The sequence below is a fragment of the Bradyrhizobium sp. JHI2711 genome, from assembly GCF_056156565.1.
On the sequence record NZ_JBPZPT010000002.1, the window covers coordinates 1,732,129 to 1,847,223 of the forward strand.

The following is a 115,095-nucleotide window of genomic DNA, read 5'->3' on the forward strand; positions in this document are numbered from 1 at the left end:
CCATCGATGACCAACGTGAATACCAGTTCCGGCACTCTCAATCCGCTGTTTCATCCTGCCGCCCACTACGACTCGCCTGCCGACGTCCTGAATGCCGAGGAGCTCTCGTCGCCCGAGAAGCGCGTCATCCTGTCGTCCTGGGCATCGGACATGTACGCGGTCGAATCCTGTCCCGCCTTGCGCGAGATTCCCGGCATGAGCCACACGGTCCGGCTCGCCGACATTCTGGCCGCCTTGCGCAAGCTCGACGGCGACAACGACAATGACGACCCGCCGCGCGGCGGCGGCGTGCCGATGCGGCTGCGGCGGCCATGGGCCGCCGCCGAAGGGCAGGCGGCATGATGTTCACGCCCGCCGTACTCGCCCTCGTGCTGCTCGGCCAGGCCGCGGCAGCCTGGACCGTCCCGCTTCTGGCTCTGCAAGGCTGGATCGTCGCGTCAGGCGACGAAGGCTGAAGCACCAAGGTCCGACTATCCCCCCAAACACAACGCGGCAGGGTGACGATGATAAATGCTGTGCGTCTGCTGTTCCTGGCCTTGCTGATGCTGGCGCTCACAGCGTCGCAGCCTGCCGCCGGCCAGATTCCGGATCTGAAGACCGGCGGTCCGGTGCCGACCCTGGCGCCGCTGGTGCGCCAGGTGACGCCCGCGGTGGTCAACATCTCCGTGCATGGCCGCGTGCGCGAGGACAACCCGCTCTATCGCGATCCGCTGTTTCGCGAGTTCTTCGACGTTCCCCGGCAGATCGAGAAGGAGGTCAATGCGACCGGCTCCGGGGTGATCGTCGACGCCCAGCGCGGCTATGTGCTGACCAACAATCACGTGGTCGAGGGCACATCCGCCGTTCAGATCACGACCAAGGACGGCCGGCAGTTTTCCGCCAAGGTCATCGGCCGTGATCCGCCCACGGATGTCGCGGTGCTCCAGGTTCAGAACCCGGTCGGGCTCAAGGCGCTTGCCTTCGGCGACAGCGACGGGCTCGATGTCGGCGATTTCGTCCTCGCGATCGGTAATCCCTTCGGCCTCGGCCAGACCGTGACCTCGGGGCTCGTCAGCGCGCTGGGCCGCACCGGCCTCGGCAAGCAGGGCTATGAGGATTTCATTCAGACCGACGCGGCGATCAATCCCGGCAATTCCGGCGGCGCGCTGGTCAGCCTGCGCGGCGAGCTCGTCGGCATCAACTCGGCGATCATCTCGCCCGCGGGCGGCAATGTCGGCATCGGCTTTGCCATTCCGGTCAACATGGCGCGCAAGGTGATGGAGCAGATCATCGTGAGCGGCCGGGTCGAGCGCGGCCGCATCGGCATTTCGCTGAAGGACCTGCATCCGTCGGTCAACAAGGGATTGAATCAGGGCGCCGTCATCGCCGAGATCGCGGCGGATTCGCCCGCAGAGAAGGCCGGCCTGCGCAAGGGCGATGTCGTGACCGGCGCCGACGACCGTCCGATCCGCACTGCCGCCCAGCTCCGCAACACGATCGGCCTGGCGCGGATCGGCGAGGACGTGAAGCTCACGCTGCTACGCAACGGTGCGCCGTTCACCGCCACGGTGAGAGTGGCGCCCGCAGCCGGCACGAGCAGCGCACTCGCAGGCCCCAATCGCCTCGTCCGCTGAAACGAATGCGCAGGACGAACCGCGCTAGCGGTTCGTCCTGTGATGGCAGGGCTATGGCATTTGAATTTTGCGGAGGTCGTCACGCCCGGGCTTGTCCCGCCTGCGCGGCCGAAGCCGCTTCGGCGCGGCGAAGGCCCGGGCATCCACGTTCTTTTTGCTGCGTGGAAAGGCGTGGATGGCCGGGACAAGCCCGGCCATGACGCTGTGGAGACAGTCGGTGCACATAGCCACATCTCATGTGCGATAGCCCGGGAGGCGTGATCTCCCAGCTCAGGCCGCGCGGTGATCCCATTCGCCTTGCAGGTCCCGGATCAGCCGCCGCTCGCGTTCGATGCGCTGGCGATAGAGCTCGCGCTCATGCTCGCTCTTGGCGCTGGCAAGAAGCAGCTCGTAATGGCCGATGACCTTCTCGCTGCCGCGGATCAGCAGGTCGCGTTGGCTGTTCATTGCGCCATCCCCATTGCGCCCGCCGGCGCTTCGGCGGCGCGGAAGCCGACGGGAAAGGTGGTGGCGGTCAGGCCATCGAGCGCCGATCGCTCTTCCGCAAGTCGCCTCTCGATGAATTGGCGCTCGAGCTGCGACAGCCTGGTCTTCAGCAGGCGCCGGTAGCGGTGGATGTTGTTGCGGTGCGCACGAATGCGGGCCAAATTCTCATCGAGCATCGTCGTCTCTCCAGACGGTCGCGTTAGATCCTTTGGTTTGCGAGGATGAGAAGGTGTCTTCTCGGCGAAAAAATATTCAGCGGCTAAGCGGTGTCAAGATGTTGGCGCGCCTGTCCTCGTTGCTGGCTCCTGGAGATGGATGATCGGCCGGTCGAACCGTCCGGACGGCCGGGTTCCGGGCGCGATTGCCTTTTGTTGGCCGGCAAGCGAACCTCGTGTGGCCATATTTGAGCAGGAGTGATCTGTCGCGAGGGAGGCGCTCCGATGAACAAGGCTCTGATCACTGCTGTCGCAATGCTGGCCTGCGTGCCCGCGGGCGCGCTCGCGCAGGAGCGCGCGGGCGATGCGGCGCTCGGCGCGGTCTCGGGTGCGGTCGTGCTTGGGCCGGTGGGTGCGGTCGCCGGCGCCTTGATCGGCTACACGGCCGGACCTTCGATCGCCCGGTCCTGGGGCCTGAGAGGCTCGCAGTCGGCCAGGCACCGGCAGCCGCCGCCGCGTCGCGCCGCCGCGACCGGCAGCCCGTCGCGCACGCGCGAGGCGATGGCCGCCAACGGCCAGATGAGAGCTGCCGGCAATCCGGCCCCGCCGCCGGTCCAGGCTCCCCCGGTTCAAGCCGCGCCTGCCGCGCCGGCGCATTCCCCGGCCCCGCCCGTTCAGGGATTCGACTGAGGCCGGCAGCCGGCCCGGCTTGCGTCCCGCTCTAGGACTGGCCGAGAATCTTCATCGCCGCGCGAAGGTGCGGCTTGTCGATCATCTGACCGTCGAGCCGCAACGTGCCGGAATTGGGATTGCTCGCGAACGCCGCGATCACCTTCTCCGCCCAGGCGCGCTCGGCCTCCGTCGGCGCGAAGGCCGCGTTGACGATGTCGACATGCTTGGGGTGGATCAGCGCCTTGGCCGAAAAACCGTCGCGCCGCGCGGCACGCGTCTCCTGCTCGAGGCCGGCGAGATTGTCGATGTCGGTGTAAACAGTGTCGATCGGCGCGACCTCGGCGGCTGCCGCCGCCATCAGGCAGAGATCCCGCGCCAGGCGATAGGGGCTGTGGAACACGCCGCCGCTCGCCTTCTCGGTAGCGCCGAGCGAGGCGGAGAGATCTTCCGCGCCCCACATCAGGCCGGCGAGGCGAGGGGAGCAGCCCTTGTAGCTGCCGAGCCCGAAGATCGAGCCGGCGGTCTCCGTCGCGACGCAGACGATGCGGGTCGCGCCGATCGCGATGCCGGACGCCGCTTCCAAAGCCTCCAGCCAGGTCGCGACCTGTCGCACGTCGTCGCCGCCTTGCGATTTCGGCAGCACGATGCCGTCAGGCCTGCCCGGCATCACCGCGGCAAGATCGGCCAGCGTCATGCCGGTGTCGAGCGCGTTGACGCGGACATAGAGCTGATGCGGGCCGGGGCGGCTCTTCAGCATCGAGAGCGTGAGCTCACGCGCCTCCGCCTTCTTCTCGGTGACGACGGAATCCTCGAGATCGATGATCAGCGCGTCGGCCTTGCCTTCGCTCGCCTTCTCGAATTTGCGCCGGGAATCGCCCGGCACGAACAGCATCGAACGCATCAGACCGGCCTCTTGTGCATCATCGCCATGCGGCGGCATTTGCCGACAATCTCGTCGTTCTGGTTCAGGGCATGATGCTCGAACTCGACGATGCCGGCCTTGGGCCGTGATCTGGATTCCCGCACCGAGAGCACCTTTGTCGTGGCCCGCAACGTGTCGCCATGGAAGACCGGCTTCGGAAAGGTGACGTCGGTCATGCCGAGATTGGCGACGGTAGTCCCTAAGGTCGTATCATAGACCGTCATGCCGATCATGATGCCGAGGGTGTATAGGCTGTTGAAAATGCGCTGGCCGAACTCGGTCTTCTCGGCGAAATGCGCGTCGATGTGCAGCGGCTGCGGATTGAGCGTCAGCAGGCTGAACATGGTGTTGTCCATCTCCGTGACGGTCCGGGTCAGCGGATGCCTGAACTCCTGGCCCACGGAAAAGTCCTCGAAATATAGTCCGGCCATCGCGGTTTCCTCCCTGCGAAATAACGGCGCACGCGCAGCGTCGCGCCGCATGACCCCATGCATGGTAGACACACTTCGCGGGCAAATTCACGTATCTGCATGCAGGTTTTCGAGCTAAAGAACGCTTGGCGAAGGGAGATCAGGACCATGGATTTCGCGCTCACCGATCAGCAGGAAGCCATTCGCGACGCCATCGCCAAGATCTGCGAAGGCTTTCCCGACGCCTATTGGCTGAAGAAGGACCACGACGGCGGTTTCCCGCACGACTTCCACAAGGCGCTGGCGGACGCGGGCTGGCTCGGCATCTGCGTGCCGGAAGAGTATGGCGGCTCCGGGCTCGGCATCACGGAAGCTGCGATCATGATGCGCACCATTGCCGAGTCGGGTGCCGGCATGTCCGGTGCCTCGGCGGTGCACATCAACGTGTTCGGGCTCAACCCCGTCGTCGTGTTCGGCACCGAGGAGCAGCGCAGGCGCATGCTGCCGCCGATGGTCGAGGGCCGCGAGAAGGCGTGCTTCGCCGTCACCGAGCCCAACACCGGCCTCAACACCACCCAGCTCAAGACCCGCGCGGTCGCCAAGAACGACCGCTACATCGTCAATGGTCAAAAGGTGTGGATCTCGACGGCGCAGGTCGCGCACAAGATTTTGCTGCTGGCGCGCACCACGCCCCTGGAAGAGGTGCGCTCGCCCACCCACGGGCTCAGCCTGTTCTACACCGATTTCGACCGCAACAGGATCAAGGTCCACGAGATCGAAAAGATGGGCCGCAAGATCGTCGATTCCAACGAGCTGTTCTTCGAGGACTTCGAGATCCCGATGGAGGATCGCATCGGCGAGGAGGGCAAAGGCTTCGAGTACATCCTCGAAGGCATGAATCCGGAGCGCATTCTCATCGCGGCCGAGGCGGTCGGTTTGGGAAAACTCGCGCTGTCGCGCGCGACCGAATACGCCAAGACGCGAATCGTGTTCAACCGGCCGATCGGCAAGAACCAGGGCATCCAGCATCCGCTCGCGGTGAACTGGGTCGAGCTCGAGGCGGCCTGGCTGATGGTGATGTCGGCGGCCTGGCAATACGACAAGGGCATGCCCTGCGGCGCCGCGGCCAATGCCGCAAAATATCTGGCGGGCGAAGCGGGCTTCTCGGCCTGCGAACAGGCGGTGATGACCCATGGCGGCTTCGGCTACGCCAAGGAATTCCACGTCGAGCGCTATTTGCGCGAGGTGCTGATCCCGCGCATCGCGCCGGTCAGCCCGCAGCTTGCGCTCAGCTTCATCGCGGAAAAGGTGCTGGGGCTCGCGAAGTCGTACTGAACGGGTCTACTCGGCGGCGATCCGCTCCATTGCCATGGCGCGAAGCCTGGCGCGCTGGATCTTCACGCCATTGGCACTGTCGGTGACGGGGAAGGCGTCCACGACATAGATCCGCGCCGGCACCTTGTAGCCGGCGAGCCGCTCGCGCAGACGCGCGATCAGCGTCTCCTGGATGGGCGGCTCCGTTGTCGGGATCACGAAGGCGACGCAGCGCGCCTGGCCCTTGAGATCGATGGCGACGACCTGGGCGTCGGCGACGCCGGTGCAGGATTTGAGCTCGTCCTCGATCTCACCGGGCGCGACCAGGAAGCCGCCGAGCCGCATCGCATCGCCGGCGCGGGTCTCGTAGACGAACGACCCGTCGCCGCGCAGCCGGCCGATGTCGCCGGTCCGGAAGAAGCCGCCGGCGGTGATCGCCTCGCGCGTCGCCTCCGGATTGTTGAAGTAGCCGAGGAAGCGCGAGGGTGCGCTGATCTCGATCTCGCCGGAGACGCCGCTGGCCGCAAGTTCTCCGGTCTCGACATCGCGCACGCGGACTGTCGCCTCCGGCGACATCGGCCAGCCGCCGCCCTCGATCCGATCGGCAAAGGCATCACTGGGGCGGCCGATCGAGAACAGCGCCTGCACCTCGCTCGAACCGTAGAGGCCGAACAGCTTCATGCCGCGCGCTTCGGCTTCCACAGCCAGCTCGCGCCAGCCGGGCTGGAACGCGGCGAAGCCGCAGACTTCGAGATGCGGAAACGGGCGTGGCGCATCGGTGAGGGCGAGGATGCGCCGGAACATCTCGTCCGAGCCGAAGGAATGCGTGATGCGCTCCGTGCTGAGGATCTGCAGCGCCGGCGCTGCCTCGAAGGCATCGAGCACATGAATAGCTGCACCGGCGGCGAGGAAGCCGAGCAGGCTCGTCATGCCGAACGTGCCGCAGAACGGCAGCATCGCCAGCAGCGAATGACGGTGGGGGTCGAGCTGGAGCGCGTGGGCGACGGAGGCGGCGTGCGTCGCCAGCGTCCGCTGCGAATGCGCGACCAGCTTCGGCCCCTTGGTCGTCCCCGACGTGGTGTAGAGCAGCACGGGCAGGTCGACGTCATCCTGGATCGGCGGAGGGGGCGGGTAAGGCGTCTCGAACGCATCGAACCGCACGCAGGGCCAGCGTGCGGGGATCGCATCCGCGCCGACCACGGCCAGCCGTTGCAGCGCGGGCACCTCGGCCTCGGCGACATCGGCGAGGATGGCGGCAAAGTCGATCGCGCGGAATGCCGCCTCGACCACCATGAGCTTCGCGCCTGACAGCTTGAGCAGGTGCGCGACTTCCGCGCTGCGGTAGCGCGTGTTGACGGCGGCGACGATCGCACCGAGCCGTGCGGCGGCGAACAGCAGTGCCAGCCATTCGACTCGGTTGACCAGCCAGACCGCGACGACGTCCCCCTTGCCGATGCCTTGCGCGGCCAGCCAGGCGGCGGTCTGCTCGATCTTCGCCGAGAATTCCGCGCGAGACACGGCCTTGCCGTCGAAGACCAGGGCAGGGTCGGCGGCGGTCTTGATCCGGAGCAGCGATTGCAGCGAAAAATCGTTGGCACTCATGGCCATCGGACTAACCCGGTCGTGCAAACCTGTCTACTTGGTGCCGAACATCCGGTCGCCGGCGTCGCCCAGGCCTGGCACGATATAGCCGTGGTCGTTGAGCCGCTCGTCGATCGCGGCGGTCCAGATCGGCACGTCGGGATGCTCGCTCTGGAACTTGGCGATGCCTTCAGGGGCGGCCAGGAGGCAGACGAAGCGGATGTCGCGGGCGCCGCGCGCCTTGAGCAGGGAGGCGCCGGCGCAGGCCGAGTTGCCGGTCGCCAGCATCGGATCCATCAGGATCACGGTGCGGTCGGACAGGTCCTGCGGCGCCTTGAAGTAATATTCCACGGCCTGCAACGTCTCGGGGTCGCGGTAGAGCCCGATATGGGCGATGCGCGCCGAGGGCATTAGCGCCAGCATGCCGTCGAGGAAGCCGACGCCGGCGCGCAGGATCGGCGCCAGCGTGAGCTTCTTGCCGGCGATCTTGGGTGCCTGCATCGGCGCGATCGGCGTCTCGATGTCCACCAGCTCCAGCGGCAGGTCGCGCGTCACCTCGTAGGCCAGCAGCATCCCGATCTCGTTCAGGATCTCGCGAAAGCTCTTGGTCGAGCGGTCCTTCTCCCGCATCAGGGAGAGCTTGTGCTGGACCAGGGGGTGGGCGACGACGTTGACATTGCCTGTGCTCATGAAACCGCTCTACACGGTTCCGTGAAACTGCGCCAGATCGGCCAGGTAGTTTTAGGCAACGCCTTTTCCGCGGGATAGCCGGCCTCAACCGGGCAGCGCGACTGCGCTGCGCGCGCGGTTGCTTGCCTCATAGGCAGCATTGGTCAGCTCGCGGTCGATCGCCGCGCGCATGGCGTCCATGGCTCCCTGGCGCAGGCGCCGCTTTGCGGTGGCATGCGACGGCATGTGGATGGCGCGCAGGCCGGTGATGATCGTCTCGATCGTGGCGTCGACCATCTCAGGTGCAACCACGCGATCGAGAAAGCCGGCCGTCTGCGCCTCCTCGGGCTCGTACATCTCGCCAAGCGTGACGGTACGGCTGAGCCAGGCCGGATGCAGCCGGCTGCGCGCGAGCTCGATGGCAAAGCTGGGAGGCGCGATGCCGATCGCCACCTCGTTCAGCCCCATGCGGTGCGGTCCGCGCGCGCCCAGCCTGACGTCGCAGGCGAGCAGCAGGAACGTTCCCATCGGGTAAGCATGGCCCTCCATCACGCCGATGGTTGGATGCGGAAACGACATCAGCCGCAGCGCAAGCTCGGCGCCGGCCCGGACCATCTCCAGGCTCTTGGCAGCATCGCCCGAGGCGAACACTTTCAGATCGAAGCCCGCGGAAAAGATGCCTGGCCGGCCCGAGCGCAGCACCACGATCTCCGCCTCAGTCTCGGCGCGGTCGAAGGCGGCGCCGATCTCGCCCAGCATCGCGGCCGACATCACGTTGACCTTGCCGTCGTCGAGCCCGATCCGCGCCACGCCGTCGTTCAGTTCATAGGTCACTCTCTCAGGCATCTGCCTCTCTCCGTCATTGTCATGCCTTGACTGTCGGAGGCTGATGTAGACCAATCAATATAATTTCCGAGCGGAGGAGAGTGCCATGCCGGCCGTGCCGAAGCACCGTCAGCCCATCATCAATGCCGCGGTGACGCTATTCCGCCGCCAGGGATTTGCCCGCACCGGCCTCAACGACATCGTCGACGTCAGCGGCGCGCCGAAGGGGTCGCTCTATCACTACTTTCCGGACGGAAAATCCTCGATCGCGGTGGCGGCGGTGGAGGAGGCGGGCCGCCGCGTCGCGGCGACGGTCGCCGAGCTCGCGGCAGAGTGCGGCTCGACCGGCGAGCTCTTGCGCGCGCACGCCAGACTGCTGGCAGGCTGGATGCAGGGCTCCGGCTTCCGCAATGGCTGCCCGATCACGACCGTGCTGCTCGAGCTGGCGCCGCGCGAGCGCGCTGTCTCGGAAGCCGGCCGCAAGGCCTATGCGACGCGGCTATCGATCCTGCGTGACAAGCTGGTCGCCGACGGGTTTGCCAGGCCCCGGGCAGAGGCGCTGGCGGTGCTCTGCACGTCGGCGCTCCAGGGCGCGCTGATCCAGGCCCGCGTCGAGCGCAGCGGCCGGCCGATCGAGGTCACCGCGTCGGAGCTGGCGCGACTGATCGAGGCGGAGGTGAGGAGCTAGCCGCCGAGGCCGCGAAAGATCATCACGTCCGCAATGCCGGTCAGGCCTGGAGATGCCACATATGGATTGCGGTCCTCAGCGCGATCAGCGCGGTGAGCACGCTGCCCATCGACAGCATGGCCAACCCATGCAGGGCGATACGCTCGAGTCGAGCTTTGCGCAGCTTCGATATGGGCAACTGCTGTTCAGCCCTCAGACGGGGTCGCTCAAAGCCGAGAATCGGCGTCGGCATTTCTCGTGTCCTTTCAGATGCGTCTAGCGGGAATTGTGGCAGGCGACCGGCTCGTAAAGCGGATCCAGCATAGGGCGCACCGACGGAACGCTCGGCCGCGACACTTCGATGGCCAGCGTTCGGACTTCGACGAAGGCCGACAACAGAGAGAGCGCGAGGTCGGCATGGCGCGCATCGACCGCGGAATCCAGCCAGTCCGGCAGCTCGCGCTCGCGCGACAGCGCGCAATGCCACTCGCCGTCATCGTAGGCGATGCGGCGGACCTGCCACATCGGCAGCTCGAGCTCCAGCAGCGCCAGCGCCGCATCGGCCCAGGCTTCCGCATCGATCAGGCCCACGACGCGGGCTGCGCGTTCGCTCCGGCCCAGCGACGGCAAGCGTCGGCAGGCGCGACCGATGATGTCGAGCATCAGCGGCCGCGTCATTGAATGGGCCTTGCGCAGCTGCTCGGCGAGCGAGGGGAGATCGAGCGGGTGGAGAGCGGTCATATCAGGCCTCCTGGAATTGGCGTCGGTCAGTCGGCCGGCCTCGCCAAGATGGCCTGGAGGGCATTTGAAAACGAGAGAGGGTTCGGGTGAGAGATATAAGGATTCCATAAGCGGCCTCCTCAGGATGAGGCTCATCGGCGTCAGTGCCCGCTGAAACTATGGCCGCGCACTCCGCCCTCATCCTCAGGATCCCGCCCCAAGCGGGCGTCTCGAAGGATGGCTGCGGGGAAAGCTCTCAGGCGCGAGCCCTGCGCCGGGACGGGCCGGCCTTTATGAGATTCCTATAACGTCGCCATAGGTCTCATCTCGAAAACCTATGGGCGCGGTGGCACTTCAGCGCGGTGAAGTTCCCGCCCGTGCCGCGCTCGATCGCAGCAAGCGGCCCCGCCGGGATCCAGAGACGGGCTATGCCGGACATCGTCTCTCCTAAGGAGTATCGCCATGATGAACCTTTTGATGCTGGCGCTGGGCTTCCTCTTCTTTGCCCTCGCGATCGGCTACACCTATGCCTGCGAACGGCTGTGAGGGAGCGGGCCATGATCTTCGATTATGCGCTCGCCGGCGCCGTCTCGTTCGGCCTCCTGATCTATCTCACCTATGCACTGCTGCGGCCCGAGCGGTTCTGAGCCGTGTTGCTGCTCGCAAAATTGCTGCTGGCCGACGCTGCGCTCGTCGCGGGCCTGCTCGCGCTGCTCCTGCCGCTTTTGCGCCGGACCAAAAGCCTGAAGGGTTAATGCCATGACTGTGATCGGTTGGTTCCAGATCATTCTTTATTGCGCGATCGTGGTCGCGCTGACCAAGCCGCTCGGCTGGTACATGACGCGCGTGTTCAACGGCGAGCGCACCTTCCTGTCGCCCGTCCTGCGGCCGATCGAGGCCGGCATCTATTGGATCTCCGGCATCGACGAGAAGCGCGAGCAGCACTGGCTGACCTACACGGTCGCGATGCTGCTGTTTCATGTCGGTGGCTTCCTCATCATCTACGGCCTGATGCGGCTGCAGGCCGTGCTGCCGTTCAATCCAGCCGGCCAATCCGCGGTCGCCGAGGATCTGTCCTTCAACACCGCGATCTCCTTCATCACCAATACCAACTGGCAGAACTACGGCGGCGAGAGCACGCTGTCCTATCTGACCCAGATGGTCGGCCTGACGCACCAGAATTTCCTGTCGGCGGCCACCGGCATCGTGCTCGCCGTTGCCCTGATCCGCGGCTTTGCCCGCGCGTCCATGCGCACAATCGGCAACTTCTGGGTCGATGTGACCCGCTGCACGCTTTATATCCTGCTGCCGATCTGCGTCGTGTTCACTCTGTTCCTGGTCTGGCAGGGCATCCCGCAAACGCTTGGCGACTACGTCGAAGCGACCACGCTCGAGGGCGCCAAGCAGACCATCGCGGTCGGCCCGGTCGCCTCGCAGGTCGCGATCAAGATGCTCGGGACCAATGGCGGCGGCTTCTTCAATGCCAATGCCGCTCACCCCTTCGAGAACCCGACCGCGCTGTCGAACTTCGTGCAGATGCTGTCGATCTTCGTGCTCGGCGCGGCGCTCACCAACGTGTTCGGCCGCATGGTCGGCAACCAGCGCCAGGGCTGGGCGATCCTCGCCGTGATGGGCGTGCTGTTCGTCGCAGGCGTCGCCGTTTGCTATTGGGCTGAAGCCAGCGGCACCACGACCCTGCATGCACTCGGCCTGACCGGCGGCAACATGGAGGGCAAGGAAGTCCGCTTCGGCATCGTCGCGTCCTCGCTGTTCGCGGTGATCACCACCGCCGCGTCCTGCGGTGCCGTGAACGCCATGCACGACAGCTTCACCGCGCTCGGCGGCATGGTCCCGCTGATCAACATGGAGTTAGGGGAGATCATCGTCGGCGGCGTCGGCGCCGGCCTATACGGCATGCTGCTGTTCGTCGTTCTCGCGATCTTCGTCGCAGGCCTGATGGTCGGCCGTACGCCGGAATATGTCGGCAAGAAGATCGAGGCGCGCGAGGTCAAGATGGCGATGCTCGCGATCCTGATCCTGCCGCTGATGATCCTGGGCTGGTCGGCCGTCGCGGTCGTGCTGCCCACCGGCGTTGCCTCGATGGCGAATGCGGGCCCGCACGGCTTCTCGGAAGTGCTCTACGCCTATACGTCGCAGACCGCCAACAACGGCTCCGCCTTCGCCGGCCTGACCGGCAACACCCCGTTCTACAACCTGACGGGCGCATCCGCGATGTTCGTCGGCCGCTTCTTCATGATCGTGCCGGCGATGGCGATCGCAGGCTCGCTCGCGGCCAAGAAATCGATCCCGCCGTCGATGGGCACTTTCCCGACCACCGGAGGCCTGTTCGTCGGCCTCGTCGTCGGCGTCATCCTGATCATGGGCGGCCTGACCTTCTTCCCGGCGCTCGCACTCGGCCCCATCGTCGAGCATCTCGCAATGAACGCCGGCAACGTCTTCTGATCTCGCTTTTCGGAGTGACCTCCATGGAACCTGTCCACAAATCCAATAAGCGCATGCCGGTCTCGGCGATGCTGGATCCCAAGATCGTGATGCCGGCGATCGGCGCTGCCTTCACCAAGCTCGATCCGCGCGCCATGATCAAGAACCCTGTGATGTTCGTGGTCGAGATCGTGGCCGCGCTCACGACCGTGATCTTCCTGCGCGACCTCGTCACCGGCGGGGAGAATCTCGGCTTCACCTTCCAGATCATCCTCTGGCTGTGGTTCACCGTGCTGTTCGCCAATCTCGCCGAAGCCGTGGCCGAGGGCCGTGGCAAGGCGCAGGCCGAGACGCTGCGCAAGACCCGCACCGAGAGCCAGGCCAAGCTCCTGAGCGGCGCGGGCCGGGACTACAAGCTCGTGTCAGGCACGAGCCTGAAGGTCGGCGATCTCGTGCTGGCCGAGGCCGGCGACACCATTCCTTCCGACGGCGAGGTGGTCGAGGGCGTCGCCTCCGTCAACGAGGCCGCCATCACCGGCGAGTCCGCGCCCGTGATCCGCGAATCCGGCGGCGACCGTTCGGCGGTGACGGGCGGCACGCAGGTGCTGTCGGACTGGATCCGGGTGCGCATCACCGCCGCGCAGGGCTCGACCTTCATCGACCGCATGATCAAGCTGGTCGAGGGCGCCGAGCGGCAGAAGACGCCGAACGAGATCGCGCTCAACATCCTGCTCGCCGGCCTCACCATCATCTTCGTGTTCGCCACCGTGACGATCCCGAGCTACGCCGCCTATGCCGGCGGCTCGATCTCGGTGGTCGTGCTGGTGGCCCTGTTCGTGACGCTGATCCCGACCACGATCGGTGCGCTGTTGTCGGCGATCGGTATTGCCGGCATGGACCGCCTGGTGCGCTTCAATGTGCTGGCGATGTCGGGCCGCGCGGTCGAGGCCGCCGGCGACGTCGACACGCTGCTGCTCGACAAGACCGGCACCATCACGCTCGGCAATCGGCAGGCGACCGCCTTCCGTCCCGTGCGCGGCGTCGCCGAGCAGGAGCTGGCGGATGCCGCCCAGCTCGCCTCGCTCGCGGACGAGACGCCGGAAGGCCGCTCCATCGTCGTGCTGGCCAAGGAGAAGTACGGCATCCGCGGCCGCGACATGGCCGAATTGGGCGCGACCTTCGTGCCGTTCACGGCGCAGACCCGCATGAGCGGCGTCGACGCCGGCGGCTCGTCGGTGCGCAAGGGCGCGGTCGATGCCATCCTCAATTATATCGCCGGCGGGGCGCCGACCGCGATCTCCTCCGGTAATGCGGCACGGGCGATGCAGCCCGCGGCCCTATCCGAGGCGGGCCGCGAGATCAGCGCCATTGCCGACGAGGTCGCCAAATCGGGCGGCACGCCGCTGGCGGTCGCCAAGGACGGAAAGCTGCTCGGCATCGTCCAGCTCAAGGACATCGTCAAGGGCGGTATCCGCGAGCGTTTTGCCGAGCTGCGCCGCATGGGCATCCGCACCATCATGATCACCGGCGATAACCCGATGACGGCGGCCGCCATCGCCGCGGAAGCCGGCGTCGACGATTTCCTGGCGCAGGCAACGCCCGAGGACAAGCTGAAGCTGATCCGCGACGAGCAGGCCAAGGGCAAGCTGGTGGCGATGTGCGGCGACGGCACCAACGACGCGCCGGCGCTCGCCCAGGCCGACGTCGGCGTCGCCATGAACACCGGCACGCAAGCCGCCCGGGAGGCCGGCAACATGGTCGATCTCGACTCCAACCCGACCAAGCTGATCGAGGTGGTCGAGATCGGCAAGCAGCTCTTGATGACGCGCGGTGCGCTGACGACGTTCTCGATAGCCAACGACGTCGCCAAGTATTTTGCGATCATCCCGGCGATGTTCCTGGCGTTCTACCCTCAGCTCAACGTACTCAACGTCATGAACCTGTCGAGCCCGCAGAGCGCCATCCTGTCGGCGATCATCTTCAACGCGCTCGTCATCATCGCGCTGATCCCGCTCGCGCTGAAGGGCGTCGCCCATCGCGCCGTCGGTGCCGGCGCACTGCTCCGCCGCAACCTCCTGATCTACGGGCTCGGCGGCATCGTCATTCCCTTCATCGGCATCAAAGCGATCGATCTCGCGGTGACCGCCTTGCATTTGGCATAACCGGTCATTGCGAGGAGCTCTTGCGACGAAGCAATCCAGACTGCCTCCGTGGAAAAGACCCTGGATTGCTTCGCTTCGCTCGCAATGACGGAAGACATAGGAGACCCAGCATGCTCAGAGAAATCCGCCCCGCCATCGTCCTCTTGCTGGCGCTCACCGCCATCACGGGCCTTGCCTATCCGCTCGCAATGACCGGCATTGCCGGCGCGCTGTTTCCCGTGCAGGCGCAAGGCAGCCTGATCGAGAAAGACGGCAAGGTGATTGGCTCCGCCCTGATCGGGCAGGAGTTCAAGGACGACAAGTACTTCCACGGCCGCCCCTCGGCGACACTGGCGCCGGACCCGAATGATTCGACCAAGACGTTGCCCGCGCCCTACAACGCCGCCAATTCGGGCGGCTCCAATCTCGGTCCGACCAGCAAGGCGCTGGCCGACCGGCTGAAGGAAGATGTGGACAAGCTCAGGACCGAGAATCCGAACGCCTCGGTGCCGGTCGACCTGGTGACGACTTCGGCCAGCGGCCTCGACCCGAACATCTCGCCGGAAGCGGCGCAATTCCAGGTGCCGCGCGTCGCGAAGGCGCGCCATCTGCCCGAGGATCAGGTCAAGCAGCTCGTGACCGCCAGCATCGAAGGCCGCCTGCTCGGCCTGCTCGGCGAGCCCCGGGTTAACGTTCTGGCATTGAATCTTGCGCTCGATCGCATGGCCGCGAAGTAGCCGTCTAGGCTCGCAGTGGACGGGTGATTATACTGGCAAGATGGTCCGAGAGCGTCGCGATCCCGAACAACGTCCGTCCCCGGAGGCCCTGCTGGAAGCGGCGCGCCGGGAGGAGAGTGCGAGCGGCAGGCTGAAGATCTTCGTCGGCGCCGCTCCCGGCGTCGGCAAGACCTACGAGATGCTGCAAAGCGCCCAGGCCAAGCGCAAGGCCGGCATCGATGTCGTGGTCGGCTTCGTCGAGACTCATGGCCGCGCCGAGACCGAGGCGCTGGTGCGCGGCCTCGAAGTGGTCCCGCGCAAGCGGCTGGACTACCGCGGCCAGATCGTCGAGGAGATGGACCTCGACGCGGTGATCGCGCGGCGGCCGCAGATCGCGCTGGTCGACGAGCTCGCCCACACCAATGCGTCCGGAAGCCGCCATCCCAAGCGCTATCTCGACGTCGAGGAGCTGCTCTCGCACGGCATCGACGTCTACACCGCCGTCAACATCCAGCACATCGAGAGCCTGAACGACGTCGTTGCCCAGATCACCCATGTCCGGGTCCGCGAGACCGTGCCGGATTCGGTGTTCGACCGCGCCGACGCGATCGAGCTGATCGACCTCACGCCCGACGACCTGATCCAGCGCCTGAAGGAGGGCAAGGTCTATGTGCCCAAGCAGGCCGAGCGGGCGCTGGAGCATTATTTCTCGCCAGGCAATCTCACGGCGCTGCGCGAGCTCGCACTGCGGCGCACCGCCGAGCGGGTCGACGAGCAGCTGCTCAACCACATGCAGGCGAATGCGATTCCGGGGCCCTGGGCCGCGGGTGAGCGCATCCTGGTCTGCGTCAGCGAGGACCCGCGCGCGGCCGGCCTCGTGCGCTACACCAAGCGATTGGCCGACCGGCTGCATGCGCCGTTCACCGCGATTTCGATCGAGACGCGGCGATCGCTGCAATTGTCCGACGAGGAGCGCGATCGGCTGGCCGATACGCTGCGGCTCGCGGAATCGCTCGGCGGCGAAGCCTTGACCATTCCCGCCGTCGGCCGCCGCATCGCTGACGATCTCATCGGTTTCGCGCACGGCAACAACGTCACCCAGATCGTGATCGGCAAGTCGACGCGCTCGCGCTGGTTCGAGATGACGCGCGGCTCGGTCGTGCACGACTTGGTACGGCGTGCGGGCAATATCAGCGTTCACGTCATTCCCGGCAACGAGCTTTCCGGAGAGGCCGCGCCCAAGATGGCGGTGCAGACCGCCGCACGATCCGAGCCGTTCGATCCTTTGCCTTTTCTCAAGGCGCTTGGGATCGTGCTTGTGGGTCTCGGCGCTGCCAAGCTGATCCAGCCCTATTTCGGTATCGAGAACGTCGATCTCGTGCTGCTGACCTCGGTCGTCGCGGTTGCCGTGCGCTACGGCCTGTGGCCCTCGCTGCTGGCCACGGTGGCGGCTTCGCTCTGCTACAATTTCTTCTTCATCCCGCCGATCTACACCTTCACGATCACCGACCCGACCAATGTCGCCGCTTTCGTGCTGTTCATGGTGGTGGCGATGATCGTCTCCAATGTCGCGGCGCGCGTGCGCATCCAGGCCGACACCGCGATCGGCCGGATCAGGATGACCGAGCAGCTCTATGCCTTCAGCCGCAAGCTCGCCGGTACTGCCACGCTGGACGACGTCTTGTGGGCCAGTGCCTACCAGACCGCATTGATGCTCAAGGTCCGCGTGGTGCTGCTGTTGCCGGATGAAGGCCTGCTGACGGTGAAATCAGGCTATCCGCCCGAGGACGAGCTTGACCAGGCCGATCTTGCCGCCGCCAACTGGGCCTGGAGCAACGATCGTCCCGCCGGTCGCGGCTCGGATACCTTGCCGGGCGCCAAGCGGCTGTTTCTGCCGATGCGCACCGGGCGCGGCCCGATCGGCGTCATCGGCATCGACAACGATCGTACCGGCCCACTGCTGACGCCGGACCAGCGCCGGCTGCTCGATGCGCTGGTCGACCAGGGCGCGCTCGCGATCGAGCGTGTGCTGCTGGTCGAGGACATGGACCGCGTCAAGCGCACCGTCGAATCCGAGCGGCTGCGCTCGGCGCTGTTGACCTCGATCTCGCACGATCTGAAGACGCCGCTCGCCTCGGTGTTAGGGGCGGCCTCCACCATGCGCGATCTCGCCGGCGCGCTCTCGGACACCGAGAAGCGCGATTTGCTCGCCACCGTGATCGACGAATCCGAGCGGCTCAACCGCTTCATCGCCAATCTGCTCGACATGACCAAGCTCGAATCCGGCGCCATCGTGCCCAACACAGCGCTGCACGATCTCAGCGAGATCGTCGGCAGCGCGCTCCGGCGCGCCAGCAAGATCCTCAGCCGCCACAAGGTCGAGCTGGTGCTGGCCGCCGATCTGCCGATGCTCCAGCTCGACGCCGTGCTGTTCGAGCAGGTGCTGTTCAACCTGCTTGACAATGCCGCGAAATACGCGCCCCCCGAAACCACGATCTCGATCCGCGGCCGGCGCGACAGCGCTCATGTCGTGCTCGAGGTCGCCGACGAGGGCGCCGGCATTCCACCGGACGAGCTCGAGAGCGTGTTCGACAAGTTCTATCGCGTGCAGAAGGGCGATCACGTCCGTCCCGGCACCGGGCTCGGGCTTGCCATCTCGCGCGGCTTCGTCGAGGCGATGCGCGGCACGATCTCCGCCGCCAATCGCAGCGAGCGGAGCGGCGCGGTCCTCACCATTCGCCTGCCGGTTCCGGCAGAGAGCCACGCATTGGATACCGCCGCATGAGCGCTGCTCCGATCAAGGTCCTGGTCATCGACGACGAGCCGCCGATCCGCAAATTGCTGCGGATGGGACTGACGACCCAGGGCTACGAAATCCTGGAAGCGCCGAACGGCAAGACGGCGCTGGAGAAACTTGGCGAGGAGCCGGCGCTGATCATCCTCGATCTCGGCCTGCCCGACGTTCAGGGCCATGAGCTGCTCCGCACCATCCGCGCCCGCAACGACGGCGTGCCGATCGTGGTGCTGTCGAGCCGCGGCGACGAAGCCGGCAAGGTCCAGGCGCTCGATCTCGGCGCCGACGATTATCTCACCAAGCCGTTCGGCATGGAGGAGTTGCTGGCGCGCCTGCGCGCCGCGCTGCGCCACCAGCTTCAGGTCAAGGGCGAGCGTCCGGTGTTCCGCACCGGCGATCTCTCGGTCGATCTCGTTCGCCGCATCGTCAAGGTCGGGGATCGCGAGGTGAAGCTCTCGCCGAAGGAATACGATCTGTTGCGGGTGCTGGTGCAGCACGCCGGCAAGGTGCTCACCCACCGCTTCCTGCTGAAGGAGCTGTGGGACGAATTGACCGACGCGCAATATCTACGCGTCTATGTCCGCCAGCTTCGCCAGAAGATCGAAGCCGATCCGGAGCGGCCGCAATACGTGCTGACGGAGACGGGGATCGGGTATCGGCTGAAGGCGGGGGAATAGACCCCGGCTGTCATTCCGGGACGCGCCCGTTGGCGCGGGCCCGGAATCCATTTCTCTGCCCGTCGCGCTTGGCACGATGGATTCCGGGCTCGATGCTTCGCATCGCCCCGAACTAACCCGCCTTCCTGTGCCTTGCCGTCGACCGGTGCGCCTTCTTCGCGCTGCGGTGCCGTCCGGTCGCGCGCCGCGCGTGCGACTTCGCCGCCGACTTCTTCCCGCCGCGTCCCTTCAGGCTCTGCTTCAGTGCGTCCATCAGGCTGACGACGTTGCTCGGCCGTTCCTCGGGCTCGGGCAGCTCGATCTTCTTGCCGCTGGCCTTGCGCTTCACCAGGGCCTTCAACGCGTCCTCGTATTCGTCCTTGAACTTGCTGGGATCGAAATGCGCCGCCTTGGTCTGCAGGATGTGGCCGGCGAGCTCGACCATGTCCTTGGTGATCTTCGGGCTCTTGATGTCGTCGAAGAACTGGTCCTCCTCGCGCAGCTCGTAAGGGAAGCGCAGCGTGGTGCCGAGCAGGCCCTTGCCGCGCGGCTCGATCGCCATGACGTGCTCGCGATTGGTCAGAACGATCTTAGCGAGCGCCACGCGCTCCTGGTCCTTCATGGCGTCGCGGATCACCGCGAAGGCGTCGACCGCGGCCTTGCCGTCGGGGGCGATGTAGTAGGGGTGGTTGAGGAAGCGCTGGTCGATCTCCTCGCGCGGCACGAAGCTCTCGATGTCGATGGTGTGATTGCTCTCGATCTGGACTGCCTCGAGCTCCTCCGGTTCGATCTCGACGTATTTGCCCTTGCGCACTTCGTAGCCGCGGCCCTTCTGGTCGCTCTCCACGACGTCGCCGGTCTCGGAATCGATCATCTGCTGCTTGAGCCGGTTCCCGGTCTCGCGGTTGATCAGGTGAAACCGCGTCTTCTCGGCCGCGGTGGTCGCCGGATAGAGCACGACCGGGCAACTGACCAGCGACAGCTTCAACGTTCCCTTCCAGTAGGCGCGCGGGGCCATTCCATTCTCCAGCGTTTTCAAGGCGTTTTGGAACCCCAACCGTCCCATCGGGTTTTGGTTCCGGGCGGGACTTTCGCCGTGATAGGCTTCAAGTGCCGAAAGAGAAGCGGGACCGGTCGTGCTGCAAAAACTCTCCACTTACCGACAGAAGCGGGACTTCGAGAAGACGCCGGAGCCATCGGGCAAGACAGCCGTGGCGCCATCGCAGCAGCGGCGCTTCGTGATCCAGAAGCACGATGCGAGCCGGCTGCATTACGATCTCCGGCTCGAATTCGACGGCGTGTTCAAGTCCTGGGCGGTGACGAAGGGGCCTTCGCTCGATCCCCACGACAAGCGGCTTGCCGTCGAAGTCGAGGACCATCCGCTCGACTACGGCGATTTCGAAGGCACGATTCCGGAAGGCCAGTACGGCGGCGGCACCGTGATGTTGTGGGACCGCGGCACCTGGGAATCGGACGATCCGGAAGCCGGCTTCAAGAAAGGCGACCTGAAGTTCACGCTCCATGGCGACAAGCTGCAGGGAAGCTGGGTCTTGGTGCGGATGCGCAACCGCGGCGGCGAGAAGCGGACCAACTGGCTCTTGATCAAGCATCGTGACGAGTATGTCCGCGAAGGCGCGGACAACGATATTCTCGAGCAGGACAAGTCCGTCGCCTCGGGCCGGGCGATGGAACAGATCGCGGAGGGAAAGGGCCGCGCGCCGAAGCCGTTCATGCTGGCGAAGGGGACCAAGGGCAAGGCCGACGCGGTCTGGCAGTCCAACCGCGCGGAAGAGACGAAAGGGCGGACGGTGAAGCCGTCGCCGCGCACCGCGTTGAAGGGCGGCAAAGCGGCGAAGAAAACTGCCGCGACCGCGACGAGGGCTAAGACGGTGTCTGAGATGCCGGATTTCGTTGCGCCGCAGCTCTGCACGCTGGTCGAGCGGCCGCCCGGAGACGAGGGCTGGTGCCACGAAATCAAATTCGACGGCTATCGCGTCCAGCTCCGGGTCGAGGACGGCGAGGCGACGCTGAAGACGCGCAAGGGTCTCGACTGGACCAGCAAGTTCGCCTCCATCGCCGAGGAAGCCGCCGCGCTGCCGGACGTGATGATCGACGGCGAGATCGTCGCGCTCGACCATAACGGCGCGCCGAACTTCTCCTCGCTGCAAGCTGCGCTGTCCGATGGCAAGACCGACGACCTGATCTTCTTCGCCTTCGATCTGCTCTTCGCGGAAGGGCAGGACTACCGTCGGCTGCCGCTTGGGGAGCGCAAGGCGCAGCTCAAGAAGCTGCTGGAAGCGCGCAAGCGGAAATCGACTCAGATCCGCTATGTCGAGCATTTCGAGAGCGGCGGCGATGCCGTGCTGCAATCGGCCTGCAAGCTCGAGCTCGAAGGCGTCGTGTCGAAGAAGCTGAATGCGCCGTATCGTTCGGGGCGCACCGAGAGCTGGGTCAAATCGAAATGCCGCGCCGGCCACGAAGTGGTGATCGGCGGTTACAAGACCACCAACGGCAAATTCCGCTCCCTGATGGCAGGCGTGCAGCGCGGCGATCATCTCGCCTTCGTCGGCATGGTCGGTACCGGCTTTGGCGCTGATAAAGTCAAGCGCATCATGCCGGCGCTGAAGGCGATAGAGAGCAAGGAAAGCCCGTTCGGCGGCAAGAACGCGCCGAAGAAGACGCGGGACGTGCATTGGCTGAAGCCCGAGCTCGTCGCCGAAATCGAGTTCGCGGGCTTCACGGCCGACGGCAATATTCGCCAGGCGGCCTTCAAGGGCTTGCGGCAGGACAAGGCGGCGGAGGAGGTCGAGGCCGAGACGCCCGTCGACACCGAGCTCGCCGAGCCCCGGGCCAGGAAGGCGGCGCGCACCAAGGCGGGCGGGCGAACGAAGCAGACCGCTCAAAATGCCGAGGTCATGGGTGTCGTCATCTCCAAGCCGGACAAGGAGCTCTGGCCGGATGACGGCGATGGTGGCGCCGTCACCAAGCTGGACCTTGCCCGCTACCTCGAAGCCGTCGGCGAATGGATGATCGTGCATCTCAAGGGCCGGCCCTGTTCGCTGATCCGCGCGCCCGACGGAATCAAGGGCGAATGCTTCTTCCAGCGCCATGCGATGCAGGGAACGTCGAACCTTCTTGAGCTCGCGCGGGTCTCCGGTGACCGCAAGCCGTATCTTCAGATCGACCGGATCGAAGGGCTCGCCGCGGTGGCGCAGATCGGCGGCGTCGAGCTGCATCCCTGGAACTGCGCGCCCTATGCCTATGATACCCCGGGCCGCCTGGTGTTCGATCTCGATCCCGCGCCTGACGTGGACTTTCCCGACGTGGTCGAGGCGGCCAAGGAGATGCGGCAGCGGCTCGCCGATATCGGCATGGACAGCTTCTGCAAGACCACGGGCGGCAAGGGCCTGCACGTCGTGGTGCCGCTGCTCCACGGCGCGCGCGACAAGGTGAACTGGAAGGAGGCCAAGGCGTTTGCGCAAGGCGTCTGCCAGTGGATGGCTGACGACGATCCCGAACGCTATCTGCTTAACATGTCGAAGAAGCTGCGCAGGGGAAAGATCTTCCTAGATTATCTGCGCAACGACCGCATGTCGACGGCGGTGGCCCCGTTGTCGCCGCGCGCGCGCGCCGGCGCGACCGTGTCGATGCCGGTCACCTGGGCGCAGGTGAAGAGCGACCTCGATCCCAAGCGCTACACGCTGCGCAGCGTGCCGGGCCTGCTGGCGCGATCGAAGGCATGGGAGGGGTATGAGGATGCAGCCGTGTCAATCAAGGCCGCGATCAAGAAGCTGGCGGGGAAGGTGAAGTAGGTCTGTCGCTGTTGCGGCGAAGGCAGGTCTCGTAGGGTAGGCAAAGCGAAGCGTGCCCACCACCTTCTTTCGTTCGAACGAAGAGGTGGGCACGGCGCGTTCGCCTTTGCCCACCCTACGAAGTCTGCATCTAGATCCTTCCCATCAGGATCAGGATCAGCAGAATGACGATGACAAGCCCGAGGCCGCCGCCGCCGTAATAGCCGGTGCCGTAGAACGGGCCGCCGCCGATGCCGCTGAAGCCGCCGAGCAGGGCGATGATCAAGATGATCAGAATGATCGTGCCGATTGACATACGAATCTCCTCCAGCCCTTCGTAAGAAGGGTCATTGCAAACCTGTCCCGTTGTGCGGGAGCAACTTGCCGTAGGTTGTAAAGTTCCGGCCTTGAAACACGGCCGGGGGATCAACTTGCATGGAACCTTTGCTGGTCGACCCGGCATGATTATGTGACGTCAGTCAGAAGAGGCAGGACCATGTCAGCACCGCTCGTCGTCTCGATTCCGCATCGTCTCGGCCGTGAGGAGGCGGTGCGCCGGCTCAAGACGGGGCTCGGCCGCGCCGCGGCGAGCATTCCGGTGATGCAGGTCGAGGAGGAACGCTGGAGCGGCGACACTATGGCCTTCCGCATCCGCGCGCTCGGCCAGGTCGCGACGGGGCAGGTCGATGTCGGCGACGATCAGGTCCGGGTCGAGGTGGTGCTGCCCTGGCTGCTGCAGCGGTTCGCCGAGATGGCGCAGGCCACGATCAGGAAGCGCGGCCAATTGCTGCTGACCAAGGACGGGGAGAAGTAACTTCAGGCGCGCACGCGTTGCCGCGGCGCCCTGACGGCGTTCGCCGTTCGGGCCGCGATGACCAAGGCAGGACAGTCACGGAAGGCCTGCGCGAGCGGCAAGTCGTTGCCGGCAAGGCCGGGCACGGCATAGCCCGTGATGTCGATGGTGGCGTCGATAGCTTCGGGTGCGGGCCATTCCCGGCCGGCTTGGGTGAACGGCGTGAAATGACGGCCGACGACGACGATCGCGGCGGCGCGGCCATGACGACGCGCGAAGGCGATGACATGGTCGGCATGGGCGCCCCGTACCTCAAGCGGCTGGTAGTCGCCCTGCGCGAAGACGTCGGCCAGCTCGTTGCGCAGCTTGAGCAGATGCCGCGTCCAGGCCAGCTTGAGCTTGCCGTCCGGCCAGCTCTTGATCAGGCCGCTCCAGTCCGGCGCTTCCAGTGATGTCAGCGCCGCGTGGCGTGCGGCGAAGTCGACCGGGCGGCGGTTGTCGGGATCGACCAGCGACAGGTCCCAGAATTCGGTGCCTTGATAGAAGTCCGGCACGCCCGGCAGCGTCGCCTTGAGCGTGAGCTGGCTTAGCGAGTTCAGCGTGCCGAGCAGCGCGACGCGGCGCGCCAGCGTCTGCAAGGCCTGAAGGAATTCCGCGGACTGGTCGGGGTCGAGGATCTTCGCGATGAAATCGCGGATCCCGTTCTCATACGCTTCATGAGGGTTGAGCCAGCTCGTCTCCTCCTTGCCTTCGCGCGCGGCCTTGAGGGCATAGGCCTGGATGCGCTCGATGAAGCCAGCATCGGCCGGCGCTTGAACCGGCCAGACACCGAGCAGGGTCTGGTAGAGCATGTATTCGAACGTCGCCGACGGCGCGCGGAAATTGCCGTGCAGCGTGAGGTGCGGCGCGTTCAGCACCTTCCAGCGCGCCACTGCGCTGGTCCATTCACCGGGAATCTCGCTGAGCGATGCGATGCGCGTGCGCGCATCCTCACCACGCTTGGTGTCGTGGGTGGCGGTTGCGGTCATGCCTTGCGGCCATTCCCTGGCGCGCGCCTGCATGGCCTGGTGGAAGGCGGGAATGCTGAGGCCGGTGCTGGCGGGGTCGCCGCCGACCTCGTTCAGCGCCAGCAGCCGGTGGAATTGATAGAACGCGGTGTCCTCCAGCGACTTTGCCATCATCGGGCCGGTGAATTGCTGCACCTTAAGCGCGAAGCGGCGCACGCGCGGGGCGCTGTGCGGCGGACGGCCCGGTTTGAGCAGGTCCATGGTCAAGGCATCGCGCAGGAAGTCGAAAATGCCTTCGTCGGCGGCGAACCAGTCGCGGCGGGCGCGCGCAATGGTGTCGTCGATCAGCTTGCGGTCCGCTGCGGTCGGGCCACTATGCGTCAGGTAGGTGCGATAGACCGGGAAATGCAACACATAGAGTTCGAGCGCCTGCCGCAGGCTGTCGGCCGAGAAGTCGCGCGTCGAATAATGGCCGTTGGCGATGCGCGCAAGCAGGCGCGTCAGCACGGTGAATTCGCTGGTGAGCAGCGTCTCCAACACGCGCCGCTTGGCGTCCTTGACGTAAGGCACAAGCCGCGGCGACCGGTTGCTGATCTGCCGCCAGGTCTCGTCCAGCGCCTCCAGCCCCCTGGGATCGACCAGCACATGGGTGATGACATTCATCCACTCGTAGCCGGTGGTGCCCTGGACGCCGGCGAAATGCGGCAGGCGTTCGTGCTCGCACAGGATCTTCTCGATCACGGTGTAGAAGGGCTTTGCGTTGCCCTGCGCGTCGCGCACCAAGCGGCGCAATCGCTGGCAATATTGGGCCGGGTCACGCAGGCCGTCGATGTGATCGAGCCGGATTCCCTGCAATTTGCCGTCGGCGATGAGCTGCTTCACCAGCCGGTGCGTGGCGGCAAACGTGCTCGCGTCCTCGACGCGCAGGCCGGCGAGGCCGTTGACGTCGAAGAAGCGGCGATAGTTGATGTCGCTCGAAGCAAGCCGCCAGTGCCCGAGCTTGTAGTGTTGGCGCTCGAGGAGATGATGCAGCGTCAACGTCTGTGCCGGGCGGTCCTTACCGGCGCGATAGGCGGCAAGGCCGCGCTTGATGATGTCGGCGGCGCCTGCGATCTCCTTGAGCTCGGACTTGAAGCCGGGAGCTTCCTTGCGATTGGGGCGCCGCAGCCCTGTGGTGCGGGTCGCGAGCGACAGCAGGCGCTTGCCGGGCTCTGTTTCCGCCGCGTCCGCCTCCTTGACGACAATCCGCAGCATCTCGCCATAGCGCTCCGGCGCGATCGGTAAGCGGTGCTCGAAATACCAGGCGGAAAAAGTCCCTTCGTCCGGGTCGTAGCGCAGCTCGATATCGCCGCGCTCCAGCGCCTCGCCGTAGGACGCGCCGAGGATCGGCAGCAGCACGCCGCCGCGGGCGCGGTAGGCCAGCTGGTCCCAGTCGATGTCGAAGGACGCCGCGTGCGGCGAGGCCTGGCCCCATTCCAGCACGTCGAGCCACCACGGATTGTCGGCAAAATGCACGCCGACATGGTTGGGGACGAAATCGATGATGAGCCCGAGATCGTGCTGCTGAAGCGCCTGGCTCAGCCGCGTAAAGCCGACTTCGCCGCCGAGCTCGGGATTGAACTGGCCGTGATCGACCGTGTCGTAGCCATGGGTCGAGCCTTTGCGGGCCTTCATCACCGGCGAGGCGTAGAGATGCGTGATGCCCAGCGCCTTGAGATAAGGAACGACCGCGGCGGCCTCGTCGAAATCGAAATCCGCGGTGAGCTGGAGCCGGTAGGTCGCGAGCGGAATGGCGGGAGGCATTCTAACCTCCGAGGCGCCAAACCACCGACCAGGGCGTGAGCCGCTCGCCGGCGCCGCCGCCCCAGATCGGCGTGCCCGCGCTGACGCTGGAGGTGATCTCATGATCCGACAGGTTGGCGACAAGACGCAACGTGGTGCCGTCGCCCATGCGCCAATGTGCGGTGACGAGGCCGTTGTCGGCCGCCTCGGCATCACCGAAGCTTGCGCCCTTCAGCCGCGGCACGATCTGCTTGCGACGGACGCCGAGCAACTCCCGCACCAGCGCGAGCCGCGCTTCCTGTTGCGGCGTGCGGCCGGTCCAGTCGAGCACGGCCGATTGCAGCGTTGCCGGATCGAGCGGGTCGGGCACCTCGTCGCCGTATTTCTCGTAAGCCCAGGCATATTCGCGCTTGCGTCCCTTGCGCACGGCATCGGCGAGGCCGCCCTGGAAATCGCAGAAGAACGGGAAGGGGACCGTCGAGCCCCATTCCTCGCCCTGAAACAGCATCGGCACCATCGGCGCGAGCAGGGTGACCGCGAGCGCGGCCTCGATCTGCTGTGGCGATGCCAGGCTTTCCAGCCGCTCGCCCAGCGGGCGATTGCCGATCTGGTCGTGGTTCTGCAGGAAATTGACGAAGGTCGCCGGCGGCAGCTGTCCGCTCGGCTCGCCGCGCGGCTTCTTGCCCCAGAATTCCGAGATCTCGCCCTGATAGACGAAGCCGGAGGCGAGCGCGCGTGCCAGATCCATGCGCGGCGTCTGGTAATCGCCATAGTAGCCGGCATGCTCGCCGGTCAGCATCACGTGCCAGACGTGATGATAGTCATCGTTCCACTGCCCGCGATATTTGCCGTTCGGCGGATCCTGCGCGGCATCGAGCAGGCTGGCGCGGTTGTCGCCGTTCTCCAGCACGAGATGGATGTGACGTCCCGTGGCCTTGGCGAGCTCGCCGGTGGCAACGCTGAGGTCCTGCAGCATGGACTGCTCGCCCGGGACAGCCATGATGTGGTTGGCGGCGTCGAGCCTGAGGCCGTCGAAGCGGTAGTCACCGAGCCAGGACAGCGCGTTCTCCACGGCGAAGGCTCGCACCTGCGGCACGCGATAATCGATCGCGCTGCCCCACGGCGTGTGCGCATCGGTGAAGAAGGTCGGCGCGTAACGGCCGAGGTAGTTTCCTTCCGGTCCGAAATGATTGTAGACGACGTCGAGGAACACCATCAGCCCGCGCAGATGCGCCTCGTCGATCAGCGTCTTCAGGTCTTCGGGCCGGCCATAGGCGCTGTCCGGCGCATACCACAGCACGCCGTCATAGCCCCAGCCGCGGCGTCCTGCGAAATCGGCGAGCGGCATCAATTCCAGCGTATTGATGCCGGTCGCGGCGAGGTGATCGAGCTTGTCGATCATGGCGCGATAGCTGCCTTCGGACGTGAAGGTGCCGACATGGGTCTCGACCAGCACCGTCTCTTCCCAGGGACGGCCGCGCCAATCGCGCGCGCGCCAGACGAAGGCATCGTGATCGATCACCTCGCTCGGGCCGAACACGTCGTCGGGTTGGAAGGCCGAAGCGGGATCCGGCACGTCGATGTCGTCGTCGATCCTGAACTTGTACTTGCTGCTAGATGACAAGCCGGCGATCTCGGCGACGAACCAGCCATCCTGCCGGCGTTGCATCGCGTGCCTGCGGTCGAGCAGGAGATCGACGCGGCGCGCGGCCGGCGTCCACAGCCGGAACGACACGCCGTCCTTGGTCGGCCTCGCCCCGAAGGATGGCCTCATAGCGCGCCTGCGAAGGCGAGCACGGAGCGTGGCGGCGCCTTGCTGTCGCTCCCGGGCAGGAAGTCGATCGTATTCAGCTTGGCATCGGTCGTGTTCAGCAGCTGCTGCCAGCTCTTGTATTCGGTCATTTTGGGCAATTTGAATGCGATCTCTTCGGGAGCGGCGTTCAGTACGATAAAGATCGCAGCCCCACCCGGTTCCATCGGGCCCATCACATAGGAGAGAAACCGCCCATCCGGGAATGTCCAGTCACTCTCCGTCATCTCGTTGCCGGCGGGCGTCAGCCACAATGCGCCGTAGGAGACGCCGTCCTTGGGGCGGCCGTCGAGCCAGCGATGGCTGCGCAACTGTGAGAAACGGCGGCGGATATCGGCGAGATGGGCGACGAAGTCCACCATGTCGTCGCCGTCCTTGCCGAGATTGTCCCAGCCGACCCAGCCGACCTCGTTGTCCTGGCAATAGGCGTTGTTGTTGCCAGATTGCGAGTTGCCGACCTCGTCGCCGGCGAGGATCAGCGGAACGCCCTGGGCCAGCATCAGGCAGGCCAGCACGTTCTTGCGCAGCTGGCGGCGCAGGCTGATGATGCCAGGATCGTCGGTCGGGCCCTCGACGCCGCAATTGTTGCTGTGATTGTCGTTGGAGCCGTCGCGATTGTCCTCGCCGTTGGCCTCGTTGTGCTTCTCGTTGTAGCTGAAGAGGTCGGCGAGCGTGAAGCCGTCGTGGACGGTGATGTGGTTGATGCTGGCGCGCGGCCGCCGTCCGTCGTGGTTGAACAGGTCGGAGGATGCGGTCATGCGGCTCGAGATGTCGCCGATCAGGCTGCCTTCACCGCTCCAGTAGCGGCGCATGGCGCTGCGATAGCGGTCGTTCCATTCCGACCATTGCGAGGGAAAGGCTCCGACCTGGTAGCCACCGAGGCCGAGGTCCCACGGCTCGGCGACGAGCTTGACCGTCGCCAGCACCGGGTCCTGCCGTACCGCGGTCAGGAACGAGCTGCCGCGATCGAAACCGTTCGGCCCGCGCGCCAGCGTGGTGGCAAGGTCGAAGCGGAAGCCGTCGACATGGCAGACCTCGACCCAGTAGCGCAAGGAATCCATCACCATTTGCAGCACGCGCGGATGGGCGAGGTTCACCGACGAGCCGCAGCCGGTGAAGTCGTCGTAATAGCGCGGGTTCTCGCGGTTCAGCCAATAATAGGAGGCGTTGTCGATGCCGCGATAGCACAGCGTCGGACCGAGATGATTTCCCTCGGCGGTGTGGTTGTAGACGACGTCGAGCATCACTTCGATGCCGGCATCGTGCAGCCGCGCCACCGTAGTGCGGAAGGAATCGAGCGCGTTGTCCTGGGCGTAGCGTGGCTCGGGCGCAAAGAACGACAGCGTGTTGTAGCCCCAGTAATTGGCGAGCTTCTTTTCCACCAGGATGCGGTCGTCGACGAAGCTGTGCACCGGCAGCAGCTCGACCGTGGTGACGCCGAGCTTCTTCAGGTGCTCGATCATTGCCGGTGAAGACAAGCCGCCATAGGTGCCGCGCAGATTCGGCGGCACGTCCTCGCGCTTCTGGGTCAGGCCCTTGACGTGGGCCTCGTAGATGATCGTGTCTTCCCAGGGAATATTCGGCCGGATCTCGCGGCGGCCCCAGTTGAAGGTCTCGTCGACCACGACGGCCTTGGGCATGCCGCGCGCATTGTCGCGCCGGTCGAACGACAGGTCCTCGCGCGGGCTTCCGGTGCGGTAGGCGAAATGCGCATCGCTCCAGACCAGGCGCCCGGCAAGCCGCTTGGCGTAGGGGTCGAGCAGCAGCTTGTTGGCGTTGAAGCGATGGCCGTGCTCGGGCTCGTAGGGGCCGTGCACGCGAAAGCCGTAGAGCTGGCCCGGCGCGACGTCGTTGAGATAGCCATGCCAGACGTCCTCGGTCTTTTCGGGCAGCTCGATGCGCTCGAGCTCGCGGCGGCCTTGGGTGTCGAACAGGCAGAGCTCGACCTTCTGCGCGTTGGCGGAGAACAGCGCGAAATTGGTGCCGCGTCCGTCCCAGCTTGCGCCGAGCCGTGCGGGCGATCCGGCAGTCAGGCGCATCGATCAGCTTTCCGGAACAAGAAAGATCGCAGCCAGCGGCGGAATGGTGAGGCGCAGCTCGCCGCCCTCGGCATTGACTTCGCCGACATTACCGACATTGCTGCCGCCGTAATGGGCGGAATCGGAGTTGAGCACTTCCTTCCACTTGCCGCCGAATGGCACGCGAACGCGATAGTTCTGGTAGACGTTGGGCGAGAAGTTGACGATGACGAGACACCGCGCGTGCTCGTCGAAGCCCTTGCGCAGCCAGGCGAAGACGTTGCGGTTGGCATCATCGGTGATCAGCCATTCGAAGCCGGCCTGCTCGCAATCCATCTGGTGCAGCGCCGGAACCGCGCGATAGAGCCGATTGAGGTCGCGGATCAAGGCCTGGACGCCGGAATGGACCTTGTATTCGAGCAGATGCCAGTCGAGCGACTGGTCGTGATTCCATTCGCGGCTCTGCGCGATCTCGGCGCCCATGAACAAGAGCTTCTTGCCGGGATGGCCGAACATGAAGCTGTAATAGGCGCGCAAATTGGCAAAGCGCTGCCACTCGTCGCCGGGCATGCGGCCGAGGATCGAGCGCTTGCCGTGCACGACCTCATCATGCGACAGCGGCAGGATGAAGTTCTCCGAGAACGCATAGTGCAGGCCGAACAGGATCTCGCCGTGGTGATGCTTGCGGTGGATCGGATCCTTGCTGATGTAGTTCAGCGTGTCGTGCATCCAGCCCATGTTCCACTTGTAGCCGAAGCCGAGCCCGCCGAACTCGACCGGGCGCGAGACTTGGGGCCAGGCGGTGGACTCCTCGGCGGCGGTGGTTGCCTGCGGGAAGCGGGCGAACACTTCCGTGTTGAAGCGGCGCAGGAAGTTGATCGCCTCGATGTTCTCCCGCCCGCCATATTGGTTCGGGATCCAGGCGTCGGGCGGCCGGCTGTAGTCGAGATAGAGCATGGAGGCGACCGCATCGACGCGCAGACCGTCGATGGCGTAACGCTCCATCCAGAACAGCGCATTCGACACCAGGAAGTTCGTCACTTCGGTGCGGCCGTAATTGTAGATCAGCGTGCCCCAGTCGAGATGGCGGCCCTGGAGCGGGTTGGCGTGCTCATAGAGCGCGGTGCCGTCGAAATGGCCGAGCCCGTGGGGATCGTCGGGGAAGTGACCCGGCACCCAGTCGAGCAGCACGCCGATGCCTTCGCGGTGGCAGGCATCGATCAGGGCGGCAAAATCCTCGGGGCCGCCGAAACGGCTGGTCGGCGCATAGAGGCCGGTCGGCTGATAGCCCCAGGAACCATCGAACGGATGCTCGTTCACGGGCAGGAATTCGAGATGAGTGAAGCCCATGTCGCGGGCATAGGCCGGCAGCTGCTCGGCCAGCTCGCGATAGGTCAGCCATTCATTGTTGTCCTTGCGCCGCCACGAGCCGAGATGCACCTCGTAGATCGACATCGGCGCCGACAATGCGTTGATGCCTTCAGGCGCCGGGCGCGGTCGCGGCAGGCGCGCTTCGTCGAACACGATCGAGGCCGTCTTCGGCCGCAGCTCGCTGGCAAATGCCATCGGATCGGATTTCAGCGGCAGCAGATGACCATGGGGTCCGACGATTTCGAACTTGTAGTGATCGCCGGCCTTCGCATGCGGGATGAACAATTCCCAATAGCCGTTGCCGCGCACCCGCATCGGATGGCGCCGCCCGTCCCAGAAGTTGAAGTCGCCGACGACGGAGACGCGCCGCGCATTCGGCGCCAGCACCACGAAGCCGATGCCGTCGACGCCTTCGAGCCGCATCGGATGCGCGCCGAGCTTGTCGTAGAGGCGCTGATGGGTGCCTTCGCCGAGCAAATAGAGGTCGAAATCGGTCAGGATCGGCGGAAAACGGTAGGCATCCTCGAACTCGACCACGTCGTTGCCGAACTTCGCGCGCAGCTGGTAGTGCTTCGAGCCGTTGGGCAGGGCGCCGATGAACAGGCCGGAATCGTGGACGCGATCGAGCGGCGCGACCTCGCCGTGGTCGCCGACCGCCTCGACGTTGGTGGCTTCGGGCAGAAACGCGCGGACAACGCTCTTTCCGCCCTCGGGATGCAGCCCGAGATAGTGGAAGGGGTCGGAGTGGCGGCCTTCGATGATCGCGTAGGCTTCTGCAGGCAGTTTAGGCATGGGCTTCGCTCTCGGCACTTGACAGAATGCGAAGCAGTCCGGTCAGCGGCGCATGGAGTCCCTCAGGCCGGCGGGACAGCTCGTACTCTACGTCGTGGAACGCTCGATCCAGCAGGAAAAATCTCAACAGGCCTTCCGCGCAGGACCGATCGTCCGGCCACAGCCTCCGATCGGTCATGGCTTCGCGGTAGGCGGACAGGAAGGTCGCGGTGGCGCGCTCGCGCCATTCGTCGAGGGCGGCCGCGAGCCGGTCCTGCTCGTCGGAAGCACCCGTGAGCGCGCGGCTCAGCGCCACGTTCACAGAAAGGTCGATGGAATGGATCAGGCCGGCGACGTCGCGCGCGGCCGGCGCCTTGCGGCGCTTGTTGGCCAGCGGCACACGCGGATCGCCGTCGAAGTCGATGATGAAGATATCGTCCTTCACGATCAGAGTTTGCCCGAGCCGGAAGTCGCCATGATGACGGATGTTCAACCCGCCGATCTCGGATGGCAAGAGCGCATTGAGGCGGTCGAACAGGTTCGCGCGTGCAGCGATGAGCCGGTCGATCAGGGGCCGGTCCATCTCCCGCAGCCCGTCGCGGCTGTCGGCAAGCAGCTCGAGAATCCGCTCGGCACGCGCCTTGAGGTCGGAGAGCGCAGCCTTGATCTGGGCGGAGTCGATCGGCTCCGGGGCGAGATCGGCGGGCTCTGCCGCGGTGAGAGCGACATGCAGCTCGGCGAGCCGCCGGCCGATCTGCGCGATGAAATGCAGATAGGGCGCCTGCTCCTGGGTTTCGCGCGGCATCTCATCGGCGGGCGCCACGCGCTGCTCGTCGATATAGCGGTCGAGATATCCGGTCGTCACGGTCCAGCCGTCGCCCTGGTTCTCGACATAGGCATGCAGCACGCCGAGCGCGCTGCGCTGGTTGCCGTCGACCAGCTCGACGCTGCCGAGCAGTGCCGGCGTGTTGGCAAAGCGGGCGACCTCGGTGAGATAGTAGCCGATCTCGATCTCGGGGCTGATGCCGCTCTCCAGCCGCCGATAGATCTTGGCAACGTACTTGTTGTCGACCAGCGCGGTACTGTTCGACTGTTCGATGGCGCGGATGCGTTCGGGCTCCTTGATGGTGTAGTCGGCGAAACGGCTGGTCGCCTTGAACTCGAGCCGCAGATTGTTCTCGTCCACGACCAGGTTTTGCGACAGCCCTCGTAAGAACAGACCGATGAAGATCTGCTCGGTCGCGACGTCGAGGAGCGTGCCTTCGCGTGCGCCCTGGCGGACGGCGGCGAGCGCCTTCGGGTTGAAGCGCTCGCGGTCGAAACGCACCCATTCGATCTGCATGGGCATCACGTACCGCGTCGTCACCTCGTCCCGCGTCGTCTCGAAGAACGCGATCCAGGGTCTGTTGTCGCCGATGTCGCTGAACGGTACCGCGGAGGTCAGCGTGGTCCGGATGTGCTTGGGATTGTTCTCGGGATACCAACGCGTCCGTGACAGGAAGCCCGGCAGCACGTCGCGCTCGAACACGCCGCGCTCGCGGGCGAGCGAGACCCAGTTCGAGTTCACCGGCACGACCAGCGTCTCGAATTCCGGCACCGCGCGCGGCACAACCGGCTCGGACTTGTCGCGCTCCTGAAGCTGGAACCAGTAGAAGCCGTAGGGCCCCAGCGTGATCATGTAGGGCAATTCGCCGATCGCGGGAAAGCGTGTGCGGCCGAGCATCTCCTGCGGGATGCGGTCCTTCCACGGCGACAGGTCGAGCTCGGTGGCCTGCGCGGCGCGCGACAGATTGGCGACGCAGAGGATCACCTCGTCGCGGTATTGGCGGACATAGGCGAGCACGGCGCGGTTGGCCGGGCGGATGAAGGTCATGGTGCCGCGGCCGAAGGCGAGCGTCGACTTCCGCACCGAGATCAGCCGCTTGGTGGCGCTGAGCAGCGAGGACAGGCTGCGCGACTGCGCCTCGACGTTCACGGATTCATAGCCGTAGACGGGATCCATGATCAGCGGTGCGTAGAGGCGGGCGGGGTCGCAGCGCGAGAAGCCGCCGTTGCGGTCCGGGCTCCATTGCATCGGGGTGCGGACGCCGTTGCGGTCGCCGAGATAGATGTTGTCGCCCATCCCGATCTCGTCGCCGTAATAGATGATCGGCGTGCCCGGGAACGACAGCAGCAGCGAGTTCATCAGCTCGATCTTGCGCCGGTCGTTGTCCATCAGCGGCGCAAGACGCCGGCGGATGCCGACATTGATGCGCGCGCGGGGATCGTTGGCGTAGGTGGTCCAGAGATAGTCGCGCTCGACGTCGGTGACCATCTCCAGCGTGAGCTCGTCGTGATTGCGCAGGAACAGCGCCCATTGGCAGCTCGCCGGGATATCCGGCGTCTGGCGCAGGATGTCGGTGATCGGGAAGCGGTCTTCCTGGGCGATCGCCATGTAGATGCGCGGCATCAGCGGGAAGTGATAGGCCATGTGGCACTCGTCGCCACGGCCGAAATATTCCTGCACGTCCTCCGGCCATTGATTGGCCTCGGCCAGCAGCAGCTTGCCCTTGGAATACGCGTCCAGCTCCTGGCGCAGGCGCTTGATGATCGCATGCGTCTCGGGCAGGTTTTCGTTCGAGGTGCCCTCGCGCTCGCACAGATAGGGAATCGCATCTAACCGGAAGCCGTCGACGCCGGCATCGAGCCAGCGCTTCATCACCTGGATGATGGCGCTGACAACGCGCGGATTGTCGAAATTGAGATCGGGCTGGTGCGAGAAGAAGCGGTGCCAGTAGAACGCGCCGGCCTCCGGATCCCAGGTCCAGTTCGACTTCTCCGTGTCGGTGAAGATGATACGCGTGCCCTGGTACTTCTGGTCGGTGTCGCTCCAGACGTACCAGTTGCGCGCGCTCGAGCCCGGATGGCTGCGCCGCGCGCGCTTGAACCATTTGTGCTGGTCCGAGGTGTGGTTGACGACGAGCTCGGTGATGACGCGCAGGCCCCGCTTCTGCGCTTCCTGGATGAAGCGCTTGAAATCCTTCATCGTTCCGAAATCGGGATTGACCGCGCCGTAATCGGCGATGTCGTAGCCGTCGTCGCGGCCGGGCGACGGGTAGAACGGCAGCAGCCACAGCGCGGTGACGCCGAGCTCCTGCAGATAGGGCAGCCGCTCGGTCAGGCCGGCGAAGTCGCCGATGCCGTCATTGTTGCTGTCGGCGAAGGCCTTGACGTGGAGCTGGTAGATGATGGCGTCCTTGTACCAGAGCTCATCCACGATCTCGGCAGCCTCAGCCTTCTTGGTGTCGACGGAAGACAGAACATTCATGGCGTGACCCCTTACGCCAGGCAGCGGAACAGAAGTGCCGGATCGCGGTCGGGATCGATGCGCAACTTGATGCCGCCCCATTCGATGCGGGACTGTTCGCCGGTGAGGAGGTTTTCGAGTGCCGTCACATGGTGACGCCGCCCGCCGGCGTCAACTGTGAGATCGCCGAGCGGCAGCCAGCATTCCCGCACGTGGCGCGACAGCGCGATCACGACGACGACAATGTTGGCCGGATCGGCCGCCTCCTTGGCGAAGGCGATCGTCTGGCCGTCCTCGATGGCGAGAAAGCGCAAATTCGCGGTCTGCTGGAGGGCCGCGTTCTCGTTGCGGATGCGGTTGAGCGCGGCGATGTACGATTTGATGTTGCCGGGACGATCCCAGTCCCGCTGCCTGATCTGGTACTTCTCGGAATCCAGATATTCTTCGCGGCCGGGAATGGCCTCATGCTCCAGCAGCTCGAATCCGCTGTAGATGCCGTAATTGCCTGACAGCGTCGCCGCCAGTGCGATCCGCGACTTGAAGGCCCACGCCTCTCCGCTCTGCAGGTGAAAGGGCAACAGGTCAGGCGTGTTGACGAACACGTTCGGACGGTAGAAATCGCGTTCGGGATAGCGCGTCAGCTCGCCGAGATATTGCTCCAGCTCCCATTTTTCCGTGCGCCAGGGGAAATAGGTGAAGGACTGCGCGAAGCCGAGCTTGGCGAGGCCCTTCATCAGCTTTGGCCGTGCATAGGTCTTGGAGAACAGGATCACGTCGGTATGACGGCGGCTTATATCGCGGATCAGCCACTCCCAGAACGCGAGCGGCGCGGTGTCGTGATTGTCGATGGCGAAGATGGTTACACCCTTGTCGATCCAGAACAGCATGGCGTCGCGAAACGCATTCCACAGCCCGACGCGATCGACCGAATTGAAGTCGGGGATAACGATGTCGGAATAGGGGCCGTCCGCCGTCTTCACCGAGCGGTCGGGCCGCCATTTGAACCATTCCGGATGCTGCGTCAGCCAGGGATGATCCGGCGAGCACTGCACCGCGAAGTCCAGCGCAAGCTCGAGCCCGTATTCAAGACATGTGGCGACCAACGCGCGGAAGTCCTCGATCGTGCCGAGCTCCGGATGCAGCGCATCGTGGCCGCCCTCGGCCGAGCCGATCGCATAGGGCGAGCCGGGATCACCTTCACGGGCCACCGGCGCATTGTTGCGGCCCTTGCGGCTGGTCTTGCCGATCGGGTGGATCGGCGTGAAGTAGAGCACGTCAAAGCCCATCGCGGCGATGTCAGGCACGCGCGCGATGCAGTCGCGCAGGGTGCCATGCCGGCCCGGCAATGCGCTCTGGCTGCGCGGCATCATCTGATACCAGGTGCTGAAGCGCGCCTTGTCGCGGTCGGCGGTCAGCGGGAAGAATGGCGAACGCGTCAGGTCCGGCCGCGACTGGCTCTCGGCCATGGCTTCGCCGAGCTCGGTCGCGAGCAGCGAGGTGATGTCGCCGTTCCTCAAGTAATCTTCGCACTGTCTGATGATGATCGCTGCGGCGTCCTGCCGCGCGCCATGCGCCTTGGTCAAAAGGCCGGCGCCCTCGATCGCATCGAGGTTGACATCGGCCCCGGTGCGCCGCTTTCGCGCGGCGGCGTGCGACCATGTAGCGAACTCGTCGGTCCAGGCTTCGATCGCGTAGACATATTGGCCGGGCTCGGGGGGCGTGAACGCGCCGGACCAGCGGTCATTGCCGTGATGGGTCATCGGCTCGCTCCGCCATTCGCGCTCCTGCTCTCCTCGCCAGATCAGCGCGGCTGAGATCACTGCCTCGCCATCGCGGTAGATGTCGGCCCAGACCTCGACCGGCTCGCCCGCGATCCGCTTCACGGCGAAGCGGCCGCCGTCGATAGCGGGATAGACGTCCTCGATCAGGAAAGCGCTGCCGGCCGCGGCACTCTCGACAGTTTGAATTGTCTTGTTCACGGTGATGCCATTGACAAGAAAGCAGGAGCCCGTTTCCCTTGTCGGGAACCCACGCTTGGTACCATGATAGAAAGCCGCTTGTGTGTCATTGGTTCCCTTGGGAACGGCAAGCGCAGTTTGCGAGTTACCCCTGACTAACCTCTTCCGCGATCTCGTTATTCTCGATGCCCCTGGCCAAACAATGGCCTGCAAGCTGCGTGCCGAATGGATCTTTTAGCTCAAGCCCGGATCAAGGGCGTTCAATCCGAATTCATCGATGCCCTCGGCAAGCTGCGGGTCACCGCGCCCGAGGCCCTCGAATCCATCCTCGATGCCCTGCCGGAGAAGCGGGTCTATCGCTTCGTCAGCGGGCCGGTCGTGGTCCGTGCGCTCGGACGCCCGCGCACGGAATTAGCGTCGGTTGGCGCCCCGCCGCTGCGATGGAAAATCGCCGGCAACGGCAATGTGATCGCGGCAGGAGAGACGCGGGAGCCCGTGATCGCCTGGCCCGCGGGCCTGGCGCTCGGGTATCACCGCCTGACGCTGACCGATGCCGAAGGTGCGAGCGAAGACGTGCCGATGATCGTGGCGCCCGAGCGCTGTTTCGGCGGCGATTTCGACCGCGGCTGGCTGCTCGCCGTGCAGCTCTACAGCGTCCGCTCCGACCGCAATTGGGGCATCGGTGATTTCACCGATCTCGCGGGCCTGGTCCGGCTCGCCAAGCAGCTCGGTGCCGACGGCGTCGGGCTCAATCCGCTGCATGTCCTGTTCGACGATCACCCGGCCGATTGCAGCCCCTATTCGCCGAACAGCCGGCTTTTCCTCAACCCGCTCTATATCGACGTCGAGGCTATCCCTGAATTCTCGGCCGACCTCGTGCCCGACGCGGCCGCAACCGCCGCCCGTCTGCGCGAGGGCGACCGCGTCCCTTATACCGACATGGCGGCGCTGAAATGGCTGGGCCTGCGCGCCGCCTTTAACAGCTTCGTGACAAGCGCGAGCGAGGCGCGTCGCAAGGCGTTTGACGCCTTCCGTGCGGAGCGCGCGCCGCTGTTGTCCCGCTTTGCCTGTTTCGAGGTGCTGCGGCATCGTTTCACCGCACCCTGGTGGGAATGGCCGGCGGAATGGCAGCAGCCGGACGAGGCGAAATGCGCCGAGCTGCGTAATGGCGCGGAGAGGCGCGAGGTCGAGTTCGTCGAATTCGTGCAATGGACGGCCGATAGCCAGCTGCATGCCGCCAAGACGCTCGCCGGCCAGCTCGGCATGCGGGTCGGGCTCTATCTCGACGTCGCCGTCGGCGTGCAGTCCAACGGCTTCGATGCCTGGAACGAGCAGACGGCGATCTCGCGTCATCTCGCGGTCGGCGCGCCGCCCGACGTGCTCAACACGATCGGCCAGGATTGGGGCCTTGCCGGCTTCAATGCCGGTGGGCTGGAAGCGCAATCCTTCGTCCCGTTCGCCGACATGCTCGCGGCGTCGATGCGCCATGCCGGCGCCATCAGGCTCGATCACGTGCTCGGCCTGAAACGGCTTTATCTCGTGCCGCGCGGCTTCAAGCCCGACAACGGCGCCTATGTGCAGATGCCGTTCGAGGCGCTATTGGCCGCCGTAGCGCGCGAGAGCGCAGCCCACAAATGCATCGTGATCGGCGAGGACCTCGGCACCGTGCCGGAAGGTTTCCGCGAGATGATGCAGGATTTCGGCATCTGGTCCTATCTCGTCATGATGTTCGAGCGCGACGATGCCGGCCATTTCCGCAATGTCGACCATTACCGGCCCAATGCGCTGGTGACGCTGAACACCCATGATCTGTCGACCTATGCCGGCTGGCGCTCCTTCGGCGATCTCAAGATGAAGCGCTCGCTCGGGCTCGATCCCGGCGAGAACGACCAGGCGCGATGGGATGCGCTCGGCGGGCTCGACGAGATCCTGCGCCAGAACGGCATCACCGCCAACGATCTCTACTCTGTGCTGGCCTTCCTGTCGCGCACGCCGTCCCGGCTGCTTGCGGTGTCGATGGAGGATCTGCTCGGCGTTGTCGACCAGCCTAACATCCCCGGCACGATCGACGAGCATCCGAACTGGCGCCAGCGCCTACCGGTTGCGCTCGACAAGATCATCTCCAGGATCGATCTCGCAGCTTTGAAGGCTGCGACACGGGAACGTTCATTGCCCGGCGGGAATTGAGCCGCCGGGACTTGCCAGGCTCGCACGACATTGGCTCAGAGGATCGAGGACTATGCGCTGATCGGCGATTGCGAGACCGCGGCGCTGGTCGGGCGCAACGGCTCGATCGACTGGCTGTGCTGGCCGGCCTTCGATTCCGACGCCTGCTTCGCCGCCATCCTCGGTACCCACAAAAACGGCCGCTGGCTGGTCGCGCCGAGCGAGGCCGCAACCTCCATCTCGCGGCGCTATCTCGGCAACACCCTCATCCTCGAAACGCGGTTCGAGACGAAGAACGGCACCGTCGCGCTGATCGATTTCATGCCGCTACGCGGCAAGGCGTCCGACATCGTGCGGCTGGTCCGCGGCATCCGTGGCACCGTGAAGATGCGGATGGAGCTCGTCATCCGCTTCGGCTTCGGCGCGGATATTCCCTGGGTGCGGCGGATCGACCATTCCTTGATGGCCATCGCCGGCCAGGACATGACGGTGCTGCGCACTCCGGTCGAGACCCGCGGCGAGGATCTGACCACCGTCTCGGATTTCGAGGTGAAGGAAGGCGAGACCGTGCCATTCGTGCTGACTTACGGTCCCTCGCATCTCGCCCCGCCTGCGCCGATCGATGCGGAGCTGGCGCTTCAGGAGACCGAAAAATTCTGGGAGGACTGGTGCGGCCATTGCACCCGTGACGGCGACTATCAGGAGCTGGTCCTGCGCTCGCTGATCACGCTGAAGGCGCTGACCTTCGCGCCGACCGGCGGCATCGTCGCGGCACCCACCACCTCCTTGCCGGAGAAGCTCGGAGGCAGCAGGAACTGGGACTATCGCTTCTGCTGGCTGCGCGATGCCACCTTCACGCTGCTGGCGCTGATGAACTCGGGTTACACCGAGGAAGCCCTGGCCTGGCACAATTGGCTGCTGCGCGCGGCCGCCGGCTCCCCGGCGAACATGCAGATCATGTACGGCATCTGGGGCCAGCGGCGCCTCCTGGAATGGGAGGCGGGCTGGCTCGACGGTTATGAGGGTGCGCAGCCGGTGCGCGTCGGCAATGCCGCCCACGCGCAGCTCCAGCTCGATGTCTACGGCGAATTGATCGACGCCTTCCACCAGTCGCGCATGGCGAGGCTCAAGCTCGACGACGAGACGACCTGGGCGCTGGAATGCGCCGTGCTCAATCATCTGGCCGAAGTCTGGGACCGGCCCGACCACGGCATCTGGGAGCGGCGCGGCCAGCCCAAGCACTATGTGTTTTCCAAGGTGATGACCTGGGTCGCCTTCGACCGCGGCATCAAGAGCGCCGAGACCTTCGGCTTCAAGGCGCCGCTGCTGCACTGGCGTGCGCTACGCGAAGCCATTCATCGAGATGTCTGCAACAGGGGATTCGATGCGGAGGAGAATGCGTTCGTCGAGTCCTACGGCTCGAAGATGCTCGACGCCAGCGTGCTGCTGCTGCCCGCCGTCGGCTTCCTGCCGGCGGACGACCCGCGCATCCGCGGCACCATCGCCGCGGCCGAAAAATGCCTGATGCGCGACGGCTTCGTGCTGCGGCACGACCCGCGCGAGCTGCCCCCGGACCAGCCGCCGCTCGAAGGCGCCTTCCTGGCGTGCACGCTATGGCTCGCCGATGCCTATGTGCTGTCGGGCGATCTCGACAAGGCGCAAGTTCTGCTTGACCGCGTGGTCGGCATCGCCAACGACGTCGGGCTGCTGGCCGAAGAATACGATTCCGTGGCCCGCCGCCAGACCGGCAATTTCCCGCAGGCGCTGACCCACATCGCGCTGATCAACACGGCACACAATTTGTCGGCGGCACGGCAAGGCAGCGAGAAGCCGGCGGTGCAGCGGTCGAAGTAGTAGGAAGAGCCGTCAGGCGCTTTTGCCCCCACGAGCACGGTGCACTCCCTCTCCCGCTTGCGGGAGAGGGTTGGGAGAGGGTGTCTCCGCAATGGGATAGCCCCCTAGAGGAGAAAGCCCTCACCCGCGCCTTCGGCGCGACCTCTCCCGCAAGCGGGAGAGGTTGCACCGAGCCCGTGGCAATCGAGTCAATCTAAGCCATTCCGCTTTAGCCCACCCCATTCCGCGTCAAGATCATCTCCATCGCCTCGGCAAAGCCGTCCTGCTCGTTGGTCGCAGTGACGTGCGTCGCCTCGTCCTTGACGTTGTCGGCGGCGTTGCCCATGGCGATCGAGGTGCCGCTGACGCGGAACATGGCGAGGTCGTTCTGCATGTCGCCGATGGTGGCGACCGCGTCGGTCGAGATGCCGAGGCGCCTGGCCATCGCTTGCACGAACGTGCCCTTGTTGAAGCCCGGCGGGGTGATGTCGAGATAATAGGTCTGCGAGCGCACCGCGGTCGCTGCGCTGCCGAGGGCTTCCTGCATCACCTTCTCGCACGCCTCGAGCCGGGCGGCGTCGGCGCTGGCGCCGACGATCTTACAGGCGCTGGCAAGATAGGGCGAGAAGTCAGTCACGATCGTCGGATCGGAGCGGATCGTGTGCCGCTCGTGCGCGACGTAGCTGCCGCTGGGATTGTCGATCAGCCATTTGTCGGTGGTGAACAGCCAGACGTCGGCGCCGTAGTCGCGGAGGATCTGCAAGGTGCGCTCGGCCGCGCGCGCTGGAATCAGGTGCTGCTCGACCGGCCGCATCTCGGGATCGACGATCGAGGAGCCGTTGAACGGCCCAACCGGCAGCCACAGCGCCAGCGGCTCGATCAAGAAGCGCATGCCGATCGCCGGACGGCTGGAGGTGATGGTGAAACCGATGCCAGCCTGGTGCAGCCGCTGCACGGCGTTCTTCGCGCGCTCCGTCAGCGTCTTGTCCTTGGTCAGCAACGTGCCGTCGACGTCGGAGACCACGAGTGAGGTTTGGGTCATGGTAGAACCTTGGGTGTTGCGCCGCCCAATTTGAGCTGCCGCACGATGCCGTCTACGATCGCCTCGACGGTCTCGTCGATCGAGACGGTGATGACGTGCTCGCCCGGCTCCGGAGGCTCCAGCGTCTCGAACTGGCTGGCGAGCAGTCCGGGCGGCATGAAGTGCCCCTTGCGCTGCGCGAGCCGCTCGGCGATCAGCTCCTTGGTGCCCTTCAGGAACACGAAGCGGACGTCATCGCGTCCGCGCAGCAGCACGTCGCGATAGGCGTGCTTCAGCGCCGAGCAGGCGATGATGACGTGCTCGCCGCGGCCGCAGACCCGCGCGATTTCGTCGGCGATGGCATTCAGCCAGGGCCAGCGGTCTTCGTCGGTGAGGGGATGTCCGGCCCGCATCTTCTCGACATTGCTGGCGGGATGGAAGCTGTCGCCGTCCTCGAACCGCCAGCCGAGGCGCTCGCCGAGCGCCTTCGCGACCGTGCTCTTGCCCGAGCCCGACACGCCCATCACGATCAATGCACAGGGTGCTTCAGCGCGGCCCACGAATGTCCTCCGGAAGCGCGGCCTTGTCGACCAGCCAGACGGTCTCGCCGTTCGAGCGCGCGCGCAAGGCCGGCAGATTCTCGCCATTGCAGAGGCGCGTCAAGATCGGCCGCTTGTCGTGCCCGGCAATCTCGAACAGCATCTCGCGGCAGGAGGCCAAAGCGGGCAGGGTGAGCGAGACCCGCGGCACGAACGGCGCAACGTTCGCCTTGGGAACGCCGACGACCCAGCGTCGGGTCTCCTCGATCTCGGGGTAACCGGGAAACAGCGAGGCGGTGTGGCCGTCCGGTCCTGCGCCCATCAGGACGAGATCGAACAGCGGACGTGCGGGATCGAGCTGGTCTCCGCCATAGAAGGCCTGCAGCTCACGCGCATAGGCTTCCGCAGCGGCATCGGGATTGTCGGCTGTGGTCGGGATCGGGTGAATATGGCCGGCGGGCGCGTGGCGATCGAGAAAGGTCGCGCGGGCGACCGCCATGTTGTTGAGGGGATCGCTGTCGGGCACGAAACGCTCGTCGCCGATGAACCAGTGCACGCGCTCCCACGGAATCCTGCCGCGCCAGGCCTCGCTGCTGAGCAACTGATACAGCGTCCTCGGGCTGGAGCCGCCGGTGAGGCAGATTGCAATCCGGCCGGGATTGGCCGCGATCCGCGCCAGCACGCGTTCGGCCGCGGCGCGGGCGAGAGCTTCGGCATCGGCCTCGACGATCAGCTTCGGCTGCTCGGCCTGAGCCATCACGAGAACTTCCGCCAGCTTCGCCCGTCGCGCCGGAGCAACTCGTCGGCGCAGGCAGGGCCTTCGCTGCCGGCTTCATAGGTTTCGATGCCGTTGCTGCCCGCGCTCTTCCAGGCGTCCAGGAACGGCTGCACGGCCTGCCAGCCGGCCTCGATGCCGTCGGCGCGCTGGAACAGGATGTTGTCGCCGATCATGCAGTCGTAGATCAGCGTCTCATAGCCGGTCGAGGGATCGGCGCGGAAATAGTCGCCATAGCGGAACTTCATCTCGACGCCGTCGATGGTGATGCTCGGCCCCGGGATCTTGGCGTTGAACTGCAGCTCGATGGTCTCAGTCGGCGCGATGCCGATGGTGAGGAAGTTCTGCGACAGGCGGTCGACGTCCGTCCCTGAGAACATCGACAGCGGGGCCTGCTTGAACTTGATCGCGACTTCGGTGCGCTTGTGGCCGAGCGCCTTGCCGGTGCGCAAGTAGAACGGCACGCCTGCCCAGCGCCAATTGTCGATCATCAGCTTGAGCGCGACAAAGGTCTCGGTGGTGCTGTCGGGCTTGACGTCCGCGGTCTTGCGATAGTCCGTGATCTCGTCGTCGCCGCTGCGGCCCGCGAGATATTGCGCGCGCACCGAATTCTTCAGTGCGTCCTCCCGGCTGGGCAGCTGGATCGATGTCAGCACGTCCGCCTTCTCGGAGCGTACGGAATGTGCGTCGAAGCGGGCGGGAGGCTCCATCGCGACCAGCGACATCAGCTGGAACAGGTGGTTCGGCACCATGTCGCGCAGCGCGCCGGTGGCATCATAGAAGCCGCCGCGGTGGCCGACCCCGAGCTTCTCTTCCACGGTGATCTGGATGTGGTCGATGTGGTTGCGATTCCAGATGGGCTCGAACATGCCGTTGGCAAAGCGCAGCACCAGGATGTTCTGCACCGTTTCCTTGCCGAGATAATGATCAATCCGGTAGATCTGGTGCTCGTCCATGATCTTCAAGAGTTCGGCATTCAGCGCGCGGGCCGAGGCCAGATCGGTGCCGAACGGCTTTTCGATCACGAGCCGCCGCCAGGCGCCGTTCTCCCTCATCATGCCGGTGCGGCCGAGCTCCCGCGCGGTCGGCGCGAACGCGGCCGGCGGCGTTGCCAGATAGAACAGCCGGTTGCCGCCGGTGTCCTGCGCGCATTCCAGCGAATCCAGATGCTGGCGCAGGCGGTCGAAGGAGGGCGGATCCTTTGCGTCGGCCTCGACGAAGGTCACGCATTCCAAAAGCCTCGTCGCGATGTCGTCGTCCACCGGGCGCGTCGCGAATTGCCGCAAGCCCTTCAGCAGGCTGTCGCGAAGCTCCTCATCCGACTGGCCCCTGCGGGCGACGCCGACGACGCAGAATTTCTCCGGCAGAAGATGCTCGGCGGCCAGGTTGTAGAGCGAGGGCATCACCAGGCGATGGGTGAGATCGCCGGTGACGCCGAAGATGACGAAGGCGCAATTTTCCGGCTTGCGCTTTGGCTGCGGGTCTTTTGTCACGAATGGTCGGCCTTCGCTTGGTTACTCGTTACTTCGGCTTCGCCGCGCCCGGCTGCGTCGGCTCCTTGTGCCCGCCGAACCCTGCACGCATCGCCGAAAGAATTTTTTCGGCGAAGGTGTGTTCCTTGCGGGAACGGAAACGTGTGTAGAGCGCCGCGGTCAAAACCTCGGCCGGCACGGCCTCGTCGACCGCCGCATTCACGGTCCAGCGGCCTTCGCCGGAATCCTCCACGAAGCCGGAATATTCCGACAGTTGCGGACTGTCGGCGAGGGCGGTCGAGGTGAGGTCGAGCAGCCAGGACGGAATCACGCTGCCACGCCGCCACACTTCAGCGATGTCGGCGAGATCGAAATCGTAGCGATGATCCGCCGGCAAAGCCTCGATATTGGCATTCCTGAGGATGTCGAAACCTTCGGCATAGGCCTGCATCAGGCCGTATTCGATGCCGTTGTGGATCATCTTGACGAAATGGCCGGCGCCGACGGGCCCGGCGTGGATGTAGCCTTGCTCGACGCGGGGATCGCGGCCCTCGCGCCCCGGGGTGCGCGGAATGTCGCCGGCGCCCGGCGCGAGCGCCGCGAAGATCGGATCGAGCCGGTCGACCACCTGCTTCTCACCGCCGATCATCATGCAATAGCCGCGGTCGAGCCCCCAGACGCCGCCTGAGGTGCCGACATCGACGTAATGGATGCCGCGCGCCTTCAGCGCCTTGCCGCGGCGGACGTCGTCCTGCCAGAAGGTGTTGCCGCCGTCGATGATGACGTCGCCTTCCTGCATCACGCCGGCGATCGTCTCGATCGTGGTCTCGGTGATGGGTCCTGCCGGCAGCATCACCCAGGCCGTGCGCGGCCGCTCCAGCTTAGCAACGAACTCTTCCAGCGTTGCCGAGCCGACCGCGCCGTCGGCGGCAAGGCCGGCGACGGCCTTGGCGTCCTTGTCGTAGACCACCGTCGAATGCCCGTGGCGCATCAGGCGGCGAACGATGTTGCCGCCCATTCGGCCGAGGCCGATCATGCCGAGTTGCATCTGCATTATTCCTTTAGTTCAGCGCGTCGTTGAGCGCTGCATTGAGCGCGGCGAGGCCTTTCTTGAGACCGCCCTTCAGGTGCACCCGCAGCGCACGCCGGCCGCGTTCCGTCAGCACGTCGAAATCGCCGCGCGCCTGCGCCGCCTTGATCACGCCGAAGCTCGCCTTCTGGCCCGGCACAGGCAGGTCCTTGGCGTCATCGGCGGTGATCTGGAGGAAGACGCCGCTGTCGGGCCCGCCCTTGTAGGCCTGTCCCGTCGAATGCAGGAAGCGCGGGCCGAACTCGGCGCAGGTCGCGACATGCCGCTTCTCGCGCACCTCGAGGCGCATGGCCTGAAGCGCGTCGAGCGTGGCCTTGTCGCGCGCGATGTAGCCGAGCAGGGCGACGTAGTCTCCGTCGCTGGATCGCGACAGATGCGCCTTCAGCCAGGAGCCGAGATCGCCATTGGCGCCGGCGGCGCGTAGCGCCGTGGCATTGGCCTCGTCGGTGTAGAGATCGGCTTCCTTGGTGCTGACCACCGGCTCTTCCGCCGGCAGCTTGCCGGTCTTCTCGAACGCGGCGGTGAGCTCGCGGGTCTTGATCTTGGCTGCTTCGACGTCCGGCTGGTCGAACGGATTGATGCCGAGAATGCTGCCGGCCACGGCGGTTGCCATCTCGAAGCGGAAGAACTCCTGGCCGAGATGCTCGATCGACTTCATGACTATGCGCACCACGGGGTGGCCCGCCGCCTCGATCGCGGCAAGCTGGGAATCGTGTGCTGCGTCCGCTTCGCCTTCGACGCGGATGTCGATGAAGAAACGGTCGTTGCCGTAGACGGAGGGATCGCCCAGCGGCTCGCCCTCGATCGGGATCAGGCCCTTGCCCTCCTTGCCGGTCGATTCCGCGATCAGCTGCTCGGCCCAGGCGCCGAAATCGGCGATCTTCTTCGACGCCAGGATCGTCACCTTGTCGCGGCCTTCGAGCCCGGCGAGACCCATGGCAAGGCCGAGCTGCACGCCCGGGTTTTCGGACGGCGGCACATCGGGGCCACAGGAGCGGGCCATCGCCAGCGCATGCTTGACGAAGCTCTTGACGTCGATGCCCGCGGTTGCCGCCGGCACCAAGCCGAAGGGCGAGAGCACCGAATAGCGTCCGCCGATCGAGGGCTCGCCATGGAAGATGCGGGCGTAATGAAGGCTCTTCGCCGCCTTCTCCAGCGACGAGCCGGGATCGGTCACCGCGATGAAGCGATGCCCGGTCTTCACCTTCGGCCCCACCGCCTTGGCAACCTGCTCGTGGAAATAGTCCTTCATCGCGTTTGGCTCGGTGGTGCCGCCGGACTTGCTGGAGACGATGAAGACGGTGTTGGCGATGTCGATCTTCGCCTCCATCGCCCGCACCTGCGCCGGATCGGTGGAGTCGAGCACGTGCAGCTTGGGGAAGCCGGCCTTCTTGCCGAAGGTCTCCGCCAGCACCTCGGGGCCGAGGCTGGAGCCGCCCATGCCGAGCACGACGGCGTCGGAGAATTTCTGGCCCTTCACGCGGCCCGCATAGTCCTCGTAATCGGCAATGTCGGCCTTGGCTGGACTGTCGAGCCAGCCGAGCCATTTGTCCTCGTCCGCACCGGTCCAGACCGACTTGTCGCGCTGCCACAGCCTGCGGATCTTGGCCGACGCCCGCCATTCCTCCGTGGTCTTGGCCAGCGCCTTGCCGAGCGCCTCGCCCAGCGAGAGCTGCTGGCGGTCGAGTGCGGGCCCGAGCACGACGGCGCGCTTGTGGGCGACGGCGCCGTAGAGCTTGTCGGCGGCATCCGCAAACAGCTTGACGCCGTCCTTGACCAGCTCCTCGGCGATCGCATCGAGCGAGATGCCAGAGCGCTCCAGCTCGTCCAACACGCGCTTGGCGTCCTCGACGTTCTCCTCCAGGCTGTCGCGCGGCTTGCCGTGGTCGCGGAATGCATCCAGCGTTGCCGGCGGCACGGTGTTGATGGTGTCGGGGCCGATCAGCTCCTCGACATAGAGGACGTCGCTGTAATCCTTGTTCTTGGTGCCGGTGGAGGCCCACAGCATGCGCTGCGGCTTGGCGCCCTTGGCGGCGAGCTTCTCCCAGCGGGGGCCTGCGAACAGGCGCTTGTAGTCCTGATAGGCGAGCTTGGCGTTGGCGATCGCCACCTTGCCCTTGAGCGCGGCGAGACGTTCCTTCTCGGACGGATCGTTGGCGCGGGCGATCTTCTCGTCCAGCTGCTTGTCGACCACCGAATCGATCCGGCTGACGAAGAAGCTGGCGACGCTGGCCACATGCGACGGATCGCCGCCGCCGGCGACGTAGGTCTCCAGACCGGCGATGTAGGCCTCGGCCACCTCGAGATAGACGGCCTTGGAGAACAGCAGCGTGATATTGATGCTGATGCCCTCGCTGATCAGCTGCTCGATCGCCGGCAGGCCCTCCGGCGTCGCCGGCACCTTCACCATCAGGTTCTTGCGACCGACGTCCTTCCAGAGCCGCCGCGCCTCCGCGATCGTGCCCGATGTGTCCATGGCGAGATAGGGCGAGACCTCCAGGCTGACATAGCCGTCGCCGCCCTTGAGGCGGTCGTAGACCGGGCGCAGCACGTCGGCGGCGTTCTGGATGTCCTCGATCGCAACGGCCTCGAACAGGTCGGCCACGGTGCGGTCGCCGCGCTTCAGCGCCTTGCCAATCGGGGCGTCATATTCGTCCGAGCTGCCGATCGCCTTCTCGAAGATCGACGGGTTGGAGGTGACGCCCTTGACGCCGTCGGTGTCGATCAGCCGCTTCAGGTCGCCCTTGGCGATGAAGCCGCGGGCCAGGAAGTCGAGCCAGACCGCCTGTCCGTGCTTTTCCAGTTCTTTGACGGGATTCATGATGCTTATTATCTCCAAGCCTGCGGACGAGGGGTTTTCGCGAACGTCTGACGCGCTATCCTCTAGCCTACATGCACCCGGGAGGGAACCAATCAAGGGTGCGGGAGTCATACCCTCCAGTGTAACTCCGTCGCGATCATGGCGATCCAGACGGGCGCCTTGCTGTTGCGTAAAGGTCGTTCACCATCCGGCCGATCTTAGCGCCTCGCTGTTCAGCGGGCATGTCGTCGTCATCCACTCCTTCGCATCCGCGCTCTCCGTATCGACAATGAATTTCTGCCACGGGGTTCGATAGCGGAAATCTTGCTCGAAGATTGCCGCGGTCACGAAATGATCGTGCTGAGGCCGACATGCGAAGAGCTCCGCAGCATCCCAAGCTGGCCGTTACGCACAGAACGATCGCGTTGTCATCCGTCGGGGTGGGCCTGGCCTGGCAGCGACTGTGACACGGTGCTGCGCGTTGCCGCGACGTACAGGCCGCCAGCACACCGCATTGCAGCAGGAAGATGAACGGGGACCGCAAGGCTTCGCCGTACAAGCGTCATAAGATCGCCGCTCCCCGATCGCTATGCTGCATTGCCGGATGGGACCATCCCCGGGAACGCCCGGATGTGGCGACCGAGTGACATTTTCTGGAAATGAGCCAGAATAGACAGAGATTCGCACAAATTACAGGCAGGTGCCTGTTCGTAACTCATGGAGTGCCTACGTTGTGCGTTGCGTCGAGTCGGCACCCGGGTGTCCAATGACTGTCATGTGCTCACGCTGATTCGAAACGGCCTGAGGAACGGTCCGGTAACTGCTTTCGTTTCAGCTTGTAGCGGAACTCACGCGGAGAGGGATCATGTACAACGATTCTCTATTCAACGCTTTCGCTCGGTCGTTCGAGGCGAGAAGCCAGCACGACATGTCGATGGCGGAATATCTGGAATCGTGTCGAAGCGATCCCATGAAATACGCGAACGCGGCTGAACGACTGCTAGCGGCGATCGGTGAGCCTCAGACGATTGACACGGCCAAGGACCCACGCCTTGGCCGTATTTTTTTGAACCGCACCATCCGCACCTATCCAGCCTTCGCCGGCTTCTATGGCATGGAGGAAACCATCGAGCGCATCGTCGGTTTCTTCCGCCATGCGGCGCAAGGTCTCGAAGAGCGCAAGCAGATCCTCTATTTGCTCGGCCCGGTCGGCGGCGGCAAGTCCTCGCTCGCCGAGCGGCTCAAGTCGCTGATGGAAGTGCAGCCGATCTACGTGCTCAAGGCCGGCGACGAGCTCTCGCCTGTGTTCGAGAGCCCGCTCAGCCTGTTCGATCCCGATCAGCTCGGTCCGATGCTGGAGGAGAAGTACGGCATTCCGCGCCGTCGCCTCACCGGCCTGATGAGCCCGTGGTGCTACAAGCGGCTGGAAGCGTTCGGCGGCGACATTTCCCAGTTTCGGGTCGCCAAGATCCAGCCGTCGCGGCTGCGCCAGATCGCGATCGCCAAGACCGAGCCCGGTGACGAGAACAACCAGGACATCTCCTCGCTGGTCGGCAAGGTCGACATCCGCAAGCTCGAGACCTACGCCCAGAACGATCCCGACGCCTACAGCTATTCCGGTGGCCTCAACCGCGCCAACCAGGGCGTGCTCGAGTTCGTCGAGATGTTCAAGGCGCCGATCAAGATGCTGCACCCGTTGCTGACCGCAACCCAGGAAGGCAACTATATCGGCACCGAGAACATCGGCGCGATCCCGTTCACCGGCATCATCCTGGCGCACTCGAACGAAGCCGAGTGGGCGAGCTTCAAGGCCAACAAGAACAACGAAGCCTTCATCGACCGCATCTGCGTCATCAAGGTGCCCTACTGCCTCAGGGTCACCGAGGAGCAGAAGATCTACGAGAAGCTGATCCAGGGCTCCGAGCTCGCCTCGGCGCCTTGCGCGCCGTCGACGCTGGAGACGCTGGCGCGGTTCTCGGTGATGTCGCGCCTGCGCAAGCACGAGAACTCCACCCTGTTCGCCAAGATGCGGGTCTACGACGGCGAGAGCCTGAAGGAATCCGATCCGAAGGCGCGTAGCGTCCAGGAATATCGCGACGCCGCCGGCGTCGACGAGGGCATGGATGGTGCTTCGACCCGCTTCGCCTTCAAGATCCTGGCTGCGACGTTCAACCACGATCCGCAAGAGGTGGCCGCCGACGCCGTGCATCTGATGTACGCGCTGGAGCAGGCGATCCGCCGCGAGCAGCTGCCTGAGGAGACCGAGAAACGCTATCTCGAGTTCATCAAGGCCGAGCTCGCACCGCGCTACGCCGAGTTCATCGGCAACGAGATCCAGAAGGCCTATCTCGAATCCTACTCGGATTACGGCCAGAACCTGTTCGATCGCTACGTCGACTATGCCGACGCCTGGATCGAGGACCAGGACTTCAAGGATCCCGATACCGGCCAGCTGCTCGATCGCGAGCTTTTGAACCAGGAGCTGACGAAAATCGAGAAGCCGGCGGGCATCGCCAACCCCAAGGATTTCCGCAACGAGGTCGTCAAATTCTCGTTACGCTCCCGGGCCCAGAACGGCGGCAAAAATCCGACCTGGACCTCCTACGAGAAGATTCGCGATGTGATCGAAAAGCGGATATTCTCCCAGGTCGAGGACCTGCTTCCGGTCATCTCCTTCGGGTCGAAGAAGGACGGCGAGACGGAGAAGAAGCACGGCGAGTTCGTCGCACGCATGGTGGAGCGCGGCTATACCGAACGTCAGGTTCGCCGGCTCGTCGAATGGTACATGCGCGTGAAGCAGGCCGGTTGAGGCGGATGGGAGGCGAATGGTAAAGTGCCCATTCACATTATTGACAGGCGCCTGAATCCAGGCGGCAAGAGTCTTGAGAACCGCCAGCGGTTCTTGCGTCGGGCCAAGTCCCTGGTGCAGGGCGCCGTCAAGAAGACCTCGCAGGAACGAGACATCAAGGACGTCCTGGAGGGTGGTGAGGTCACGATTCCACTCGACGGCATGCACGAGCCGCGTTTCCGCCGTGAAGGCGGGACGCGCGACATGGTCCTGCCCGGCAACAAGAAGTTCATTGAAGGCGACTATCTCCAGCGCTCCGGCCAGGGCAGCGCCAAGGATTCCGGTCCCGGCGAAGGCGACAGCGAGGATGCCTTCCGCTTCGTGCTGAGCCGCGACGAGTTCGTCGATCTGTTCCTCGACGACCTCGAGCTTCCGGATCTCGCCAAGCGCAAGATCGCGCAGACCGAGAGCGAAGGCATCCAGCGCGCCGGCTACACCATGACCGGCTCGCCCGCCAACATTTCGGTGAGCCGGACGGTGAAGCTCGCGCTCGCCCGCCGCATCGCGCTCAAGCGTCCGCGCAAGGACGAGATCGAGGAGCTGGAAGCCGCGATCGAAGCCTGCACCGACGAGGACGATCGTGCGGCTCTCGTGGCCCGGCTCGAAACGCTGAAGGCGAAGTCCAAGCGCATCCCCTTCATCGATCCGCTCGACATCCGCTACCGGCGCTTCGAGACGGTGCCCAAGCCCGTCGCGCAGGCCGTGATGTTCTGCCTGATGGACGTCTCCGGCTCGATGTCCGAGCACATGAAGGACCTGGCGAAACGCTTCTACATGCTGCTCTACGTGTTCCTGAAGCGGCGCTACAAGCACGTCGAGATCGTCTTCATCCGCCACACCGACCGCGCCGAGGAGGTCGATGAGCAGACCTTCTTCTACGGTCCGGCCTCGGGCGGCACGCTGGTCTCCAGTGCGCTGCAGGCGATGCACGAGATCGTGCGCGAGCGCTTCAACCCGTCGGATTGGAACATCTACGCCGCGCAGGCTTCCGACGGCGACAATTCCTATTCCGACGGCGAGCTCACGGGGCTCCTCTTGACCGAGAAGATCCTGCCGGTCTGCCAGTTCTTCGCCTATCTCGAGGTCGGCGAGGCCGGCGGCAGCGCCTTCGATCTCTCCGACTCCTCGCTCTGGAGCCTCTACGAACGCCTGCGCAACAGCGGCGCCCCGCTCTCGATGCGCAAGGTCTCGGAGCGCAGCGAGATCTTCCCGGTGTTCCACGATCTATTCCAGCGCCGCGACACTGCCCAGGAGAAGGCCGCTCCATGAAGGAACGTTTGTTCGAAGGCGCCGATTGGGATTTCCACACCTTGCAGCGCATCACCGATGCCTGCGAGGAGGTGGCGCTGAAGGATCTCGGCCTCGACGTCTATCCGAACCAGATCGAGGTCATCACCGCCGAGCAGATGCTGGACGCCTATTCGTCGGTCGGCATGCCCCTGTTCTACAAGCACTGGTCGTTCGGCAAGCACTTCGCGTTCCATGAGGCGTCCTACCGCAAGGGCCTGATGGGGCTGGCCTACGAGATCGTCATCAACTCCTCGCCCTGCATCTCCTATCTGATGGAGGAGAACACGGCGACGATGCAGACGCTGGTGATCGCGCACGCCGCCTTCGGCCACAACCATTTCTTCAAGAACAATTATCTGTTCAAGCAGTGGACCGATGCCGACGGCATCCTGGACTATCTCGACTTCGCCAAGAACTACGTCATGCAGTGCGAGGATCGCTATGGCCGCATCGAGGTCGAGCGCACGCTCGACGCCGCGCACGCGCTGATGTCGCACGGCATCGACCGTTATCCCGGCAAGAAGAAGCTCGATCTGCGCGCCGAGGAGAAGCGGGCAGGGCGTCGCCGCCAGCACGAGGAGGAGGTCTTCAACGATCTCTGGCGCACCGTGCCGAAGGGCGCCGCCAAGAGCCGCTCCACGCTCAGCATCGAGCGCCGCCGCAAGCTGCTCGGCCTGCCGCAGGAGAATTTGCTGTATTTCCTGGAGAAGAGCGCGCCGCGTCTGGCGCCCTGGCAGCGCGAGCTGCTCCGCATCGTTCGCCACATCGCGCAATATTTCTATCCGCAGAGCCAGACCAAGGTCATGAACGAGGGGACGGCGACCTACGTCCATTATCGCATCATGACCAAGCTGCACGAGCAGGGTCGCATCAGCGACGGCAACTTCCTCGAATTTCTGGGGTCGCACACTAATGTGGTGTTCCAGCCCGAATTCGACGACCCGCGTTTCTCCGGCTTCAACCCCTACGCGCTCGGCTTCGCGGTGATGCAGGACATCGAGCGCATCGTCGCCAATCCGGAAGACGAGGACCGCGAGTGGTTCCCCGACATCGCCGGCAAGGGCGACGTCATGGGCGTGCTGCGCGACGTCTGGGCCAATTACCGCGACGAAAGCTTCATCGGGCAGTTCCTGAGCCCGAAGTTGATGCGGCACTTCCGCATGTTCCATCTGCACGACGATCCCGAGGAGCGCGCCGGCATCCGGGTCGACGCCATCCACGACGAGCGCGGTTTCCGCCGCGTCCGCCGCGAGCTGGCGCGGCAGCACGATGTCGGCTTCATCGATGCCAATATCGAGGTGGTTGACGTCGATCTCTCCGGCGACCGCCGCCTGATCCTGCATCACCACGTCATCAAGGGCTCGCAGCTCAACGAGACCGACGCCAAGCGCGTGCTCCAGCACTTGGCCGATCTCTGGACCTACGACGTCGCACTGATCGAGGTCGACGCCAACGACAAGGTCCTGCGCGAATACGTCGTCAGCCCGCGCCCGATTCCCGCCGCGGTGGCGTGACGGGGGCTGCCTAAATGGGGCACCACGCGAGATGCGCATTGATGTGCCCTCGCCCCTTGCGGGAGAGGGCAGCGACGCCGGCAGACATAAGCTCACTGGGGTGAGGGGTATCTCTCCGCACTCTCCCGTGCCGATGAAGACCCCTCATCCGGCGCTTCGCGCCACCTTCTCCCGCAAGGGGAGAAGGAAGGCGCTTGTGGCGGCCCATCGCGTCTACGAGGCTGATCGCTTCCCCGGCTTCTTCTTGCTCGCATTCAGCTCGACCGCCGCGCGGATCAGCGCCTTCAACGCCTTCTCGTTGATCGTTTCGCCCTCGCGAATATCGATCGCGCGGCGCACATTGCCGTCGAGGCTGGAATTGAAGAGACCTGCGGGATCCGCCAGCGCGGCGCCCTTGGCGAAGGTCAGCTTCACGACCTCCTTGTAGGTCTCGCCGGTGCAGATGATGCCGTCGTGCTCCCAGACGGGAACACCGCGCCATTTCCACTCTTCGACGACATCAGGGTCGGCCTCCTTGATCAGCGCGCGAACCCGCCCCAGCATCTCGCCGCGCCAGTCGCCGAGCTCCTTGATCCGGCCGTCGATCAGCTTGGATGGCGAGGCGGTACCTGCTTGCTTCGCGCTGCTCGTCTTCGCCGCCACGGGCTTCTTCATCATGGCCTCGTTCACGCGTTGCTGCGGCCGCGATAAGGTAGCGCGAACAGATAGAGCCCGGTCGCGAGCAGCGGAATCAGCGGCACCAGCGCCAGGAAGCCGATCCACACGGCCTGAACCTGCATCGTCATCGCCACGATGTTGGCGATGACGGCGAGCGTGAATGCCATCGACAGCCAGCGATGAATTTGCCGAATCCACATCTGCGTGCTCATTGGTTCCTCCCGTTGGATTGATCGAAAATGGACGCCCGCGGGGCTAGCTCGCCCGCGCTAGCAAATCGTCCAGCTTGGCCAAAAACTGCTTCCAGCCGGCATGCGCGCCGCCGAACGCCTGTTTCTGCGTCGGGCGGAAGCCCGCCTGCTCGACGCGCAGATGCGTGCCCGCGCTCGTCGGCGTCAGCGTGAAGGTGACGATGCTCTTGAGGTCGAAGGCGGCGTCCTCATGCGAGAAATTCCAGGTGTAGGCCAGCATCCTCTGCGGCTCGATGGTGAGCACCTCGCAATCCAGCACGCCGCCCCATTCGCCGCGCAGATTGAAGCGATGGCCGACGACCGGCTTGAAGTCGTTCTTCATCAGCCATTCCTCGATCAGATGCGGCTGCGTCAGCGCGCGCCAGAGCCGCTCGGCGGGATAGGCAAATTCGCGCTCGATCACGACGGAGCGCGTCTCGGCGGGGGCGTTCATTGGTCCATCCTCTTCAGGAGATCGTCGAGGGCATCTAACCTTTTCTGCCAGAACCCGGCCATCTGGCCGGTCCAGTCGATCAGCGGATTGAGCGCACCGGGCTGCGCGCTGTAATGGGTCTGCCGTCCTTCGTGCCGGTCGCGCACCAGGCCCGCCTGCTTCAGGGCGCCAAGATGTTTCGACACCGCCGGCTGCGACACGCCTGATCGCGCCGTCAGCGCCCCGACCGTCTGCTCCCCCTCACGGCACAGCCGCTCGAAGATCGCGCGCCGGGTGGGGTCGGCGAGCGTTCTGAACAGAAGGTCGGGGGTGGGGGACATGCGGAATCCATAACCAGGAAGTTATGGATAGACTCATAACTGTGGAGTTATGGGTAAGTCAAGTGCGACGGGAGGATACGGCGATGGCGGGCGCAGCCCTCTCCGCGTCATTGCGAGGAGCCCTTGCGACGAAGCAATCCAGTCTGCCTCCGCGGAAGAATTCTGGATTGCTTCCGCCTTCGCTAAGGCTTCGGCGGACAAGTCGCTGCGCTCGCAATGACGGAGAGTGTGGCGCGTCTTTCGCAAATCTTACGGCCGCAAATACAGATACCCCTGCGACTGCAGCTCGGCGAGCCGCACCACGCCGCCGTTCTCGGCGTTGACGAAGCCTGGCAGCAGCTCGCTCAGCGTCACGTTCTGCGCTTTCATCGTGTTGCCGCAGGCGGCGAGCTCGATGCCGCCCTGGGAGAAGTCACCGACGCGCTTGCTGACGTCGGGGTTGGCCTGCGCCGAGTGAAACGCCTTCAGCGCCGGGCCGTGGATCACCAGCGCGATCGTCACATGCTCTGGGCCGCCGACCCCGTCGATGTGGTTCTGGATGTTTCCGAGCACGAAATGGACCTTCTCGGCGTCGCTGAGATGGTAGGCGACTTTCAGCTTGCTACTCGCGCTCACTTCCGTCGCGGCTCTGGCGCCGGAGGCGCCGAGTGCTGCGCCCAAAGCCGAGACGGCGCTCCACAAGATGCTGCGGCGGTTCATGGCATTCTCCCTGGATTGCCTGACATTGCCGCAGGCATATCACTTGTGGCGCAGCGCCGCGAGTTCCTTGCGGTCGGTCACCAGCGAGGCGCACTCGCGATTGTCGGCCCGGTCGAGCCGGAAAATCTTGTCGTCGGCGCCGGCGGTCAGCGAATGCTCGGCGTCATCGTCCGGCTTGTTGTTCTGCCAGACCCTGACACGTTCGAGCCGCACGATCGCCGATCTGTCGTCCCTGGAAAGCGCAACGCCGATGCCGCCGCCATCGCAGTCGACGCCGCAGCCGAGGCGCACCCCGTCGCCGCTCCTGGTGAATACGGCATGGTTGCACGAGCCGCTGGAGTCGAAATCGCCGCTGCGGTGACGGTACCTGAAGCCGAGGCGGAACGAGTGGTGAAGCTCCTTGTCCTCCTTGTCGTACTCCGCGGAGACCAGCAGCTTCATCGCGGCGACCTTCTGCTTCGGATGCCGCGCCAGATGGTCGGCATCGTAGCGGCGGACGAAGCAGGCATAGGCCTTGTCGCCGGGAGGCTTCGCATACATCCGCGTATTGAAGGTCTCGGCCTCGGCCTTGCTGGCCTCGCGAATATCGTCGACTTCCTCGGCGCGGCCGACGCTGGTCAGCGCAGCAAAAGTGAGGGCAGCAAGGATGACGAGCTTCATGAGGGCCTCGCGCACACCACGATTTCGTCGCAGCAGGACAGAGCTGCTGTCTGTTAGACGCAGAATTGGTGACCCGCGTTCAACCGTCGCAAGCCGCTCGAGCGGTGGTCGCGGTGCGGATTCGCGCAACTCGCTTCGCGCTCCGCCTTAGTCACTGATGGGCTCGAGAAGGTTCAAGCGGTGAAGCGGGCGGCTCTTCGGAACTTGAAGCCTGCAATCGCTGCGACATTGTCTCGGTTCGTCAATGTGATAGCCTTCACAGACGATCGCCTTTGGCGGTCGTAGGCTGGGGCTGCCTTGTAAGTTTGTGGAGTCCCCTGCATGGGCGAAATTCGCAACTTCAGACCCGGAAATCCCGACGAGCCGCCGCCGCACAGCGGAATGCCTCGCCGTCTCGCCGCGATCATCGTCGGCGATATCGTCTCCTACAGCCGGTTGATGCAGGCCGACGAGGAAGGCACGCATGCCCGCGTCAAGCGGATCGAGCGCGACATCATCCAGCCCAGCATCATCGAGCACCATGGAAGTCTGGTGAAGACGACCGGCGACGGCTTCATCGCCATATTCGACAGTCCCGTGGAAGCCGTTCGATGCAGCATCGTCATCCAGCAGAATCTCGTCGGCCGCAACGCCTCCATTCCCAAGCATTCCCGGCTCGAATATCGGATCGGAGTCAATCTCGGTGACGTCATCGTGGAGCCGGACGACATCTATGGTGACGGCGTCAACATCGCCACGCGTATCGAGGGCATCGCGGAGCCGGGGCAGGTCTTCATATCCGGCGCGATCTACGAGCAGATCAAACACAAGATCGTATGCGGCTATGAGTCGCTCGGCGACCGCAAGGTCAAGAACATCACCGATCCGGTGCGCGTGTATCGTGTGCTGCCGGACGCTGATGCGGTCGGCAAGACAAGAAGCCGGCGTGAGAACGCGCTGATCTTTTTGCTGGCCATTACAGTGCTGATGATGGCCACCGGCGTGCTCTGGTATTTGCTGGCGCAGCCCGGCAGGATCGGCGAGCAGGCTGCCGCGCCGCCCACCGCTCCGGTCGTCTCACCGGTTCCTCAGCCATTGCCGAGCGAGGCGGCGAAGCAGACGCCGCAACCCTCTCCGTCATTGGCTTCGTCGCCTTCGGCCCCGACTCCGGCTCCGGCTCCCAGCCCATCGGCAACGCCGGTGCGCGAGCCCGAAATGATCGCCATTCGCGGCGGCAGCTTCGCCATGGGAAGCAACGACGATCCGACCGAGCGTCCCGTCCACCAGGTCACGATCAAGCCGTTCTCGATCGGAAAATACCCGGTGACGGTGCAGGAGTGGAACGAATGCGCTGCCGCCAAGGCGTGCGGATTCACGGCCACCGGCAAAGACGATGCCCCGGTCAGCAATGTGAGCTGGACCGATGCGCAGCAATATGTCGCCTGGCTCGCGCAAGCGACGAAGAAGCCCTACCGGCTTCCGAGCGAAGCCGAATGGGAATATGCGGCACGCGGCGGGACACAGACCAAATATTGGTGGGGCGACAAGCTGCAGCCGGGCATGGCCGGCTGCAAGGATTGCGGTGAACTTGCGGCCGAGCAGCCGGCCAAGGTCGGCAGTTTCAAGCCAAATCCGTTCGGGCTTTACGACATGGGCGGCGGCATCGATCAGTGGGTCGCGGACTGCTGGCACCGGACCTATCAGGGCGCGCCCAGCGACGGCTCGGCGCGGACCAGCGCTGACTGCAGCTCTCATGTCCTGCGCTCAGGCTCCTGGAAGAACGATTCGAGATATGTGCGGCCGTCAAACCGCGGTGGATACGACACCGGCGTCCGTTACCCCACGCATGGATTCCGGATCGCGCTCAGTCCGTAGGTACTGGAGTCAGTTTGATGAAGATCGTTTCCTGTATCGCGCTGGCGGCCGCCATCGCATTGCTCCCCGGCGCGGGCTATCCGCAAGGCAAAACTGCGCCAAAGGACGCCAAGCTTTATTTCATCTCGCCGTATGACGGCCAGAAGATCCGTGGTGGGTTTTGGGTCCGTTTCGGCCTGCGCAACATGGGCGTGACGCATGCCGGCGACGACTACCACAATGCCGGCCACCATCATCTGTTGATCGACGTGAAAGACCCCATCGATGCCAAGGAGCCGATTCCGCAGGACAAGTCCCATCTGCATTTCGGAGCGGGACAAACCGAAACGTTTCTCGAGCTTCCGCCGGGCACGCACACGCTGCAACTGGTGCTTGGCGACGCCAAGCACTATCCGTTCGAACCACCCGTCGTGTCGGAGAAGATCACGATACGCGTCAGGCCGGCGGCATCAGCGCGAAGATGATCACCGCAGGCTGGCGTTGATCTTGTCCAGCACCGCCGAGCCCGGGCAGAGCGTGTCCGCCTCGAGCGCGTTGAGCGGCGTCTCGACAGTGTTGAGATGCTCGTGCAGGTCTTCGGCCTCAGGGTCGACGTACAGAAGACCGGTGACGATCTGGCCCTTGGCGGCGTGCCTTGCGAGGAAGGTCTGGGCGCCCAGGCGGTCGTGCGGATCGTAATCCGCATCGATCTTGCGCAGCGCGATCTTGCTGCCGTCGTGCTGCTCGACCACCTGCACCGTGCCGGGCGCGTAGTCCACCGCAATCGGGTCGCGGCCGACCAGCACGTCGAGCCGGTTCACGGCGTCATTGTGCTCGCGGACATAGTCGAAGCTCTTGGTCGAGCCGGCATGGTTGTTGAAGGCGATGCAGGGGCTGATCACGTCGATGAAGGACGCGCCCTTGTGGCCGATCGCGGCGGCGATCAGCGGCACCAGCTGGCTCTTGTCGCCGGAGAACGAGCGCGCCACGAAGGTGGCCCCTAACTGCAGCGCGATGGCGACGAGGTCGATGGCGTTGTCGGTGTTGGTGACGCCCTTCTTGCTCTTCGAGCCGCGGTCGGCGGTGGCCGAGAACTGACCCTTGGTCAGGCCGTAAACGCCGTTGTTCTCGACGATATAGGTCATGTTGACGCCGCGGCGGATCGAGTGCGCGAACTGGCCGAAACCGATCGAGGCGGAATCGCCGTCGCCGGAGACGCCGAGATAGATCAGATCGCGGTTGGCGAGATTGGCGCCTGTCAGCACGGATGGCATGCGGCCGTGCACGGAATTGAAGCCGTGCGAATTGCCGAGGAAATAGTCCGGCGTCTTCGACGAACAGCCGATGCCGGAGATCTTCGCCACCCGGTGCGGCTCGATCGAGAGCTCGTAGCAGGCTTCGATAATCGAGGCGGTGATCGAATCGTGGCCGCAGCCGGCACACAGCGTCGAGATCTTGCCCTCGTAATCGCGATGCGTGTAGCCGAGCGCGTTCTTCTTCAGACCCGGATGATGGAATTTCGGTTTTGCGATGTAAGTCATGAAACGGCCTTGCGGAGCGGGGTCACCTTGAGGTGGTCCTGGTGGTCGCCAATGGCCTTGGCGATGAAGCGAGCAGTGATCGGCGTGCCGTCGTAATGCACGATCGGCACCAGCCGGACGGGATCGATGCCGTTCTCGTTGACGATGAGCTGGCGCAGCTGGCTGTCGCGGTTCTGCTCGACGACGTATACGAAATCGTGCTCGGCGAGGAAGCTGGCCACGCTGGAATGGAACGGGAAGGCGCGGATGCGCAGACGGTCGAGCTGATGCCCGCGCGCTTCCAGCAGGCCGATCGCCTCGTCCATCGCCGGCGAGGTCGAGCCGAAATATATCACGCCATATTTGGTCGGCCGTTCCGCATTGGCCTGCAGCGGACGCGGCACGAGGTCCTGCGCGGTCTCGAACTTGCGCATCAGGCGCTGCATGTTGTCGGCGTAGACCGTGCCTTCCTCGGAGTAGCGCGCATAGCGGTCCCGCGACGTGCCGCGGGTGAAGTAGGAGCCCTTGGTCGGATGCGTGCCGGGATAGGTTCGGTAGGGAATGCCGTCGCCGTCGACGTCGAGATAGCGGCCGAAGTCGCGGCCTTCCTCCAGCATCGCCGCCGTCATCACCTTGCCGCGGTCATATTGCCTGGCATCGTCCCACTTCAGCGGGCGGCAGAGCCGGTGGTTCATGCCGATGTCGAGATCGAGCATCAGGAAGATCGTCGTCTGCAGCCGCTCGGCGAGATCGAAGGCGGCGGCCGCGAACTCGAAGGCCTCGGCCGGGTCCTCGGGGAACAGCAGCACATGCTTGGTGTCGCCATGCGAGGCATAGGCGCAGGCGATGATGTCGCATTGCTGGGTGCGGGTCGGCATGCCCGTGGAGGGGCCGGCGCGCTGGATATTCATGATCACGGCCGGGATCTCTGCGAAGTACGAGAGGCCGATGAACTCCGTCATCAGCGAGATGCCGGGGCCGGAGGTCGCCGTGAAGGCGCGGGCGCCGTTCCAGGAGGCGCCGATCACGATGCCGATCGACGCGAGCTCGTCCTCGCCCTGCACGATCGCGTATTTCGCCTTGCCCGTTTCAGGATCGTGCCGGTACTTCTTGCAATGGGCGGTGAAAGCCTCGGCCACCGACGAGGACGGCGTGATCGGATACCAGGCACACACGGTGGCGCCACCATAGACCGCGCCGAGCGCGGCGGCGCTGTTGCCCTCGATGAAGATGCGGTCGCCGACCTTGTCGGACTTCTTCACGCGCAGCCCAATCGGACATTTCAGGTTCTGCAGCGCCCAGTCGCGGCCGAGATGCAGCGCATGGACGTTGGAGGAGAGCAGCTTCTCCTTGCCTTTGTACTGCTCGCCGATCAGCTGCTCGATCAGCTTGGGGTCCATGTCGAGCAACGCGCTGAGCGCGCCCAAATAGATGATGTTCTTGAACAGCTGTCGCTGACGCGGATCGGTATAGGTCGAGTTGGTGATCGCAGTCAGCGGCACGCCGATCACTGTGATGTCGTCGCGGAATTTGGTCGACGGCATCGGCTTGGTGGAATCGTAGAACAGGTAGCCGCCGGGCTCGATGCCGGCGACGTCCTTGTCCCAGGTCTGCGGATTCATCGCCACCATCATGTCGACGCCGCCGCGGGCGCCGAGATGGCCGTCTTCCGTCACCCGCACCTCGTACCAGGTCGGCAGGCCCTGGATGTTGGAGGGGAAGATGTTGCGTGGGCTGACAGGCACGCCGTGGCGCAGGATCGCGCGCGCGAACATCTCGTTGGCGCTGGCCGAGCCCGAGCCGTTGACGTTGGCGAAGCGGACGACGAAGTCGTTTACGCTGCTGATCGGCTTTTTGTCGGACATGTCGAACCTGCGTGGGTCATCTCGATGAAATATTTCTGCATGTCCCAGGCGCCGGTGGGACAGCGCTCGGCGCACAGCCCGCAATGCAGGCAGACATCCTCGTCCTTCACCATCACCCGCCCGGTCTTCAGGTCCGAGGAGACGTAGAGGTCCTGGTCCGGATGCGCGGAGGGCGCCTTCAGGCGCTGGCGCAGATCGCTTTCCTCGCCGTTGGCGGTGAAGGTGATGCAATCCATCGGGCAGATGTCGGCGCAGGCGTCGCACTCGATGCAGAGCGAGGTCGAGAACACGGTCTGCACGTCGCAGTTCAGGCAGCGATGGGCTTCGCCGAGCGCCAGCTTGACGTCATAGCCGAGCTCGACCTCGGCGCGGATGTCCTTCAGCGCAACGACCTTGTCGCGATGCGGTACCTTATAGCGCTTGTCGGGCGAGATGTCGTTGTCATAGCTCCATTCGTGGATGCCCATCTTCTGCGAGGAGATCTGCACCTCCGGCAGCGGCCGTTCGTCGACCGCTTCGCCCGAGAGCATCTTGTGGATCGACAGCGCGGCGTCATGGCCGTGCGCGACCGCCCAGATGATGTTCTTCGGGCCGAACGCGGCATCGCCGCCGAAGAACACTTTCGGATTGGTCGAGGCGAAGGTCTTCGGATCGACCTTCGGCATGTGCCATTTGTCGAACTCGATGCCGCAATCCTGCTCGATCCAGGGGAAGGCGTTCTCCTGACCGACCGCGACCAGCACGTCGTCGCAGGGAATGGTCTGATCGGGATCGCCCGAAGGCACCAGATTGCGGCGGCCTTTGGCGTCGTATTCGGCTTTGACGTGCTGGAAGGTGACGCCGATCAGCTTGCCGGCGACATGCTTGAAGGCCACCGGGACCATGTAGTTGAGGATCGGGATATCCTCGTGGATCGCGTCTTCCTTCTCCCAGGGCGAGGCCTTCATCTCGTCGAAGCCGGAACGCACGACCACCGTGACTTTCTCGCCGCCGAGCCGGCGCGCGGTGCGGCAGCAATCCATCGCGGTGTTGCCGCCGCCGAGCACGATGACGCGCTTGCCTATCTTGTCGACATGGCCGAACGACACGTTGGCCAGCCATTCGATGCCGATATGGATGTTGGCGGCGGCCTCTTTCCGGCCGGGAAGCTCGAGCTCGCGGCCGCGCGGCGCGCCGGAGCCGACGAAGATGGCGTCGTATTTCTCGGCAAGCAGCGCCTTCATGCTGTCGATGCGGTGGCCGCCTTTGAACTCGACGCCGAGACCCAGGATGTAGCCGGTCTCCTCGTCGATCACGGAATTGGGCAGGCGGAATTTCGGGATTTGCGTGCGCATCATGCCGCCGGCTTCCGGGTCGGCATCGAACACGGTGCAGTGATAGCCGAGCGGCGCGAGATCGCGCGCCACCGTCAGCGAAGCGGGACCGCCGCCGACCAGCGCGACGCGCTTGCCGTTCTTCGGCCCGGGCTTCGGCAGCCGCTGCCTGATGTCGTCCTTGAAATCCGCGGCGACGCGCTTGAGGCGGCAGATCGCGACAGGATTTTCCTCCACGCGTCCGCGCCGGCACGCCGGCTCGCAGGGACGATCGCAGGTGCGTCCCAGAATGCCGGGAAATACGTTCGATTTCCAATTGATCATGTAGGCATCGCTGTAGCGGCCTTGGGCGATCAATCGGATGTATTCGGGAACCGGGGTGTGCGCAGGACAGGCCCATTGGCAATCGACCACTTTGTGAAAGTAGTCGGGGGCCGCGATGTCGGTCGGTTTCATTCCTACCCTGTCCGCGCAGGCCCGAAGACCCCGCGGCCTTTTTTGTTTGAGCTTGGCGAGCGCTTAACGCGCTTCGATCTGGTTTCTGAATGACGTCATTGGGTTAGCTTATTAGAACCGTTCCGAAGTACAACGGCAAATTTGCGCGCGTCACCGCTTTCATGGGAGCTACGCGTGCACGGCATTAACGCGCGGCGCACGAGATGCGTGCGGTGCAATATGCTGCGATGCGGATGCCGTTCAGCCGCGCGCGACATCGCTCTTGGCGAGGTCCCACATCAGGCAGTAGGTGCCGACGGAGATGGGGAGCGGGAAGGGCGCCGCAGCCGGGCCGGTGAAGCGCTCGGCGATGACGGCGGAGACGGCATTGACGTGCGTGCCGTCGATCAGCACGAACCAGTCGCGCGCGCCCTCGTTGCGCACCGCCGGAATTCCCGCCGTTGCGCCCGACAATTCCGGCTCGCTTTCGAGCAGGTGCATCGAGATGATGCCGTCGCGGTCCTGCGGCGCCAGCTTTTCTTGCAGCGCATCACGCCACGCACCGGCGTTGTCGGGCGTCGGCCGCAGCCGCACCAGGCCGAGCGACGCGCCGCGGCCAGTACCCTTGCTGATTGTGATGCGCGCGACCACGCGCAGCATGTCCCTGAAGCGCGCCATGGATCGCCGCGACCATTCGGTCTGGTCGGCGAGGCGCGCCCGGTAGGCGGGGCTGTCGAGCACGCCGAGCGTTTCGGTCGAGTACAGCGAGAGATATTTGGGGTTGGCGGCATGCGCGACATAGCGCCGCGCTTCGAGAAATCCGTCGATTGCGACACGCTCTTCCAGATGCTCGCGATCGTACCAGCGGTTGAAATCGGCCTCGTCCGCAGCGTCGATGTTCATCGACGTCAGCAGCATGCCCTTTCCGGCGAGCGGCATTCTTCTTGTCCTCTCATCGCCCGATCTTCGACGCAAGGTCCGCGATCGACTTCATGACCGCGTCCCTCACGCCGCCATCATAGAGCGAATGCCCGGCTTCTTCCACGATGCGAAGCTCGGAACCGGGCCATACTTTCGCAAGGGCCTGCGCTGTCGCGGGAGCACACAACAGATCATAGCGACCCTGCACGATCATCCCGGGAATGCCGTCGAGCCGGCCCGCGTTCCGCAGCAGCTGGTCCTCGTTCATGAAGCTGTCGTTGATGAAATAATGCGCTTCCATGAACGGCGTCGCCGGCAATGTGCGCCAGACGTTCAGCCCGGCGAGGTCGAGCCGCGTCCGTGCCGGCTTGTGCTCGGACAAGACGCGCTCGGTGTCGTGCCAGGCCTTCGCCGCCGGGCCATGCACGGCAGGGTCGCTATCGAGGATGCGGCGCCAATAGGCATCCACCGGCCGGTCGCGCTCCTCTGGCGGCAGCACGCTGAGGAAATCCTCGTACAGCGCCGGATGGAATTGCGACAGGCGCGAGGTGAAGGCCGTCTCGACCTCGGCCCGCGTGCCGAGAAACGTCGCGCGCAGCGCTATGCCGGAGACGTGCTCGGGATGCGCCTCTGCATACGCCAGCGCCAGCGTCGCGCCCCAGGAACCGCCGACCACCATCCAGCGTTCGAAGCCGAACTTTTCGCGGATCGTCTCCATGTCCGCGATCAGATGCTGTGTGGTGTTGTGCTCGCGCGATCCCTTGGGCCGGCTGCGGCCGCAGCCGCGCTGGTCGAACAGCACGGCGCAGAAGCGGTCGGGATCGAACAGCCGGCGATGGTCGGGCTGGCAGCCGCTGCCGGGCCCGCCGTGCAGATAGACCGCGGGGATGCCGTCGCTGCGGCCGACGCTCTCGACATAGAGCTCATGGCCGTCGCCGACGTCGAGCATATCGGAGGTCAGCGGCGCAAAGGGATCAGTGCGTTTGGCCGCTGTGCCCGCGTCGGCGTCAGGCGTCATTCTCGGATTCCAGGGTGCCGCCGGCGAAGTTGCGATAGAGGAAGCGGCTGGTGTCGCCTGCGGCCTCGGCTTCCGCCTGCTTGAAGATGGTCTCGTGCAGCGGCGACAGCGCGCAGGCCGGGTCGGTGTTGGCGGCGTCCCCGGTCAGCGCGAAGGCCTGGCAGCGGCAGCCGCCGAAATCGATCTCGCGGAACTCGCAACTCTTGCACGGCTCCTTCATCCAGCCGGTGCCGCGATAGCGGTTGAAGGCCTCCGAGTTCTGCCAGATCCAGGCGATCGAATGGTTGGAGCGCACCGATTCGAAATCGAGCCCGGTGATGCTCTCGGCGGCGTGGCAGGGCAGCACCTTGCCGGCGGGCGAGATGTTGAAGAACTGCCGGCCCCAGCCGCCCATGCATTTCTTCGGCCGCAGCGCGTAATAATCCGGCACCACGTAGTCGATGGTCAGTCGGCCCTTCAGCCGCTCGCGTGCCTCCTCAACGAGGCGGGTACACTCATCGAGCTGCGCCACGGTTGGCATCAGCGCGGCGCGGTTCTTCAGCGCCCAGCCGTAATATTGCACATTGGCGACCTCGAGCCGGTCGGCGTCGAGATCGAGCGCCATCTGGATGATGTCGGGCAACTGGTGCAGGTTCTGCCGGTGCATCACCGCGTTCACGGTGAGCGGCAGGTCGAGCTCGCGCGTCCATTTCGCGACCTCGAGCTTCTTGCGGTGGCCGCCCTTGTAGCCGGCGACGCGATCGGCGAGGCCGTCTTCGATGCCCTGGAACGAGATCTGCACATGGCAGAGCCCGGCATCTGCGAGATCGCTGAGCCTCTCGCGCGTCAGCAGCACGGCCGAGGTGATGAGATTGGTGTAGAGCCCGGCGTCGCTGGCATGCTTGACCAGCTCGACGAGATCTTTCCGCGCCGTCGGCTCGCCACCGGAGAAATGCACCTGGAGCACGCCGATCTCGGCGAGCTCGCTCAGCACTTTTTTCCACTCGTCCGTCGTCAGCTCCTTGCCGGAGCGGTCGAGCTCGACCGGGTTGGAGCAATAGGGACATTGCAGCGGGCAGCGATGGGTGATCTCGAGCAGCACCGCGAGCGGAATGCCGAACGTCTCCGCCGTCGAGCGCTGCTTCTCCAGCACCGCGAGGCTGTCGCTGGGCGGGATGGTCACGTCGCTCATGACGTCTTCTCCCTGATCTCGGTGAGAAAGCCCTTGTCGGCGAGATCCTGCAGCATGGCGATGACGTCGGCCAGGATCGCCTCGCGCGGCGCTGCGTACTTTGCGGCGAGCTGATCGGCGACGTCGCCGACATTGCGCTCGCCGTTGCAGAGTTGCAAGACCTCGACCGCAATCTCGTCCGGCGCCAGCACGCGCTCCGGCGCCAGGATCACCCAGACCTTGCGGGTCTCGTCATATCTGAGCTTGGCATGCCGCGGCAGCACGGGGCGGCTCGCCTCGCTGACGCTGATGTTCCGCGGCCCGGCCATTGCTTTTAATCCTTAGCTCGCTTTGGGCACGAACGCGCCCGGCGGAATGTGGCCCTCGACATAGGCATGCTGGAGCGCATCCAGCTGCACCCACAGCACGTTGGTCTTGAAGATCAGCGCGTTGCAGACCTGCGCGCGCTGCTCCGGCGTCGTGGCGTGCCTCTTGACATAATCGAGCGCAAAATTGGCGTCGCGCGGCGCCTGGGTCAGGCGGCGCTTGAAGTAGCTCATGATATCGGGGTTGACGAAGTCGTAGTGCTCCAGCATGCCCGAGATGCGTTCTTCATGCAGGTTCGGCGCGAACAACTCGGTGAGCGAGGAGGCGATCGCCTCCAGCGGGCTTTTTTCGCGGCAGAAGTGCACATAGGCTTCCACCGCGAAGCGCGTCGCCGGCAAGATGCCTTCGGTGGATTCGACGTAAGCGGTGTCGAGCCCGAGCCCTTCGGTCAGCTTGATCCAGCGCTCGATGCCGCCCTCGCTGTCGACATCGCCGTCATGGTCTTCGATGCGATGGCGCCATTCCAGCCGCGTGGCGCGGTCGCGGAAGCGGGAGATCACCACCGCGTCCTTGATCGGAATGGTGCTCTGGTAATAGTAGCGGTTGAGCGCCCAGGCCTGCACCTGGCCCTTGTTCAGCTTGCCGCCATGCAGCAGCTTATGGAACGGATGCAGGCTGTGATAGCGCGTGGCGCCGATGTGGCGCAGCGCCGCCTCGAGCTCCTCGGCCGAGTTGAGCCTCAAGTCCTTGCCGATCGAGAGCGCGGTCATTCCAGTCAGTGATTCGGCGTTCACAGCACGATCTCCGTTCCATCCGCCGGTATCTGCCAGCCCGCCTCCTCAGTGAGCTTGCGCTCGGGCGAGCCGGGCAGCAGCGCCGGATTCGAGTTATTGATATGCAGAAACAGCTTCCTGTCGATATTGAGATCGGCCAGCCGGGCGATGGCGCCGTCCTCGCCGGACATGGCGACATGGCCCATGCTCTTGCCGGTCTTGTGGCCGAGGCCGGCCCTGATCATCTCGTCGTCGCGCCAGACGGTGCCGTCGAAGAACACTAGTGAAGCGCCGTCGATCTCGGCCTTGAGCGCGTCGGTCACCTCGGCGCAGGCCGCGATGAAGTAGAAGAACTTGCCCGTGGCCTTGTCGGTGATCTTCAGGCCCAGCGTGTCGCCGTCGCCGCTCTCGCCGCCCGGATGCACCTTGCCTTCGAGATACCAGGCCGACTTGCCCGGCACGGCAAAGGGCAGCACCTCGAGCCCCGAGCGCGTGCCGTCGGGCAGCCGCGGCTCGAACGGCTCGCGGATCGCGATCGGCTGGCGCCGCACGTTCTTCTCGTTCAGCACGTTGAAGATGCTGTTGGAGCTGAGGATCGCCAGCACCTTCTCGTGCGCATAGATCGTGAAGGGCGAGCCTTCGCGCATCGACAGCAGGCCGGCCACGGCATCGACTTCGCTGTTGGTCAAGATCACGCCCGCAATCGGCGTGTGGCGCAGCGCGCCCGCCTTTGGGTGCAGCTGCGGCGTGGCGTTCAATTGCTGGCGAAGATCGGGTGAGGCGTTGATCAGGAACCAGTGCTCGCCGTCGCCGCTGAAGGCGACAGAAGCCTGGGTTCGAAACAGCTCTTGTCCCTTCGCACGAGCCGCGCGGCAGCCTTCGCAGCCGCAATTCCACTGCGGAACTCCGCCGCCGGCCCCGGCGCCCAGGACGACGACGCGAAGCATGATCCGTCTCCTGGAGGCGAATTGGCGAGGTGGATCTCAGGCCGAGACAGTTTCGGACAAGGTTTCTCTCTGCCGGAAACGTATCGTGACCGAAAGAACCACCTGCGCAGAACGCGTTTCCACCAGCCGCTTACTTGCGGGTGGCGCTCACATACATATTGATTTCCATGCCGCAGGGCACTTCGACGATCTTAGGGGCTTTCCAGGCCATTTGGCTCTCCATTTTCGCGAATTCGGACGTATCCGCCCATTGGACAAATTAGTGCGGACGGCAAAGTTCGCCAGTGAAATTTTCCCGACCTAGGTAGTAGGCTGCGGGAATTGTTGCACTGCAAAGATGGCGTATTGCGGCCGCAAAGATGAGCGGATCAGATACGCAAAATTGCCGATAGGTCGTGATCCCTGTCGGGATAAACCAGTTGTGAGTAAGGACCGGCTTCTCATCGGCGACAGACGACCCCATTGGATCAGGCATGCCCAGATATTTCTTCAACACCCGCATCGGCGACGAACTGATCGTGGATCCTGACGGCGAGGACCTGCGCAACCCCGATCGCGCCTGGGAGGTCGCGCGCCAGATGATCCTTGAGGTTGTGAAGTCGGAAGGAACCCAGCCGGCGCTGCTGGAGGCCGTCATCGAGGTCACCGACGCCGACGGCGAGATCGTGCTGGAGTTTCCCTTCACCGAAGCGCTGCTCGACATGCCGGACCAGTCCGCGACGAGGCATTAGCCGGACGCGGTAGGTAACGGGCTCACCGTTCTCTCCACGTCATTGCGAGCGTAGCGAAGCAATCCAGGATCCCTCCCCCGGAGGCAGCCTGGATTGCTTCGTCGCAAGGGCTCCTCGCAATGACGGAGAATGAGGCAACGCCCGGCGCAAAACCCGCCTTTCACCCCCGCGAAATCCGCATGGCTTTGCCGCGTTCCCGGCGCTAAAAGACGCCTGTCATACGGAGCAAGCCATGCAAGATCTCTGGCGCCTGTCGGCCGCCGACCTCGCCACCCTCGTCAGGTCCAAAAAAGTCTCCGCCAGGGAGGCCGCCAAGGCCGGTCTCGCGCGGCTCGATGCCGTCAATCCCCAGCTCAACGCGGTGATCGACCACCGGCCGGATGACGTGCTCAAGCAGGCCGATGCCGTCGATGCCGCAATTAGCCGGGGCGAGGACCCCGGCGTCCTCGCGGGCGTGCCCGTCACCATCAAGGCCAATGTCGACCAGGAAGGCTTTGCCACCACCAACGGCCTCAAGCTGCAGCGCGACCTGATCGCGCGCGAGGACAATCCGGTGGTCGCCAATTTCCGGAAATCGGGCGCCATCCTGCTCGGCCGCACCAATTGCCCGGCCTTCTCCTACCGCTGGTTCACCACCAATCTCATCCACGGCGACACCAAGAACCCCCGCGACGCTTCGCTGACGCCGGGCGGCTCGTCCGGCGGCGCCGGCTCGGCGGTCGCGGCCGGCATCGGCCACATCGCGCACGGCACCGACATCGCCGGCTCGATCCGTTATCCCGCCTATGCCTGCGGCGTGCACGGTCTGCGCCCGACGCTCGGACGCATTCCCGCCTTCAACCCGGCGCTGCCGGAGCGCCCGATCGGTCCGCAGATCATGGCGGTCTCGGGCCCGCTGGCGCGCACGGTCAACGATTTGCGCATCTCGCTTGAAGCGATGTCGGCCCGCGACATCCGCGATCCCTGGTTCGCGCCGGTGCCGCTGCAAGGACCCGCACGCGACAAGCGCGCTGCGCTGTGCCTCAATCCGGGTGGCCTTGCCACCGCACCGGAGGTGAAGGCCGCGGTGAGCGATGCCGGCAAGCGGCTGGAGCGCGCGGGCTGGACCGTCGATGTGATCGAGGACACGCCGCCGATGCGCGAAGCGGTGGAATGGCAGATCAAGCTCTGGCTCGGTGACGGCTATGAGGCGCAGCTGGAGATGGCCGAGCGCGAGGGCGATCCCGGCGCACTGGCCTGCCTGCGCGGCAACCGCGCCAGGGTCACGCCGATGGATCAGGCCAATTACGCCAAGGCGCTGACCCGGCGAGCCACGCTGACCCGCGACTGGATGCTGTTCTTCGAAAAATACGCCGTGCTGCTGACGCCGGTCTCCGGCGAATTGCCGTTCCCCGACCATCTCGACCGCAAGGACGAGGATTCCTTCAAGCGGGTCTGGGAAGCGCAGCTGCCGCAGATCGCGATTCCCTTCATGGGATTGCCGGGCCTCGTGGTCTCCACAGGTCTCGTCGGCAGGGCGCCGGTCGGCGTGCACATCGTCTCTGGCCGCTATCGCGAGGATCTGTGCCTGCTCGCCGGCGAAGCGATCGAGGCCGGCGGCGTGCCGCCATCGCCGATCGATCCCGTGGGCTAGCGATGACCGCCATCTACGACTTCAAGGCCAACTCGCTGGCCGGCGAGGAGGTCGCCCTGCGGCGTTTCGAGGGGCAGGTGCTCTTGATCGTCAACACCGCGAGCAAATGCGGTTTCACGCCGCAATATCGCGGCCTCGAGGATCTCCATCGCGACCTCTCTCCCCGCGGCTTCTCGGTGCTCGGCTTTCCCTGCAACCAGTTCGGCGCGCAGGAGCCAGGGCAGGCGAGCGAGATCCAGGAATTCTGCTCGACCCATTACGACGTCACCTTCCCCCTGTTCGAGAAGATCGACGTCAACGGGCCGAAGGCGCATCCTCTGTACGAGTACCTGAAACGCCAGCAATCCGGGCTTCTCGGCGCCGCCATCAAATGGAATTTCACCAAATTCCTGGTGAACCGTGAGGGCCGCGTGGTCGCGCGCTACGCGCCGACCGCCCGGCCCGAAGGATTGCGCAATCAAATCGAAACACTGTTGTGAGCGAGACAATCATGAGCGACGAATTTCCGGACCGCCTGTCGGTCGACCCGAACAGCCCCTATTACAACGCGGAGATCCTGTCGCGCGACGTCGGCATCCGCTTCAAGGGCATCGAGAAGACCAATGTCGAGGAGTACTGCATCAGCGAAGGCTGGGTCCGCGTCACCGCAGGGAACGCCAAGGATCGCCACGGCAACCCGCTGACCATTAAGGTGCACGGTCCGGTCGAGCCGTATTTCCGGGATAAGAAATAGTTTGAGCCGAGCGCGCCTCGCTCTCTCCGCGTCATTGCGAGGGGCGCACACTCTCTCCCTCGTCATTGCGAGCGAAGCAATCCAGAATCTTTTCGCCGAGGCAGCTGGATTGCTTCGTCGCTTCGCTCCTCGCGATGACGAAATAAACACTGAAAGCCCCCAATGTCCATCCGCATCGTCGACGTCCGCGAGATCACCAAGCCGATCTCTTCGCCGATCCGCAACGCCTATATCGACTTCACCAAGATGACGACCAGCCTCGTCGCCGTCGTGACCGACGTGGTCCGCGACGGCAAGCGCGTCGTCGGCTACGGCTTCAACTCCAACGGCCGTTACGGGCAGGGCGGCCTGATCCGCGAGCGCTTCGCCGCGCGCATCACGGAAGCTGATCCGAAGTCGCTGCTCGACGCAGCCGGCGACAATCTCGACCCCGACAAGGTCTGGGCCGCGATGATGACCAACGAGAAGCCGGGCGGCCACGGCGAGCGCTCGGTCGCGGTCGGCACCATCGACATGGCGGTGTGGGACGCGGTGGCGAAGATCGCCGGCAAGCCGCTGTTCCGCTTGCTCGCCGAGCGTCACGGCGTCAAAGCCAATCCGCGCGTCTTCGTCTACGCCGCCGGCGGCTATTATTATCCCGGCAAGGATCTCTCGATGCTGCGGGCTGAGATGCGCGGCTATCTCGATCGCGGCTACAACGTCGTCAAGATGAAGATCGGCGGCGCTGATATCGCCGAGGACCGCAGGCGCATCGAGGCGGTGCTGAAGGAGATCGGCAAGGACGCCCAGCTCGCCGTCGACGCCAACGGCCGCTTCAACCTGGAGACCGCCATCGCCTACGCCAAGATGCTGCGCGACTATCCCTTGTTCTGGTACGAGGAAGCCGGCGATCCTCTCGACTACGCGCTGCAGGCCGCGCTCGCCGAATTTTATCCGGGCCCGATGGCGACGGGCGAGAACCTGTTCAGCCATCAGGACGCCCGCAACCTGATCCGCTACGGCGGCATGCGCCCCGATCGCGACTGGCTGCAATTCGATTGCGCCTTGTCCTATGGCCTGTGCGAATACCAGCGCACGCTGGAGGTGCTGAAGACCCACGGCTGGTCGCCGAGCCGCTGCATCCCGCACGGCGGCCACCAGATGTCGCTCAACATCGCCGCCGGCCTCGGCTTAGGCGGCAACGAAAGCTATCCCGACCTGTTCCAGCCCTATGGCGGCTTCCCCGACGGCGTCCGCGTCGAGAACGGCCACATCACCATGCCCGAGCTTGCAGGCATCGGCTTCGAAGGCAAGTCCGATCTCTACAAGGAGATGAAGGCGCTGGCGGAGTAGGAGTGTCGTTGGAGCGCGACGTCCGCGCCACACACTCCGTCATTGCGAGCGCAGCGAAGCAATCCAGAATCTTTCCGCGGAGGCAGTCTGGATTGCTTCGTCGCAAGAGCTCCTCGCAATGACGGTGGAGGGGCCACTGCCGCTCGCGGGCGTCTGGCCCGCAGCCCAATGTGCCGAATTGCGCGAGCTGTCGCCACACACTCCGTCATTGCGAGCGCAGCGAAGCAATCCAGGGTCTTTCCGCTTCGGCAGTCTGGATTGCTTCGTCGCAACGGCTCCTCGCAATGACGCTGGCGAAAGCCTCGTAGTCATCTCCTGGTTGTGCTATTGTAGAAGCTGTCCTCAGCCGAGTACGATTATGAAGCAACCTGCGTGTACATGTTCGCCAATCGCCGCAACGGGACGATCTACACGGGCGTCACCTCCCATCCGCCGCGCCGCGCGTTCGAGCATCGCGAAGGACTGGTAAAGGGTTTTTCATCGAAGCACGGCTGCAAGCTCCTCGTCTGGTACGAGCTGCACGCGACCATGTCCGACGCGATTGTGCGCGAGAAGCAGATCAAAGGTGGCAGCCGGGCGAAGAAGCTTGCGCTCATTGAGAGCCTCAATCCGAATTGGGACGATTTGTACGCGACGCTGATCTGACCGGCAGGAGATCTGCGGCTACTCGGCGAGCCGCTGCCAGGACCTCCGTCATTGCGAGCGTAGCGAAGCAATCCAGGATCTTTCCGCGGCAGCAGCCTGGATTGCTTCGTCGCAAGGGCTCCTCGCAATGACGGTGAGAGCCGAAGTCATCCGTGGTTGTCCGAGCCTGCGGCGGGCGGTCGTTGGGTTTCGCCAGCTGTCGCCCCACACTCCGTCATTGCGAGCGCAGCGAAGCAATCCAGAATCTTTCCACGGCGGCATTGCTTCGCTGTGCTCGCAATGACGATGTGGTAAGCGTCCGCCCCCTACGACAGCCTCATATCCAGCAGCCTTCGCCCTTCGCCCTTCAGCAGCTTCTTCACCGCACTCGACGCCACGACCTCGCCGTCATTGGCATAGGCCTCGTGGTTCTTCTCGATGTCGTCGAGGCGGTAGAGGTAGTTGACCATGACGCCGGCGGACTCGCGCATTCCCTTGGGCGAGAGGTCGCCCAGCCAGTTGATGCGCTCCAGCCGCGCGCCGTTGCCGAGATGGAAGCGGGCGACGGAATCGATCAGCTTGCCCTTCGGCGTGCGCGCCTTGAGGAAATAGTGCGCCGCGAGCGGCTCCAGCACGGCGCGGAGCAGTGCCGCCGTCTCCGGGCTCTCGAACCATCTGGGATCATCGAGGCGCCTCAGCACCTCGCGGTCCTCGTCCGACAGCGGCAGATCCTTGTCCTGCTTCACCCAGGCCATGAAGCCAGGCACCGGCGACAGCGTCACGAACGTGTCGAGCTTCGGCAGCTCGCGGCGCAGCTCTTCCACCACCTGCTTGATCAGGAAGCTGCCGAAGGAGATGCCGCCCAGGCCGCGCTGGGTGTTGGAGATCGAATAGAACACGGCGGTGCGCGCGCGCTCGATCGGCAGGTGCTGGCGGTCGACCGCGAGCAGGGGCTGGATCGCACCGGGGATCGTCTCGGTCAGCGCCACCTCGACGAAGATCAAGGGTTCGTCCACCATCGCAGGATGGAAGAAGGCGTAGCAGCGCCGGTCGACCGGATCGATGCGGCGGCGCAGATCGTCCCAGTCCGAGATCTCGTGCACGGCCTCATAACGGATGATCTTTTCGAGGATGTTGGCCGGAGTCGACCAGTCGATCCTGCGCAGCACGAGAAACCCCCTGTTGAACCACGAAGAGAGAAGATGCGAGACGTCGCGATCGAGCGCGGCGAGATCGGTGTGCCCGTTCATCATGCCGAGCAGATCGGCCCGCATGTTGACGAGATCGCCGGTACCGCCGGGTGCGCGGTTGAGCCGCCGGATCAGCTCCTGCCGGCGCGGCTCTGAGGCGAAGTGCAGCGAGCTTGCGTCCTCGTCGCTGGGCGCGGCGCGCCATGTCTCGATCGCCTTGGACAGGCGCTCCCGATCGGGACCGAAATCGCGCACCAAGCCCTCGAAGAAGGCGCGGCGTGCCGCCGCGTCCAGCTCCCGGTAGATGTCGAGCACCTCGCGCGCCATCGCGGTGCCCGAGGCTTCGCCCCGGCCCGACAGCAGCGCATCGCAGAGCTCGAGCAGTCCGTCGGCATCATGCTTGGTTTCGGCGGCGTCCCCCCGGCGAAGCAACGTGCGGCCGCGCTCGGAGATGGTGGCAAGCAGGTCGGAGAAGAAGGCGTTGGCCATCGGGGCTTTCGTATCAGGTCTGTGCGATGCGGCAAGCTTACACGGGATTTGGGTGCAAGCCGATCACAATCAAGCAGGCGAATGCGGCATCTTTCGCTCCGCCGTGCGTTTGGAGAATGAGGGCATGCCGGAACGGGTCGATGATATGCCGGGCAGTGCTCATTCCAACGCGCTGTCATGCCCCGGCTTGACCGGGGCATCCAGTACGCCGCAGCTTCTCGATTCTAGCCGAGCCGTCTCGGCGTACTGGGTCGCCCGGTCAAGCCGGGCGACGACACCGCGTGTGTTGCAAACTCCGTCGGCGTCCGACCCGTCACCTGGCGGAATGCGGCCGAGAATGCCGGCACGCTGGCATAGCCGAGCTGGGTGGCTAGCTGCTTCACCGACACGTTCGCATCCGTCGATATCCGCTCGATCGCCGCCGCAATCCTCGCGCGCTGGCACCAGCTCTTGAAGCTCAGCTGCGTCTCGCTCGAAAACAGCCGCGACAGCGTACGCCCGGAGGTTCCGACCGCGCGCGCCAGCGTGTCGATGTCGTGCAGGCCGGTGGGATCGTCGAGCACGATCATCGCCGCGCGGCGGCAGCGCGCTTCGCGCGGCAGCGGCACGAAAGTCGCGGAATCCTCGGCCTGGTGCAATTCCAGCATCACGAGGCGCACCAGGAGCTCGGTGCGCTCTTCGGTGTTGCGCCCGTCGAACAGCGCGAGGATCGCCTGATTGAGCAGCGGCGACACCCGCACCACGAATTCCCTGGTCAGGCCGTCATAGCGCTGCTCGCGCTTCAGCCAGGACAGGTCGAAATACAGCGTGCGCATCTCGATGTCGGCGAGCAGGTCGATGGCGTGCTCGAGCCCGGCCGGCACCCAGACCGCGCGGTCCGGCGGCACCAGCCAGCGTCCGGCGGGCGTCGTCACCTGCATCGTGCCCTTTGCCGCATAGATCAGCTGCGCCTCGCGGTGCATGTGCAGATCGATCCGCATCCCCTTGGGATAGTCGCGGGCGACCAGGTGCACGCCCGCGGGCGAGCGGTGGTTGCTCCGGACCTCCCGCAGGATTGGCGTTTGCAAGCTTGGTGTTTCCAAGATTGGCGTTTTCAAGACAGTCATTGGCGGCATCCCGTCATGGGGAGGACATATAACTCATTTCGGAGCAGGAGAGGATTCGGTAAATGAACAGCCCCAGTCGGGTCATCGGTTTCGTCAACGCAGGTCATTTCATCGACCATTATTCGATGCTGATCTTCGCCGCCGCTGTCATCATCATGGGCCCGGCGCTCGGCATGGCCTATTCGGAACTTTTGCCCTACGCGACGCCGGGCTTCGTCGCCTTCGGCGCCGGCTCGCTGCTCACCGGCTGGCTGGGCGATCGCTGGAGTCGCCGCCACATGATGCTGATCTTCTTCGTCGGCATCGGCCTTTCGATGATCGCGGTCGGCTTCGTGCAGACCCCCGTGCAGCTCGGCGCGGCGCTGCTCGCGATCGGCATCTTTGCCTCGATCTATCATCCCGTCGGCACCGCCATGATCGTGTCCTACGCCGACCGGCTCGGCCGCGAGATGGGCATCAACGGCGTCTGGGGCAATCTCGGCGTGGCGTCGTCGGCGCTGGTAACAGGCGTGATCGGCCAATATCTCGGCTGGCGCTACGCCTTCATCGTTCCCGGCGCGGTCACGGTCCTGATCGGCATCGCCTTCGCGCTGAGTGTCGTGCATGAGGACCGCAAGGGCTCGAAGCAAGCGGCGGCGCAGGCGCGGGTGGCCAGGCAGGACATGTGGCGTGTGATCCTGGCGCTGCTGATCGTGGTGATCGCGATCTCCACGACCTTCAACGCCGTCACCGTGGCGCTGCCAAAGCTGTTCGCCGAGCGCCTTGCGGACCTGACCAAGAGCCCGGCTCTGTTAGGTGTCATCGCCGCCGGCGTCTACGTGTTCGGCGCGATGACCCAGTACACGATCGGCCGGCTGCTCGACCGCTATTCGCTGAAGACGGTGGCGCTGCCACTTTCCTTCATGCTGGCGCCATTCCTGTATCTCGCCGCGAGCCTGTCCAACCTGCCGCTGATCGTCGTTTCGATCGGCATCGTCATGGGTGCGTTCGGGCAGGTGACGGTCAACGACGCCATGGTCGGCAAATACACCACCGAAGAGTGGCGTTCGCGCGCCTATGCCGTGCGCTATTTCGTCGGTTTCACCGCGGCCGGCGCCTCGGTCGGTCTGGTCGCCTGGCTCTACGAGCGGGGCGGCTTCGTCACCATGCTGCACGCCTTCGCCGCCCTCTGCCTGCTCGCGATCGCCGCCGCGCTGATCCTGCCGCGCGAGATCCGCACGCCGCAGGTGGTGTGAGGGAGACTGTCTCCACCGTCATTGCGAGGAGCCCTTGCGACGAAGCAATCCAAATTGCCGCCGCGGAAAAATTCTGGATTGCTTCCGCCTTCGCCAAGGCTTCGGCGGACAAGTCGCTGCGCTCGCAATGACGGAGGATGAGGAGGCACCCTCGCCATGCCACCCACGATGCCATTCTGCCAGTGTTTTGCCCGACGGAGCAAGCCGTTTCGGCTAAGCCGAATTTTTTTTGAGCGTTTTCAACGGCATCCCTACTGTGCATGGGGTTGTTTTCGCGGTTGGCGTTTTTGCCCCCTCCGTCCCGTCGTGCGCGGCAGGAACTCCCGCCACCTCCCGCGGGTTGTATCCCCGTGGCCCCGACAGCGGGGCCGGGTAAAGGGGAAATGACGCCTGCATGCTGTGGACCTTGCTCCGGCCGGTCGGCCTCGTCCCCGCGGCGCTCATCCTCACCACCATTGCGGCCGGCGCCGAAGCGGGCAAATCGGCCGGCCCGTCCGAATTCCTGCTGGTGGCGCAGATCGTCCTGCTGATCGCGGTTGGTCGCGGCCTCGGCGAGATCATGATGCGCATCGGCCAACCCTCGGTGATCGGCGAGCTGCTCGCCGGCATCATCCTGGGGCCGTCATTGCTCGGCTGGATTTGGCCCGAGGCGCAAGCCGCGATCTTTCCCAACACGCCCGAGCAGAAGGCGATGATCGCCGGCATCGCCCAGTTCGGCATCCTGCTGCTTTTGCTGCTGACCGGCATGGAAACCGACCTCAAGCTGGTCCGGAAGGTGGGCAGGGCCGCGATCGCGATCTCGATCGCTGGCATCGTCGTGCCGTTCGCCTGCGGCTTCGCACTCGGCGAGTTCCTGCCGGATGCGCTGCTGCCCAATCCGCAGGAACGCCTGGTGGCGTCGCTGTTCATGGGCACGGCGCTGTCGATCTCCTCGGTGAAGATCGTCGCGGTCGTCGTGCGCGAGATGAACTTCATGCGCCGCAACGTCGGGCAGATCATCGTCGCGACCGCCGTGATCGACGACACCATCGGCTGGATCATCATCGCCGTCATTTTCAGCCTCGCTTCGCAAGGCTCGCTCGACATCGCTTCCGTGACCAAGTCGGTGCTGGGAACGCTCGCCTTCCTCGCGGTCAGCTTCACCATCGGCCGCCGCCTGGTGTTCCAGCTGATCCGCTGGGCCAACGACAATCTCGTCAGCGCGGCCGCGGTCATCTCCGTGATCCTGCTGCTGATGAGCGTCATGGCGATGATCACGCATCTGATCGGCGTCCACACCGTATTAGGTGCCTTCGTCGCCGGCATCCTGGTCGGGGAATCGCCGATCCTGACGCGGCAGATCGACGAGCGCCTGCGCGGGCTGATCTCAAGCTTCTTCATGCCGGTGTTCTTCGGTCTCGCCGGGCTCAGCGCCGATCTCACGGTGCTGCGCGATCCCAACCTCCTGATGCTCACCGGCCTGCTCGTCGTGATCGCCAGCGTCGGCAAGTTCGGTGGCGCGTTCGTCGGCGGCACCGTGGGCGGGTTGAACGGGAGGGAGTCGCTGGCCCTCGCCAGCGGCATGAACGCGCGCGGCTCGACCGAGGTCATCATCGCGACCATTGGCCTGTCGATCGGCGTGCTCAGCCAGAACCTGTTCACGATGATCGTGACGATGGCGATCGTGACCACCATGGCGATGCCGCCGATGCTGCGCGCGGCGCTGGCCAGGCTGCCGATGAGCGCGGAGGAGAAGGAGCGGTTGGAGCGCGAGGAGTTCGAGAAGCGCGGCTTCGTCGCCAATCTCGAACGTCCCTTGCTCGCCGTGGACGAAAGCGTCAACGCCACCTTCGCCGCGCATGTCGCCGGACTGATCGCCGGCATGCGCGGCCTGCCGATCACGGTGCTGCATATCGGCAAGCGCGCCGAGGAGCAAGAGAGGGGGCGCGGCGAGGAAGTGAGCCACGAAGCCGTGGTGAAGAAGGCGGCCGAAACCGTCTCCGCCAACAGCGACAACGATGCCGGCAGCGTCGATGTCATCAGCCGCACCAGGCGCGCGGAGCTTGGCGAGACCATTGCCGACGAGGCGCGCAAGGGCTTCGATCTCCTGGTCGTCGGCATCGCCAAGGTCGCCGCCACCAAGGACCGTTTCGATCGCAAGGTCGAGGATATTGCCGCGAAGTTCGAAGGACCGCTTGCGATCGTGGCCGCCAAGGGCAAGCACCTGAAACAGCCGATGCCCGAGGCGCTCAACATCCTCGTTCCCGTGTCCGGCAGCGCCGTCTCCAAGCGCGGTGCCGAGGTCGCCGTGGCGCTGGCGCAGGCCGGCTCAGGTTCGCTCCGGGTGGTCTATGTAGCGACGACGCGCGACAAGGGTGCGCAGCGCGGTAGCTCGCGCGGGTTGAGCCAGGAGACAGGCATCCTCAAGGACACCAGCGATCTCGCCGCCCGCTACGACGTCGACATCACCACGACCCTGCGCGTGAACCGCGCGCCGGAGGCGGCGATTCTGCGCGAGATCGACACTACCGACGTCGACCTCGTCGTCATGGGCGTTGACCGGATCCAGGCCGACCATCTCTCCTTCGGCGGCGTCGCCGATGCAGTGCTGCGACAGTCGAAGGTCTCGGTGCTCCTGGTCTCGAGCGGCGAGGCGCGGCAGGCGCCGGCGGAGCAGGGTTAGGGCTTCACCTCCGCCACCGCCTGCGGCTTCTTCTTCGACGCCCGCCAGTTCTCGAAGCGCTGCACCACCACGAAGAAGGCCGGCACGAACAGCACCGCAAGGCAGGTCGAGGCCAGCATGCCCGAGAACACGGTGATGCCGATCGACTTGCGCGCGCTGGCGCCGGCGCCGGTGGCGAGCACCAGCGGGACGACGCCGAGGATGAAGGCGAACGAGGTCATTAGGATCGGCCGGAAGCGGGCGCGCGCCGCCTCGATCGCGGATTCGATGATCGGCTTGCCGTCGCGGCCGTGCAGCTCGAGCCCCACCTCGACGATCAGGATGGCGTTCTTGGCCGACAGCGCGATCAGGAGGATCAGGCCGATCTGGCAATAGAGGTTGTTGTCGATCTTGAGGGCGGAGAGGATCAGCATCGGCCCGAGCAGCGACAGCGGCACGGCGAGAATCACCGAGATCGGCGCGTACCAGCTCTCGTACTGGCCGGCGAGCACGAGATAGACCAGCAGCATGGCGAGGCCGAACACCCAGTAGATCTGGTTCGAGACCGCCTTCTCCTGATACGACATCGCGGTCCATTCATAGCCGGTGCCGGGCGGCAACGTCTTGTCCGCGATTTCCTCCATCAGCTTCAGCGATTGGCCCGACGAATAGCCCTGCGCCGGCAGGCCGATCACGGTCGAGGACGGATAGAGATTGTAGAGGCTGATCAGCGACGGGCCGGTGGCCGGCGTGATCTTTGCGACGGTGCCGATCGGGATCATGTCGCCATTCGAGTTGCGCACCTGCATGTTGGCGATGTCGCGCTCGGTGACGCGGAAGGCGGGATCGGCTTGCGTATAGACCTGGAACACGCGGCCGAACTTGTTGAACTGGTTGACATAGGAAGAGCCGAGATAGGTAGACAGCGCCGAGAACACCTGATCCGTGGTGACATGAAGCGTCTGAGTCTTGACGCGGTCGATCTCGACGTTGAATTGCGGCACCGAGGAGCGGAACGAGGACTGCACGCGCTGCAGCGCGCTCTGGCTTTGAGCGTTGGTGACCATCGCGCCGGTGATGGCCTGCAGCTTGGCGAAATCGCTGTTGCCGTCGCGCAGCTCGACCTGCATCGAGAAGCCGGCGGCGTTGCCGATGCCCTGGATCGGCGGCGGCGGCAACACGATGGTGCGCGCCTCCATGATATCAGCGAGCTTGTCGTTCAGGCCAAAGACCAGCGAGCGCAGATCCTCACCGGGCCCTTTACGCGCGTCCCAATCCTTCAGGATGATGTAGGCGACACCGGCATTGGCGAGGCTGGCGCTGTTGTCGAGCGCGGAGATGCCGGCGATGGTGATGACCTGCGCCACGCCGGGCGTGTCCTTGATCAGCCCGCTCGCTTTGTCGAGCACGGCCTGCGTCCGCTCCAGCGCGGCGCCGTCGGGCAGCTGCACCGCGGCGATCAGATAGCCCTGGTCCTCGATCGGCAGGAAGCCGGTCGGCACCCGCGACAGGCCATAGCCGCTGGCGGCGATGATCAGCAGTGCGAACGCGACCGAGATGGTGGCGTGCTTCACGAGGAACGTGATCAGCCTTGTGTAGCCGCGCTCGACGCGGTTGTAGACCGCATTGAAGCCCCGATAGAAGAAATTGCGCTGCTCCGGCGGCACGGCCGGCCGCAGCCACAGCGCGCATTGCGTCGGCTTCAAGGTCGCGGCGTTGATGGCGGAGAGCAGGGCGGTCGCGGCGATCACCAGCGCGAATTGCGAGTAGATGCGCCCGGTCAGTCCGGCGAGGAACGAAGCGGGCAGGAACACCGAGATCAGCACCAGCGTGATGCCGACGATCGGCGCGAACAGCTGGTCCATCGCGCGGATCGCGGCGTCGTGGCCGTTCATGCCCTGTTCGATGTTGTGGGCGGCGCCTTCGACCACGACGATGGCGTCGTCGACCACGATGCCGATCGCGAGCACGATCGCAAACAGCGTCGACATGTTGATGGTGAAGCCGAGCGCCGCCATCGCGGCGAAGGCGCCGATGATGGTGACAGGCACGGTCGTCGCCGGCACCAGCATCGCGCGCCAGTCCTGCAGGAAGATGAGGATCACGACCAGCACCAGCAGGCCGGCCTCGATCAGGGTCATATAGACCTCGTGCACCGAGGCCTCGACGAACTTGGTGGTGTCGAACGGCGTGTCGTACTTGATGCCTTCGGGGAAGCGCTTGGCGAGCTCCGCCATCTTCTTCTCGACGGCCTGCTCGACCTGCAGCGCGTTGGCGCCCGGCGACTGGAACACGCCGATGCCGACCGCGGGCTGCTTGTTGAGCGAGAAGATCTGGCTGTAGGTCTGCGCGCCGAGTTCGACCCAGCCGACGTCGCGCACCCGCGTGACGTCGCCGCTCGTGCCCGTCTTGACGATGATGTTCTCGAACTGGCCGGAATCGTCGAGCCGTCCGTTGACGTTCAGCGTGTACTGGAACGCTTGTCCCGGCGGCGTCGGCGGCGCGCCGACCTGACCGGCGGCGACCTGCTGGCTCTGCTGCTGGATTGCCTGGATCACGTCCTGCGGCACCAGGCCACGCACCTGCAGCTTGTTGGGATCGAGCCAGATCCGCATCGAGTATTGCCCGGCGCCGAATACGGTGACGTTGCCGACGCCGGGCAGGCGCGAGAGCTCGTCGCGGATGTTGATGGTGGCGTAGTTGCTCAAGTAGAGGCTGTCGTACCTCGCATCCGGCGAGGTGAGCGTCACGAACAGCAGGATCGAGGTCGACCGCTTCTGCACGGTGACGCCCTGGTTCTGCACGGCTTGCGGCAATTGCGACAATGCGCTGGAGACGCGGTTCTGCACCAGCACCTGCGCGAAGTTGAGGTCGGTGCCGATCTTGAAGGTCACGGTCAGCGTGTAGGTGCCGTCGGAGCCGCTGTAGGACTGCATGTAGAGCATGTCCTCGACGCCGTTGACCTGCTGCTCGATCGGCAGCGCCACGGTATCGATCACGGTCTTGGCGCTGGCGCCGGGATAGCGCGTGGTGACCTGCACGGTCGGCGGCACCACGTCGGGGTATTGCGCGATGGCGAGATTGAACAGCGCGACGCCGCCGATCAGGATCATCAACAGCGCGATGACGTTCGAGAGGACCGGCCGCTCGATGAAGAACTTTGAGATCATGGCTGGCAGCCCCTACTTGCTCGAGGCCTGCGTCTGCTCGATCTTCGTCACCTGCGGGTCGATCTTCTGGCCCGGGATGACGCGCAACAGCCCCGCGGTCACGACGCGATCCTCTGGCTTCAGGCCGCTCTCGATCACGCGCAGGCCGTTGTCGACCGGGCCGATCTGTACCTTGCGCTGCTCGACGACGTTGTCGCTGTTGACGACGAGGAGATAGCGGCCGCCCTGGTCGCTGCCGAGCGCGGTGTCGGGAACGAGCAAGGCGCTCTTCTCCTGGTCGAAGGGCACGCGGACCCGGACGAAATAGCCAGGCAGCAGCACCCGCTTGTCGTTGGGAACGAGGCCGCGCACGGCCAGCGTGCCGGTCGACTGGTTGAGGGTCGGCGAGACGTAGTCGAGCTTGCCCTCATGAGGGTAGCCGGTATCGGTCTGCAGCCCCACTTGAATCGGGAAGTGCTTCATGTCCGCGGGCGTCAGTCCGCGACGGGTCGCCTCGGCGCGGATGCGCAGCACGTCCTGCTCGTTGACGGTGAAGTTCACATAGATCGGGTCCATCGCCACGATGGTGGCGAGCTGGGTCGGCGAGGAGACGCCGACGAGCTCGCCGATCGAGACCATGTGCGCGCTGACGATGCCGTCGAACGGTGCCGTGACCTTGGTGTAGCCGTAATTGACTTCGGCGAGCTTGGTGTTGGCCTGGGCCTGCTGCAGATTGGCCTGGGCGTTGTCGCGCGCGGAGGTGGAATTATCGAGCGTGGCTTGCGAGACGGCCTGGCGCTGCACCAGCTCGGCCTGTCGCTTGTAGTCGGCCTCCGCCTGCCGGAGCGAAGCCTGCGCGCCGACTTCGGCCGCCTGCGCCTGCTCGAGCTTGAGCTTGTAGGTCTCAGGCTCGATCGTGAACAGCTGGGTGCCCTGCTTGACGAACGTGCCGTCCTGATAGTCGATCGTTTGCAGAAAGCCCTGCACGCGCGCGACGAGATCGACGCTCTTGATCGGCGCCGTGTTGCCGGTGGCCTCGATGTAGCGCGTCACCGGACGCTGCACCGGCGTCGCGACGTCGACCTTGGGCGGCGGCGGCGCCACGAACGTGTTCTTGTCCTCGCAGCCGGCGAGCGCAGCCAATGCCGCGGTTGCGGCGAGTGCCCGACCGATATGTTTCCTCGCTGCTCCATTGCGTCGTGCGGGAGATGCGGGATTGGCGCGCGTCATTCGGTGGTCCCCGATTGCTGTCTCTCGGTGCGGCAGGCTACCAACAAACGGGCAGTCGTGGAACACCATAGCCATGGCGGTCACGGGTCTTGCACCGAAAACGGCAGTGTGGCCTTTGACAGATTTGTCACGACAAGGCGCTTTTCACCGGCGAACGATTGGCCCGTCCGCACCTAGGGCTGGCGCGCATGCCACGCCGCCAGGACATCCTTCTCGTCTTCGGCAGTGAGACCGACGACTGGCCCGTTGTTGGCGCGGAGCCAATGAAGCGTATCGCGCGCGGCGTCTCCCGGCGGTCGCGAGGTCAATCCGGCCGCGCGTGCCGGCGAGGTATCGCGCGTCAGGAAGCCGGCGTAGTCCGGCAATGGCAGCCACATCGGTAAGGACCGCGGGCCCGCCCAACGCCTGACGTCATGCGCTTCCAGAAAGGCGCGATCGATCCAGGTGAAGGTGCAGGACGCGTTCAGCGCGGATGCGCATTCGCTCAGGAATCCGCCGCGCGTGCGGATCGGCCCAATCCCGTCATAGATGCCGACGAGACCGCTCTCTGCCGCATGCACGATCCATTGCGCGAGATCGCGCACGTCGATGAACTGGACCGCATCCTCCGGCGATCCCGGCGCCAGCACCTCGCCGCCGCGCGCAAGCCGCGCCGGCCAATAGGCGAACCGTCCGGTCGGGTCCTCGGGGCCTGCGATCAGTCCGGCGCGGCAGATGAAGGCATCATCGCCGACCGCCTGTTCGCAGGCGACCTTGGCTGCGCCGTAGATCGCCTCGGTGCTGTGCTCGATCTCTCCCGCAACAGGCTCGCGCAGCGGCGCGGAGTCGGCGCGTTGCCCCGGGATGCGGTTGTCGGCGTAGACGCTGATCGTCGAGACGAAGGTCCAATGCACGCCCGGCCGCTTCAGCGCGGCGACTGCGCGACGGACCTGGCCGGGATGACGCGAGACATCGACCACGGCGTCGAATGTCTCACCCGCGAGCGGCGCAAGTCCGTCGGCCACGTCGCGGTCGATCCGCAGGAAGCGGGCGCCGGCGGCAATCGGCCCCGCAAGGCCGCGGGCCGCGCAGGTCACGTCATGCCCGCCAGCGGAGGCATGGCTTGCGATCGCCCGGCCGAGAAACTGGCTGCCGCCGAGAACGAGAATGCGCATGAAATGGTCCGTGGGGTCGATGCCACCGCGAGACTACAACCTGCGCTGGCAGTTGCAACCCGCTTTCTCAGCGTGTCCTGATCTCGGCGTATTTCGCCATCGCTTTCTCAAACTTCCGGTTGAACAGCCACATCGCGGCGAAGATTTCGCGATAGCTTGCCGAAGTTTTCGCCCGGTCGGCCCGTCCGAAGGCAAAGATGCTGTTGTTGCGCAGGTATCCCATGATTCTGGGGCTTGACACCCGGTAATTCAGGAGATCGCCCGATTTGAGCGCGGACCGCGTCGGGGTTGGAACGATCTGGATCAGCTGGAAAAGCTTCATCTGGTCGATCGTATCAGGCAGCGTCTTGACGATACCCGGAATCTCGCGGAACAGATCGGAGTGCGCGTTCATCAACCCGTTGCGGACGTTGGTCCAGTGGTTGAAGCGCTGATCGGTGCCGCCGGCACGCGCCTCCTCCTTGTCGTCTCGCGCGCTCAAGCCCGGGTCGATCGCAGCTACGTCGCCCTTGATCTTCTCCCATTTCCGCCGGCCGTTGCGGTCTTCCGAGGGGCCGGTCTGGAAGCTGCCCATATAGGTGTTCGAGCGTGCGTTGCGGACGTTCTGCTTGCCGTTGGTCTCCGCAAAGAACAGCCCGAGGCTGATCCGCCCCGCAACTTCGGCATGTTCGGGCGCGAGGCCCTTGGCGCGCGCGATCGCAACGGCGAGATCGACGACGTCCTTGAACGGCGTCGGCGAGCTCTGCGCGCTGGCAGGCGGCGCCTCCATGAGGTCGAAGAGCCTGCCGTATTCGTCGACCAGCGGCTCGATCTCGGCGTCGAAATAGGCCGGAGGAATCTCGAACTTGTTGGGCCGGCCGATCCGCGACGGCATGACGTCGGTGAGGTCCTTGTAGCTGCTGATCACAGCGACGCGCGCGAGATAGAGCGCCTGTCCCGGCAGGTTCGGCAGCGGCTCCTTCGCCTCGATCTGGCGCCGCCGCTCAGTGAGGATGGATTTGAAGTCGCCGAGCGCGCGCTCGTAAGCCGCGAGCGCCTCCGATTGCTGTGGCGTCGGCGCCGCCTTCTGCGCAACGGTGGGCACCGCGCCGAAGATGGCAACAGCCGCAAGGGCCGCGGCGGCAAGTCGTCTCGATCCCATGGCCGATCCTATGGCTGGTTCCCGTCGATTCGATGGCCAGCGAGATCGTAGACGTCGGATGCGAGCCGCCGCAATTCTCCTTTCACGCCGCCCGGTAGTCCGGCGCCGTCGCCAGGAACTTGGCGTAAGCATCCGCATCCGGCGGCTGGAAGCGGCCCGCGAGTCCGCCGCGCTTCTGGTTTTTCGCGCCGATATCGGCCATCAGCTCGTCGAAATGGCGGTAGTGATAAGGGGCGACGCAGAGGCCGCCATAGACGCCCGCGGCCGGCCGCTTGACGCGCTTGAAGTGCAGCATCATCTCGATGTTGTCGCGCATCGCCTGTGCCGTCGGCTGGTTCGCGAGCTGGCCGTCGGCATAACGCACCAGCCAGTTCGCCGCGAGGTCGGCGCAGAGCACGGTGCAGAACGAGGAGTTGAAGCCGACGAAGCCGAGCTCGGGCAGATCCGGATTGGCGATCAGGCGATAGAGCCGGTACTGCCCGTCGGCATCGACCAGTTTCTGCCGGTAGGCCTCGGGCAGGAACGGCACGCCGAGCTTGTAGCCGATCGCGAGCACGGCGACGTCGGCGCCCACGCGCTCGCCACCACTCATCACGATGCTGTCGCCCTCATAATGGTCGAACGTGCCGAACACGGCCTTGATGCGGCCGTCGGCGACCATCGGGTAGAAGCCCGGCGTTGCGATGGGCACCGAGCAGTTGACGCCGTCCTCGATGCGCTCCTTCGGCACCATGTTGCAGCGGCCGAGCTTGAGCTGCGCCTTCAACAGGCTCTCCAGCCCGCGCCAATTGGCCCAGACCAGCGGCGCGGCGAGGCGGTGCGCGAGCCGTCCCATCGCGCCGATGCCCCAACCCGGAAACATCTCCTCCTGGGCGCGGATGTAGAGGATGCGCTTGAAGTTCACGAGACCGCCGATGAAATAGGGAATGCGCCAGACCGGCTCGCGCATCACGATGGTGACCTCGCGCGCGCCTGACTTCACCGCATTCACGGCGATGTCGGTTGCGGACTTCGAGCCGCCGAGCACGACGACGCGGCGTTCCTTCGCCAGGGTCGGATCGCCGTATTTCGACGAGTGCAGGATCTGGCCGCCCTGCGCCAGAAAGCCGTCCTCGCCGGGGCAATGCAGCTCGCGTGGCTCGTTGAATTGCCCGGTGCAGACCGCGACGAAATCGAAATCCTCGCTCGTGGTCGTGCCGTTCCTGTCCTTCAAGGCAAGCGTCCATCCCGGCCTGCCGTCGCCACGGCGCGCCATGCCGGCGACTTCGGTGTTGAGCCGCAGCATGCGCTCGAGGCCAAAACTCTTGGCATAGTCGGCGAGGTAGGCGTGGACCTGCGGCCCGGTCGGCCATTCCGGATAGGCATCCGGCATGGCGCGGTCGGTGTAGCGGTAGAGCTCCTTCGGGCTCTGGGTCTGCACCTCGGGGTAGGAGCGCGCCGGCTCCCAGACGCCGCCGAGATCTGAGCTGCGCTCGACGATCGTGACGCGGTGGCCTCGGGTGGAGAATGCTTTCGCGGCGGCAAGGCCGGAGACGCCGGCGCCGATCACGCAGACATGTTTTGGGCTGACCATGGGTTTGCTCGATGTGTTTGGCGCGCAAGCGGCCGCGTTCGGCCACAAGGCGCGGCCGGCCGGGGCTGCAAGCAGATGCAAGCGGAGAAAGCGGCGACGGCTAGTCGTTGGCCTCGGGCGGCAGGAAGTCGACCTCATGCAGCGCCGAGATGCGCACGACCTCGGCCGGGTCGGTCAGATTGTGCAGCTGGTTGAACAGCGCCTCCAGCTTCTGCATCGGTGAGACCCAGAACAGCGCGCGGCACGGCTTGTCGGACTTGTTGAAATAGCCGTGCGGGATGCCGCGTGGCATGCGCACGAGGTCGCCGGCATTGGCCTTGACCCATTGACCGTCGAGCTTGAGATCGAGCGTGCCTTCCTGCACCAGGATGAACTCGTCCTGGGTCGGATGGATATGCACCGGCACGAACTGGCCGGGATCGCTGTTGGTCTCGAACGCGAAAGTGGAGTCGGTGACGGCCTTGGGGAAATAGACCTGGCCAAGGATGTTCCAGCTCTTGCCGCCGTAGCCTTTCCCGTTCGCGGTGATGCCTTTTTCGAGTGCAGTCATGGCTTGCTCCTCATGGATTCCGGCGGGGACGGAGCATCGTCCGAGGACGGACCGCCTGTCTATCCGCTAAACGAATCCGGATGAACCTATTGCCATGCAGCACGACGAATTTGCGAGCTCCGGCCCTTTTCGCCCCCGCGGAACTATTATAGGCTTAAAGGAATTCCGGGCGCGAAGCATGGTCGACGATGTCCGCAGCCGAGCTGGAAATGAGCGCAACAGCCTCTGCAGCCGAACGGCTTGCGGCCTTCGCCCGCGTAACCACTGATGACGTCGACGAGGCGGCCGAGCAGATCGGGCGCATCTTCTGCCCGCATGATCTCAAGCCGACACAGGCGCGCGCGGCCGGCTTCTCGGCCCGGCACAATTGCGCGGCCTTCGAGGGTTTCTCCATCAACTACGTCGCCTATGGCGGAGCGGTCAGCATCGATCCGGGCTGCCTCGAGCGCTTCTTCCTGGTGCAGGTCCCGCTTGCTGGCAGCGCCCGCATTCGTGCCGGTCGTCGTGAGCTCGATGCGGCCCCGGACCGGATCGCGTCGCTGCTGTCGCCGACAATTCCGACCCGGATGATGTGGAGCGATTGTGCGCAGGCGATCCTGCTGCTCGATCGCCGCATGGTCGAGCAGCGCGCCGCGGCCTTGTCGGGCAGGGCGACCGGGGTGGTCGAGTTCGATCCGGTGATCGAGCTGGATGCGCCGTCCGGGCGGGCCCTGCAGACGAGGCTCGCCGAGCTGATGACACTCGCCGAGCGTCTCGGACCATCAGGCCGGCTGTCGCCGGCCGCAATGGCCGATTGGCGCGAAGCGCTGCTCGATCATCTGCTCAACCGGCGCGGCATGGCCTGTCGGATGCGATTCAGACGTTTTCGGGGCAGGCCGAGCGTTTGCCGCGCGCCTTGCGCGCCGCGCGCGATCACCTTGCCGACCATGCCGGCGAGCCGCTCGACCTCGCGCAGCTCGCCTGCGCCTCCGGCATCGGCATCCGCGCGCTGCAGCTCGGCTTCCGCCGTCACTTCGGCGTGTCGATCTCGCAGATGCTGCTCGACATTCGCCTCGCCGGCCTCAATGCGCGCCTCGCGCAAGCCGCACCCGATGTCTCCATCACCGAGATGGCCTTCGATCTCGGCTTCACCCATCTCGGCCGCATGGCCGGCGCCTACCGCGAGAAATTCGGCGAGACGCCGTCGGCCACGCTGCGGCGAAGGATGAGCTAGATCCGTCTCGCCAGACCTTGATGCCGGACTCAACCCGTCGGCGAGTCGGTCTGGCGCAGCGTCGTCACCCAGATCACGCGCGCCACCTGCTGGGTCGGGTTGTCGAACATGTGCGGCACGATGCTCGGAAAACGAAAGCTGTCGCCGGCTTCCAGCACATGGGCCTGGTTGTCGAGCCACAGCCGCAGGCTGCCCGAGAGGATGTAGCCCGCCTTCTCGCCGGTGTGCTGCAGGAAGTCGGTGCCGGAGGAGGCGCCGGGGTTGAGCGTGAGCTCGTAGAGCTCGAGCTGGCCTTTGCCTTCCGGCGTCAGCGCTTCCTTGACGACGCCGCTGGCGGTGAGCCGCAGCAGCCGCCTGGCGTTCTTGCGCACGGTGTAGCGCGGCGCTTCGGCAGGATCGCTGCTCTCGAAGAAATAGGAGATGGGAACGTCGAGCGCGATGCTGAGCAGGCGCAGCGTGCGGATCGACGGCATCGCGCGCGCACGTTCGAGCTGGCTGATCATGCCGGTCGACAGGCCGGTCTTGTTGGCGACGTCCTGGATCGAGAGGCCGGCGCGCTGACGCAGCAGCCGCACTGTTTCACCCAGGCGCTGGTCGACCGCATCTTCGGCCTCGGTCGTCGAAGCGTCCTTGCTGCCGTTTGTATCGCCGCGACCATCCATGTCGCTCTCCCATGCATCATCTCAGCGTCGGGTATCGAGCCCCGTGCCTTCAGTCAGAGTGAAAAGCTGGCGCATTCTAGCAATTCGATTGACAGCTGTATTTAGTCGTGGTGAACTTTTGCGAGAAAAATTTAGAAGCACTAAAGCCCACTCCTTGTCCCTTTGCCGGGGTCTCGGGGGCGCGGGAGACGGTGCCGCGTGCGGAACGGAGAGTGGGTCATGGTAGACAACACCGGCAAGTTCGGCGTTGCGGCAGGGCATCTCGGCATTCCGAATCGTCGTCAATTCTTCCAACTCGGCGCGGGCGCAGCCGCAGGCTGGACGCTTTCAGGGAACGCCTTCGCACAGACCGAACGTCCCTCCAATCCCCCGGACAAGCCGCGCGGCCAGGTGATCGCGGCGCTGTCGCAGGAGCCGACCGTCTTTCATCCCTTGATGCCGGGCATCGAGGTCGATCAGGGCATCTGGTGGCAGGTGTTCTCGCCGCTCTGGTACATCGAGCCCGATGGCAAGTTCGTCCCCGACCTCGCCCGCGAAGTCCCGACCACCGAGAATGGCGGCCTCTCCGCCGATGGCCTGACCTGGAAGATCAAGCTGCGCAATAACGTGAAGTGGCACGACGGCACGCCGTTCACGGCGGAGGATGTCAAATTCTCCATCGAGCTGATCAACAATCCCGCATTCCGTGCGCGCAGCCGGGTCGGCCATAGCCTCGTCAAGGACATCACCGTCGTGGCGTCCGACGAGATCCACTGGCGAATGGAAGCGCCCTATTCGCCCTATATGTCGATCCTGGCGTCGTTCACCTTCATCGTGCCCAAGCACATCCTGGAGAAGGTGTCCGATCCGAATGCCTCACCGTTCCACAATGCGCCTGTCGGGACCGGCCCGTTTCGCTGGGGCGAGCGCGTGCCCGGCGACCATATCCAGCTGAACGCCCACACCGGCTATCATGGCAAGGGGCCGTACCTCGAACGCGTGGTCTTCAAATACATCCCTGATCTCACCGTGCTCTACACCCAGTTCCGCACCGGTCAGGTCGACTACACCGGCCTGCAAGGCATCCTGCCGAACTTCGTGCAGGAGGCAAAGACGCTGAAGGGCCGCAAGATCTTCGTCTCTTCGACCTCCTCGGTAGAGCATATCGCGCCGAACCTGGATTTTGGCCCTTTCACTGATCGTGCCGTGCGCGAGGCGCTCTATCTCGGCATCAACAAGCAGGCGATCATCGACGCGCTCTATTACGGTCTGCCGACGCAGACCGAGAGCTTCGTGCCGCAGCAGGCCTGGTCGTTCCAGCAGGGTCTGCCGCAGCACAAATACGATCCTGCCAAGGCCAACGCGCTGCTCGACGCCGCGGGCTGGGTTCGCGGCTCCGGCGGCATTCGCGAGAAGGGCGGCGTCAAGCTCGAATTCACCAACTCGACGACGGCGGGCAGTGCCGTGCGCGAACAGTGCCAGCAGCTCCTGATCCAGGACTGGCGGGCCATTGGCGCGGCGATGCGCGTCAGCAACATGCCGGCGGCCGTGATCTGGGGCGACTTCTGGCAGCAATCGAAGTTCAATTCAGTGATCGTCGGCGTGAACTTCATGCTGGGCAGCGACCCCGACGTGACGCCGCGCTTCGGCTCCGGCGCCATTCCCGCCAAGGGCGGCCGCGGCTTCAACACTTATCAATATCAAAGCGCGCAGGCTGACCGGCTGTTGTCTGAAGGCGCCAAGCAATTCGACCTGGCGCAACGCAAGGCCACCTATGGCGAGCTGCAAAAGCTGATCCGCAACGACCTCGCCATCCTGCCGCTGTTCCAGGGCTTCATCGCCGAGGGCATCAAGGAGGGGCTGCAAGGCTTCCGTCCCAACATCAACATGTCGATCAACAGCTGGAACATGCGCGAATGGTATTGGGCCTGATGTCTCGGGCTGGTCGGATCGCCTGAGATGGCCCGCTACGTCGTCAATCGCCTGGCGCAGGCGATCATGCTGCTCGTGATCGTCTCGGGGATCGGCTTCGCCATCCTGCATCTGGCGCCCGGCGGGCCGCTGTCGCAGTTTGCCGTCTCAAGCCAGATGACGCAGGAGGATCTCGACCGCGTCACCAGGCAGCTCGGCCTCGATCGTCCGCTGCCGGTCCAATATCTCGACTGGTTCGGCCGCATGGTGCGGGGTGATTGGGGCAAGTCGTATCGCGACGGCGAGGCGGTGCTGTCGGTGATCTCCTCGCATCTCGGCGCCACGCTGGAGCTGATGGCGACGGCGACCATCATCGCGGTGCTGCTCGGCTGCTGGATCGGCATCCTTGGCGCGCTACGCCGCTACTCGCTGTTCGATACGCTCGCCACCGTCGGTGCCATGATCGCGCTGTCGATCCCGACCTTCTGGTTCGGCCTCGTCACCATCTACGTCTTCTCGGTCAAGCTCGGCTGGCTGCCGGCGGGCAACCGGCATACCATTGGCGACGGCTCCTTCCTCGACCTGCTGCATCATCTGATCGCGCCGGCCATGGTGCTGGCGCTGGTCGAGACCGCGATGTGGGGCCGTTTCATGCGTTCCTCGATGCTCGAGGTCATCAACCAGGACTACATCCGCACTGCACGCGCCAAGGGCATGCCGGAATGGCGCATTCTCACGGTGCACGCGCTTCGCAACGCGCTGCTGCCGATGATCACGGTCGCCGGCCTGCAGTTTCCGACGCTGCTGGGCGGTGCGCTGGTGGCGGAGACCGTGTTCACCTGGCCGGGCATGGGCCGCCTGTTCCTGGATTCGATTGGTTACCGCGACTATCCCGTTGTGATGGGCATCCTGATGTTCTCGGCGACGATGGTGCTGATCGGCTCGCTGCTGGCAGACATCCTCTATGCCGTCGTCGATCCGCGCATCCGGGTGGGCTGAAGCGATGGCGACCGCAGCCCTCTCCACCGTTCAGCTCGCGCCCGGCCAGGCCGCGTGGCGGCGCTTTCGCCGGCATCGGTTGGCGCTCGCGGGCGCCTTGATCATCCTCGTGCTCGTGCTCGGTTCGGCGTTCGGCCCTTACCTGCTGCCGTTCGACGACACCTACATCGACATCATGAAGCGGTTCGCGCCGCCGCTCTCCGGCGCGCATATTCTCGGCACCGACGAGCTCGGCCGCGACGTGCTGGCACGGTTGATGATGGGCGGGCGGGTCTCGCTCTCGATCGGCATCGTCGCGATGGTGATCGCGATGGCGGTCGGCATTGTCGTCGGCGCCTTTGCCGGGTTCTATGGCGGCGCGGTCGGCGCGGTGTTGATGCGGCTCGTCGACGCCGTGCTGTGCTTTCCGACCATCTTCCTGCTGCTGGCCCTCGCAGCGCTGACCGAGCCCGGTCTCGTCACCACCACCATATTGATCGCCGCCACGGCCTGGATGGCGGTCGCGCGCGTCGTCGAAGCCCAGGTGCGCTCGTTGCGCGAGCGGGAATTCGCGGTGGCCGCGCTCGCGTTCGGCTCCTCGAACCTGCGCATCATGTTCCGCGAGCTCGTGCCCAACGCGATCGCGCCGATCGTGGTTGCCGCGACGCTCAACGTCGCCAAGGCGATCCTGCTCGAATCCTATGTCAGCTATCTCGGCTACGGCATCCAGCCGCCGGCGGCGAGCTGGGGCAACATGCTCAACAATGCGCAGATCTATCTCACCAGCGCGCCCTGGCTCGCGATCGCGCCGGGCGTCGCCATCACGCTCGCGGTGACCAGCTTCAACTTTCTCGGTGACGGCCTGCGCGATGCGCTCGATCCGCGAATGAACATCCCGTGACGCGCAAGACCTCTGACGCGCAAGAGCTCGAACTGAACTCCAGGAGTGCCCCATGTCCCCGCCGCTCAACCGCATCAACAGCGACGAACGCCTGCCGGCGCAGGTAGATGTCGTCGTCATCGGCGGCGGCGTCATCGGCGTCTCGGCCGCCTATCATCTGGCGAAGAAGGGGCACTCCGTCGCGCTGGTCGAGAAGGGCCATGTCGGCGGCGAGCAGTCGAGCCGCAATTGGGGCTGGTGCCGCCAGCAAGGCCGCGCACGCGAGGAGATCCCGCTCGCGCGCAAGGCGCTGCTTCTGTGGGAGGACATGCAGAACGATGCCGGCGTCGATGCCGGCTTCCGGCGAACCGGGGTGTTGTTCCTGACCAAGAGCAAGGACGAACTCGCCAGCTGGGAGCGCTGGGCCGCGGTCGCGCGCGAGATGCAGGTTCACTCCACCGTGCTGACGCCGGCCGAGGTCGCCGAGCGCATGCCCGGCAACGCCGACACATGGGTCGGCGGCCTGCACACGCCGAGCGATGGCCGCGCCGAGCCGTCGATGGCCGTCCCTGCGCTCGCCACCGCCGCACGCAAGCACGGCGTCACCATCCACCAGGGCTGCGCCGCGCGCGGGCTGGAGACGACAGGTGGGCGCGTCAGCGCGGTCGTCACCGAGAAGGGCACCATTCGTACACAGGCGGTGCTGCTGGCGGGCGGCGCGTGGTCGTCGCTGTTCTGCCGCCGCCACGGCATCGAGCTGCCGATCGGCCTCGTCAACGCCACCGCGTGCCGGACCACGCCGGGACCGGAGATCACCTCCGGCGCGCTCGGCACCGATTTCTACTGCATCCGCCGCCGCCTCGACGGCGGCTTCACGCTGGCGCTGCGCAACCGCGGCACGGTCGAGCTGTCGCCGGACCTGTTCCGTTACGCGCGCACGTTCTGGCCGACCTATCAGCATCGCAAGAACGGATTGAAGCTGTCGTTCGGCAAGTCGTTCTTCGATCAGCTCATGCGCGGCACCAGCTGGAGTTTCGACAAGCCATCGCCGTTCGAGGCCGAGCGCGTGCGCGATCCCGCGCCCGACATGTCGCTGGTCAATGCGGCGCTGGCGGCGCTGATCAAGTCGAATCCGGAATTGAAGGACATCGAGATCGCCGAAGCCTGGGGCGGCACCATCGACTGCACGCCCGATACGATACCGGTGATCTCGCCGGTCGATGCGCTGCCGGGCTTCTTCCTCGCCACCGGCTTCTCCGGCCACGGCTTCGGCATCGGTCCCGCCGCCGGCAAGCTCGCCGCCGACCTCGTGACCGGCGCGACGCCGCTGGTGGATCCCGCCGCCTACAGCCACAAGCGCATGATCGACGGCCGTCGGCTCGCGCCGGTCAGCCCGTTCTGAGGCCGGCATGACGGTTCTCTACAAGGCCAACATGGTGCGCGGCGCCGAGTGGGCGCGCTTCTTCGCCGAGCGCGCGCCCGACATGCCGTTCCGGCTCTGGCCCGACATCGGCGATCCCGCCGCGGTCCGTTATCTCGTGGCCTGGGTGCCGCCGGATGACATCGCGACGACTCTTCCCAATCTCGAGCTGGTCTTCTCGGTGGGCGCGGGCGTCGATCAGTTCGACACCACGACAGTCCCGGCGCAGATCCCGCTGGTCCGCATGCTGGAGCCCGGCATCGCCGAGACCATGGTCGAATACGTCACCATGGCCGTGCTCGCCCTGCACCGCGATCTCCTCGATTTCGTCAGTCAGCAAAGGCAGCAGGTCTGGCGCGAGATCCGGATCACACCGGCTAGGCGCCGGCGCGTCGGCGTGATGGGGCTCGGCCAGCTCGGCCAGGCGGTTCTGGAACGGCTCAGGATGTTCGGCTTTCCGCTGCTCGGCTGGAATCGTTCACCGCGCGAGATCGAAGGCGTTACCTGTTACGCGGGCGCCGACACCTTGCCGGAGTTTCTGGCGCAGACCGACATCCTCGTCTGCCTGCTGCCGCTGACGGACGAGACGCGCGGCATTCTCAATGCCGAGCTGTTCGCGCGCCTGCCGCGCGGGGCAGGGCTCGTCAATGTCGGACGCGGCCCGCATCTCGTCGAGGCCGATTTCCTCGCAGCGCTGGACAGCGGCGCGCTATCAGGTGCGGTGCTCGACGTCACCGATCCCGAGCCGCTGCCGGCAGGCCACCCGTTCTGGAGCCATCCGCGCATCCTGCTGACGCCGCACAACGCCAGCATGACCACGCCCGATACGGCCGTCGATTTCGTGCTCGACGTGATCGCGCGGCATCGTCGGGGCGAGGAGCTGCCGGGTCTGGTCGATCGCAGGCGGGGCTATTAGGGCAATCGCATGAGCATCGGCACAAAAAGATCTGAACAGGCCGTTGCCGAAGCACAGGCAGCGGTACTCTCCGTCTCCAGCCTCACCACCTCCTTCATGCTCGAGCGGCAATGGATTCCCGTCGTTCGCAAGGTCTCGTTCGACATCGCAGCCCGCGAAACCGTCGCGATCGTCGGCGAGTCCGGTTCGGGCAAGAGCGTCACCGCGCTGTCGATCATGCGGCTCATTCCGAGCGAGATCGGCCGGGTCGAGGGCCGCGTCATGCTGGCGGGGCGCGATCTGCTCGCGCTGCCCGAGGCTGATATGAAGGATATCCGCGGCAATGACGTCGCCATGATCTTCCAGGAGCCGATGACGAGCCTCAATCCGGTGCTCACCATCGGCTTCCAGATCGCGGAGGCGCTGATCCAGCATCGCGGCCTGTCGCGCGCGACAGCGGAGGCGGAGACCATCCGCCTGCTCGATCGCGTCCGCATCCCTGCGGCGGCGTCGCGCTTCCACGAGCACCCGCATCGCTTCTCCGGCGGCATGCGCCAGCGCGTGATGATCGCGATGGCGCTGGCCTGCAAGCCGAAGCTTCTGATCGCGGACGAGCCGACCACCGCGCTCGACGTCACCATCCAAGCCCAGATCCTCGAGCTCTTGAAGGAGCTTCAGCAGGAGGAGGGCATGTCGATCCTCTTCATCACCCACGACATGGGCGTGGTCGCCGAGATCGCGGACCGCACCATGGTGATGTATGGCGGGCAGGCGGTGGAGACGGACGCCACGGCGCGCATTTTCGCCGCGCCTGCGGATCCCTATACGCGCGCGCTGCTCGCGGCGGTGCCGCGGCTCGGCTCGATGGACGGGCGGATGCGGCCGATGCGGTTTCCGATCGTCGACAAGGTGACGGGCACGTCGGACGAGCCGGCCGAGACGCCCGATACGGTCTCGCCCGCCGAGCGGCCTCTGCTGGAAGTCTCAAACCTCACGACGCGCTTTCCGATCCGCTCGGGCCTGTTCGGCAAGGTCTCGGGCCGCGTCCATGCGGTCGAGAACGTCTCCTTCACCTTGCGCGCCGGCGAGACACTGGCGCTGGTCGGCGAATCCGGCTGCGGCAAGTCGACCACCGGACGCTCCATCCTGAAGCTGACGCAGCCGGACAGCGGTACGGTCCTGATCGATGGCCAGGATGTGCTGGCCATGAACGGCCGGGCTTTGCGCGATGTCCGCAAGCACATGCAAATCGTGTTTCAGGATCCGTTCGCGAGCCTCAATCCGCGCATGTCGGTGGGAACGGCGATCGCTGCGCCACTGCTCGCCAACGGGCTCGCGACGGGATCGCAGGCGCGCGACAAGGTCGCCGACTTGCTCGTCCGCGTCGGCCTCTCCGCCGACATGGCGGCGCGTTTCCCGCACGAATTCTCCGGTGGCCAGCGCCAGCGCATCTGCATCGCGCGCGCGCTCGCGCTCGGGCCGAAGCTGATCGTCGCCGACGAGGCGGTCTCCGCGCTCGACGTCTCGGTCAAGGCGCAGGTCGTCAATTTGATGCTCGACCTCCAGGCCAGCATGGGCCTTGCCTATCTCTTCATTTCCCACGACATCGCCGTGGTCGAGCGCATGAGCCACCGCGTCGCCGTGATGTATCTCGGCGAGATCGTCGAGATCGGCCCGCGCGCGTCGGTGTTCGGCAATCCGCAGCATCCCTACACCAGGAAGCTGATGGCCGCCGTGCCGGTGCCCGATCCGTCGCGCCGCGGCACGCAGCGACCAGCCTCCAACGACGAGATCAGAAGCCCGGTCCGCGCGCCGGATTATCAGCCGCCGGTGCGGCACTATCGCGAAGTGTCGCCCGGCCACGTCGTGCAGGTCTGGGGCGAGGAGTGGTCGGGCTGAGGCTGCGAGCTTCACGAAACCATGCGCGTATCTTTGATTTCGGCCAGACGCGGGCAGCGCGCTGACCAACCGCGCGTTGCAGATCCAGCATGTTCGCCGTCCGTTATCGCGAAATGAGATGCGTCCTTCGGAAATTGTGACCGAATAGAGCGACAGGGAGGACCGTGTGTGAACCGCTTCATACGCGCTCGCTCTCTTTCTGAATTACCACTCTCGCAACGAAAATTGCCGCACCCGGATCATTTGAAACACGGGTGAGATGCAATGCCTGCGCAGCCACATGCTCGCAGCTTTGGATTGGTTCCGTCTCGCTCACGAGCAAAACCAGTCCCATCACTCAGCAAAGATTCTTCAGAAATTGGAATGAAAGGGCATCGCGCAACTCACGCAGCTTCTGTTCGGGGTCGGCCGGTAGGCTGCTACTTACTCAGAAGGAGCTCCTATGAAGATAAGCAGCGCAATTTCCAGCGCCTTTTCTGCAACAAGGCGCGTCGGCAATCTTCGGATCGCCCGTTCCAGTCTGATCAAATCGGCCCATCTTCTTGAAAGAATCGGGCTGGCCTCCGTCGGGGCCTCTGGCGGCCTCTATGTTGGAGCAACCCTATTACGTCAGAAGGCCGGTCTGTTTGAAAGCGGCTGGATCGTCCTGATAACGATACTCTACGGAGCTCTTGGCTATTACATGGGGATCGATTTGTCAGGCAATGCCCCCGCGCAGAGGTCGACATCGAGCATCTCGGAAGAGTGGAACGGTTCCGAGCCGATAGAGATCATGAGTGCGGCCGGCACGTTCGGCGCGGCAATCGCTGCAACTCTGTCCGTCAGCATCCTTGTCCTTGATCAGAATCTGCCAAACGGCCTGATCGGCTTTGTTGCCGGCTGCTGGGTAATTGGTTCTTCGCTGCAGGTTGCGGCGGGCACGATGGCTCGCAGCTACGAAGCGCCGATCAGCGAGCAATGAAGGAGCTGCTGTCGCGGAAAACGTCCGTTCGGCACAAGCCGCAGTGTTGGTTCGGTTTCGGTTCGAAATGACCGCCACGACTCATCGCAACCTCCGCCGTCCAATGCTGCGTGCCGACGATGTTTGGTAGCAAAGCCGTTCGCATCGAGCAGCGTCACCACTTGAAAGTGATATCGGCAATGAGAAACCTAAGTTGTCGCGCAACAAACAAGACGTGCCATCATGGTGGTGTTGGTATATTGTCCCCGCGCGCCGTGGTCCAAAACTTCTGCTAACCGCTAACCACACGATCGGTGGAGCCAATGCAGATTGCGGAGTGGCTCGAGAAGCTGGGGCTTGCGCAATACGCGGAGCGCTTTGCCCAAAATGGGATCGACATAGGCGTCCTTCCCGAACTGATGGATGAGGACTTCGATAAGCTCGGAGTCCTGCTCGGCCATCGCCGCAAGATGCTGCGTGCTATCGCTGACCTCGATCCGGCCGCGTTGATCGCATCGCCCGCTCCTCCTCAGGACGCCGAGCGGCGTCACCTCACCGTCATGTTTTGTGATCTGGTCGGCTCGACTGCGCTCTCCGCGCGTCTCGATCCCGAGGATATGTGGGAGGTGATCCGGGCCTATCGCGCTGCCTGCGCGAGCGTGGTCGCTGCTTATGACGGCAGGATAGCCAGATTCGTCGGTGACGGAATACTCGTCTATTTCGGTTATCCGCGCGCCCACGAAGATGATGCCGAGCGCGCGGTGCGCGCCGGCCTCGACATGATCTCCGCGATACGCCAGCTCAAGACAGGGACTGACGAACGAGCTGAACTGCGGATCGCAATTGCGACCGGACTTGTGGTGGTCGGCGACCTCATCAGCGGAGATGCGTCGGAGGAGCACGCAACCATCGGCGACACACCAAACCTCGCCGCCCGGCTCCAGAGTCTGGCGGAGCCGGGGGTCGTCGTCGTTGCTTCATCGACGCGCCGGCTGCTTGGCGATCTGTTCTCCCTGCGCAATCTCGGCCGTCGGGAGGTCAAGGGAATGGCAGACCCCATCGCGGTCTGGGCGGTGGAAGGCGCGACCGCATCCGAGAGTCGCTTCGAGGCAGTCCGTGCCGCGCGCTCGATCGGCTTTGTCGGCCGCAAGAACGAGATCGAGTTCATCCTCTCGCGCCAGCGGGAGGCATGGCAGGGGCGGGGCCAGTTCGTATTGATTTCCGGCGAAGCGGGCATCGGCAAGTCGCGTATTGTGGCAACGCTGTCGGAAAGCCCCTCGTTGGGGTCGCACCGTCGCGTGCGATATCAGTGTTCGCCTTACCACATCAATAGTGCGCTTCATCCCTTCGTCGCGCAGCTCGAGCGCGCCGCCGGAATTCGCTCGCACGACACGGCGGATCAAAAACTCGACAAGCTCGAGGCAATGCTCGCGATAGGAACCCAGCAGGTCGCCCGGGCAACACCGCTCATTGCGGCTCTGCTTTCGATTCCCACCGGCGACCATTGCCCGCCCCTCGGCTTGAGTCCGGCGCAGCAGCGGCGGCAGACATTTGCTGCCCTTCTCGATCAACTTGAGGGACTGGCGCGAGGCCAGCCACTGCTGATCATCTGCGAGGATATGCATTGGGCCGATGCCACGACACTTGAACTGTTCGATCTCGCGGTCGATCGGATCAGAGGACTCCCGATACTAGTGCTCTTGACGTCCCGGCCGGAGTTCGAGCCCTCCTGGTCGGGCCTTGCCAACGTCAGTCTGTTGCGGCTCGACCGACTCGATCGGCAGGACACGCGCGCGCTCGTCGAGCAGATTGTCGTCGGTCGCCAGCTGCCACGCGAGATGATGGAGCAGATCATCGACAAGACCGATGGCATTCCGCTATTCGTCGAGGAATTGACCAAGATGGTGCTGGAGTCCGGGCTGCTCGTTGAGGATGCCGGGCGCTACCGCCTGAATAATCCGCTGCCGCCGCTTGCTATCCCTGCGACGCTGCAGGATTCGCTGATGGCGCGGCTTGATCGGCTCGCTCCGGTCAAGGAGGTGGCCCAGATAGGAGCCGCCATTGGCCGCGACTTCTCGTACGCGCTGCTGAAAACCGTGGCGGGACGCGACGATCTGACGCTGGGCGCGGCGCTGGGACAACTTGAAGAGGCCGAACTGCTGCTGCGTCGTGGGACACCGCCCGAAGCAAATTACAGTTTCAAGCATGCCCTTGTTCAAGAAGCGGCCTACGAGAGCCTGCTCAAGAGCAAACGGCAGGTGCTTCACACACGGATTGGCGATGTCCTGCGCGACAAGTTTCCAATCGTCGCCGAGACCGAGCCGGAAGTTCTCGCGCACCACTTCACCGAGGCGGGGCTGAGCGAGATCGCCCTCGAATGGTGGCGCAAGGCGGGCCAGCAGGCGTTGAAACGCTCGGCCTATTCCGAGGCGATCGCGCATCTCGGCAAGGCCATCGCGATCGCCGATCAATTGCCTGGCGAGCCCCACCGGATGATGAGCAGGCTGCATCTTCAAATCGCATATGGCCGTGCCTTGCGGGGCAGCCTCGGCCACAGCGCTCCGGAAACGGTCGCCGCATGGACGCGCGCGCGACAATTCGCAGCCGGTATCGATGATCCCGTTGAACTTGCGCCGGTCCATTCCGGCCTCTTCAATGCCTGCCTGACCCATGGCGAACTTGCTCCGATGCGGGAGCTGGCGGATGCCATCAGGAGCGCCGCTGAGCGACGGCCGGACTCGCCGGTGGCCGCCGTCGTGGCCCATTGGACTGGGGGCGTGACCTGCTGGTTCGCCGGCGAGTATTTGAACGCGCGTACGCATCTTGAGCGGGCGCTGGCGATCTATCGGGCCGAACCGAATCCCGCGACCTTCAGGGCTTCGGCGCTGGATCTCCCGTTCGTGATCATGCGATTTCTCGCTTTGGTGCTCTGGCCGCTTGGCGACATCGCTCGTGCGCGCAAGCTCGCCGCGGAAGCGGTGGGTACTCCTGGAGAAAAACGGGCGCTGTCCCAGGCCAATGCGCTGGTTCATCGCGCTGTGTTCGACGGAGTATGCGGGGGCATGTTGCAGCAGACAGAGACGATCCTGGCGCTCGGTCTCGCACGCGACCACACGATGCCGCTGTACGTGGCCGCCGGCACCTACCTGAACGGCCTCGCCAAGTGGCGTGCGGGAGACCGAATGACCGGACTGGCGGACATGCGTCACGGCTGGACCTTCCTGCACGAGAACGATTGCTACCTCTGCGAACCGTTCTGGGGGATGCATGTCGCCCTGGCGATTGCAGATTTAGGCGACGTCGAGACCGGGCTGGAAATCCTGGACGAATTGATCGCCGGGACGGGACAATCCGGCCAGCATTGGCTTGATGCCGAGCTGCATCGTGTCCGCGGTAAACTCTTATCGCGCCATAATCCTTCGGACGAATCCAGTGCCGAAGACGCCATCAAGCGGGCGCTGGACATCGCACAACATCAGCAGACCAAGACCTTTGAGCTGCGCAGCGCTCTTGAACTTGCACGCCTGTACAAGACAAATGGCCGAGCGCGTACGCTATCCGAAGTGCTTGCGCCCGTGGTCGCTCAATTCGAGGCGGAGCATGGTCTTCCCGAATTCGCGGAAGCGAAAGAGCTGCTTAGGAATGGGCGTTAGCCGCGCCGCCATTCGATCAGTACAAGCGCCGCGCCGACTTCAAGCCAGAATAGGTCGGCATCTTGTTCTCGATTCCCGAGCCGTAGTTCTCCGGTTTTGACACGTCTTAACCTGCTGTGGTGAAAGCTAGATATGCTTCTCGTGGTTGCGAGGGGGAGTCTGCTGCGGCGGCGAATCCTGATTTCGGCAAGCAGCTGTTGTCGGATTGCTCATTGTCTCAAGGCGCAGGCTTCATGCCAACACCTGGGCCATGCGGTGATAGGCTTGCCTTCGCAAGGGCAGGCGGAGCGACCAAAGCCCATTTGGAGATCCAGTCGTGGTTCGCCTGCATGTCGAACGTTTCATTCGCAGCCGGATCGCTCGGCGGTCCCTGGCGCTCGGGATCATCGCTCTCAGCGGATGGGCCCTGTTGCCGTATGTGACCTACCGAATCGCCCCCTCCGCCTATGTCAATGCCGAGCTCATGCGGGTGACTGCGCCGATGGCGGGTCAGCTCTCGTCAGATCTTCCACGCAAGGGCGAATATTTCGAGCACACCCGGATGGTGCCGCTGGTCGAGGCGCGTTCGCCGGATCGCCGGCACCTCATGGACCTTGATCAGCAGCTGGCCATGTCCACCAAACGCGCCGAGCTCGCACGCCGGCAACTCGAGGAAATCGCCGAGCTCGATCGCAAGCTCCGCGAGCGAAGCGAGGACTATCGTTCGGGGATGGTAGCGCGCCTGCGCCACGAGATAGGTGAAACGGAAGTTGAAAAAGGCGGCTGTCTCGCTGAGGCGCGGCAGCGGAACGATGTCGCGGGCCGGATGGAGAGGCTCGTGAAGCTCGGCATCAGTTCGCAGATCCGCTCCGGTGAGGCCCAGGCCTCGCAGGAGGCAACCGCAACGCGGTGCCAGATGGCCGATGAACGCCTGCGGCGCCTCAAGACGGAATTGGGGGCGGCCGACAAGGGCATTTATCTTCGTGGCGATGCCAACGACGTGCCCTATTCTCAGCAGCAGCGCGAGCGGCTTGTCCTCCGCCGCCAGGAGCTCGAGACAGACCTGTTGCAGAACAGCTCACGTGCCGCGCAGTTGGCCGCGGAAATTGCAGAGGAACGCACTCGACTTGATCGTCTCGATCACTACGATCTGTCCTTGCCCGCAGCCCATGTGGTCTGGTCGGTCGCGGCCAGCCCGGGCTCGATGGTCACGGAAGGGCAGTCGGTCTTCGATTTCGCAGATTGCAAACGCCGGTTTATCGTCGTTGAACTACCCGAGCGCGATTTCGAGAAGATCAAGGCTGGAGATGCGGCTACCGTCCGTCTGATTGGGAGTCGCGAATGGAAGAGCGGCCAGATCCGGCAGGTCCGCGGATCGGCCGCGTACGGCGATGATCGGCTGCTTGCGGCTCGGGTGCCGCGGCCTGATCCGGGCAACATTACCATTGAGATATCGCTTCCGCCCAATGAGACGTCGGCCGACCGCAACGGCTCCTGCGATATCGGACGATTGGCTGAGGTGCGCTTCGAGCGCAGAGCCGACGGCCTGCTACGATTGGTCAGCTCGAAGTTGAAATGGCTGACCGCTCGCCTGGAACTCGACCAATCGCCCCTGTGAGCGAGATGGTCCATGCAAGCCATGACTCTGCCTCTCTCTCAGCTGTTCGCGCCGATGCTGGGCATCTTTGCTGCGATGTATCTGTTGGCGCCGACCTTTCCGGTCGCGCGCCCTTGGGCGCGTCTTGCGGTCTTTGTTGTGGTTTGGCTTGTGGTGGCCCACTATCTCGAATGGCGTATTTTCACCACCGTGCTCCCGGCAAGCGGGACCTGGTATCAGGTCGGCTGGATCTGGTTCTGTCTGTTCGTCGAGCTTCTGACTTTCACAGATCAGTTCATTCTCTATCTGACGTTCCTTCGCAGGACCGATCGCCGAAGCGAAGCAGATCAGCACGAGCGTCGGCTTCGCAGCCTGCCGGATGATGAGCTGCCCTCGGTCGACGTCTTTATTCCGACCTGCGACGAGCCATTCGAGGTGCTGGAAAAGACGATCACCGGCGCGCTGTGCCTGGACTATCCGAACGTCCAGGTGTGGGTCTTGGATGATGGTCGCAGGCCTTGGCTCAGGGCACTCTGCACGCAAAAGGGCGCCGGCTATCTCACGCGCGCCGACAATTTGAATGCCAAGGCCGGCAATATCAATCATGCCCTGACCAAGACGAGCGGCGAGTTCTTCGCGATCTTTGATGCGGATTTCGTGCCGCAGCGCAATTTCCTGATGCGCACGATGGGCTTCTTCGCTGATCCAAAGGTCGGAATCGTTCAGATCCCGCACGCCTTCTACAATGAGGACCCGATGCAGGCGAATCTCGGCCTGCACAGGGGATTGCCGGACGAGCAACGGTTCTTCTTCGATTCCATCATGCCCGCGCGCGACGGCTGGGATGGTGCCTTTTGTTGTGGTTCCAACTCCGTCACGCGTCGCGCAGCACTCCGCGCGGTAGGCGATGCCTTGCCGACCCAGTCCATTACGGAAGACATCCTGCTGACGCTCGTCCTGCTGCGCAAGGGATACGTCACCCGCTATCTCTGCGAACCGCTGGCGATTGGACTGGCGCCGGAAAGCCTTGATGCCTTTTTCGTGCAGCGGCAACGCTGGGCGCGTGGCGCGATTCAGACGCTGTACCTCGCCGCCGGTCCGCTCGGCCCCGGACTGGGCTTGATGCATCGGCTCCTCTTCTTTCCGACGCATTGGCTCTCATTGGGCTTGCGGGCGCTCATGGTCGTGGTGGTTCCGATCGTGTTCATGTGGACCGGCTTGGCGCCTGTCGTCGATGTCACCCCCGAATCGGTGTTCTACTACTTGTTCCCCGCGATCCTGGCGCTCAACGGCGGCATCTCCTGGTTCGCGCCGCACGTGCATTTTCCGCTCGCCGCTCAGGTGTCGGCGACGATCCAGAGCTTCAAGATATTGCCGACGGTGCTGGGGACTCTCGTCAAGCCGGCGGGACATGCGTTCAGGGTGACGCCGAAGGGGGCTGCCGCGCGGCGCGCAAGTTACGCTGCGGAGATATTCTGGCCGTCGGCGGTCTTGATGGCGTTGACGGTTGTCGGTGTGGTTCTGAACACGATCCCGGAATGGCGCATCATCGATCATCCGGCCGCTCTACCGATGGTCGCCTTCTGGTCGGTCGTGAACATCGTCGTGCTTTTCTTCGTCTGCATGACCTCGCTGCAGGCGCGGATGGGACGTACCGAGGAGCGTTTCGACATCGACGAAACTATCTTGATCCAGACCGTGACCGGCGAGCAGCTTTCTGGACGCGTGAGCAACATCTCCCTCTCTGGCGCCGGCGTTCTGCTTGGCTCCGGTATTGACTTTCCTCGCGCCGGAGAACCGCTGCGCGTGCACATCATGCAGGTCGGATGGGTCGATGCGGTGATTGCGCAACAAAGGGGCCGGCTCATCGGGGTGCAGTTCAAATTGCCGCAGTCGCTTGAACGAGACCTGCTGATCCGCAAGCTCTTTACCGTCGCCCGTCTGAAGCGGAAAGGTGTCGTCGCGTGCTCGGTGAATAGGGCGATGCTTAAGAACATCTGGTTGATGGCCGCACCGTTGCCCCACATTGTTGCAGGCGGCGCGAAGCCCGCGTCGGTCTCGCCGACCGAGCGTCTGCCGGCAGAGAGCATGGTCATTCGGCCTCAACCGCGGACAGACGATTTTGCACTTCTTGCCGGAGCTCGAAGCCTGCATCCGACGAGTTTTACTGAACCTGGCTTTGGCCGAGTGGCCGGCACAGTAATCGAAGCCGTCGCGCCGAGTTGATTGCTGTGTTGTCCTTCTCGCCGGACCAGTCCATGCGCTATCGATCGACGGTCAAGCCGCTCATCGATGCCGTCAATCTCCTTCCGGTGTTCTCCCAAAAAATCACAAGCGGAACGAGCAACCATCCTTTAGCCCAAGGCGTTTACGGGGTTGAGGGTGCAGGGAGCATCTCTTGATCGATCACCGCAGCGATCTTCGGAAGGGGCGTCTGACGCTCTGGGCCTCCGCATTCGTGGCGGTCGCTTGCTTGGCGATTGTCGCGCTCAGCGGCTGGCGGGAGTGGTCCCAGCGACAGACGCTGCTGAAGGGCTCCGAAACAGACGTGGCCAATCTGGCCCGGTCGGTGACGCAACACGCGGACGATACGTTCGAACTCGCGGACACTGTTCTCAATGTGGTGGTCGGCCAACTCGAACTCGAGGGGACCAGCCCGGCGGCGATCGCCAAGATTCAGACCTTTCTTTCCCGGCGCAAAGCCGCGAACCGGATTCGAGCTGTGTTCGTCTATGACGAGACCGGCCGCTGGCTCGCAACCAGCGAGCCCGTGGATTTCGCCGGCCTCAACAACAGCGACCGCGAGTATTTCCAGCATCATCGCGCCGTGGCTGAGCGAGGAACCTTCATTGGGGGTCCAGTGAGGAGCAGATCGGGGGGGCAATGGATCATCACAGCGTCAAGGCGCTTCGATCATCCTGACGGCAGTTTTGCCGGAGTGGCTCTTACCACGATCGATGTCGACTATTTTTTGCAATTCTATCGCGGATTCGACGTTGGCCAGAACGGCTCAATTGCACTGGCGACCGCGAAGGGCGTTGTCCTCGCGCGTAGCCCGGACAACGGATATACGGGTCGCGATCTGTCGAATGCACCGCTTTTTAGGAATTTCCGCGAGCGGCCAAGTGCGGACGTCTACTACTTCACGTCGCCTCTGGACGGCGTTCGGCGTCTGAGCTTTTATCAACTCAGCAGTCGCTACCCTGTTGTCGTGGTTGCGACGGAATCGGAAGACGACGTCTTGGCCCCCTGGCGCAAAGCGGCGCTGACGCGCGTGGTTGCGGTGCTGGGACTGATAGGAGGGCTCGCTGTTGCGGGGGTTTGGCTGGTGCGCCAGTTGCACATGCGGCAGAAGATGGCCGCTGCTCTGATCGCCAAGGAGGCGGATTTTCGTCTCCTCGCGGAGCAGTCGGGAGACATGGTCATGCGTATAGCGGTCGATGGACGGATTCTCTATACGTCGCCGTCCAGCGCGCGAGTCCTCGGCTGGGCTCCGAACGAATTGGTGGATACGTCGGCCCTCGCCGGCATAAATCCGGCGGATCTGGCGCGGGTTGAGGAGACGATCTCCGCGTTGATGAACGGCGAAGCCGAGGAGGCGAGAATCACTTATCGCACTCGGCATCGCGAGAAAGGCGAGGTCTGGATCGAAACCGCGCTGCGCGTCGCCAGGAGTGCGCAGAGTGGAGACATCAACGGCGTGGTGGCGATCTCGCGCGACATGACCGAACGTAAGGACCTGGAGGATAAGCTGGCGGCTCTCGCCAGTTCGGATGGCCTGACGGACTTGGCAAACCGCAGACACTTCGACGAGCGGCTAGAGGCGGAATGGGACCGAGCCAGGCGCGAAGGAAGGCCTCTGTCACTGTTGCTGATGGATGTCGATCATTTCAAGAGTTTCAATGATCAGTACGGGCATCAGGCGGGCGATGCATGTCTCCGCTCGGTCGCCGGGGTCCTGGCAGAACAGGCCCGGCGGCCAGCAGACTTGGCCGCTCGGTATGGTGGTGAGGAATTCGCCTTGCTGCTACCAAATACGGACACGGGAGGGTGCGAGCAGGTCGGCGAGCGAATCCGGCAAGCGATTCAAGACCTCGGCATCCTGCACGCGCTCAACCCGCCATCCAAGCAGGTCACCCTCAGTATTGGTGGCGCCACACATATGTCGTTCGGCGATAATGCTGATTTCACGTCGTTGATAGCGGCCGCGGATAAGGCGCTCTACGCCGCCAAGGAGAGCGGGCGCAACCGCCTTGTGATGTCAGGGCAAATCATCGCGTGGCCCAGCGCGATACGAGCTTGAAGAGTAGCTCTCGTGCGCCGCGGCGTGCGCCTCACGAATTCACGTGCACGAAATCCCGCAGCAGCGGATAGATCTCGTTGTTCCAGCGCTTGCCGGAGAACACGCCGTAATGGCCGACGCCGGCCTGCATGTGGTGGACGCGGCGATAGGCGCGCACGCCGGTGCAGAGGTCCTGGGCGGCCAGCGTCTGGCCGATCGAGCAGATGTCGTCCTTCTCGCCCTCGACCGTCATCAGCCCCATGCGGCTGACCGCCCTGGTGTTCACGGGACGGCCGCGATGCATCAGCTTGCCTTGCGGCAGGAGATGCTCCTGGAACACGTCGCGCACGGTCTCGATGTAGAATTCGGCCGGCAGATCCATCACGGCGAAATATTCGTCGTAGAAGGTCTTGATGGTCGCGGCCTTCTCCTTCTCGCCCTTGGCGATGTGGTTGGCGAGGTCGAGATGCTGCTTGATGTGGCGCTCGAGATTCATCGAGACGAAGGCGGTGAGCTGCACGAAGCCGGGATAGACCTTGCGCAGGGCGCCGCGGCATTGCACCGGCACGTAGTTGATCAGATTGCGCTCGAACCATTCGATCGGCTTGCTCTTGGCGAATTCGTTGACCCTGGTCGGCTGGATCCGTGTGTCGATCGGGCCGGCCATCAGCGTCAGCGTCGCCGGGCGCGAGGGATGGTTGTCCTCGCACATGATCGCGGCGGCCGCGAGCGCGGAGACGGACGGTTGGCAGATCGCCACTATGTGCGGGCGCGGCCCGAGCTGCCCGAGGAAGTCGATCAGGTGCTCGGTGTAGTCGTCGAGCCCGAAGCGGCCCTCGCTGCGCGGGATGTCGCGCGGATTGTGCCAGTCGGTGATGTAGACGTCGTGGTCCTGCAGCAGCGTCTTCACGGTGCCGCGCAGGAGCGTGGCAAAGTGTCCGGACATCGGCGCAACCAGCAGCATGCGCGGCTGCTCGGCCACGCCGTGTTTCCTGAAGTGCAGCAGCGAGCCGAACGGCGTCGCGTAGGCGATCTCCTCGCTGACCGCGACGTCGCGGTTGCCCACCATGACGCTGTCGATGCCGTAGGCGGGACGGTCATAGGTGAGGGTGGAGCGCGAGATCAGCTCCAGCGCGGCCGAAAGCCGGCCGACCACTCGGTCCGATGAGCCCTGAGGCACCAGATTGAGGAATTTGAGTGCGGACGAAGCCCCCGCGCGCCATGGCGCCGTCAGGTCCATGTGGTTCTGAAAAGCCTGATAATACATCGACATCATACTGAAGCGCCCACTTGCCTCCTGTCGTGATGCAATATCGAAGCCAGACGGGAGCCGGACCGCCCGGAAAATTGGCACGTCGCTTGCTGCGCCCCGGTCGGGTAGGCACAGATCACGGGCACGCACGCGCGGCGGTGCGTTGCCCAGGCGTGAGGGAAGGGCTCTATGGCGAAGGCGACACTGACCATCAGCAGCAAGAACTACTCGTCCTGGTCGCTGCGTGGCTGGCTGCTGACGAAATTCTCCGGGCTCGATTTCGAGGAGATCGTCACCGCGCCGGACGATCCGTCGGCGCGTGCGGAGATCCTGCTGCTGTCGTCCTCGATCCTGGTGCCGTGCCTGCGGCACGAGAGCGCCGTGGTCTGGGACACGCTGGCGATTGCCGAATATCTCAACGAGGTCATGCCGGACGCCGGCCTGTTGCCGGCCGACCGCATCCAGCGCGCCCATTGCCGCTCGATCTCGGGCGAAATCCATTCCGGCTTCACCACGCTGCGCGCCTCGCTGCCGGTCAACCTGAAGGGGCACTTTCCCGGCTTCAAGATCTGGTCGCGGGCGCAGGCCGATATCGACCGGGTCTGGTTCATCTGGCGCGACTGCCTGGAGAAATCGGGCGGTCCCTTCCTGTTTGGCGAGAAGCGCACCATGGCGGATGCGATGTACGCTCCCGTCGTAACGCGCTTCGTGACCTATGACGTCAAGCTCGCACCGCCGCTCAAGGCCTATGCCGACACCATCATGGCCATGCCCGAGATGCAGGAATGGGTCGCGGCGGCGAAGGAGGAGCCGGCCGAGATCGAGGAGCTCGAGGTCGAATATTAGGCAGCCATTGCACGGCTGTGCCTGTTTCGAGGGCGGCGGCCCTCCGCTGCGGACCGCGGCGCTATGCCTTTGCAACAATTAACCTTTGGACCCGGCGGCAGGCGCCTGCGATCAGGCCGGCTGCGCAGATATTGTGCGCACCTGCTGGACCGCGGCGAGATCTAGCCGTGAACAGGTGCGTACAAGGCGTTTGGGCTGATTCGGACGTGATTCGTTCGGGCCGCGTTCCGAAGGTTAAAGCGCAGCGCGGCCCCGTCGCATTTTGAAACAGACACCGCCTTCAGGCGGCCCCGCGCTGCTTCACGCGCGGCAGGCGCCAGCCGATCACGGTTGCTTCCACCGCAATCCCGGCCTCGTGGTTTTGCCAGCGTCCTTCGACATAGCGGCAGGCGAACGGCAGTTGATACGTCCCGCTGTGATCCTCGCACAGCACTTCAAGTGGCAGGCCCGGCGGTGGTTCTCCGGCGCCATCGAATTCCGCCAAACGTCTATCGCGCGTTGCCATTCCAAAAATCTCCCCTAAACAAAGCCGCGGAGAGCGCCCACTTCTCCCGCATGCGGTTCACTGCTCCCCGTCCCAGGGGAACGGGCCCAAGCTCAACGCGAGAATGCGGTGCGAGTGTGGTAGCCTCACGCTGCAGCGCGCAAACAGCGCACATTGATGTGATCGATTGGCCGAGGAACTTTCATGCTGCTTCGAAACGCCGTCATTTGTTTCGCAATGTTGCTGCTCGCCACGCTGGCGCCTCTGCCGGTGCTCGCGCAGGACGTGCCCGGCATCGAGATCTGCACGGTCGAGAAGACCATGGAGCGCCGCACCAGCTGCCTCCAGAGCAATGTCGACTTCCTGCAGAAGACGATCACCAAGATCAGCCTCGATCAACAGCAAAAGCTGGATGTTGCCAATCGCCAGATCGATGCGCTGAAGACAGCCATCGCCGGCCTGCAGAAAACGCTTCTCGATCTGCAGGCCGCGCAGGCGAAGACCGCTGAGGATCTGAAGAAGAAGCAGGACGCGCCGCCGGCAAAGGACGCAACGAAATAGGCGCCGATCACGCGACGCGATATCGCTCCATCACGCCACGATCGGGCTCGTAGCCGAGCCCGGGTCCCGTGGGCACCGCGACATGGCCGCTTGCATCGACATCGGCGCGGCCGCCCCAGAGGCAGGCTTCGCGCTTCAGATAGAACATCTCGACCAGCCCGTCGTCGCGCGTCGCGAGCAGATGCAGCGTCGCCAGCAGTCCCGGGCCAAAGTAAGGAGAGTGCGGCACGATCTTGACGCCGGACCGATCGGCCAAGCCTGCGACCTTCAGGAATTCCGTGATGCCGCCGACCTTGATGACTGACGGCTGGGCGTGGCTGACCGCGCCCGCCTCCATCATCTGGCGGAATTGATATTCGGTGCAGGCATTCTCGCCGGCGGCAATTCCGAGCCCGCTCTTGCTGCGCACCTCGGCAAGCGTGGCGAAGTCTTCCGGCGGCCAGACCGGCTCTTCCAGGAACAGCGGCTGCGCGTCGCGGCATGTCGTCGCGAACGCGATCGCCTGCTCCCCGGTCAGCGGGCAGTTCATGTCGACCATCAGTGGAATGCCGGGCCCGATCGCTTCGCGCGCGGCAAGCACCGCAGGCGTCGTGGTCTCGTGCAGCTTGATCGCGCCATAACCGAGCGCGAGCGCCTTCCTGCATTCGGCGGCGATGTTGTCGGGCGAGCCGATCCGGAGCAGGCTCGCATAGGCCGGAATGGCGGTGCGCCTGATCTCGCCCAGCAGGCGGTGCAGCGGCACGCCCTTGATCTTTGCGGCGAGGTCCCACAGCGCGATATCGAGGCCGGAGATCGCGAACATGGTGATGCCGTAGCGGCCGAACAGATGCAAATTGCGCTGGATCTGCTCCATGACAGCCGGAATGCCGGCCGCGTCGGGCACCTTCAGCCCGCGGGCCTGCGGCGCGATCATCTCCTCGACCGCGCTGCGCGTGGTGCGCGGGCAGACATAGGCGAAAGCATCGCCCCAGCCGGTCAGCCCGGCATCGGTCGAGACCTCGACAAGGACCATGTCGAGCGCCGTGATGGCGGACGCGCCCTGGCGGAAGCTCGCTACACCGGCATCATAGGGGATGCGGATATGGTGCGCCCGCACATCGGTGATTTCCATGACGCCGGTTCCTCTTTCTCGTGAGCGGTTTCGACGAGTGTAGCCACGAACACCGGGGCGTTGCCAGTGGCCGTTGGCCGGCTATCTTCATGCGAAGGACAGCAATGCCGATCAAGCAGGACGATGGTAACCGGCGCATCATCGCCGCGCTTCGAACGAGGGCCTGAACCGCCATGAATCCAGCCCAGCGCGCGCTCTGGTA

Annotated in this window: 93 protein-coding genes and 1 pseudogene (1 of these 94 only partly in view); 43 read left to right on the forward strand and 51 right to left on the reverse strand. The window is 64.7% G+C overall.

Going from position 1 to position 115,095, the window contains the following annotated elements; all coding sequences use genetic code 11:
* The first annotated feature begins 6 nt into the window (after window positions 1-6).
* Together ACTEK7_RS20735 and ACTEK7_RS20740 are read left to right on the forward strand one after the other, a co-directional pair.
* Window positions 7-342 (forward strand): hypothetical protein, encoded by a 336-nt coding sequence (locus ACTEK7_RS20735; RefSeq protein WP_074447551.1) that lies wholly within the window; start codon window positions 7-9, stop codon window positions 340-342.
* 161 nt (window positions 343-503) lie between these two features.
* A complete protein-coding gene (locus tag ACTEK7_RS20740; protein ID WP_463671655.1) occupies window positions 504-1,613 on the forward strand; it encodes a trypsin-like peptidase domain-containing protein in 1,110 nt (369 codons plus the stop codon).
* A gap of 270 nt (window positions 1,614-1,883) precedes the next feature.
* On the opposite strand, the gene ACTEK7_RS20745 is transcribed toward ACTEK7_RS20740, so the two are convergent.
* Window positions 1,884-2,060, reverse strand: coding sequence for a hypothetical protein (locus ACTEK7_RS20745; protein WP_172786903.1), 177 nt, complete (start codon window positions 2,058-2,060; stop codon window positions 1,884-1,886).
* Window positions 2,057-2,275: a hypothetical protein gene (locus tag ACTEK7_RS20750; RefSeq protein ID WP_157281816.1), complete on the reverse strand. Its 219-nt coding sequence runs from the start codon at window positions 2,273-2,275 to the stop codon at window positions 2,057-2,059. Before ACTEK7_RS20750 ends, ACTEK7_RS20745 begins: the two co-directional genes overlap by 4 nt.
* A gap of 264 nt (window positions 2,276-2,539) precedes the next feature.
* On the opposite strand from ACTEK7_RS20750, the gene ACTEK7_RS20755 reads away from it, so the two are divergent.
* Complete coding sequence (locus ACTEK7_RS20755) at window positions 2,540-2,944, forward strand: hypothetical protein (protein ID WP_225112093.1); 405 nt, start codon at window positions 2,540-2,542, stop codon at window positions 2,942-2,944.
* A gap of 31 nt (window positions 2,945-2,975) precedes the next feature.
* On the opposite strand, the gene ACTEK7_RS20760 is transcribed toward ACTEK7_RS20755, so the two are convergent.
* Complete coding sequence (locus ACTEK7_RS20760) at window positions 2,976-3,827, reverse strand: HpcH/HpaI aldolase/citrate lyase family protein (protein ID WP_225146842.1); 852 nt, start codon at window positions 3,825-3,827, stop codon at window positions 2,976-2,978.
* Complete coding sequence (locus ACTEK7_RS20765) at window positions 3,827-4,330, reverse strand: MaoC family dehydratase (RefSeq protein WP_333919378.1); 504 nt, start codon at window positions 4,328-4,330, stop codon at window positions 3,827-3,829. The genes ACTEK7_RS20760 and ACTEK7_RS20765 overlap by 1 nt, the downstream gene beginning before the upstream one ends.
* Window positions 4,331-4,426: 96 nt before the next feature.
* Here ACTEK7_RS20765 and ACTEK7_RS20770 point away from each other — a divergent pair, with 96 nt between their 5' ends.
* Entirely contained in the window at window positions 4,427-5,593 is a 1,167-nt protein-coding gene (locus tag ACTEK7_RS20770) for an acyl-CoA dehydrogenase family protein (protein ID WP_036007218.1), read from the forward strand.
* Window positions 5,594-5,599: 6 nt separating this feature from the next.
* On the opposite strand, the gene ACTEK7_RS20775 is transcribed toward ACTEK7_RS20770, so the two are convergent.
* From ACTEK7_RS20775 to ACTEK7_RS20785, 3 genes are all read right to left on the reverse strand, one after another.
* Window positions 5,600-7,174, reverse strand: a complete 1,575-nt coding sequence (locus ACTEK7_RS20775) for an AMP-binding protein (protein ID WP_225147059.1) — start codon at window positions 7,172-7,174, stop codon at window positions 5,600-5,602.
* A 33-nt stretch (window positions 7,175-7,207) separates the two neighbouring features.
* Window positions 7,208-7,843, reverse strand: coding sequence for a uracil phosphoribosyltransferase (gene upp / locus ACTEK7_RS20780; RefSeq protein ID WP_036007202.1), 636 nt, complete (start codon window positions 7,841-7,843; stop codon window positions 7,208-7,210).
* Between the two features lie 84 nt (window positions 7,844-7,927).
* Complete coding sequence (locus tag ACTEK7_RS20785) at window positions 7,928-8,668, reverse strand: crotonase/enoyl-CoA hydratase family protein (RefSeq protein ID WP_225146843.1); 741 nt, start codon at window positions 8,666-8,668, stop codon at window positions 7,928-7,930.
* 85 nt (window positions 8,669-8,753) lie between these two features.
* Between ACTEK7_RS20785 and ACTEK7_RS20790 the strand changes: the two genes are divergently transcribed.
* Window positions 8,754-9,335 (forward strand): TetR/AcrR family transcriptional regulator, encoded by a 582-nt coding sequence (locus ACTEK7_RS20790; RefSeq protein ID WP_225146844.1) that lies wholly within the window; start codon window positions 8,754-8,756, stop codon window positions 9,333-9,335.
* Between the two features lie 40 nt (window positions 9,336-9,375).
* On the opposite strand, the gene ACTEK7_RS20795 is transcribed toward ACTEK7_RS20790, so the two are convergent.
* Entirely contained in the window at window positions 9,376-9,567 is a 192-nt protein-coding gene (locus ACTEK7_RS20795) for a hypothetical protein (RefSeq protein WP_225139163.1), read from the reverse strand.
* A gap of 23 nt (window positions 9,568-9,590) precedes the next feature.
* A complete protein-coding gene (locus ACTEK7_RS20800) occupies window positions 9,591-10,055 on the reverse strand; it encodes a hypothetical protein (RefSeq protein ID WP_225146845.1) in 465 nt (154 codons plus the stop codon).
* 536 nt (window positions 10,056-10,591) lie between these two features.
* Between ACTEK7_RS20800 and ACTEK7_RS20805 the strand changes: the two genes are divergently transcribed.
* The 6 genes from ACTEK7_RS20805 to ACTEK7_RS20830 all read left to right on the forward strand — a co-directional run bounded on the left by ACTEK7_RS20805 (window position 10,592) and on the right by ACTEK7_RS20830 (window position 18,804).
* A complete protein-coding gene (locus ACTEK7_RS20805) occupies window positions 10,592-10,681 on the forward strand; it encodes a K(+)-transporting ATPase subunit F (RefSeq protein WP_035698142.1) in 90 nt (29 codons plus the stop codon).
* A 112-nt stretch (window positions 10,682-10,793) separates the two neighbouring features.
* Window positions 10,794-12,497, forward strand: coding sequence for a potassium-transporting ATPase subunit KdpA (kdpA, locus tag ACTEK7_RS20810; protein ID WP_225146846.1), 1,704 nt, complete (start codon window positions 10,794-10,796; stop codon window positions 12,495-12,497).
* A 23-nt stretch (window positions 12,498-12,520) separates the two neighbouring features.
* A complete protein-coding gene (gene kdpB, locus ACTEK7_RS20815; protein WP_225146847.1) occupies window positions 12,521-14,638 on the forward strand; it encodes a potassium-transporting ATPase subunit KdpB in 2,118 nt (705 codons plus the stop codon).
* 110 nt (window positions 14,639-14,748) lie between these two features.
* The gene (locus ACTEK7_RS20820; protein WP_225146848.1) at window positions 14,749-15,354 is read left to right on the forward strand and encodes a K(+)-transporting ATPase subunit C; all 606 of its coding nucleotides are present in this window, start codon (window positions 14,749-14,751) and stop codon (window positions 15,352-15,354) included.
* Between the two features lie 40 nt (window positions 15,355-15,394).
* Window positions 15,395-18,118 carry a sensor histidine kinase gene (locus tag ACTEK7_RS20825; protein ID WP_225146849.1) on the forward strand — a complete coding sequence of 908 codons (2,724 nt, stop codon included), beginning with the start codon at window positions 15,395-15,397 and terminating at the stop codon, window positions 18,116-18,118.
* Window positions 18,115-18,804 carry a response regulator gene (locus ACTEK7_RS20830; protein WP_157281792.1) on the forward strand — a complete coding sequence of 230 codons (690 nt, stop codon included), beginning with the start codon at window positions 18,115-18,117 and terminating at the stop codon, window positions 18,802-18,804. The genes ACTEK7_RS20825 and ACTEK7_RS20830 overlap by 4 nt, the downstream gene beginning before the upstream one ends.
* A 112-nt stretch (window positions 18,805-18,916) precedes the next feature.
* Here the strand turns inward: ACTEK7_RS20830 and ku are convergent, their stop codons facing one another.
* Window positions 18,917-19,801: a non-homologous end joining protein Ku gene (ku, locus tag ACTEK7_RS20835; RefSeq protein WP_036027319.1), complete on the reverse strand. Its 885-nt coding sequence runs from the start codon at window positions 19,799-19,801 to the stop codon at window positions 18,917-18,919.
* 118 nt (window positions 19,802-19,919) lie between these two features.
* On the opposite strand from ku, the gene ligD reads away from it, so the two are divergent.
* Complete coding sequence (gene ligD / locus ACTEK7_RS20840; RefSeq protein ID WP_225146850.1) at window positions 19,920-22,595, forward strand: DNA ligase D; 2,676 nt, start codon at window positions 19,920-19,922, stop codon at window positions 22,593-22,595.
* Window positions 22,596-22,725: 130 nt separating this feature from the next.
* Here the strand turns inward: ligD and ACTEK7_RS20845 are convergent, their stop codons facing one another.
* Window positions 22,726-22,890 carry a DUF3309 family protein gene (locus tag ACTEK7_RS20845; protein ID WP_009798696.1) on the reverse strand — a complete coding sequence of 55 codons (165 nt, stop codon included), beginning with the start codon at window positions 22,888-22,890 and terminating at the stop codon, window positions 22,726-22,728.
* A gap of 180 nt (window positions 22,891-23,070) precedes the next feature.
* Here ACTEK7_RS20845 and ACTEK7_RS20850 point away from each other — a divergent pair, with 180 nt between their 5' ends.
* Window positions 23,071-23,388, forward strand: coding sequence for a polyhydroxyalkanoic acid system family protein (locus ACTEK7_RS20850; RefSeq protein ID WP_036007246.1), 318 nt, complete (start codon window positions 23,071-23,073; stop codon window positions 23,386-23,388).
* Window positions 23,389-23,390: 2 nt separating this feature from the next.
* On the opposite strand, the gene treY is transcribed toward ACTEK7_RS20850, so the two are convergent.
* From treY to ACTEK7_RS20880, 6 genes are read right to left on the reverse strand one after another with little or no spacing between them, the layout of a single operon-like run.
* Window positions 23,391-26,177: a malto-oligosyltrehalose synthase gene (gene treY / locus ACTEK7_RS20855; RefSeq protein ID WP_225146851.1), complete on the reverse strand. Its 2,787-nt coding sequence runs from the start codon at window positions 26,175-26,177 to the stop codon at window positions 23,391-23,393.
* 1 nt (window position 26,178) lies between these two features.
* On the reverse strand, window positions 26,179-27,930 hold the full coding sequence (gene treZ, locus ACTEK7_RS20860) for a malto-oligosyltrehalose trehalohydrolase (protein ID WP_225146852.1): 1,752 nt from the start codon (window positions 27,928-27,930) through the stop codon (window positions 26,179-26,181).
* Window positions 27,927-30,005 (reverse strand): glycogen debranching protein GlgX, encoded by a 2,079-nt coding sequence (gene glgX / locus ACTEK7_RS20865; protein WP_225146853.1) that lies wholly within the window; start codon window positions 30,003-30,005, stop codon window positions 27,927-27,929. Before glgX ends, treZ begins: the two co-directional genes overlap by 4 nt.
* Window positions 30,006-30,008: 3 nt before the next feature.
* Window positions 30,009-32,147, reverse strand: coding sequence for a 1,4-alpha-glucan branching protein GlgB (gene glgB, locus ACTEK7_RS20870; RefSeq protein WP_225146854.1), 2,139 nt, complete (start codon window positions 32,145-32,147; stop codon window positions 30,009-30,011).
* Entirely contained in the window at window positions 32,140-35,433 is a 3,294-nt protein-coding gene (gene treS, locus ACTEK7_RS20875; protein WP_225146855.1) for a maltose alpha-D-glucosyltransferase, read from the reverse strand. Before treS ends, glgB begins: the two co-directional genes overlap by 8 nt.
* A gap of 11 nt (window positions 35,434-35,444) precedes the next feature.
* A complete protein-coding gene (locus ACTEK7_RS20880) occupies window positions 35,445-37,391 on the reverse strand; it encodes a maltotransferase domain-containing protein (protein ID WP_225146856.1) in 1,947 nt (648 codons plus the stop codon).
* A gap of 204 nt (window positions 37,392-37,595) precedes the next feature.
* On the opposite strand from ACTEK7_RS20880, the gene malQ reads away from it, so the two are divergent.
* Both malQ and ACTEK7_RS20890 read left to right on the forward strand, forming a co-directional pair.
* Complete coding sequence (malQ, locus tag ACTEK7_RS20885; protein ID WP_225146857.1) at window positions 37,596-39,557, forward strand: 4-alpha-glucanotransferase; 1,962 nt, start codon at window positions 37,596-37,598, stop codon at window positions 39,555-39,557.
* Window positions 39,558-39,587: 30 nt separating this feature from the next.
* Complete coding sequence (locus tag ACTEK7_RS20890) at window positions 39,588-41,390, forward strand: glycoside hydrolase family 15 protein (protein ID WP_225146858.1); 1,803 nt, start codon at window positions 39,588-39,590, stop codon at window positions 41,388-41,390.
* A 208-nt stretch (window positions 41,391-41,598) separates the two neighbouring features.
* On the opposite strand, the gene ACTEK7_RS20895 is transcribed toward ACTEK7_RS20890, so the two are convergent.
* Genes ACTEK7_RS20895 through ACTEK7_RS20920 form a run of 6 tightly spaced genes read right to left on the reverse strand, consistent with a single transcriptional unit; the run spans window position 41,599 to window position 49,087 of the window.
* Window positions 41,599-42,411 carry an HAD family hydrolase gene (locus ACTEK7_RS20895; protein WP_225146859.1) on the reverse strand — a complete coding sequence of 271 codons (813 nt, stop codon included), beginning with the start codon at window positions 42,409-42,411 and terminating at the stop codon, window positions 41,599-41,601.
* Window positions 42,408-42,914: a gluconokinase gene (locus tag ACTEK7_RS20900; RefSeq protein WP_050996012.1), complete on the reverse strand. Its 507-nt coding sequence runs from the start codon at window positions 42,912-42,914 to the stop codon at window positions 42,408-42,410. The genes ACTEK7_RS20895 and ACTEK7_RS20900 overlap by 4 nt, the downstream gene beginning before the upstream one ends.
* A 22-nt stretch (window positions 42,915-42,936) precedes the next feature.
* Entirely contained in the window at window positions 42,937-43,686 is a 750-nt protein-coding gene (pgl, locus tag ACTEK7_RS20905) for a 6-phosphogluconolactonase (RefSeq protein ID WP_036027292.1), read from the reverse strand.
* On the reverse strand, window positions 43,686-45,197 hold the full coding sequence (zwf, locus tag ACTEK7_RS20910; protein WP_225146860.1) for a glucose-6-phosphate dehydrogenase: 1,512 nt from the start codon (window positions 45,195-45,197) through the stop codon (window positions 43,686-43,688). Before zwf ends, pgl begins: the two co-directional genes overlap by 1 nt.
* Before the next feature lie 28 nt (window positions 45,198-45,225).
* The gene (gene gnd / locus ACTEK7_RS20915; RefSeq protein ID WP_225146861.1) at window positions 45,226-46,224 is read right to left on the reverse strand and encodes a phosphogluconate dehydrogenase (NAD(+)-dependent, decarboxylating); all 999 of its coding nucleotides are present in this window, start codon (window positions 46,222-46,224) and stop codon (window positions 45,226-45,228) included.
* 13 nt (window positions 46,225-46,237) lie between these two features.
* Window positions 46,238-49,087: a bifunctional transaldolase/phosoglucose isomerase gene (locus ACTEK7_RS20920; protein ID WP_225146862.1), complete on the reverse strand. Its 2,850-nt coding sequence runs from the start codon at window positions 49,085-49,087 to the stop codon at window positions 46,238-46,240.
* An 844-nt stretch (window positions 49,088-49,931) separates the two neighbouring features.
* On the opposite strand from ACTEK7_RS20920, the gene ACTEK7_RS20925 reads away from it, so the two are divergent.
* Genes ACTEK7_RS20925 through ACTEK7_RS20935 form a run of 3 tightly spaced genes read left to right on the forward strand, consistent with a single transcriptional unit; the run spans window position 49,932 to window position 54,718 of the window.
* Window positions 49,932-51,875 carry a PrkA family serine protein kinase gene (locus ACTEK7_RS20925; RefSeq protein WP_036007284.1) on the forward strand — a complete coding sequence of 648 codons (1,944 nt, stop codon included), beginning with the start codon at window positions 49,932-49,934 and terminating at the stop codon, window positions 51,873-51,875.
* Between the two features lie 30 nt (window positions 51,876-51,905).
* Window positions 51,906-53,183: a YeaH/YhbH family protein gene (locus ACTEK7_RS20930; protein ID WP_193375195.1), complete on the forward strand. Its 1,278-nt coding sequence runs from the start codon at window positions 51,906-51,908 to the stop codon at window positions 53,181-53,183.
* The gene (locus ACTEK7_RS20935) at window positions 53,180-54,718 is read left to right on the forward strand and encodes a SpoVR family protein (protein WP_225146863.1); all 1,539 of its coding nucleotides are present in this window, start codon (window positions 53,180-53,182) and stop codon (window positions 54,716-54,718) included. The genes ACTEK7_RS20930 and ACTEK7_RS20935 overlap by 4 nt, the downstream gene beginning before the upstream one ends.
* Before the next feature lie 213 nt (window positions 54,719-54,931).
* Here ACTEK7_RS20935 and ACTEK7_RS20940 read toward each other — a convergent pair whose 3' ends face one another.
* The 6 genes from ACTEK7_RS20940 to ACTEK7_RS20965 form a co-directional block, all read right to left on the reverse strand.
* Window positions 54,932-55,372 carry a DUF1801 domain-containing protein gene (locus ACTEK7_RS20940; protein ID WP_036027326.1) on the reverse strand — a complete coding sequence of 147 codons (441 nt, stop codon included), beginning with the start codon at window positions 55,370-55,372 and terminating at the stop codon, window positions 54,932-54,934.
* An 11-nt stretch (window positions 55,373-55,383) separates the two neighbouring features.
* The gene (locus tag ACTEK7_RS20945) at window positions 55,384-55,587 is read right to left on the reverse strand and encodes a hypothetical protein (RefSeq protein ID WP_025034403.1); all 204 of its coding nucleotides are present in this window, start codon (window positions 55,585-55,587) and stop codon (window positions 55,384-55,386) included.
* A gap of 43 nt (window positions 55,588-55,630) precedes the next feature.
* Window positions 55,631-56,059 (reverse strand): SRPBCC family protein, encoded by a 429-nt coding sequence (locus ACTEK7_RS20950; protein ID WP_225146864.1) that lies wholly within the window; start codon window positions 56,057-56,059, stop codon window positions 55,631-55,633.
* Complete coding sequence (locus ACTEK7_RS20955; protein ID WP_036007297.1) at window positions 56,056-56,379, reverse strand: ArsR/SmtB family transcription factor; 324 nt, start codon at window positions 56,377-56,379, stop codon at window positions 56,056-56,058. The genes ACTEK7_RS20950 and ACTEK7_RS20955 overlap by 4 nt, the downstream gene beginning before the upstream one ends.
* A 249-nt stretch (window positions 56,380-56,628) precedes the next feature.
* A complete protein-coding gene (locus ACTEK7_RS20960; protein WP_225112116.1) occupies window positions 56,629-57,078 on the reverse strand; it encodes a DsrE family protein in 450 nt (149 codons plus the stop codon).
* 39 nt (window positions 57,079-57,117) lie between these two features.
* Window positions 57,118-57,738: a hypothetical protein gene (locus tag ACTEK7_RS20965; protein ID WP_225146865.1), complete on the reverse strand. Its 621-nt coding sequence runs from the start codon at window positions 57,736-57,738 to the stop codon at window positions 57,118-57,120.
* Between the two features lie 321 nt (window positions 57,739-58,059).
* On the opposite strand from ACTEK7_RS20965, the gene ACTEK7_RS20970 reads away from it, so the two are divergent.
* Both ACTEK7_RS20970 and ACTEK7_RS20975 read left to right on the forward strand, forming a co-directional pair.
* The gene (locus ACTEK7_RS20970) at window positions 58,060-59,592 is read left to right on the forward strand and encodes an SUMF1/EgtB/PvdO family nonheme iron enzyme (protein WP_225146866.1); all 1,533 of its coding nucleotides are present in this window, start codon (window positions 58,060-58,062) and stop codon (window positions 59,590-59,592) included.
* Between the two features lie 17 nt (window positions 59,593-59,609).
* Window positions 59,610-60,056 carry a DUF4399 domain-containing protein gene (locus ACTEK7_RS20975; RefSeq protein ID WP_225146867.1) on the forward strand — a complete coding sequence of 149 codons (447 nt, stop codon included), beginning with the start codon at window positions 59,610-59,612 and terminating at the stop codon, window positions 60,054-60,056.
* Here ACTEK7_RS20975 and ACTEK7_RS20980 read toward each other — a convergent pair whose 3' ends face one another.
* From ACTEK7_RS20980 to pqqA, 10 genes are all read right to left on the reverse strand, one after another.
* The gene (locus ACTEK7_RS20980; protein ID WP_036027279.1) at window positions 60,057-61,112 is read right to left on the reverse strand and encodes a 2-oxoacid:ferredoxin oxidoreductase subunit beta; all 1,056 of its coding nucleotides are present in this window, start codon (window positions 61,110-61,112) and stop codon (window positions 60,057-60,059) included. It abuts the gene before it with no gap.
* Entirely contained in the window at window positions 61,109-62,956 is a 1,848-nt protein-coding gene (locus ACTEK7_RS20985; protein WP_225146868.1) for a 2-oxoacid:acceptor oxidoreductase subunit alpha, read from the reverse strand. Before ACTEK7_RS20985 ends, ACTEK7_RS20980 begins: the two co-directional genes overlap by 4 nt.
* Entirely contained in the window at window positions 62,926-64,725 is a 1,800-nt protein-coding gene (locus ACTEK7_RS20990) for an FAD-dependent oxidoreductase (RefSeq protein ID WP_036007315.1), read from the reverse strand. Before ACTEK7_RS20990 ends, ACTEK7_RS20985 begins: the two co-directional genes overlap by 31 nt.
* 240 nt (window positions 64,726-64,965) lie before the next feature.
* On the reverse strand, window positions 64,966-65,643 hold the full coding sequence (locus ACTEK7_RS20995) for a DUF4286 family protein (RefSeq protein ID WP_036027271.1): 678 nt from the start codon (window positions 65,641-65,643) through the stop codon (window positions 64,966-64,968).
* A 13-nt stretch (window positions 65,644-65,656) separates the two neighbouring features.
* Window positions 65,657-66,643: a prolyl aminopeptidase gene (gene pip, locus ACTEK7_RS21000; protein ID WP_109144748.1), complete on the reverse strand. Its 987-nt coding sequence runs from the start codon at window positions 66,641-66,643 to the stop codon at window positions 65,657-65,659.
* Window positions 66,633-67,814: a pyrroloquinoline quinone biosynthesis protein PqqE gene (gene pqqE, locus ACTEK7_RS21005; RefSeq protein ID WP_225112124.1), complete on the reverse strand. Its 1,182-nt coding sequence runs from the start codon at window positions 67,812-67,814 to the stop codon at window positions 66,633-66,635. Before pqqE ends, pip begins: the two co-directional genes overlap by 11 nt.
* Window positions 67,811-68,122: a pyrroloquinoline quinone biosynthesis peptide chaperone PqqD gene (gene pqqD, locus ACTEK7_RS21010; RefSeq protein WP_025034414.1), complete on the reverse strand. Its 312-nt coding sequence runs from the start codon at window positions 68,120-68,122 to the stop codon at window positions 67,811-67,813. Before pqqD ends, pqqE begins: the two co-directional genes overlap by 4 nt.
* A 12-nt stretch (window positions 68,123-68,134) precedes the next feature.
* The gene (gene pqqC / locus ACTEK7_RS21015; RefSeq protein WP_249786432.1) at window positions 68,135-68,890 is read right to left on the reverse strand and encodes a pyrroloquinoline-quinone synthase PqqC; all 756 of its coding nucleotides are present in this window, start codon (window positions 68,888-68,890) and stop codon (window positions 68,135-68,137) included.
* A 20-nt stretch (window positions 68,891-68,910) separates the two neighbouring features.
* Complete coding sequence (gene pqqB, locus ACTEK7_RS21020; protein ID WP_109144745.1) at window positions 68,911-69,840, reverse strand: pyrroloquinoline quinone biosynthesis protein PqqB; 930 nt, start codon at window positions 69,838-69,840, stop codon at window positions 68,911-68,913.
* Between the two features lie 130 nt (window positions 69,841-69,970).
* Complete coding sequence (pqqA, locus tag ACTEK7_RS21025) at window positions 69,971-70,051, reverse strand: pyrroloquinoline quinone precursor peptide PqqA (RefSeq protein ID WP_007595659.1); 81 nt, start codon at window positions 70,049-70,051, stop codon at window positions 69,971-69,973.
* Between the two features lie 262 nt (window positions 70,052-70,313).
* Between pqqA and ACTEK7_RS21030 the strand changes: the two genes are divergently transcribed.
* The 6 genes from ACTEK7_RS21030 to ACTEK7_RS21055 all read left to right on the forward strand — a co-directional run bounded on the left by ACTEK7_RS21030 (window position 70,314) and on the right by ACTEK7_RS21055 (window position 74,914).
* On the forward strand, window positions 70,314-70,571 hold the full coding sequence (locus tag ACTEK7_RS21030; protein WP_036007354.1) for a DUF6894 family protein: 258 nt from the start codon (window positions 70,314-70,316) through the stop codon (window positions 70,569-70,571).
* Between the two features lie 232 nt (window positions 70,572-70,803).
* Window positions 70,804-72,204 (forward strand): amidase family protein, encoded by a 1,401-nt coding sequence (locus ACTEK7_RS21035; RefSeq protein ID WP_036027256.1) that lies wholly within the window; start codon window positions 70,804-70,806, stop codon window positions 72,202-72,204.
* A 2-nt stretch (window positions 72,205-72,206) separates the two neighbouring features.
* On the forward strand, window positions 72,207-72,683 hold the full coding sequence (locus ACTEK7_RS21040; RefSeq protein ID WP_036007360.1) for a glutathione peroxidase: 477 nt from the start codon (window positions 72,207-72,209) through the stop codon (window positions 72,681-72,683).
* Between the two features lie 11 nt (window positions 72,684-72,694).
* Entirely contained in the window at window positions 72,695-72,937 is a 243-nt protein-coding gene (locus ACTEK7_RS21045; protein WP_036007363.1) for a DUF3297 family protein, read from the forward strand.
* Between the two features lie 162 nt (window positions 72,938-73,099).
* Complete coding sequence (gene tarD, locus ACTEK7_RS21050; RefSeq protein WP_225146870.1) at window positions 73,100-74,269, forward strand: D(-)-tartrate dehydratase; 1,170 nt, start codon at window positions 73,100-73,102, stop codon at window positions 74,267-74,269.
* A 378-nt stretch (window positions 74,270-74,647) separates the two neighbouring features.
* A complete protein-coding gene (locus ACTEK7_RS21055; RefSeq protein WP_225147060.1) occupies window positions 74,648-74,914 on the forward strand; it encodes a GIY-YIG nuclease family protein in 267 nt (88 codons plus the stop codon).
* A gap of 305 nt (window positions 74,915-75,219) precedes the next feature.
* Here the strand turns inward: ACTEK7_RS21055 and ACTEK7_RS21060 are convergent, their stop codons facing one another.
* Together ACTEK7_RS21060 and ACTEK7_RS21065 are read right to left on the reverse strand one after the other, a co-directional pair.
* The gene (locus tag ACTEK7_RS21060) at window positions 75,220-76,572 is read right to left on the reverse strand and encodes a malonyl-CoA decarboxylase (protein WP_225146871.1); all 1,353 of its coding nucleotides are present in this window, start codon (window positions 76,570-76,572) and stop codon (window positions 75,220-75,222) included.
* A gap of 224 nt (window positions 76,573-76,796) precedes the next feature.
* Window positions 76,797-77,687 (reverse strand): AraC family transcriptional regulator, encoded by an 891-nt coding sequence (locus ACTEK7_RS21065; protein ID WP_225146872.1) that lies wholly within the window; start codon window positions 77,685-77,687, stop codon window positions 76,797-76,799.
* A 53-nt stretch (window positions 77,688-77,740) separates the two neighbouring features.
* On the opposite strand from ACTEK7_RS21065, the gene ACTEK7_RS21070 reads away from it, so the two are divergent.
* Both ACTEK7_RS21070 and ACTEK7_RS21075 read left to right on the forward strand, forming a co-directional pair.
* Window positions 77,741-78,913 (forward strand): MFS transporter, encoded by a 1,173-nt coding sequence (locus ACTEK7_RS21070; RefSeq protein ID WP_057026057.1) that lies wholly within the window; start codon window positions 77,741-77,743, stop codon window positions 78,911-78,913.
* A gap of 394 nt (window positions 78,914-79,307) precedes the next feature.
* The gene (locus ACTEK7_RS21075) at window positions 79,308-81,575 is read left to right on the forward strand and encodes a cation:proton antiporter domain-containing protein (RefSeq protein WP_225146873.1); all 2,268 of its coding nucleotides are present in this window, start codon (window positions 79,308-79,310) and stop codon (window positions 81,573-81,575) included.
* Here ACTEK7_RS21075 and ACTEK7_RS21080 read toward each other — a convergent pair.
* From ACTEK7_RS21080 to ACTEK7_RS21105, 6 genes are all read right to left on the reverse strand, one after another.
* The gene (locus ACTEK7_RS21080; protein WP_225139134.1) at window positions 81,572-84,724 is read right to left on the reverse strand and encodes an efflux RND transporter permease subunit; all 3,153 of its coding nucleotides are present in this window, start codon (window positions 84,722-84,724) and stop codon (window positions 81,572-81,574) included. The genes ACTEK7_RS21075 and ACTEK7_RS21080 overlap by 4 nt on opposite strands.
* A gap of 12 nt (window positions 84,725-84,736) precedes the next feature.
* Window positions 84,737-85,933, reverse strand: coding sequence for an efflux RND transporter periplasmic adaptor subunit (locus tag ACTEK7_RS21085; protein ID WP_225112132.1), 1,197 nt, complete (start codon window positions 85,931-85,933; stop codon window positions 84,737-84,739).
* Window positions 85,934-86,106: 173 nt separating this feature from the next.
* On the reverse strand, window positions 86,107-87,087 hold the full coding sequence (locus ACTEK7_RS21090; RefSeq protein ID WP_225146874.1) for an NAD-dependent epimerase/dehydratase family protein: 981 nt from the start codon (window positions 87,085-87,087) through the stop codon (window positions 86,107-86,109).
* Window positions 87,088-87,154: 67 nt separating this feature from the next.
* Window positions 87,155-88,228 carry a hypothetical protein gene (locus tag ACTEK7_RS21095; RefSeq protein ID WP_225146875.1) on the reverse strand — a complete coding sequence of 358 codons (1,074 nt, stop codon included), beginning with the start codon at window positions 88,226-88,228 and terminating at the stop codon, window positions 87,155-87,157.
* Window positions 88,229-88,310: 82 nt separating this feature from the next.
* Window positions 88,311-89,801, reverse strand: coding sequence for a flavin-containing monooxygenase (locus ACTEK7_RS21100; protein WP_225146876.1), 1,491 nt, complete (start codon window positions 89,799-89,801; stop codon window positions 88,311-88,313).
* Between the two features lie 100 nt (window positions 89,802-89,901).
* Complete coding sequence (locus ACTEK7_RS21105) at window positions 89,902-90,351, reverse strand: cupin domain-containing protein (protein ID WP_036027225.1); 450 nt, start codon at window positions 90,349-90,351, stop codon at window positions 89,902-89,904.
* 188 nt (window positions 90,352-90,539) lie between these two features.
* Between ACTEK7_RS21105 and ACTEK7_RS21110 the strand changes: the two are divergent.
* Window positions 90,540-91,564 (forward strand): annotated as a pseudogene (locus ACTEK7_RS21110) (AraC family transcriptional regulator).
* Window positions 91,565-91,593: 29 nt separating this feature from the next.
* Here the strand turns inward: ACTEK7_RS21110 and ACTEK7_RS21115 are convergent.
* Window positions 91,594-92,226, reverse strand: a complete 633-nt coding sequence (locus tag ACTEK7_RS21115; RefSeq protein WP_225146877.1) for a cupin domain-containing protein — start codon at window positions 92,224-92,226, stop codon at window positions 91,594-91,596.
* Between the two features lie 219 nt (window positions 92,227-92,445).
* Between ACTEK7_RS21115 and ACTEK7_RS21120 the strand changes: the two genes are divergently transcribed.
* The 11 genes from ACTEK7_RS21120 to ACTEK7_RS21170 all read left to right on the forward strand — a co-directional run bounded on the left by ACTEK7_RS21120 (window position 92,446) and on the right by ACTEK7_RS21170 (window position 110,660).
* On the forward strand, window positions 92,446-94,137 hold the full coding sequence (locus tag ACTEK7_RS21120; protein ID WP_225146878.1) for a peptide ABC transporter substrate-binding protein: 1,692 nt from the start codon (window positions 92,446-92,448) through the stop codon (window positions 94,135-94,137).
* 27 nt (window positions 94,138-94,164) lie between these two features.
* Window positions 94,165-95,115, forward strand: a complete 951-nt coding sequence (locus tag ACTEK7_RS21125) for an ABC transporter permease (RefSeq protein ID WP_036028549.1) — start codon at window positions 94,165-94,167, stop codon at window positions 95,113-95,115.
* 4 nt (window positions 95,116-95,119) lie between these two features.
* Window positions 95,120-95,995 carry an ABC transporter permease gene (locus ACTEK7_RS21130; protein WP_036042168.1) on the forward strand — a complete coding sequence of 292 codons (876 nt, stop codon included), beginning with the start codon at window positions 95,120-95,122 and terminating at the stop codon, window positions 95,993-95,995.
* Between the two features lie 52 nt (window positions 95,996-96,047).
* The gene (locus ACTEK7_RS21135; RefSeq protein ID WP_225146879.1) at window positions 96,048-97,376 is read left to right on the forward strand and encodes an NAD(P)/FAD-dependent oxidoreductase; all 1,329 of its coding nucleotides are present in this window, start codon (window positions 96,048-96,050) and stop codon (window positions 97,374-97,376) included.
* A 7-nt stretch (window positions 97,377-97,383) separates the two neighbouring features.
* Window positions 97,384-98,310, forward strand: coding sequence for a 2-hydroxyacid dehydrogenase (locus tag ACTEK7_RS21140; RefSeq protein WP_225146880.1), 927 nt, complete (start codon window positions 97,384-97,386; stop codon window positions 98,308-98,310).
* 9 nt (window positions 98,311-98,319) lie between these two features.
* Window positions 98,320-100,188 carry an ABC transporter ATP-binding protein gene (locus tag ACTEK7_RS21145; RefSeq protein ID WP_225146881.1) on the forward strand — a complete coding sequence of 623 codons (1,869 nt, stop codon included), beginning with the start codon at window positions 98,320-98,322 and terminating at the stop codon, window positions 100,186-100,188.
* A gap of 442 nt (window positions 100,189-100,630) precedes the next feature.
* Window positions 100,631-101,149, forward strand: a complete 519-nt coding sequence (locus ACTEK7_RS21150; protein WP_225146882.1) for a hypothetical protein — start codon at window positions 100,631-100,633, stop codon at window positions 101,147-101,149.
* A 302-nt stretch (window positions 101,150-101,451) separates the two neighbouring features.
* On the forward strand, window positions 101,452-104,781 hold the full coding sequence (locus ACTEK7_RS21155; RefSeq protein WP_225146883.1) for an adenylate/guanylate cyclase domain-containing protein: 3,330 nt from the start codon (window positions 101,452-101,454) through the stop codon (window positions 104,779-104,781).
* Between the two features lie 316 nt (window positions 104,782-105,097).
* Window positions 105,098-106,378 (forward strand): HlyD family secretion protein, encoded by a 1,281-nt coding sequence (locus tag ACTEK7_RS21160; RefSeq protein ID WP_225146884.1) that lies wholly within the window; start codon window positions 105,098-105,100, stop codon window positions 106,376-106,378.
* 12 nt (window positions 106,379-106,390) lie between these two features.
* Window positions 106,391-108,583 (forward strand): glycosyltransferase, encoded by a 2,193-nt coding sequence (locus ACTEK7_RS21165; protein WP_225146885.1) that lies wholly within the window; start codon window positions 106,391-106,393, stop codon window positions 108,581-108,583.
* A 172-nt stretch (window positions 108,584-108,755) separates the two neighbouring features.
* On the forward strand, window positions 108,756-110,660 hold the full coding sequence (locus ACTEK7_RS21170) for a diguanylate cyclase domain-containing protein (RefSeq protein WP_192893294.1): 1,905 nt from the start codon (window positions 108,756-108,758) through the stop codon (window positions 110,658-110,660).
* A 31-nt stretch (window positions 110,661-110,691) separates the two neighbouring features.
* Here ACTEK7_RS21170 and ACTEK7_RS21175 read toward each other — a convergent pair whose 3' ends face one another.
* Window positions 110,692-111,915, reverse strand: a complete 1,224-nt coding sequence (locus ACTEK7_RS21175) for a polyhydroxyalkanoate depolymerase (RefSeq protein ID WP_225146886.1) — start codon at window positions 111,913-111,915, stop codon at window positions 110,692-110,694.
* Between the two features lie 165 nt (window positions 111,916-112,080).
* On the opposite strand from ACTEK7_RS21175, the gene ACTEK7_RS21180 reads away from it, so the two are divergent.
* A complete protein-coding gene (locus tag ACTEK7_RS21180) occupies window positions 112,081-112,737 on the forward strand; it encodes a glutathione S-transferase family protein (RefSeq protein ID WP_036013147.1) in 657 nt (218 codons plus the stop codon).
* A gap of 280 nt (window positions 112,738-113,017) precedes the next feature.
* Here the strand turns inward: ACTEK7_RS21180 and ACTEK7_RS21185 are convergent, their stop codons facing one another.
* Window positions 113,018-113,242, reverse strand: coding sequence for a hypothetical protein (locus tag ACTEK7_RS21185; RefSeq protein ID WP_024339451.1), 225 nt, complete (start codon window positions 113,240-113,242; stop codon window positions 113,018-113,020).
* Between the two features lie 183 nt (window positions 113,243-113,425).
* Between ACTEK7_RS21185 and ACTEK7_RS21190 the strand changes: the two genes are divergently transcribed.
* A complete protein-coding gene (locus tag ACTEK7_RS21190; protein ID WP_225146887.1) occupies window positions 113,426-113,782 on the forward strand; it encodes a hypothetical protein in 357 nt (118 codons plus the stop codon).
* A 7-nt stretch (window positions 113,783-113,789) separates the two neighbouring features.
* On the opposite strand, the gene ACTEK7_RS21195 is transcribed toward ACTEK7_RS21190, so the two are convergent.
* A complete protein-coding gene (locus ACTEK7_RS21195; RefSeq protein WP_225146888.1) occupies window positions 113,790-114,893 on the reverse strand; it encodes a mandelate racemase/muconate lactonizing enzyme family protein in 1,104 nt (367 codons plus the stop codon).
* Between the two features lie 173 nt (window positions 114,894-115,066).
* Between ACTEK7_RS21195 and ACTEK7_RS21200 the strand changes: the two genes are divergently transcribed.
* Window positions 115,067-115,095, forward strand: the beginning of a protein-coding gene (locus ACTEK7_RS21200) for an AraC family transcriptional regulator (RefSeq protein WP_225146889.1). The gene runs 805 nt beyond the window's last position; 29 of the gene's 834 nt are visible here — the first part of the coding sequence; its start codon is at window positions 115,067-115,069; its stop codon lies off the right edge, out of view.

Bases quoted from the DNA above. Each gene is read 5' to 3' on its own strand.
- ACTEK7_RS20790 (WP_225146844.1), top strand. From the start codon at position 8,754: ATGCCGGCCGTGCCGAAGCACCGTCAGCCCATCATCAATGCCGCGGTG.
- gnd (WP_225146861.1), bottom strand. From the start codon at position 46,224: ATGCAACTCGGCATGATCGGCCTCGGCCGAATGGGCGGCAACATCGTT.
- treY (WP_225146851.1), bottom strand. From the start codon at position 26,177: ATGCCTCCCGCCATTCCGCTCGCGACCTACCGGCTCCAGCTCACCGCG.
- ACTEK7_RS21125 (WP_036028549.1), top strand. From the start codon at position 94,165: ATGGCCCGCTACGTCGTCAATCGCCTGGCGCAGGCGATCATGCTGCTC.
- ACTEK7_RS20960 (WP_225112116.1), bottom strand. From the start codon at position 57,078: ATGAACCGCCGCAGCATCTTGTGGAGCGCCGTCTCGGCTTTGGGCGCA.
- ACTEK7_RS20735 (WP_074447551.1), top strand. From the start codon at position 7: ATGACCAACGTGAATACCAGTTCCGGCACTCTCAATCCGCTGTTTCAT.
- pip (WP_109144748.1), bottom strand. From the start codon at position 66,643: ATGACGCCTGACGCCGACGCGGGCACAGCGGCCAAACGCACTGATCCC.
- ACTEK7_RS21060 (WP_225146871.1), bottom strand. From the start codon at position 76,572: ATGGCCAACGCCTTCTTCTCCGACCTGCTTGCCACCATCTCCGAGCGC.
- ACTEK7_RS20970 (WP_225146866.1), top strand. From the start codon at position 58,060: ATGGGCGAAATTCGCAACTTCAGACCCGGAAATCCCGACGAGCCGCCG.
- ACTEK7_RS21080 (WP_225139134.1), bottom strand. From the start codon at position 84,724: ATGATCTCAAAGTTCTTCATCGAGCGGCCGGTCCTCTCGAACGTCATC.
- ACTEK7_RS21055 (WP_225147060.1), top strand. From the start codon at position 74,648: ATGTTCGCCAATCGCCGCAACGGGACGATCTACACGGGCGTCACCTCC.
- ACTEK7_RS20765 (WP_333919378.1), bottom strand. From the start codon at position 4,330: ATGCGGCGCGACGCTGCGCGTGCGCCGTTATTTCGCAGGGAGGAAACC.
- ACTEK7_RS21150 (WP_225146882.1), top strand. From the start codon at position 100,631: ATGAAGATAAGCAGCGCAATTTCCAGCGCCTTTTCTGCAACAAGGCGC.
- ACTEK7_RS20805 (WP_035698142.1), top strand. From the start codon at position 10,592: ATGATCTTCGATTATGCGCTCGCCGGCGCCGTCTCGTTCGGCCTCCTG.
- ACTEK7_RS20935 (WP_225146863.1), top strand. From the start codon at position 53,180: ATGAAGGAACGTTTGTTCGAAGGCGCCGATTGGGATTTCCACACCTTG.
- ACTEK7_RS21195 (WP_225146888.1), bottom strand. From the start codon at position 114,893: ATGGAAATCACCGATGTGCGGGCGCACCATATCCGCATCCCCTATGAT.
- ACTEK7_RS21040 (WP_036007360.1), top strand. From the start codon at position 72,207: ATGACCGCCATCTACGACTTCAAGGCCAACTCGCTGGCCGGCGAGGAG.
- glgB (WP_225146854.1), bottom strand. From the start codon at position 32,147: ATGCCTAAACTGCCTGCAGAAGCCTACGCGATCATCGAAGGCCGCCAC.
- ACTEK7_RS20760 (WP_225146842.1), bottom strand. From the start codon at position 3,827: ATGCGTTCGATGCTGTTCGTGCCGGGCGATTCCCGGCGCAAATTCGAG.
- pgl (WP_036027292.1), bottom strand. From the start codon at position 43,686: ATGGCTCAGGCCGAGCAGCCGAAGCTGATCGTCGAGGCCGATGCCGAA.
- ACTEK7_RS20845 (WP_009798696.1), bottom strand. From the start codon at position 22,890: ATGTCAATCGGCACGATCATTCTGATCATCTTGATCATCGCCCTGCTC.
- upp (WP_036007202.1), bottom strand. From the start codon at position 7,843: ATGAGCACAGGCAATGTCAACGTCGTCGCCCACCCCCTGGTCCAGCAC.
- ACTEK7_RS20920 (WP_225146862.1), bottom strand. From the start codon at position 49,087: ATGAATCCCGTCAAAGAACTGGAAAAGCACGGACAGGCGGTCTGGCTC.
- ACTEK7_RS20955 (WP_036007297.1), bottom strand. From the start codon at position 56,379: ATGTCCCCCACCCCCGACCTTCTGTTCAGAACGCTCGCCGACCCCACC.
- ACTEK7_RS20775 (WP_225147059.1), bottom strand. From the start codon at position 7,174: ATGAGTGCCAACGATTTTTCGCTGCAATCGCTGCTCCGGATCAAGACC.
- treS (WP_225146855.1), bottom strand. From the start codon at position 35,433: ATGAATGTTCTGTCTTCCGTCGACACCAAGAAGGCTGAGGCTGCCGAG.
- treZ (WP_225146852.1), bottom strand. From the start codon at position 27,930: ATGAGGCCATCCTTCGGGGCGAGGCCGACCAAGGACGGCGTGTCGTTC.
- ACTEK7_RS21175 (WP_225146886.1), bottom strand. From the start codon at position 111,915: ATGATGTCGATGTATTATCAGGCTTTTCAGAACCACATGGACCTGACG.
- ACTEK7_RS21185 (WP_024339451.1), bottom strand. From the start codon at position 113,242: ATGGCAACGCGCGATAGACGTTTGGCGGAATTCGATGGCGCCGGAGAA.
- malQ (WP_225146857.1), top strand. From the start codon at position 37,596: ATGGATCTTTTAGCTCAAGCCCGGATCAAGGGCGTTCAATCCGAATTC.
- ACTEK7_RS20925 (WP_036007284.1), top strand. From the start codon at position 49,932: ATGTACAACGATTCTCTATTCAACGCTTTCGCTCGGTCGTTCGAGGCG.
- pqqD (WP_025034414.1), bottom strand. From the start codon at position 68,122: ATGGCCGGGCCGCGGAACATCAGCGTCAGCGAGGCGAGCCGCCCCGTG.
- ACTEK7_RS20985 (WP_225146868.1), bottom strand. From the start codon at position 62,956: ATGTCCGACAAAAAGCCGATCAGCAGCGTAAACGACTTCGTCGTCCGC.
- pqqA (WP_007595659.1), bottom strand. From the start codon at position 70,051: ATGGCCTGGAAAGCCCCTAAGATCGTCGAAGTGCCCTGCGGCATGGAA.
- ACTEK7_RS21065 (WP_225146872.1), bottom strand. From the start codon at position 77,687: ATGCCGCCAATGACTGTCTTGAAAACGCCAATCTTGGAAACACCAAGC.
- pqqB (WP_109144745.1), bottom strand. From the start codon at position 69,840: ATGCTTCGCGTCGTCGTCCTGGGCGCCGGGGCCGGCGGCGGAGTTCCG.
- ACTEK7_RS20795 (WP_225139163.1), bottom strand. From the start codon at position 9,567: ATGCCGACGCCGATTCTCGGCTTTGAGCGACCCCGTCTGAGGGCTGAA.
- ACTEK7_RS20895 (WP_225146859.1), bottom strand. From the start codon at position 42,411: ATGACCCAAACCTCACTCGTGGTCTCCGACGTCGACGGCACGTTGCTG.
- ACTEK7_RS21165 (WP_225146885.1), top strand. From the start codon at position 106,391: ATGCAAGCCATGACTCTGCCTCTCTCTCAGCTGTTCGCGCCGATGCTG.
- ACTEK7_RS20750 (WP_157281816.1), bottom strand. From the start codon at position 2,275: ATGCTCGATGAGAATTTGGCCCGCATTCGTGCGCACCGCAACAACATC.
- ACTEK7_RS21190 (WP_225146887.1), top strand. From the start codon at position 113,426: ATGCTGCTTCGAAACGCCGTCATTTGTTTCGCAATGTTGCTGCTCGCC.
- ACTEK7_RS20850 (WP_036007246.1), top strand. From the start codon at position 23,071: ATGTCAGCACCGCTCGTCGTCTCGATTCCGCATCGTCTCGGCCGTGAG.
- ACTEK7_RS20755 (WP_225112093.1), top strand. From the start codon at position 2,540: ATGAACAAGGCTCTGATCACTGCTGTCGCAATGCTGGCCTGCGTGCCC.
- ACTEK7_RS20820 (WP_225146848.1), top strand. From the start codon at position 14,749: ATGCTCAGAGAAATCCGCCCCGCCATCGTCCTCTTGCTGGCGCTCACC.
- ACTEK7_RS21085 (WP_225112132.1), bottom strand. From the start codon at position 85,933: ATGACGCGCGCCAATCCCGCATCTCCCGCACGACGCAATGGAGCAGCG.
- tarD (WP_225146870.1), top strand. From the start codon at position 73,100: ATGTCCATCCGCATCGTCGACGTCCGCGAGATCACCAAGCCGATCTCT.
- ACTEK7_RS21090 (WP_225146874.1), bottom strand. From the start codon at position 87,087: ATGCGCATTCTCGTTCTCGGCGGCAGCCAGTTTCTCGGCCGGGCGATC.
- ku (WP_036027319.1), bottom strand. From the start codon at position 19,801: ATGGCCCCGCGCGCCTACTGGAAGGGAACGTTGAAGCTGTCGCTGGTC.
- ACTEK7_RS21035 (WP_036027256.1), top strand. From the start codon at position 70,804: ATGCAAGATCTCTGGCGCCTGTCGGCCGCCGACCTCGCCACCCTCGTC.
- ACTEK7_RS21155 (WP_225146883.1), top strand. From the start codon at position 101,452: ATGCAGATTGCGGAGTGGCTCGAGAAGCTGGGGCTTGCGCAATACGCG.
- ACTEK7_RS20965 (WP_225146865.1), bottom strand. From the start codon at position 57,738: ATGAAGCTCGTCATCCTTGCTGCCCTCACTTTTGCTGCGCTGACCAGC.
- ACTEK7_RS21095 (WP_225146875.1), bottom strand. From the start codon at position 88,228: ATGGGATCGAGACGACTTGCCGCCGCGGCCCTTGCGGCTGTTGCCATC.
- ACTEK7_RS20770 (WP_036007218.1), top strand. From the start codon at position 4,427: ATGGATTTCGCGCTCACCGATCAGCAGGAAGCCATTCGCGACGCCATC.
- ACTEK7_RS21070 (WP_057026057.1), top strand. From the start codon at position 77,741: ATGAACAGCCCCAGTCGGGTCATCGGTTTCGTCAACGCAGGTCATTTC.
- ACTEK7_RS21045 (WP_036007363.1), top strand. From the start codon at position 72,695: ATGAGCGACGAATTTCCGGACCGCCTGTCGGTCGACCCGAACAGCCCC.
- kdpB (WP_225146847.1), top strand. From the start codon at position 12,521: ATGGAACCTGTCCACAAATCCAATAAGCGCATGCCGGTCTCGGCGATG.
- ACTEK7_RS20990 (WP_036007315.1), bottom strand. From the start codon at position 64,725: ATGAAACCGACCGACATCGCGGCCCCCGACTACTTTCACAAAGTGGTC.
- glgX (WP_225146853.1), bottom strand. From the start codon at position 30,005: ATGCGCCTGACTGCCGGATCGCCCGCACGGCTCGGCGCAAGCTGGGAC.
- ACTEK7_RS21145 (WP_225146881.1), top strand. From the start codon at position 98,320: ATGAGCATCGGCACAAAAAGATCTGAACAGGCCGTTGCCGAAGCACAG.
- ACTEK7_RS21130 (WP_036042168.1), top strand. From the start codon at position 95,120: ATGGCGACCGCAGCCCTCTCCACCGTTCAGCTCGCGCCCGGCCAGGCC.
- ACTEK7_RS20980 (WP_036027279.1), bottom strand. From the start codon at position 61,112: ATGACTTACATCGCAAAACCGAAATTCCATCATCCGGGTCTGAAGAAG.
- ACTEK7_RS21135 (WP_225146879.1), top strand. From the start codon at position 96,048: ATGTCCCCGCCGCTCAACCGCATCAACAGCGACGAACGCCTGCCGGCG.
- ACTEK7_RS20950 (WP_225146864.1), bottom strand. From the start codon at position 56,059: ATGAACGCCCCCGCCGAGACGCGCTCCGTCGTGATCGAGCGCGAATTT.
- ACTEK7_RS20995 (WP_036027271.1), bottom strand. From the start codon at position 65,643: ATGCCGCTCGCCGGAAAGGGCATGCTGCTGACGTCGATGAACATCGAC.
- ACTEK7_RS21180 (WP_036013147.1), top strand. From the start codon at position 112,081: ATGGCGAAGGCGACACTGACCATCAGCAGCAAGAACTACTCGTCCTGG.
- ACTEK7_RS20945 (WP_025034403.1), bottom strand. From the start codon at position 55,587: ATGAGCACGCAGATGTGGATTCGGCAAATTCATCGCTGGCTGTCGATG.
- ACTEK7_RS21120 (WP_225146878.1), top strand. From the start codon at position 92,446: ATGGTAGACAACACCGGCAAGTTCGGCGTTGCGGCAGGGCATCTCGGC.
- ACTEK7_RS20785 (WP_225146843.1), bottom strand. From the start codon at position 8,668: ATGCCTGAGAGAGTGACCTATGAACTGAACGACGGCGTGGCGCGGATC.
- ACTEK7_RS21030 (WP_036007354.1), top strand. From the start codon at position 70,314: ATGCCCAGATATTTCTTCAACACCCGCATCGGCGACGAACTGATCGTG.
- ACTEK7_RS20900 (WP_050996012.1), bottom strand. From the start codon at position 42,914: ATGGGCGTGTCGGGCTCGGGCAAGAGCACGGTCGCGAAGGCGCTCGGC.
- ACTEK7_RS20830 (WP_157281792.1), top strand. From the start codon at position 18,115: ATGAGCGCTGCTCCGATCAAGGTCCTGGTCATCGACGACGAGCCGCCG.
- kdpA (WP_225146846.1), top strand. From the start codon at position 10,794: ATGACTGTGATCGGTTGGTTCCAGATCATTCTTTATTGCGCGATCGTG.
- ACTEK7_RS20940 (WP_036027326.1), bottom strand. From the start codon at position 55,372: ATGAAGAAGCCCGTGGCGGCGAAGACGAGCAGCGCGAAGCAAGCAGGT.
- ACTEK7_RS20825 (WP_225146849.1), top strand. From the start codon at position 15,395: ATGGTCCGAGAGCGTCGCGATCCCGAACAACGTCCGTCCCCGGAGGCC.
- ACTEK7_RS20800 (WP_225146845.1), bottom strand. From the start codon at position 10,055: ATGACCGCTCTCCACCCGCTCGATCTCCCCTCGCTCGCCGAGCAGCTG.
- ACTEK7_RS21115 (WP_225146877.1), bottom strand. From the start codon at position 92,226: ATGGATGGTCGCGGCGATACAAACGGCAGCAAGGACGCTTCGACGACC.
- ACTEK7_RS20975 (WP_225146867.1), top strand. From the start codon at position 59,610: ATGAAGATCGTTTCCTGTATCGCGCTGGCGGCCGCCATCGCATTGCTC.
- ACTEK7_RS20740 (WP_463671655.1), top strand. From the start codon at position 504: ATGATAAATGCTGTGCGTCTGCTGTTCCTGGCCTTGCTGATGCTGGCG.
- ACTEK7_RS21105 (WP_036027225.1), bottom strand. From the start codon at position 90,351: ATGACTGCACTCGAAAAAGGCATCACCGCGAACGGGAAAGGCTACGGC.
- ACTEK7_RS20745 (WP_172786903.1), bottom strand. From the start codon at position 2,060: ATGAACAGCCAACGCGACCTGCTGATCCGCGGCAGCGAGAAGGTCATC.
- ACTEK7_RS21075 (WP_225146873.1), top strand. From the start codon at position 79,308: ATGCTGTGGACCTTGCTCCGGCCGGTCGGCCTCGTCCCCGCGGCGCTC.
- pqqE (WP_225112124.1), bottom strand. From the start codon at position 67,814: ATGAGCGACGTGACCATCCCGCCCAGCGACAGCCTCGCGGTGCTGGAG.
- ACTEK7_RS21140 (WP_225146880.1), top strand. From the start codon at position 97,384: ATGACGGTTCTCTACAAGGCCAACATGGTGCGCGGCGCCGAGTGGGCG.
- ACTEK7_RS21100 (WP_225146876.1), bottom strand. From the start codon at position 89,801: ATGGTCAGCCCAAAACATGTCTGCGTGATCGGCGCCGGCGTCTCCGGC.
- pqqC (WP_249786432.1), bottom strand. From the start codon at position 68,890: ATGACCGCGCTCTCGATCGGCAAGGACTTGAGGCTCAACTCGGCCGAG.